This window comes from Pantoea sp. Cy-639, assembly GCF_011752525.1.
Taxonomy (GTDB): domain Bacteria; phylum Pseudomonadota; class Gammaproteobacteria; order Pseudomonadales; family Pseudomonadaceae; genus Aquipseudomonas.
In genome coordinates, this window is record NZ_VWXI01000006.1 from 1 (window position 1) to 113,841 (window position 113,841).

Below are 113,841 nucleotides of genomic sequence, written 5' to 3' on the forward strand. Positions count from 1 at the left end.
GGTTTCGGCGTGGGCGCTGCTGGCGCTTCGCCTGGCTTGAGGCATGCGCCAAGGCGTACAGCGGTACCCTCACAGGACTGCATCGCCCGAAACAGATGTGGGAGTGGGCGAAAGCCCGCGATGCGCCGCGCGGGCGGCGCTCGGTCTGATAGGCGCTGCAAGGCCATCGGCAAGCACTTGGCGGCCCTTTCGCGTCGCGAAGGGACCGCGCAGCAGCCCCAAAAACTCAAGACGCAGTAGCGCCATGCCATCGAGCGTCTGGCGTTTGCCCGAACCTCACTCTTCATCCGACGCAAACAACCGCTCCAGCTCCACCCGTGCCTCCTTGGCCGTCTGCATCACCTTGGCGCGGTCGTCGCCCACCCGGCCCTGGGCCTCCAGCACCTGCTCGTCATGCTCGCTGAAGCGGGCAATGCGGTAGGCCGCCTGGGCCTCCGTCAGGCCCAGTCCGACCAGGGTACGGCGGCTCATCTCCAGGCTGGAATGGAACGTCTCGCGGATCGGCTCGGCACCGACATCCACCAGCTTGTGCACGTGCTGGCGGTTGCGCGCGCGGGCGATGACCTTCAGGTGCGGGTACAGGCGCTTGGCCTGCTCTGCGGTGCGGATGGCCACCTCAGGGTCGTCGATGGTGATGATGAAGTACTCGGCCTCGCCGACCTTGGCCGCGTGCAGCACCTCGGGGCGCAGCGGGTCGCCGTAGAACACCGGCACCTGCTCGAACATGCGGGTCATCTCGATGGTGTCCACCGAGGTCTCCAGGGCGAGGAAGGGGATCTTCTGCGCGCGCAGGATGCGCGCGACGATCTGGCCCATGCGGCCCATGCCGGCGATCACCACGCGTGGGGTACCGGCGTCGATGGCCTTGTACTGCTCGGGCACTTCGTGGGCCGGCTGCGGGCGCTTGAGGGCGCGGGCGCAGCCGAGCATCAGCAGCGGCGTGACGGCCATCGACAGGGTGATGGTCATCAGCAGCAGGTCGTAGGTCTGGGTGTCGAACAGGCCCTGGTCCTTGCCCAGCTTGAACACCACGAAGGCAAATTCACCACCAGCCGCCAGCACCATGCCCAGGCGCAGGGCGCTGGCGCTGTTCAGGCCTCCGGCCAGGCGGCCGACGCCGATCAGCAGGACCAGCTTCACGGCGATCAGCAGCAGGGTCAGGCCCAGCAGCACCAGTGGCATTTCCAGCAGCAGGCGCAGGTTGGCGCCCATGCCCACGCTGATGAAGAACAGGCCCAGCAGCAGGCCCTTGAACGGTTCGATCTGTGATTCCAGTTCGTGCCGATACTCCGAGTCGGCCAGCAGCAGGCCGGCCAGGAAGGCGCCCAGGGCCATGGAGATGCCGGCCTCTTCCATCAGCCAGGCGGTGCCGATCACCACCAGCAACGCAGTGGCGGTGGACACTTCCGGCAGGCGGGTGCGGGCCACGGCACGAAACAGCGGGCGCAGCAGGTAGCGCCCGCCGACGATGACGATGGCAATGCTGGCGAATACCTTCAGGCCGTGTTCGAGGCTGTCGCCGTGGCTGGTATCCGGACCGCTGGCGGCCAGCAGTGGCACCAGGGCGATCAGCGGGATCGCGGCGATGTCCTGGAACAGCAGGATGGCGAATGCCAGGCGGCCGTGGGGGGCGTTGAGCTGCTTGCTCTCGGCCAGGCTCTGCAGCCCCAGGGCGGTGGACGACAGCGCCAGGCCGAGGCCGAGGACGATGGCCGCCGGCAGGGTCTGGGCGAAGCCGAACAGGGCGATGGCGCCGAGCGCCGCGCCGGTCAGCAGCACCTGGGCGGTGCCGACGCCGAACACCGCCTTGCGCATCAGCCACAGGCGCCGCGGCGACAACTCAAGGCCGATGATGAACAGCAGCAGGACCACCCCCAGTTCGGAGATGTGCGCGACGCTCTCGGTGTCGCGAATCAAGCCCAGCGCTTGTGGGCCAATGGCCACGCCGGCCAGCAGGTAGCCGATCACGGCACCCAGTTGCAGGCGTTTGGCGAGAGGGACGGCGACGACGGCGGCGAGCAGGAAGATCACCGCGGTCTGGAGAAGGCTGCCTTCGTGTGGCATCGGTTCGAACTCCATGAACTGCGTGGGCAGCGGTTGTAGGCGAGGGGCCATTTTCGCGGATTGGACGGGGTGGGAACAATCGATAGCTGCATGACGCATCGTTCGTGCAGAGGAACGGCGTTGGCTCGTCTGTTCGGCGGGATGTCCCCGGATGACTTTGTCGCAAGATTTTTCATGAAATATGGCCATGAGTCTTGAGTGACAGAGAGTGGAAGTGAACAATGTTCTCTTTCGTATTTACCGCGAGACTGTCCATGACTTCCCGTTCCCGTCTGCTTGCCTGGCTACCTGCCTTGCTGCTTGCTCCGGTGCTGGCGCTGTGCAGCACGCTAGTGCAGGCCGAAGCCCCCGCCGATGCGACCAAGGCCCTGCACCTGCTGGACTATATCGGTGCCGACTATCCGCCGACGGTGGATGCCGGCAAGGTGGTGGACGAGGGCGAATACCGTGAGCAGCAGGAATTCAGCGGGGTGCTGGCCGAGTTGCTCAAGGGGCTGCCGGCCCATGCCGACCGCGCGGCCCTGGAGCAGGGTGTGCAGCAGTTGCGCCAGGCCATCGATCAGCGTCAGGACGGCGCCACGGTGGCGCGCCAGGCGCGTCAGCTGGGGGCCCGCCTGGCAGTGGCCTACGAGGTCAGCCAGGCACCGGTGATCACCCCTGACCCCGCCCGTGGCGCATCGCTGTATGCGCAGAACTGCGCGGTCTGCCATGGCGACACGGGCCTGGGCGATGGCCCGGCCGGCGTCGGCCTGACGCCGCCACCGGCCAACCTGCGCAGCGCCCAGCGTCTCGATCAGCTCAGCCTGTTCGACCTGTACAACACCCTTGGCCTGGGCATCGAGGGCACCGAGATGCCATCGTTCGCCGACCAGCTCGACGAACGTCAGCGCTGGGACGTGGCGGCGTACATCGCCAGCTTCACCGCCGATCCGCAGGCAGCCAAGGGCGACAAGGCCTGGAACCTCGCCGACCTGGCCCGCCTGACCCCGACCGAAGTCGCTGCCAGCGAAGGCGCCGGTGCCGTGCCGGCGTTCCGTGCCCAGCGCGCCCAGCCGCCGCAGACCAAGCGCGGCCCGGCGCAGTTGCTCGACTACACCGCCAGCACCCTGGACAAGAGCCTGGCGGCCTACCGCGCCGGTGACCACGACCAGGCCTACGACCTGTCGGTGGCGGCCTACCTGGAAGGCTTCGAACTGGTCGAAAGCTCGCTGGACAACATCGACACCGTGGCCCGCAAGAGCACTGAAAAGGCCCTGATGGCCTACCGTCAGTCGTTGCAGGACGGCTTGCCCGTGGCCCAGGCCGAACAGCGCCTGGCCGAGGCCAAGAGCAAGCTCGACGAGGCCGCCAAGCTGCTGGGCAGCGATGGCCTGAGCTGGTCGCTGAGCTACATCTCCGGCCTGCTGATCCTGCTGCGCGAGGGCCTGGAGGCGATCCTGGTGCTGGCGGCGGTGCTGGCCTTCTTGCGCAACACCGGCCAGCAATCGGCCATTCGCAGCGTCAACATCGGTTGGTGCCTGGCGCTGGTGGCCGGTTTCGCCACCTGGGCCGTGGCTGCTTATGTGATCGACGTCGGTGGTGCTCAGCGCGAACTGCTCGAAGGCAGTACCGCGCTGTTCGCCAGTGTCATGGTGCTGTGGCTGGGCGTGTGGATGCACGACCGTCGCCACGCCGCTGCCTGGCAGGACTACATCAAGAGCAGCCTGGTCAGCGGTGGCGGGCGCTTCGGTTTCGCCGTGCTGGCGTTCTTCTCGGTCTACCGCGAGCTGTTCGAGGTGATCCTGTTCTACGAGACCCTGTGGCTGCAGGCCGGTCCGGCCGGTCACCAGGCGGTGCTGGCCGGCGGTGCCACGGCGTTGGTGCTGCTGGTGGGCCTGGCCTGGGTGATCCTGCGGGGTTCGGCGAAGCTGCCGCTGGCGCTGTTCTTCAGCATCAACGCCGCGCTGCTGTGCGCGCTGTCGGTGGTGTTCGCCGGACATGGCGTCAAGGCCTTGCAGGAAGCCGGGGTGCTGGGTACGCGACCGGTGGCGTTCTTCGAATTCGACTGGCTGGGCATTCACGCCGACGCCTACTCGCTGGGCGCGCAGGCGGTGGCCTTGCTGGCGATCGTGTTCCTGTACGGACGCAGCCGGCTGGCCGAGAAGCGCAGGGCAGCCGCCAACTAGGTCAGGCGTGGGGGCGGGCTTGCCCCGCGAGGGGGGAGGGGCTGGCATAATGCGGCCCATCCAGGCCGCATCGCGGGGCAAGCCCGCTCCCACGAGGTGATTGGCCCGAAGCACAGGAACATCTCAATGCGTGTATGGATCGATGCCGACGCCTGCCCCAAGGCGGCCAAGGACCTGATCGTCAAGTTCGCCCTCAAGCGCAAGCTCGAGGTGGTGATGGTCGCCGGCCAGGCGCAGATCAAGCCGGCCTTCGCCTGCGTGCGGCTGATCGTGGTGCCCAGCGGCATGGACGCGGCCGACGACTACCTGGTGGAGAACGCTGTGCCAGGTGAGCTGGTGATCTGCAGCGATGTGCCGCTGGCCGACCGTCTGATCAAGAAGGGTGTTGCGGCGCTGGATCCGCGTGGCCGCGAGTTCGACGAGCGCAACATGGGCGAGCGTCTGGCGGTGCGCAACCTGTTCACCGAGCTGCGCGAGCAGGGGCAGGTGGGCGGCGGCCAGGCACCGTATGGCGAGCGGGAGAAGCAGGCGTTCGCCAACGCCCTGGACCGGATCCTGACCCGGCTTGCGAAGCGCTAGCCGGGCATTGCAAATGCTGTGGGCGCCAGTATTGCTGGCGAACCAGGCGACACGTTGCATGCCCCGGTTACGCCGGTGTTCGCCGGCAAGGCCAGCGCCTGAAGTGTTTCAGCTGGCAGGTGTCCGGTAGGCGCCAGCGGTGCAATGGTCGTTGCCCTCAGGCGTCGTGGGTCAGTTCCAGCACTCGATCCACCAGCTTGTAGATGCCGCTGGCCGCTTCGCTGATCGACTTGGCCTCCATGTACGCCGGGGTCGTCACCAGCTTGCGCTGCTCATCCTCGACGATGTCGTGCACATCGCATTCCTGATGGGTGCCGCCCATCTTCACCACCGTCGCCGCCGTGCCAGCGTCGTTGCCGATGGTGCAGACCACGCCCGGACCGTAGATCTTCGCCGCCAGGGCCGGCGAGATGCAGATCAGGCCGACCGGCTTGCAGGCGGCGGCAAAGGCTTCGGCAAGGGCCAGCACATCCGCCTGCACGCTGCAGTTGGCGCCTTCGGCGGCGAAGTTCGACAGGTTCTTCGCCGCACCGAATCCGCCCGGCACGATCAGCGCGTCGAAGTCCTCGACCTTGGCCTCGCGAATGTCCTTCACCTCGCCACGGGCAATGCGTGCCGATTCCACCAGCACGTTGCGCGACTCGGGCATTTCCTGGCCGGTCAGGTGGTCGATCACGTGCATCTGCGCGATGTTCGGTGCAAAGCACTGCACCTGGGCTCCGCGTTGGTCCAGGCGCAGCAGGGTGATCACACTCTCGTGGATTTCGGCGCCGTCGTACACGCCACAGCCGGAAAGAATCACCGCAACTTTTTTCGTCATGCTCATTACTCCAGTGTCGAGGCGCTAAATGTCCTCTAGTTTGGCAGATGTGGCCATGGGATTTGCCCAGTCGCGGGCCTAATCTTTGTGGATGACCCTGGAGGTGGCCGATCATGGACCTGATTCTGCTGGCCGTGCCGTTCTTCTTCGTGCTGATCGCGGTGGAGCTGATCGCCGACCGCGTGCGCGGACAACGCAACTACCAGCTTGCCGACGCGATCAACAGCCTGAGCACCGGCGCGCTGTCGACCAGCACCGGGCTGCTGACCAAAGGGGTGGGGCTGCTCAGCTATGCCCTGGCCTGGGAGCACCTGGCGTTGTTCAGGCTGCCCGGCGAGGCCTGGTGGACCTGGGTATTCGCCTTCGTGCTGTACGACCTGTGCTACTACTGGCTGCACCGCCTGGGCCACGAGCGCAACGTGCTGTGGGCGGCGCACTCGGTGCACCACCAGAGCGAGGAATACAACCTCACCACCGCCCTGCGCCAGACCAGCAGCGGCTTCATCTTCTCGTGGATCTTCTACCTGCCGCTGGCGCTGCTGGGGGTGCCGCCGCTGGTGTTCATCACCGTGGCGTCGCTGAACCTGCTCTACCAGTTCTGGGTGCACACTCGCCATGTACCCAAGCTGGGCTGGCTCGAATGGATCTTCATCACGCCTTCCAACCATCGCGTCCACCATGCGCAGAACCCTCTCTACCTGGACCGCAACTACGGCGGGGTGTTCATCGTCTGGGACCGGCTGTTCGGTACCTTCCAGGAGGAAGACGAGCGCGAGCCGGTGATCTTCGGCGTGACCACGCCGCTGGCCAGCTGGAACCCGCTGTGGGCCAACGTGCAGTTCTATGCCCAGTTGTGGAACGATGCCCGGCGTGCCGCGAGTTGGTGGGACAAGCTGCGCATCTGGTTCATGCCCACCGGCTGGCGGCCGGCGGACGTGGCGGCGGCCAGCCCGCAGCCCAAGCAGGACCTGGCGCGTTTTCGCAAGTTCGCGATCCCGCTGGGCGGCGTGCAGCAGGGCTATGTGGTGGCGCAGTTCGCGGTTTTCGTGGCGCTGGGCAGCTACCTGATGAATGCGGCCGAACAGCTGCCGGTCGCCGCCCTGGTGCTGGGCTGGACGGTGATGGCGTTCGGTTTGTTCGTGCTGGGCGCGGCGCTGGAAGACCGGCCTTGGGCGGGGCGTCTGGAAGTGGTGCGGTTGCTGTCGAACGTGCCGGCGCTGTATCTGGCCGGCACGCTCGGCTTAGGGGTGGTTCCGCTCGCGTTCTGGCTGCTGCTCCTGGGCTACAGCCTGCTCAGCTTCGGCGGCCTGGCCTTCTGCCGCCGCGCGGCGCTCGGCGCGGCTGTTGCGAAAGCGTCGGCGCAGCCAGAGCAGCAGGCCGAGCACCAGCAGGCCGCCGAGCACCCATAGTTCGTATTTCTTGATGCTGCCGAGCATGCCTTCGAGGATGGCGCCGAAGTGATAGGCGGCCAGGCCCAGGGCCAGGGCCCAGACCGCAGCGCCGATGCCATTGAGCAGCAAGTAGCGGCGCGGCGGGTAGCCGGACAGGCCGATGGCCACCGGCATGACCGTGCGCAGGCCGTAGACGAAGCGGAAGGTCAGCACCCAGATGTCCGGGTGGCGGCGGATATGCTCCAGCGCCCGGTCACCCATGGCTTGCCAGCGCGGTTTGCGCGCGAGGATCTTGCGCCCGTGGCGGCGGCCCATGAAATACCACAGCTGGTCACCGGCATAGCTGCCGCAGAAGGCCACCAGGACCACCAGCTTGATATCCATGTATTCGCGGAACGCAAGAAAGCCCGCGAGCACCAGGATGGTCTCGCCCTCGAAGAACGTGCCGAGAAAAAGGGCAAAGTAGCCGAAATCGTTCAGAAATTGTTGAAGCATTTTCAGGCGTGCTGGCGAAATGAACGCGAAGCCTACCCCTTCGCGGGCGTTGGGGAAAGTGTCCAGATGTGTCTCGACGTGAACAATCAGTGCTAGGACAATGGCTGCGGCCACAAGTCGCAGGGTTGCCCTTGGACGTAACACAGGCGTCATAATGGCCGCTTATAACTGTCGCGCTAGCCCGCCTGCGCGGGCTCAGGAGTCTGCCGTGAGCTTTACCCCCGCCAATCGTCTGTTTCCTGCCACCCGTTTGCGTCGCAACCGCCGGGACGATTTCTCCCGTCGCCTGGTTCGCGAAAACACCCTGACCGTCGATGACCTGATCCTGCCGGTATTCGTACTGGACGGCGAGAATCGCCGTGAAGAAGTGCCGTCGATGCCTGGCGTCGAGCGTCTGTCGATCGACCTGCTGCTCGAAGCTGCACAGGGCTGGGTTGAGCTGGGCATTCCGGCGCTGGCGCTGTTCCCGGTGACCCCGGTGGAAAAGAAATCCCTCGACGGTGCCGAAGCCTGGAACCCGGACGGCATCGCCCAGCGCGCCACCCGCGCCCTGCGCGCGCGCTTCCCGGAACTGGGGGTGATCACCGACGTCGCCCTCGACCCGTTCACCACCCATGGCCAGGACGGCATCCTCGATGAGGAGGGCTACGTCCAGAACGACATCACCGTCGACGCCCTGGTGCGCCAGGCGCTGTCCCATGCCGATGCCGGCGCCCAGGTGGTCGCGCCGTCGGACATGATGGACGGTCGCCTGCAGGCGATCCGCGAGGCGCTGGAACTGGCCGGCCATGTCAACGTGCGCATCATGGCCTATTCGGCCAAGTACGCCAGTGCCTACTACGGCCCGTTCCGCGACGCGGTCGGCTCGGCGCTGAACCTGGGCAAGGCCAACAAGGCTTCCTACCAGATGGACCCGGCCAACAGCGACGAGGCCCTGCACGAAGTGGCCACCGACCTCGCCGAAGGCGCCGACATGGTCATGGTCAAGCCGGGCATGCCGTACCTGGACATCGTCCATCGGGTCAAGACCGAGTTCAAGGTACCGACTTTCGTCTACCAGGTGAGCGGCGAGTACGCCATGCACATGGCTGCGATCCAGAACGGCTGGCTCAGCGAAGCCGTGATCCTCGAATCGCTCACCGCTTTCAAACGGGCAGGCGCCGATGGCATCCTGACCTATTTCGCCGTGCGTGCCGCTCAATTGATGAGAGGGCAGTAACGCCCTCCAGGAACGTCAGATGAATAATGAAGTGCTAACCCCTGTCGCGATCAAGGAAGCCCAGGCCGTGCCCGAAGAGATGTTGCAGACCCCACCGGACCTGCCACCGGCGGCCGAGCCCGTGGTCGAGGCGCCAGCCCCCGCGCCAGCGCCGGCGATCGCCATCCCCAGCCTGGACGACAGCAGCCTGTACATTCATCGCGAACTCTCGCAGCTGCAGTTCAACATCCGCGTGCTGGAACAGGCGCTGGACGAGTCCTACCCGCTGCTCGAGCGTCTGAAGTTCCTGCTGATCTTCTCCAGCAACCTCGACGAGTTCTTCGAAATCCGCGTGGCGGGTCTGAAGAAACAGATCAACTTCGCCCGCGAACAGGCCGGCGCCGACGGCTTGCAGCCGCACCAGGCGCTGGCGCGGATCAGCGAGCTGGTGCACCTGGAGGTGGAGCGTCAGTACGCGATCCTCAACGATGTACTGCTGCCGGAGCTGGAGAAGCACCAGATTCGCTTCATTCGCCGCCGACACTGGACACCCAAGCTCAAGACCTGGGTGCGCCGGTTCTTCCGCGACGAAATCGCGCCGATCATCACCCCGATCGGCCTCGACCCGACCCACCCGTTCCCGCTGCTGGTGAACAAGAGCCTGAACTTCATCGTCGAGCTCGAGGGGGTCGACGCCTTCGGCCGCGATTCGGGCCTGGCGATCATCCCGGCGCCGCGCCTGTTGCCGCGGGTGATCCGCGTGCCGGAAGAGGTGGGCGGCCCCGGCGACAACTACGTGTTCCTGTCGTCGATGATCCACGCCCACGCCGACGACCTGTTCCAGGGCATGAAGGTCAAGGGCTGCTACCAGTTCCGCCTGACCCGCAACGCCGACCTGGCGCTGGACTCCGAAGAGGTCGACGACCTCGCCCGGGCCCTGCGCGGCGAGCTGTTCTCCCGTCGCTACGGTGACGCGGTACGCCTGGAAGTGGCCGATACTTGCCCGAAACACCTGTCCGACTACCTGCTCAAGCAGTTCAGCTTGAGCGAGAGCGAGCTGTACCAGGTCAACGGCCCGGTCAACCTGACCCGCCTGTTCAGCATCACCGGCCTGGACAGCCATCCGGAGCTGCAGTACACGCCGTTCACCCCGGCGATCCCCAAGCTGCTGCAGAACGCCGAGAACATCTTCAGCGTGATCGGCAAGCAGGACATCCTGCTGATGCACCCGTTCGAGTCCTTCACCCCGGTGATCGACCTGCTGCGCCAGGCCGCCAAGGACCCGCACGTGCTCGCCGTGCGCCAGACCCTGTACCGTTCCGGGGCCAACTCGGAGATCGTCGACGCCCTGGTGGACGCGGCGCGTAACGGCAAGGAGGTCACCGCGGTGATCGAACTGCGCGCGCGCTTCGACGAAGAGTCCAACCTGCAGATGGCCAGCCGTCTGCAGGCTGCGGGCGCAGTGGTGATCTACGGCGTGGTCGGCTTCAAGACCCACGCCAAGATGATGCTGATCCTGCGCCGTGAGCAAGGTGAGATCGTGCGTTATGCGCACCTGGGCACCGGCAACTACCACGCCGGCAACGCCCGCCTGTACACCGACTACAGCCTGCTGACCAGCGATGATGCCCTGACCGAGGACGTCGGCAAGCTGTTCAGCCAGTTGATCGGCATGGGCAAGACCTTGCGCATGAAGAAACTGCTGCACGCGCCGTTCACCCTGAAGAAGGGCATGCTCGACATGATCGCCCGGGAGACCCAGTTCGCCCTGGACGGCAAGCCGGCGCACATCATCGCCAAGTTCAACTCGCTGACCGACGCCAAGATCATCAAGGCGCTGTACAAGGCCAGCCAGTCTGGCGTGCGCATCGACCTGGTGGTGCGGGGCATGTGCTGCCTGCGTCCGGGTATCCCGGGGGTGTCGCACAACATCCACGTGCGCTCGATCATTGGCCGCTTCCTCGAGCACACCCGGGTGTTCTACTTCCTCAATGGCGGCGAGGAGCAGATCTACCTGTCGAGCGCCGACTGGATGGAGCGCAACCTCGACAAGCGCGTCGAGACCTGCTTCCCGGTCGAGGGCAAGAAGCTGCTGCTGCGGGTCAAGAAGGAGTTGGAAGGCTACCTCACCGACAACACCCAGGCCTGGAGCCTGCAGTCGGACGGTCGTTACGTGCGCAGCACCCCGACCGGCAACCAGAACCCGCGCAGTGCCCAGGCGACCTTGCTGGAGCGCCTGAGCAACCCGGTGCTGAACGTACGCTAGCAACCTACCGGGGCCGCGAAGCGGCCCCAATTGGCTTTCAGCGCACGCTGAGTACGAAATTGACCCGGGCCAGCCACTCCGCCTCGTTGGCGAAGTCGGCCTGGGTCAGCTGGTTCTGCTCCAGCCAGCCATTGGGGAACACCACCTCGAGGCTGTTCTCGCCGGCCTGCAGCTCCACCTTGGGCATCTGCTGGGTGCCACGGATGTGGTGGAACAGGATGGCGAAGCGCAGCAGCACGCACAGGCGGATCAGCTTGATGCCTTCGTCGCCGAACTCGGCGAACTTGTCCTTGGGGATGTTGCGGCGATGGCCGCGCACCAGCAAGGCCATCATCTGCTGGTCCTCGCGGGAGAAGCCGGACAGGTCGGAGTGCTCGATCAGGTAGGCGCCGTGCTTGTGGTAATGGTAGTGGGCGATATCCAGCCCCACTTCGTGGACTTTCGCCGCCCAGCCCAGCAGATCGCGCCAGTTGCCATCCTCCAGGTCCCAGGCCTTGGCCACCTGGTCGAAGGCATGCAGCGCCTTGCGTTCGACCCGTGCTGCCTGGCCCTGGTCGACGTGGTAGCGCTCCATCAGCGAGTTCAGGGTGCGCTCGCGCACGTCCTCATGGTGGTGGCGGCCCAGCAGGTCGAACAGCACGCCTTCGCGCAGGGCGCCGTCGCAGTGGTCCATGCGCTGCAATTCCAGGGCGTCGAAGATCGCCTCGAGAATCGCCAGGCCGGCCGGGAAGATCGCCCGGCGGTCAGGCTTGACCCCTTCGAAGTCGATCTTGTCGGTCTCGCCGAGCTTGAACAGCTTGCGCTTGAGCTGGGCCAGGCCATCGGCGTTGACCTCGCCATGGCCATGGCCCATGGACTTGATCGCCGCGCCGATGGCGCGGATGGTCCCGGACGAGCCGATGGCCTCGTCCCAGGTCAGGCGGTGCAGGGCATTCTCGATGCTCATCAGCTCCAGGCGCGCGGCGGTGTAGGCTTGGGCGTAGCGCGCCGGGGTGACCTTGCCGTCGCGGAAGTAACGCTGGGTGAAGCTCACGCAGCCCATCTGCAGGCTCTCGCGCAGCAGCGGTTCGAAACGCTGGCCGATGATGAACTCGGTGCTGCCGCCGCCGATATCGGCGACCAGGCGCTTGCCCGGGTTGTCGGCCAGGGTGTGCGAGACCCCGAGGTAGATCAGGCGCGCTTCTTCACGGCCGGAGATGACCTCGACCGGGTGGCCGAGGATGGCCTCGGCGCGCTGGATGAATTCATTGCGGTTGCGCGCTTCGCGCAGGGCGTTGGTGCCGACGATGCGCACTGAACCTGCGGGCATGCCGTTGATCAGCTGGGCGAAGCGCTTCAGGCACTCCAGCCCCCGTTCCATGGCTTCTTCGCTGAGCTTGCGTTCGTCGTCGATGCCGGCGGCCAGCTGGACCTTCTCGCCGAGCCTTTCGAGAATGCGGATTTCCGTGTGATGGGCCTTGGCCACGACCATGTGGAAACTGTTGGAGCCAAGGTCGATGGCGGCGATCAGGGACAGGTTCTTCGCGGAGGTATGCGGCATGATCTGGTTGTTCTCGGTCGATAACCCGGCAATCGTGCCACGATCGTGGTCATACGCCAACGCGCGGCACTGCAAGGCTTGATGCATGGCAATGTCATAGCAATCCTATGACCGTGATATGACAGTTTCGATTCGTGGTGTCTTGCACAACTATAGTTACACTCAATCGTCTGTGGCTTCCTGTAGGACGAGGGTGCGGCTATGATGGGCAACGTTTTTTTGCTTACGACCTGGAGATATCCATGAGCAGCGATCTTATCAAACATGTCACCGACGCCAGCTTCGAAGCCGACGTACTCAAGGCTGAAGGCGCGGTGCTGGTCGACTACTGGGCCGAATGGTGCGGTCCATGCAAGATGATCGCTCCTGTACTGGACGACATCGCTTCCGAATATGCAGGCAAGGTGACCATCGCCAAGCTGAACATCGACGAAAACTCGGAAACCCCGGCCAAGCACGGTGTGCGCGGTATCCCGACGCTGATGTTGTTCAAGAACGGCAACGTCGAGGCCACCAAGGTCGGCGCGCTGTCCAAATCGCAGCTCAAGGCGTTCCTCGACGCCAGCCTGTGATGTGACGAAGCCCCGCAAATGCGGGGCTTTTCTTTGGCTGTTGTGGGCAGATTCTCCATTTGGAGACAGGCCGTGGGCCAGCGCCCACCCAGGTGGATACTCCCCGAAATCAGTGGCCGAAACCACTAGACGTTGAAAAAAGCAAGTGTTACATTCGGCCTCGCACTGCTTTTCCAGTGCCCTCTGCACGCCGTCGCCGAAGCATCCCTAATTCGAATCAGTACGCGATCCTGTCGCCATCTTGCGGCGCGGCCTCATTAAGCCAAATGCTTAATTTTTCCCTTCCTTACATGATTACGTCACTCCCCTTATGAACCTGACAGAACTCAAGCAAAAGCCGATTACCGATCTTTTGGAAATGGCCGAACAGATGGGCATCGAAAACATGGCCCGTTCGCGCAAACAGGACGTGATTTTCGCCCTGCTGAAAAAGCATGCGAAAAGCGGCGAAGAGATCTCGGGTGACGGCGTGCTGGAGATTCTCCAGGATGGTTTCGGTTTCCTGCGTTCGGCGGATGCCTCTTACCTGGCCGGCCCTGACGACATCTACGTCTCGCCCAGCCAGATCCGTCGCTTCAACCTGCGCACCGGCGACACCATCGTCGGCAAGATCCGCCCGCCGAAGGAAGGAGAGCGTTACTTCGCCCTGCTGAAGGTCGACACCATCAACTTCGACCGTCCGGAAAACGCGAAGAACAAGATCCTGTTCGAGAACCTGACGCCGCTGTTCCCCAACGAGCGCCTGAAGATGGAAGCCGGCAACGGCTCCACCGAAGACCTCACCGGTCGTGTCATCGACCTGTGCGCGCCGATCGGCAAGGGCCAGCGCGGCCTGATCGTCGCCCCGCCGAAAGCGGGCAAGACCATCATGCTGCAGAACATCGCGGCCAACATCACCCGCAACAACCCCGAGTGCCACCTGATCGTCCTGCTGATCGACGAGCGCCCGGAAGAAGTGACCGAAATGCAGCGCACCGTGCGCGGCGAAGTGGTCGCCTCGACCTTCGACGAGCCGCCGACCCGCCACGTGCAGGTCGCCGAAATGGTCATCGAGAAGGCCAAGCGCCTGGTCGAACACAAGAAGGACGTGGTCATCCTGCTGGACTCCATCACCCGCCTGGCACGTGCCTACAACACCGTGATCCCGAGCTCCGGCAAGGTGCTGACCGGTGGTGTCGACGCCCACGCCCTGGAGAAGCCGAAGCGCTTCTTCGGTGCCGCCCGTAACATCGAGGAAGGCGGTTCGCTGACCATCATCGCCACCGCGCTGGTCGAGACCGGCTCGAAGATGGACGAAGTGATCTACGAAGAGTTCAAGGGTACCGGCAACATGGAGCTGCCGCTGGATCGCCGCATCGCCGAGAAGCGCGTGTTCCCGGCCATCAACATCAACAAGTCCGGTACTCGTCGCGAAGAGCTGCTGACCGCCGACGACGAACTGCAGCGCATGTGGATCCTGCGCAAGCTGCTGCACCCGATGGACGAAGTCGCCGCCATCGAGTTCCTGGTCGACAAGCTCAAGCAGACCAAGACCAACGACGAGTTCTTCCTGTCGATGAAGCGCAAGTAAGCTTCCCGACCCGGTATTGAATGGGGCTGCCTTGCAGCCTATCGCCAGCTTCGGCGGCTCCCACAGGGTAAATCCAAGACCTGTGGGGCCAGCGAAGCCGGCGATGGGCCGCAAAGCGGCCCCAAGTCATTTTTGGCCTTTACCCTGCCAACGGCGCTACACTCTGCAACCCCGACCGATACGCCCAACACGAGGCCCTTGCATGCAGTATCGCGATCTACGCGACTTCATCCGTGGCCTGGAACAGCGCGGTGAACTCAAGCGCATCCAGGTTCCCATCTCCCCTGTACTGGAAATGACCGAAGTCTGCGACCGCACCCTGCGCGCCAAGGGCCCGGCGTTGCTGTTCGAGAAACCCACCGGCTTCGATATTCCGGTCCTGGGCAACCTGTTCGGCACGCCCGAGCGCGTGGCCATGGGCATGGGCGCCGAGTCGGTCAGCGAACTGCGCGAGATCGGCAAGCTGCTGGCCTTCCTCAAGGAGCCCGAGCCGCCGAAGGGCCTCAAGGATGCCTGGTCGAAGCTGCCGATCTTCAAGAAGGTCGTGTCGATGGCGCCGAAGGTGGTCAAGGACGCGGTGTGCCAGGAGGTGGTGGTCGAGGGTGACGATGTCGACCTTGGGCAACTGCCGATCCAGCACTGCTGGCCGGGCGATGTCGCACCGCTGATCACCTGGGGCCTGACCGTGACCCGTGGGCCTAACAAGGACCGCCAGAACCTCGGCATCTACCGGCAGCAGGTGATCGGCCGCAACAAGGTGATCATGCGCTGGCTGAGCCACCGTGGCGGCGCGCTCGACTACCGCGAGTGGTGCGAGAAGAACCCCGGCCAGCCGTTCCCGGTGGCCGTGGCCCTGGGCGCCGACCCGGCGACCATTCTCGGCGCCGTGACCCCGGTGCCGGACACCCTTTCCGAATATGCCTTCGCCGGCCTGCTGCGCGGCAACCGCACCGAGCTGGTCAAGTGCCGTGGCAGCAACTTGCAGGTGCCGGCCACCGCCGAGATCATCCTCGAAGGCGTGATCCACCCGGGCGAGATGGCGCCGGAAGGCCCGTATGGCGACCACACCGGTTACTACAACGAGGTGGACAGCTTCCCGGTGTTCACCGTCGAGCGCATCACCCATCGCCAGAAACCGATCTACCACAGTACCTACACCGGCCGTCCGCCGGATGAGCCGGCAATCCTCGGCGTGGCGCTGAACGAGGTGTTCGTGCCGATCCTGCAGAAGCAGTTCCCCGAGATCACCGACTTCTACCTGCCGCCCGAAGGCTGTTCCTACCGCATGGCGGTGGTGACCATGAAAAAGCAGTATCCAGGCCACGCCAAGCGCGTGATGCTGGGTGTGTGGTCGTTCCTGCGACAGTTCATGTACACCAAGTTCGTTATCGTCACCGACGACGACATCAACGCCCGCGACTGGAACGACGTGATCTGGGCCATCACCACACGCATGGACCCCAAGCGTGATACGGTGATGATCGACAATACCCCGATCGACTACCTCGACTTCGCGTCGCCGGTTTCCGGGCTGGGGTCGAAGATGGGCCTGGACGCCACGCACAAATGGCCGGGCGAGACTACACGTGAATGGGGCCGGGTCATCGTCAAGGACGAGGCCGTCACCCGCCGTATCGATGAGCTGTGGGATCAGTTGGGAATAGATTGATGCAGGTAACCTTGCAGCCTTCCGGGGCGGTACTGGCGGTGGAGCCGGGCGAACGGATTCTGGATGCGGCGCGGCGCTTGGGCTATGACTGCCCGAACAGCTGCCGAAATGGCAACTGCCACGTGTGCGCCGCGTTGCTGGTGGAAGGCAGTGTTCGCCAGGATGGTCAGGTCCGCGATCACGGTGAGCTGTTCACCTGCATCGCCGAACCGCTGGAGGATTGTGTGTTGCTGTGGGACGCAGTGCTGGCCCTGGGCGAGCTGCCGGTACGCAAGCTGGCGTGCACGGTGAGCGAGTGCGTCGAGGTCGGTGGCGATGTCTGGCGGGTGCGCCTGCGTGCGCCGGCCGGCAAGCCGCTGCGCTATCACGCGGGGCAGTACCTGATGATCGAGCGCGAAGGCCTGGACAAGGCGGCGTTCTCCCTGGCCTCTGCGCCGCATGGCGGACGCGACCTGGAACTGCACGTGCTGGCCCGTGAGAGCAGCGCCGTGCAGTTGATCGAGCAGTTGCGGCGCAACGGCATCGCGCGGATCGAGCTGCCGTTCGGCGACGCCCACCTGGCCGAGCTGCCAGAGGGGCCGCTGGTGCTGATTGCCGCCGGCACCGGCATGGGCCAGATGCACAGCCTGGTCGAGCACTGCCGCGCCCAGGGCTTCAAGCACCCGGTGCACCTGTATTGGGGTGTGCGCCGGCCCGAGGACTTCTACCAGATCGAGCACTGGGCCGAGTGGGAGCGCCTGCCGAACCTGTTCCTGCACAAGGTGGTCAGCGACCTGTGTGGCTGGGAAGGGCGCTGCGGCCTGCTGCACGAGGCGGTCTGCGAGGACATCACCGACCTCAACCAGGTGCATGTCTACGCCAGCGGTTCGCCGAACATGGTCTATGCCACGCTCGACGCCTTGGTCGAGGCTGGCATGGACGCCCATCGCATGCGCGCCGACGTATTCGCCTACGCGCCACGAGGCTGAAACAGCCCGGCACGTCGCAATGACGTGTCGGGTTTAATAACCTGCGGTCTTCTCGTTGATTATATGGCGGGTATTATTACCGTTGCGGTTAATAACCATCGCTATACTCGAAACATTACTTTCCGTTCGGCGGAAGATTGAATGAAACTTTGCCGAAAGACTTGAGCGCATCGACTATTCTGCCTTACGTTAGCTGCCAGGTCGCTCGCGGGGCAAGCCTGCTGGCCCTTGCCGCCACTGTAGACGTTGGCTTGTCCCGTGGCCGCATCCAGAAAGTCGCACTTCAGTAGTTCACAGGAATTAATGGCGGCAGCGCATGTCGACACTTGAAAGTTCATCCTGGCAAATAACCTATCCCCCGTCGCTCGACTTCGGCCAGCAGCTCACCACTGAACAATTGCAGCGTTCGATGCAGGACACCATGTCCCAGCACGAGGGTGGCCCGGTCTGGCTGTTTGCCTATGGCTCGTTGATCTGGCGCCCTGAATGCAACTCGGTGGAGCGTCAGCGCGCGCGGATTCACGGTTATCATCGGGGGCTCTACCTCTGGTCCCACGAGCACCGTGGTACCCCAGAGTGCCCAGGGCTGGTGTTCGGCCTGGATCGCGGCGGCTCCTGCAGCGGCTTCGCCTACCGCCTGGATGAAAGCAACCTGCACGACTCGCTGATGGCCCTGTGGCAACGCGAGATGCCGTATCCGGCCTATCGTCCGCACTGGCTCAGCTGTCGCCTGGGCGACGGTAGCAAGGTGCAGGCGCTGGGCTTCGTGCTGGAGCGGCACCTGCCGTGCTACGCCGGCAACCTGCCGGACACCTTGCTGAGCCAGATCCTGGCCAGTGCCAAGGGCCGCTACGGCACTACCCGCGACTATGTCGAGCAGACCCTCGATGCCTTGCGCAGCCACCAGATGCCTGACCGCAACCTGGAGGCGCGCTTTCGCCGCTGCCACAATCTGCGCGAGGCCTGAGCCTTAGCGCGCCAGCACCACCAGCTTGCCCACCGCCTGGCGCTGCGCCAGGCGCTCGATCGCGACACCGCCCTCGGCCAGTGGATAAGTCTGCGACACCAGCGGCTTGAGCTTGCCCTCGGCATACCAGGCGAACAGCTGGCGGAAATTGGCCGCGTTGTCCTCTGGCTGGCGCTGGGCGAATGCCCCCCAGAACACCCCGATCACTGCTGCGCCCTTGAGCAGTGCCAGGTTCACCGGCAACTGCGGGATCGTGCCGCTGGCAAAGCCCACCACCAGCAGCCGGCCGTTCCAGGCCAGGCCACGCACGGCCTGGTCGAACAGCGCGCCGCCGACCGGGTCGTAGACCACGTCCACGCCCTGGCCGCCGGTCAGACGCTTGATCTCGTCCTTCAGGCTGGCCTGGCCATAGTCGATCAGTTCGTCGGCGCCGGCAGCCTTGGCCACTGCGAGCTTCTCGGCGCTGCTGGCCGCGGCGATCACCCGTGCCCCCAGGGCCTTGCCGATCTCCACGGCGGCCAGGCCGACCCCACCCGAGGCGCCGAGTACCAGCAAGGTCTCGCCAGCCTTGAGCTGGCCGCGCTGGCTCAGCGCGTGCATCGAGGTGCCGTAGGTCATGCCGAACGCGGCGGCAGTGGTGAAGTCCATGCCCGAGGGGATCGGCAGCACGTTGTAGAAGGGCACGGCCACCTGTTCGGCGAAGGCGCCCCAGCCGGTCAGGGCCATGACCCGGTCGCCCACCTTGAATGCGCCGGCCTTCTCGCCGGCTGCCGCGACCACGCCAGCGGCCTCGCCACCGGGCGAGAACGGCAGCGGCGGCTGGAACTGGTACTTGCCTTCGATGATCAGGGTATCGGGGAAGTTGACCCCGGCGGCGTGCACGTCGATCAGCACTTCGTTCTTCTTCGGCGTGGGCGCGGCGACCTCGTCCAGGACCAGGTCCCGCGCCGGGCCCAGGGCTTTGCACAACAAGGCTTTCATCAGGGCTATTCCTTTGCGTGTGGTGGCCGATAAGTGTAGGAGGGCCGCAACGCGGGTCAACGAGCATGCCCGGCCCTGATGGGCCAGCATAAGCCCGGGCTTGGGTTTGGCCGGCGCGCTGGGTAAGCTGGCGCCAACTGTATTGAGGAGCGAATTCGTGAAAGCGTGGATCTTGATGGTGCTGGCCCTGATGCTGCCAGCAGCGGCGATGGCCGAGGAAGCCAAGGATGGGGAGCCGAAGGTTGCCTACATCACCTTGAGCCCACCCTTCGTTGGCAACTATGCCCTCGATGGCGGCCCCAAGCTGCGGGTGTACAAGGCCGATGTCGCCCTGCGCGTGACCGGCGATGCCGCCGCCGCCGCGGTCAAGCACCACGAGCCGCTGATCCGCAACCAGCTGGTGGCGCTGTTCACCCAGCAGGGCGTGGACAACATGAGCAACGTCGAGGCCAAGGAAGCGCTGCGCCAGGAAGCCCTGAAGCAGGTGCAGCAGGTGATGGAGTCCGAAGAGGGCAAGCCGATCGTCGAGGACCTGCTGTTCAACAACCTGATCGTGCAGTGATCAGGAGGCGAGGCTGCGGCGAAAGCGCGCCAGGGCCACGCCGAAGAACACCAGGCCGATCACGGCCAGGGCCAGCACGTCTGGCCACACCACGCTCAGCCCGGCGTCGCGGAACAGGATCGCCGCGCCGAGGCTGACGAAGTGGGTCGAGGGCGAACCCTGCATGACCCACTGCAGCCATTGCGGCATGCTGTCCAGCGGCGTGCTGCCGCCCGAGAGCAACAGCATCGGGATGATCACCGGAATCGCCAGCAGGCCGAACTGCGGTGTCGAGCGCGCCAGGGTGGCGAGGAAGATCCCCAGCGCCGTGCTGGCGAACAGGTACAGCGCGGTGACCGCCAGAAACAGCCCCAGCGACCCCGCCAGCGGCACGCCCAGTGCCCACTTGACCACCACTTCCAGCGAAATCCAGGTGCACAGCACCACCACCAGCGCGTTGCTGGCGATCTTCGCCAGCATGATCTCCAGTGCCGTCAGCGGCAGCACCAGCAAGTGGTCGAGGGTGCCGTGCTCGCGCTCGCGCAGCAGCGCGGTGCCGGTGAGGATGATGGCGAGGATGGTGATGTTGTTGACGATCTGGATCACCGCGAGGAACCAGCCACCCTCCAGGTTGGGGTTGAACAACGCCTTGGGATTGAGCAGCACCGGGCTGTTCGCCGCACTGCGATCGGCGTACTCGAGCAGTTCGCGCTCGAAGATCCGGCCGATGTAGCCGGCCCCCATGAACGCCTGGCTCATGGCCGTGGCGTCGACGTTGACCTGCAGCTCAGGCGAGCGTCCGGCCAGCAGGTCGCTCTGGAAGTTCACCGGCAGGTTGATCACGAAGGTGTACTGGCCGCTGTCCATGGCCTGGTCGAGGCGATCGGCGGGCAGCGCCACGGCAGGCTGGAACTCCGGTGGTTGCAGCGCCTCGGCCAGCTTGCGCGACAGCGCGCTGTGGTCTTCGTCGACCACGGCCACGCTGGCATTGTGTACGCCGATCACCGAGCCGGCGGCGGGCATGTAGATGGCCACGCTGAAGGCGTACAGCAAGAACAGCAGCAGCACGCTGTCGTGGCGCAGGCTGGTCAGCTCCTTCAGGCCCAGGCGCAGGGTGTGGTTGAGGCGGCTCATCTCAGGCCTCCTGCTTTTTCAGCATGGCCAGGCTCAGGCCGGTGAACGCGGCGAAGAACCCCAGCAGCGCCAGGCACTGTGGCCACAGTTCGCGCAGGCCAAGGGCCTTGGTGAAGGTGCCGACGGCGATGTCGAGGAAATAGCCGGCCGGGAACAACTGGCCCATCAGCGCCGCCGCGCCATCGAGGGACGAGCGTGGCACGATCAGTCCGGAGAACTGGATGGTGGGCAGGCTGGTGAGGATCAGGGTGCCGAGGATCGCTGCAATCTGCGTGCGGGTGAATGCCGAGATCAGCAGCCCCAGGCTGGTGGTCGCCAGCAGGTAGGCCAGGCCTCCGCAGGCCAGGGCCAGCGGGCTGCCCTTGAGCGGCACGCCGAACAGCCAGCGGTTCATCGCCACCAGCAGCGCCAGGTTGATCAGGCTCACCGCCAGGTAGGGCGCCTGCTTGCCGAGCAGGAATTCCAGGCGGGTCAGCGGGGTGGCGTAGAAGTTGGTGATCGAGCCCAGCTCCTTTTCGCGGACGATGCCCAGGGCAGTGAGCATGGCCGGGATGAAGGCCAGGATCAGCGCCATGACCCCGGGGCCGATGGCGTTCACGCTGACCACGTCCTGGTTGTAGCGAAAGCGCGTTTCCAGGCGCACCGGCTGCTGGCGGGCCACGGGGTGCGGGCTGAGCGCGGCGAATTGTTCGAGGTTGGCCTGGTGCACGGCCTCGACATAGTTGCGGCTGGTCTCGGCGCGAAACGGCATGCCGCCGTCGAGCCAGGCCGCCACCACTGGCTGGCGCCCGGCGTGCAGGTCGCGACCGAAGCCCGGCGGGATCTCCAGGGCCAGCTTGATCTCCGAGCGTTGCAGGCGCTGGTGCAGTTGGCGGGCATCGCGGATCGGCGCCTGCTCGGCGAAATAGCGCGAGCCGCGGAAGGCTTCCAGATAGGCACGGCTCTGTGGGCTCTGGTCCTGGTCGTAGACGGCGAAGGCGAGGTTTTCCACGTCCAGCGAAATGCCATAGCCGAAGATCACCATCATGAACAGCGCGCCGAGCAGGGCGAAGGCCAGGCGCACCTTGTCGCGCAGCAACTCCTTGCCCTCGCGGCTGGCCACGGCCAGCAGGCGGCGCAGGCTGAAGGCCTGGCGCAAGGCGGGTGGTGGATTGGCGGCCTGTTCCAACGGCGCTTGCTGTGGCGGCGCTGGGGTGCTGTCCTGGGCCTGTTCGAGGCAGGTCACGAAGGCGTCTTCCAGGGTCCGCCCAGCAAATTGGCGCTGCAGTGCCTGCGGCGTGTCGCAGGCCAGCACCCGTCCGGCGTGCATCAGCGAGATGCGGTCGCAGCGCAGCGCCTCGTTCATGAAGTGGGTGGAGAGGAAGATGGTCACGCCCTGCTCGCGGGACAGTTCCACCAGCAGCCGCCAGAAGCCGTCGCGGGCGGCCGGGTCGACCCCTGAGGTCGGCTCGTCGAGGATCAGTACCTCCGGGCGATGCAGCACCGCCACGGCCAGCGACAGGCGCTGGCGCAGGCCCAGGGGCAGGGCGCCGGAGGGCTGATCGGCAATGGCGCCAAGCTCGAAGCGCTCGATCAGCTCGGCGATGCGCGGGCTGCTGTCGGCCTTGGGCAGGTCGAACAGGCGGGCGTGCAGCTCGAGGTTCTGCCGGGCGCTCAGTTCGCCGTACAGGGAGAAGCTCTGGGACATGAACCCGACGCGCTTGCGGGTGGCCAGGTCGCCGGCGTCCACTGGGCGGCCGAGCAGGCTGGCGCTGCCCTCGCTGGCCGGCATCAGCCCGGTGAGCACCTTCATGGTGGTGGTCTTGCCGCAGCCGTTGGAGCCCAGGAAGCCAAAGATCTCGCCACGGCCGATGGCGAAGCTGACCTTGTTCACCGCGGTGAAGTCACCGAAGCGCAGGGTCAGGTCGTGGGCCTCGATGGCGACCGGCCCCCCCTCGTCCGGGCGCGGCGGGATGTGCAGCGCGGCCGGCTGCGCCCGCCCGGCGCCCTGGTAATGGGTAAAGGCATCGTCCAGCTTGCCGCTGGCGGTGGCCGTCGCCAGTTCGCGGCTAGGGCCGGCGGCCAACAGGCGGCCGCCGTCGAGCATCAGGCAGTGCTCGAACTGCTCGGCTTCCTCCATGTAGGCCGTGGCCACCAGCAGGGTCAGCTGTGGACGCTGGGCGCGCACCTGCTCCACCAGCTCCCAGAAGCGTCGGCGCGACAGCGGGTCGACGCCGGTGGTGGGCTCGTCGAGGATCAGCAGGTCTGGCTCGTGGATCAGCGCACAGCACAAGCCCAGCTTCTGCTTCATGCCACCGGACAACTTGCCGGCCGGGCGCTCGCCGAAGCGTTCCAGGTCGGTGGCGCGCAGCAGGCTGGCCATGCGTTGCTCGCACTCGGCGCGACCAAGGCCGAACAACGTGGCGAAGAAGCGGATGTTCTCGCGGATCGACAGCTCAGGGTACAGGTTGTTGCCCAGGCCCTGGGGCATGAAGGCGACCCTGGGGTACAGCGCTGTGCGGTGACGGCGCTGGCGGATCGCGCCGCCGAGTACTTGCAGCTCGCCTTGTTGCAGGCGCTTGACCCCGGCGATCAGCCCGAGCAGGGTCGACTTGCCGGCGCCGTCCGGGCCGATCAGGCCGCAACGGGTACCGGCCGGCAGGCTGAAGGTCACGTCGTGCAGGGCTTGAAGCTCGCCGTAGCGGTGACAGATGCCTTGGCCCAGCAGCGCAGGTGCGGTGTTCATCGCAGGTTGGCCGGCCAGTCCACATCGGCGGTGCGCACGTAGCCGGCGCCGGGCATGCCGGGCTTGGCCTGGGGCACTGCGCTGGGATCGGCCAGGCGCAGCTTGACCCGGAACACCAGTTTTTGCCGCTCGTCACGGGTCTCGACCTGCTTGGGCGTGAACTGCGCCTTGGCCGCGACGAAGGCGATCTTGGCTGGCAGGGCGTGCTCGGGCAGGGCGTCGAGGACGATGCGCGCCTGGTCGCCGACGGTCAGCCGGCCAGTGGTGGAGGCGGGCAGGTAGAGGTTCATGTACTGGTCGCTGGGGTCGATCAGCATCAGGACCCGGCCACCGGCGCCGAGCACTTCGCCGGGTTCGGCCAGGCGCAACTGGATGATGCCGTCGATGGGCGCCCGCAGGCTGCTGTCGTCGATCTCGCTGGTTAGCTGGGCTACCTGGGCTTCGGCGGCGCCGATGGCGGCCTTGATCGCCGCCAGTTGCGCGCGGGCGGCGACCAGCGCGGCGGTAGCGGTGTCGTAGCGGGCCTGCTGCTGGTCGAGCAACTGCTGGCTGGCGAACTTGCGCTGGAATATCTCGCGTACCCGCTTGAGCTCCTGGCTGGCCAGCAGCAGTTCGCTCTGGCGCAACTGCACGCTGGCCTGGGCGGCGGCGTAGTTCTCGCGGGCACGCAGTACCTCGGCCTCGGCCTCGGCGCGCTGGGCCTCGAGGGTGCGGGTGTCGATACGGGCGAGCAACTGGCCGCGGGCGACCTTGTCCCCTTCGTCGACCAGTACTTCGGCCAGGCGTCCGGGGATCTTGCTGGCGATCTGCACCTCGGTGGACTCGAGGCGCCCGTTGCCCATGCTCAGGCCATCGGGCAGGCGGTCGTGAAGGGATTTCCAGTAGCCCAGTCCACCCGCCGCCAGCAGCAACAGGATCAGGGCGCAGGCGAAAACTCTGGGGGCTTTGCGGTTCATTCGGTTCGGCATCCTGCGGCTTGCACGCCTTATCCTGGCGCGACGCGCTTCCTTGCGCGTTGATGTTGGTCAAACCCTTGACCATAGACGCTGTTTCAGTCGAGCGCGAGAATGGCTTGCCATTGCTCGGGGGTGACCGGCATCACCGACAGGCGGCTGCCTTTCTGTACCAGCGGCAGTTCCGCCAGCGCGGCTTGCTGCTTGAGCAGGCCCAGGCCCAGCACCTTGCGGAAGGTACGCACGTGCTCGACATCCACGGCGCTCCACGGGTTCTTCTCGGCGCTGGCCTTGGCGTCGTGATAGTGGCTCTCGGGGTCGAGCGCGGTGGGGTCCGGATAGGCGGCGGCGCTGATCCGGGCGATACCGGCCACGCCCGGCTGCGGACAGCTGGAGTGGTAGAACAGGAATTCGTCGCCTACGCTCATGGCCCGCAGGAAATTGCGCGCCTGATAGTTGCGTACGCCGTCCCAGCGCGCATGGCCCAGACGCGCCAGGGCTTCGATGGAGAGCTCGTCGGGCTCGGATTTCATCAGCCAGTAGGCCATGGATGCTGCTCCTGAAAGAGGTTGAAATAACTCGTTGCATGAAACCGACGGCCGGTTGGCGTCAAGGTTTGCGTGTCGCCTCACGTTGTCGGAAAATGCGCCGATTTTAAAGCTAGACGCTCCGACGGCCATCAAGAAAGCCGCCGAGCACGGACCATTGCCTAGGGGGGCAATCGATGAAACAACGTAAACCGGACCTGCTCTGGATCCTGGCCTTCATTTTTGGTCTGGGTGTGGTCACCACCGGTTACGCCCAGGGTTTCTGGGAGCGCAAGCTGGACGCCGCCTATCAACAGGCCCCGGCCGAGCTGGTGCAACAGGCGCGCCGCTGAGCCCCGTCTGCGCGGCCATTCACTGCGGCGCCAGGTACCTGCCACGGTCCGAGACCGTTCCGCGCAGGGGAACATCCCAGCTGGCCTGTGTGAGTCGCTCCACCTTCTGGCATTCGTGTGCCAACCCCAGCAACAGCGGTTTTTTCCAGGTCTTGCGTCGGGCCTGATACGCCAGGCTACGGTCGTAGAATCCGCCGCCCATGCCCAGACGCCCCCCTTCTTCATCGAATCCGACCAGCGGTAGCAGGATCAGGTCCAGCGCCCAGATCGGCCGTTGCCGCCTGCGCTCGATCACCGGCTCGAGGATGCGAAAGCGATTCGGCCGCAGCGCCTCGCCTGCCTCGAAGCGCTGGAACACCATGCGCGTGCGCGGCCAGGCGTGCAGTACCGGCAGGTAGACATGCTTGCCGCGCCGTTGCGCCTCGCGCAGCAGCAGGCCTGGGTCGATCTCGCCGTCGTTGGGCAGGTACAGGGCAATGTGCCGGGCGCGGCGGAATACAGGGTCCTGCGCGAGCTGGCGATAGAGGCCAAGGGCGGCCTGGCGTTGCTGGGCGGGGCTGAGTGCACGGCGGGCGTTGCGCAGTATGCGGCGCAACTGGGGGCGGGTGAGCGGCGCGGTGTCGGTCATGGCACGGGCGTTCCCAGGAGTGCTGGCCGCGTTCGCGCGGCACAAACGAAATGCCCGCCAGGAAGGCGGGCATTGAAATCAGGCTCCCCGACAAGACCGCTATCGGTGTAGCCCTTGAACCCGAAAGTTCAAGGTGGAGATTGCAGGGGGCGTTAAGGCTTTCCGTCGGGCGGACATGCACACCGGCCCCAGCGTGCAACCCCCGTGGTTGTGCGTATCGGCTCAGGGACATAACCGACTGGCGCATCCCCCAGGGAGTGGCGCCAGTATACCAATCTCAATCGGTTTTGCTAACCGGATCGTCGGACAGCGCCTGGTCGACCCGCTCCAGCAAGTCGCGCACCTGCTCGCGGGTGGTGCCGCCACTGCTGGCTTCCGGGCGTTCCTGGCGGTGCAGCAGTTCGTGGGTGATGTTCAATGCGGCCATCACAGCGATGCGGTCGGCACCGATCACCTTGCCGCTGCTGCGGATCTCGCGCATCTTGCCGTCGAGGTAACGCGCCGCGCCGACCAGGTTGTTGCGTTCTTCCGGTGGGCAGATGATCGAGTATTCCTTGTCGAGGATCTGCACGGTGACGCTATTGCTTGAACTCATGAGTCTTGCTCCAGGGCCTTGAGGCGCAAGATCATCGATTCGATCTTGCGTTTGGCGATCTCGTTCTTTTCGATGAGGTGGGCGCGCTCCTCGCGCCAGGATTTTTCCTGAGCTAGTAAGAGTGCGTTTTGCCGCTTTAGTTGCTCGACGCGTTCGATCAGCAACTCGAAACGGCTCATCAGCGCTTGCAGGTCGTTCTCTTGCGTGGGTTGCACTCGATTCGCTCCATCGTTGACTCACCTGGCGATGATGCCTGCCACAGGGACGGGGCGGCCAGTGCTGATGGTCTTGGCGCGCCTGCCGGTGCTAGGATACAAGGTCTTCATTCTAGTCATTGCGCCGTCTGGCGCCTAGCTGCCCATGCCCAATACCCAATCGCCCTACGTCGCCTTCGCCATGCTGCTGTCGAGCAATGGCCACCCTGTCACCCCCGCCGAGCTGCACGGCCTGCTGATCGGCCGCAGCTGCGCCGGCGCCGGCTTCGATGCCGACGCCTGGCTGGCCGATGCCGCGCAACTGCTCGAAACCGAGCCTGGCGACACCGTTCGCAACGCCCTGGTCGGCCTGCAGGAGATGGTCAAGGCCGAACTGACCGGCGAGGACGTCGCCATTGTCCTGCTGCTGCCCTCCGACGACGCTGCGCTGGCTGATCGCGCCGCCGCGCTGGGCCAGTGGTGCCAAGGTTTCATCACCGGCTTCGGTCTGAACGCCGGCGGCAAGGACCTGTCCACCGATGCCAAGGAAGTGCTGCAGGACCTGGTAGCCATCTCGCAAGTCCAGGAAGCCCTGGAAGAGTCCGAGGATGGCGAGAGCGACTACATGGAAGTCATGGAGTACCTGCGCGTCGCGCCGCTGCTGCTGTACACCGAGCTGGCCAAGCCGCAGGCACCTGCGCCAAAGCCATCGCTGCACTGATCTGAACGGGGTCGTTTGCCCATGAGCCACATACCCAAGGCGGAGTACGCCCGTCGGCGCAAGGCGCTGATGGCGCAGATGGTCCCCAACAGCATCGCCATCCTGCCGGCGGCCGCGGTCGCCATCCGCAACCGCGACGTCGAGCATGTCTATCGCCAGGACAGCGACTTCCAGTACCTCAGCGGCTTCCCCGAGCCCGAGGCGGTGATCGCCCTGATTCCCGGCCGCGAGCACGGCGAGTACGTGCTGTTCTGCCGCGAGCGCAACCCCGAGCGTGAGCAGTGGGACGGCCTGCGCGCGGGCCAGGATGGTGCGATCGACGTCTATGGCGCCGACGACGCCTTTCCCATCACCGACATCGACGAGATCCTTCCCGGCCTGATCGAAGGTCGCGAGCGGGTCTACAGCGCCATGGGCAGCAATCCCGAGTTCGACCGCCGGCTGATGGACTGGATCAACGTGATCCGCTCCAAGGCCCGCCTGGGCGCCCAGCCGCCGAACGAGTTCGTTGCCCTGGATCATCTGCTGCACGACATGCGCCTGTATAAATCGGCAGCGGAAGTGAAGGTGATGCGCACCGCCGCGGCGATCTCGGCGGGTGCCCATGTGCGGGCGATGCAGGCCTGCCGGGCGGGGCTGCACGAGTACAGCCTGGAAGCCGAGCTGGACTACGCGTTCCGCAAGGGCGGGGCGAAGATGCCGGCCTATGGTTCGATCGTCGCCGCCGGGCGCAACAGCTGCATCCTGCATTACCAGCAGAACGACGCGCTGCTCAAGGATGGCGACCTGGTGCTGATCGACGCCGGCTGCGAAATCGACTGCTATGCCAGCGACATCACCCGTACCTTCCCGGTCAGCGGGCGTTTCTCGGCAGAGCAGAAAGCCATCTACGAGCTGGTGCTCAAGGCGCAGGAAGCCGCCTTCGCCGAGATCGCCCCAGGCAAGCACTGGAACCACGCCCACGAGGCCACCGTGCGGGTGATCACCGCAGGCCTGGTCGAACTGGGCCTGCTCAAGGGCGAGGTGCAGGCGCTGATCGACAGCGAGGCCTATCGGGCCTTCTACATGCACCGCGCCGGGCACTGGCTGGGCATGGATGTGCACGATGTGGGCGAATACAAGGTCGGTGGCCAGTGGCGGGTGCTCGAACCGGGCATGGCGCTGACCGTCGAACCGGGCATCTACATTGCCGCCGACAACCAGGCCGTCGCGAAGAAATGGCGCGGCATCGGCGTAAGGATCGAGGACGACGTGGTAGTGACCAGGCAAGGCTGTGAAATCCTCACGACAGGCGTGCCCAAGACGGTTGCCGAGATCGAGGCGCTGATGCTCGACGCCCGCAGGGACGTCGCATGAACCGGGTCAACCTGGCGATCATCGGCGGCGGCCTGGTCGGCGCCAGCCTGGCCCTGGCGCTGCAGGCCGGGGCGCGTGCGCGGGGCTGGAAGATCCTGCTGATCGAGCCTTTCGCGCCCGGTGACAGCTTCCAGCCCAGTTACGATGCGCGCTCCTCGGCGCTGTCCTATGGCACCCGGCAGATCTACGAGCAGTTGGGGCTGTGGCAGACCATCAGCCCGCGCGCCGAGCCGATCCTGCAGATCCAGGTGTCCGACCGCGGCCGTTTCGGCGCCACGCGCCTGGACGCGGGCGAGGAGGGCGTGCCGGCACTGGGCTATGTGGTGGAGAACGCCTGGCTCGGCCAGTGCCTGTGGCAGGCCATCGACAACGACGTGGTCAGTTGGCGCTGCCCCGCCGAGGTGAAGGCGATGCAGGCCATCGCCGGCGGCTACCGCCTGCAACTGGACGACGACACCTCGATCGAGTGCGACCTGGCCGTGCTGGCCGATGGCGGCCGGTCGGGCCTGCGTGAGCAATTGGGCGTGCATGTGCGCCGCACGCCGTATGACCAGAGCGCGCTGATTGCCAACATCACCCCCGGTCAGGCCCATGCTGGCCAGGCCTTCGAACGCTTCACCGAGCAGGGCCCGATGGCCCTGCTGCCGTTGCCGGACAACCGCTGCGCGTTGGTCTGGACCCGCCAGGGGATGGACGCCAGGCGCCTGGCCGAGCTCGACGAGCGCAGCTTCCTGAGAGAGCTGCAGGACGCCTTCGGCTACCGGCTGGGCGCCTTGCGCCAGGTCGGCGCGCGGCACCTGTATCCGCTGGCGCTGGTCGAGGCCGAGGAGCAGGTGCGACCGAACCTGGTGGTGCTGGGCAACGCCGCCCACAGCCTGCACCCGATCGCCGGCCAAGGGTTCAACCTGTCGCTGCGCGACGTGCAGTCGCTGGCCGAGGCGCTGTTGGCTGGCCCGCAGCAACCTGGCGATCTGGCCACGTTGCTGGCTTATTGTCAGCGTCAGCGCCTCGACCAGGCACTGACCATCGGTTTTTCCGACCAGGTCACCCGCCTGTTCGGCAGCAACCAGCCGTTGATCGCGGCGGGCCGCAATGTTGGCCTGCTCGGCCTCGACCTGCTGCCGCCCGCCCGCAGTTGGTTCGCCCGCCAGGCCATGGGCCTGGGCACCCGCCCCGATCCGCGGGGCCGGGCATGAGCGAGTCGCGCAGGCTCGCGCGCCGGGCGTGGATGCTGCGCTGGCTGCTCAACTTCTACCCGCCCTACCTCGGCGCGGGCATCCGTATCCAGGCCATCAGCCCGGACATGCGCAGCGTCAAGGTGCGCATGAACCTGACGCGATGGAACCGCAACTATGTCGGCACCCAGTTCGGCGGCAGCCTGTACGCCATGGTCGATCCCTTCTACATGCTGTTGTTGATCGAGCGGCTGGGGCGCGACTACATCGTCTGGGACAAGGCTGCCAGCATCGATTTCATCGCACCGGGCAAGGGTCCGGTGTTCGCCGAGTTCCACGTCGATGACGCGTTGCTGGACGACATTCGCCAGCAGACCGCCAGCGGCAAGAAGTACCTGCCCCGACTGCAGGTGGAGATCCGCGATGGCGCCGGCGAGCTGGTGGCGCGGGTCGAGAAAACCCTATATGTGCGGCTCAAGCCGCAAGCGAGGCTGGCGTAAGGCATGGAAATGCGCGCAGATCTGTTGATTGTCGGTGCCGGTATGGTCGGCAGCGCCCTGGCCCTGGCCTTGCGCCACAGTGGCCTGGAAATTCTCCTGCTCGACGGCGGTCCGTTGTCGGTGAAGCCGTTTGACGCCACAGCGCCGTTCGAGCCACGGGTCAGCGCCCTGTCGGCGGCCAGCCAGCGCATTCTCGAGCGCCTGGGCGCCTGGGACGGCATCGCCGGGCGCCGTGTATCGCCGTATTCGGACATGCAGGTGTGGGACGGCAGCGGCACTGGCCAGATCCATTTCTCGGCAGCCAGCGTGCACGCCCAGGTGCTCGGGCATATCGTCGAGAACCGCGTGGTCCAGGACGGCTTGCTCGAGCGCCTGCACGACAGCGACATCGGCTTGCTGGCCAATGCCCGCCTGGAGCAGCTGCGCCGTTCCGGGGACGAATGGCTGCTGACCCTGGCCGATGGCCGCAAGCTGCGTGCGCCGCTGGTCATCGCCGCCGATGGCGCCAACTCGGCGGTACGCCGCCTGGCCGGTTGCCAGACCCGCGAGTGGGATTACCTGCATCACGCCATCGTCACCAGCGTGCGCTGCAGCGAGGCGCACCAGGCCACGGCCTGGCAGCGCTTCACCGACGAAGGACCGCTGGCATTCCTGCCCTTGGCCCGCGATGGCCGCCAGGACTGGTGCTCGATCGTCTGGTCGACCACGCCGGAGCAGGCCGAGCAGGCCATGGCGATGGATGACGCGGCGTTCTGCAACGCCCTGGGTCGTGCCTTCGAGGGACGCCTGGGCGAGGTGCTGGAGGCCGACCCGCGGGTCTGTGTGCCGCTGCGCCAACGTCACGCCAAGCGTTATGTGGACGAAGGGCTGGCGCTGATCGGCGACGCGGCCCACACCATCCACCCGTTGGCGGGGCAGGGCGTGAACCTGGGCTTGCTCGATGCCGCCGTGCTGGCCGAGGAGCTGATACGTGCCTGCGAGCGTGGCGAGCGCCTGGCCGATGTGAAGGTGCTCAGCCGTTTCGAGCGCCGGCGCATGCCGCACAACCTGGCGCTGATGGCGGCGATGGAAGGCTTCGAGCGCTTGTTCCAGGCCAATCCGCTGCCGCTGCGCTGGCTGCGCAACAGTGGCCTGAAGCTGGTGGAACAGATGCCTGAGGCCAAGGCTGTGTTCGTGCGCCAGGCACTGGGGCTGTCCGGGGACCTGCCGGAACTCGCCAGGGCTTGAGGCCAGGCGTGGGGCCAGCCCGCTCCCACGCTGGCTTTTGCAACATCTGGTAACCGCACAGTGGATGAGTCGGAAAATGGGATTCACTACCATTTGCACCTCTCAACTCAGCGAGGAGTACCCCGATGTTGCCCCGCAAGCCCCTTCTGGCCGCCCTGGCCCTCACATTGTTCGGTGGCACCGCCCAGGCGGCGGACGAAGTGGTGGTGTACTCCTCGCGCATCGACGAGCTGATCAAGCCGGTGTTCGATGCCTACACCGCCAAGACCGGGGTGAAGATCAAGTTCATCACCGACAAGGAAGCCCCGCTGATGCAGCGCATCAAGGCCGAGGGCCAGAACGGCGTGGCCGACCTGCTGCTCACCGTCGACGCCGGCAACCTCTGGCAGGCCGAGCAGATGGGCATCCTGCAGCCGATCAGGTCTGCGCTAATCGACCAGAACATCCCTGCGCAATACCGCGCCTCGTCCCACGACTGGACTGGCCTGAGCCTGCGTGCGCGGACCATCGCCTACTCCACCGAGCGCGTCAAACCGTCGGAGCTGAGCACCTACGAAGCCCTGGCCGACAAGCAGTGGGAAGGCCGCCTGTGCCTGCGCACGGCGAAGAAGGTCTACAACCAGTCGCTGACCGCCACGCTGATCCAGAACCACGGCGAGGCTGACACTGAAAAGCTGGTCAAAGGCTGGGTCAACAACCTGTCCACCGACGTGTTCTCCGACGACACCGCGCTGCTCAATGCCATCGCCGCCGGCCAGTGCGACGTGGGCATCGTCAACACCTACTACTACGGTCGCCTGCACAAAGAGAAGTCAGACCTGCCAGTGAAGCTGTTCTGGCCTAACCAGGGCGACCGTGGCGTGCACGTCAACCTGTCGGGCATTGGCCTGACCAAGCATGCGCCGCACCCGGAAGCGGCGAAAAAGCTGGTGGAGTGGATGACCGGCGAGGAAGCGCAGAAGCTGTTTGCCGACATCAACCAGGAGTTCCCGGCCAACCCGAAGGTGAAGCCTTCCGAAGAAGTGGCGGCCTGGGGCAGCTTCAAGGCTGACAGCCTCCCGGTGGAAGTGGCCGGCAAGCGACAGGCTGAAGCCATCCGCTTGATGGATCGGGCTGGCTGGAACTGAGTTCCACCGCTTATCCTTGCGGGGCCTTCAAGGCCCCCTTCGCGGCTAAAGCCGCTCCCACAGGGGCCGCACAAACCTTGCAGGCAGCACAAAACCTGTGGGAGCGGCTTTAGCCGCGAACGACCGCGCAGCGGTCGCAATCCGCCACAGAGACTCCCGCCTTGCCCCACACCCCCCAACGCCGCTGGTACCCCCCGGTCTTTCTCATCGCCGCGCTGGTCCTGCTGCCGCTAAGTGTCCTGCTGCTGTCCTGGCAGACGGTCGACCTGCAGATCTGGTCGCACCTGCTCGACACCCAGATGAGCCGCCTGCTGGGCAACACCCTGACCCTGGTGCTGGGCGTTGGTGTCGGCGTGACCGTGGTGGGCGTGAGCCTGGCCTGGCTCACCAGTCTCTGCGAGTTCCCCGGGCGGCGCTGGCTGGATTGGGCGCTGATGCTGCCATTCGCCATCCCGGCCTATGTCCTGGCGTTCGTGTTCGTCGGCCTGTTGGATTTCGCCGGCCCCGTGCAGAGCGCCTTGCGCGAAGTCTTCGGGCCAATGCGCCTGCCGCGAGTGCGCTCCACCGGTGGGGTGATCACCGTACTGGTGCTGGTGTTCTACCCCTACGTCTACCTGTTGGCGCGCACCGCGTTCATGGCCCAGGGCAAGGGCCTGATGGAGGCGGCGCGAGTGCTTGGGCTGTCGCCGTTGCAGGCGTTCTGGCGGGTGGCACTGCCCATGGCGCGGCCGGCCATCGGTGCGGGTATCGCCCTGGCGCTGATGGAGACGCTGGCCGATTTCGGCGCGGTGTCGGTGTTCAACTTCGACACCTTCACCACGGCCATCTACAAGACCTGGTACGGCTTCTTCAGTCTGTCCAGCGCGGCGCAGCTGGCCAGCCTGCTGCTGCTGGCGGTGATGCTGGTGCTGTACGGCGAGCGTCGTTCACGCGGCGCCAGCCGCAGCGGCAACGAACGGCCACGGGGGCAGGCGCTCTATCACCTGCGCGGTATCAAGGCGTTCGCCGCCAGCGCCTGGTGCCTGCTGGTGTTCGCCTGCGCCTTCGTCATCCCGTTGCTGCAACTGCTGGTGTGGTGCTGGCAGCGGGGGCGGCATGACCTGGACGAGCGTTATCTCGGGCTGGTGCTGCATACCCTCTACCTCGGCGGCATGGCGGCGCTGATCACTGTCTGCGTCGCCTTGCTGCTGGCCTTCGCCCGGCGCCAGGCACCGACCACCGGCATCCGCGTCGGGGTCGGCCTGGCGAACCTGGGCTATGCCTTGCCGGGCTCGGTGCTGGCGGTGTCGATCATGCTGGCGTTCAGCTACCTCGACAATCAGTTGGTGATTCCGTTTTCGCAATGGCTGGGTGGGACGGGCAAGCCGCTGCTGCTGGGTAGCCTGTCGGCGTTGCTGTTGGCCTACCTGGTGCGCTTCATCGCCGTCGCTTACGGCCCGCTGGAAAGCAGCCTGGAGCGCATCCGTCCGTCGCTGCCGGAGGCTTCGCGCAGCCTTGGGGTCGCCGGGCCGAGATTGTTTTTCAAGGTGTATCTGCCGTTGCTGGTGCCGGGCGCCATGAGCGCTGCGCTGCTGGTGTTCGTCGATGTGCTCAAGGAAATGCCGGCCACCCTGCTGATGCGTCCGTTCGGCTGGGACACCCTTGCCGTGCGGGTGTTCGAGATGACCAGTGAAGGGGAGTGGGCGCGGGCCTCGCTGCCGGCGCTGAGCCTGGTGCTGGTCGGGCTGCTGCCGGTGATCGCGCTGATCCGGCGTTCGGCCCAGCGCCCAGGGCAGTCGCGCTGAGGGTGCCAGGTCGCCTCCTTGCGGCTACAATGCGCGGCACTCGCAGCGACGGGTCCTACAAGAAAAGGTAATGGGTACACATTGCCGTCCGTTGCCGCCTCGCCACGCCCGGAAGGAGAAACCCATGGGACAGCGTACGCCTCTGTATGACCTGCACCTGGCGCTCGGCGCCAAGACGGTCGATTTCGGCGGATGGGACATGCCCCTGCATTATGGCTCGCAGGTCGAGGAGCACCATCAGGTGCGCAGTGACTGCGGGGTTTTCGATGTCTCCCACATGACCGTCATCGATATCGGCGGTACGGCCGCCACGCCCTGGCTGCAACACCTGCTGGCCAACGACGTGACGCGCCTGGAAAGCCCCGGCAAGGCGCTCTACAGCCCGTTGCTCAATGCCGACGGAGGGGTCATCGACGACCTCATCGCCTACCGCACCGCAAGCGGTTACCGCCTGGTGACCAACGCTGCCACCCGTGCCAGCGTGCTGGCCTGGCTGCAGGCGCAAAGCGCCGGTTTCGCGGTCGAGTTCAGGGAGCGCGCGGAGCTGGCCATCCTCTCCATCCAGGGCCCCCGGGCACGGGACAAGGTCGCCGACCTGGTGAGCGCCTCGCGCGCCGCGCTGATCCGTGAGTTGCACCCCTTCGAAGGCATCGCCGATGGTGACTGGTTCATTGCCCGCACCGGTTACACCGGCGAGGACGGCCTGGAAATCATCCTGCCTGGCGAGCAAGCCCCGGCCTTCTTCAACGACCTGGTCGGCGCCGGCATCGCCCCGAGCGGGCTGGGTGCCCGCGACACGCTGCGCCTGGAGGCTGGCCTGAACCTGTATGGCCAGGATATCGACGAAGGCCATACCCCGTTGACCTCCAACCTGGGCGGGAGCATCGCCTGGGAACCGGCCGAACGCGCGTTCATCGGGCGTGCCGCGCTGCTGGCGGAAATCGAGCGCGGCGTGCAGGAAAAACTGGTCGGCCTGGTGCTCGAGGAGCGTGGTGTACTGCGAGCCCACCAGGTGGTTCGCGTCTCCGGGATTGGCGAAGGGGAGATCACCAGTGGTAGTTTCTCGCCTACGCTGAGCAAGTCCATCGCGCTGGCGCGCGTGCCCATGGCCACCGCCGACCGCGCCGAAGTGGAAATCCGCGGCAAGTGGTACCCGGTGCGGGTGGTCAAACCGACCTTCGTGCGCCACGGCAAGATCCTGATCTGAACACTTAACGGCGGGCCGACCGCTGACCCAATCGAGGAAAACAAGACATGAGCCAAATCCCCGCCGACCTGCGTTACGCCGAAAGCCACGAGTGGGCCCGCCTGGAAGCCGACGGCACGGTGACCGTGGGCATCAGCGACCACGCCCAGGCTGCCCTGGGTGACGTGGTCTTCGTCGAGCTGGCCGAAGTCGGCAAGGTGTTCGCCGCTGGCGACGCCGCTGGCGTGGTGGAGTCGGTCAAGGCCGCCTCGGACATCTACGCCCCGGTCGGTGGCGAAGTCATCGCCGTCAACGAAGAGCTGGCCGACAGCCCGGAGTTGCTCAACGAAGAACCCTACGACTCGTGGATCTTCAAGCTCAAGCCAAGCGACAAGGCCGAGCTGAACAAGCTGCTGGATGCTGCCGGCTACCAGGCGCTGATCGGCGAGTAAGCGTTGCGGGGGCGCCTGGAGCGCCCCCTGACGACAGCCCGGGCGGATTCCCGCCGGGTTTCAGAACGGCGCATCCCCGAGGATGGTCGCCCGATGCATCACCCGCCGGTTCGGCCGGTAGTCATCCACCGCGAAATGCTGGGTCACGCGGTTGTCCCAGAATGCCACGTCGTTTTCCTGCCAACGCCAGCGAATGCTGAACTCAGGCCGTGTGGCATGGGCGAACAGCAACGTGAGCAGCGCCTCGCTCTCCAGTTCGCTGAGTTCGTTGATGCGCGTGGTGAAGCCTTCGTTGACGAACAACGCCTTGCGCCCGCTGGCCGGATGGGTACGTACCACCGGGTGCGACAGCGGCGGATTGCTGCGCCGGGTGGCTTCCCAGCGGGCGAGGTCCTGCGCGGTGGTGCCGAAGCGCTCCAGCGGGAACGACTTGGTGAAGTCGTGGGTTGCGGTGAGGCCGTCGAGCAGGGCGCGCAGGGGCGCCGACAAGGCTTCGAAGGCGGCGATGCCACTGGCCCACAAGGTGTCGCCACCAAAGGCCGGCAGTTGCTTGGCACTGAGCACCGCACCCAGCGCCGGGGTCGGCAGGAAGGTCACGTCGGTGTGCCATACGGCGTTGTCGCGCACGTCGGTGACGGCGGTGTCGAGCACCAGTACCTGGGGCGTTTCCGGCACGTTGGGGTAGATCGGGTGGATGTGCAGGTCGCCGAAGCGCGCGGCGAAACGGGCCTGCTGTGCCGGCGTGATCGGCTGGTCGCGGAAGAACAGTACCTGGTGCTCGAGTAGCGCCTGCTCGATGGCGTCGCGCTGTGCCGAGGTGATGTCGCGGCTGATGTCCACGCCACTGATCTGGGCGCCCAGGGCCGGGCTGAGGGGGGTGATGGTCAGGCTCATGTCGGTCTCGCTCAAAGGTTCGTTGCCGCTGTCGGGTAGGCAGATCGAGAGGCTCGGTCGCGGGGCAAGCCCGCGCCCACGCTGGCAGCGGTTTGCCCTGTGATCGTCAGGACGTATCAGTGGCTCTGGCCGTGCCAGGGCACCAGCTTGCGTTGCAGGGCGCGCAGGCCCATTTCCAGGGCGAAGGCGATCAGGGCGATCAGCAGGATCCCCAGCACCACCACGTCGGTGACCAGGAACTGCGCCGCCGACTGCACCATGAAGCCCAGGCCGCTGGTGGCGGCGATCAGCTCGGCGGCGACCAGGGTCGACCACCCCACGCCCAGGCCGATGCGTACGCCGGTGAGGATGTCGGGCAGGGCGCTGGGCAGGATCACATGGCGGATCAGCTGGACCTTGCTGGCGCCCAGCGACTGGGCGGCGCGCAATTTGGCCGGGTCGACGGTGCGCACGCCGGTGGCGGTGGCGATGGCGATCGGGGCGAAGATCGCCAGGTAGATCAGCAGCACCTTCGACAGCTCGCCGATGCCGCACCAGATCACGATCAGCGGCAGGTAGGCCAGCGGCGGAATCGGTCGGTAGAACTCGATCAGCGGGTCGAGGATGCCGCGGGCGATGCGGTTGTAGCCGATGGCCAGGCCCACCGGGATGGCTGTCAGGGTCGCCGCCAGCAACGCCAGGCCGATGCGGCCCAGGCTGGCGCCCAGGTGCTGCCACAGGCTGGCATCCATGTAGCCCTGGGTGAGCAGGCGCCAGCCCCTGGCGAGGATATCGCCGGGGGCGGGCAGGAACAGGGGCTCGACCCAGCCGGCGGCGGTCACCAGCCACCAGGCCAGCAACAGCCCGGCCAGGGTCAGGGCGCTGATCCAGCGGGTCGACAGTTCGCGGCGCGGCTTGGCCACGTTGGGTGGGGTGTCGCCCTTGGCGGCGACAGGCAGGCCCAGGCTGCTCATGCGGACTCCTGCCGACGGGCGGCTTGGCGTTGGGAGAACACCCGCGCCAGCACATGCTCGCGGGTCTCGATGAAGCGTGGATCGGACTTGATCGCCCGGGCCGACTCGCCGGCGGCGTAACGCTGGCCGAAGTCCAGTTGCAGGCGCTCGACCACACGCCCGGGGTTGGGCGCCAGCAACACCAGTTCGCTGGCGAGGAACACCGCTTCCTCGATGTCGTGGGTGATCAGGAACACCGGCTTGGCGGTGCGCTGCCAGACCTGCAGCAGCAGTTCCTGCATCTGTTCGCGGGTGAAGGCGTCTAGGGCGCCGAATGGCTCGTCCATCAGCAGCACGCGTGGATCGGCGGCCAGCGCCCGGGCCAGGCCCACGCGCTGCTTCTGGCCTCCGGAGAGTTGCCAGATGCGCCGCGCGCCGAAGCCGGCCAGGTCGACCAGCGCCAGCATCTCGCGGGCCTTGGCCTCACGTTGCGCGCGCGGCACGCCGGCCAGTTCCAGGCCGAAGCCGACATTGCCCAGCACGTCCTGCCAGGGCAGCAGGGCATCGTCCTGGAACACCACGCCGCGCTCGGCGCCCGGGCCTTGCACCGGCACGCCATCGAGCGTGATGCGCCCGGCACTGGGCGCGACGAAACCGGCGATCAGGTTGAGCAGCGAGGTCTTGCCGCTGCCGGAAGGCCCCAGGGCCACCAGCAGTTGGCGTGGCCCCAGCGACAGGTTGATGTCGGCCAGCACCGGGGTGCTGGCGCCGGGGTACTGTGCGCTGATGCGCTCCAGCTCGAGCAAGGCCATGACGGGCTCCGGGGTCTCAGTTGGGCAGGTACTGGGCGCTGACGTACGGCGAGTAGTCCGGCAGGACCGCCTCGACCTTGCCTTGTTGCTTGAGGAAGGTCGCGGTGTCGGTCAGCGCCTGGGTGGTCGGCGCGCCCAGGGCGCTGGCCTGGTCGGCGGCCAGTGGGTAGACGTTGCCCTGCAGCAGCGTCGGGATATCGCCGGGCTTGGCACCGGACAGCTTGGCCAGCTTGGCCACGTTGTCAGGGGCCGCCAGCCAGGCTTGCGGGTCCTTGCGGTAGTCGGCGTAGGCGTCGAGGGTGACCTTGGCGAACGACTTGACGATGTCCGGGTGCTTGGCGGCGAAGTCCTTGCGCACGATCCAGGCATCGAAGGTCGGTGCGCCCTTGGCAGCCAGCTCGCCGGAGGTGATCAGCACCTTGCCGTTCTCCTTGGCCACGCCCAGGGCCGGGTCCCAGACATAGGTGGCATCGATGTCGCCGCGCTTCCAGGCGGCGATGATCGCCGGTGGTGCCAGGTTGAGGATCTGTACCTTGGAGGGGTCGATGTTCCAGCTCTTCAGGGCGGCCAGCAGGCTGTAGTGGCCGGTGGATACGAAGGGCACGGCGACTTTCTTGCCGATCAGGTCCTGCGGGGTCTTGATGCTGTCGCGGGCGACCAGTGCCTCGCCGGCACCGATCTGGGTGGCGATGAGGAAGGTCTCGACCGGCAGCTTGCGGGTGGCGGCGGCGGCCAGCGGGCTGGAGCCGAGATAGCCGATCTGCACGTCGCCGCTGGCCACCGCGGTGATCACGTCGGCGCCGTTGTCGAACTTGCGCCAGTCGATGCTGGCCTTGCTGGCCTTTTCATAGGCGCCGTCGACCTGGGCGACCTTGGCCGGGTCGACGGTGGTCTGGTAGGCGACGGTCAGGTCGGCGGCCTGGGCCAGCCAGCTGGCGCTGGCGAGGGTCAGGGCGGCGAACAGACGCAGCGGTGCGTGCGGGATCATGGTGAACCTCTCGTCAGGCAACTGGGGGGCTGGATGGCGAGAAGACTAGATGATCTAAGAAATCGAAAATAAATAACCTTTTTGCATTAGCTTAAAAGCCAATCGCACGGTGGCTGGCTGTGGGGGCGCGAGTTGGCAGCAGGCTTGCCCTGCGGTTGCAGCCAGCATCGGGGTCACTGGCGAAATGGGGGAAGGCGGCTAGTCTTTTGCGGTTCTGGCTGGAAGGTCCCTGGCCGGCACGTCGGCAAACGTTTGCACATAACCTAAAGGTATGATTGACGTCGTCGATACAACGTTTTGTCAGAAATGTTCCGAAGTTATTCCGTAAAAATCTTACCGATTCATAAAACGGTCATTTTGGATTTATAGGATTGTCATTATCCTGTAGCGCAGGAAGCGACCTTAGACCAAAGTCGCAGATCGATCGTTAGCGATTGACTTGGCGGTCACGCTTTGGTGCTAAATCGCCAATCCGGGCGAGTGGGGCAACAGACTCCGCCGCTTGAGACGCACAAAAATTAGAACGTAGAGGAGCAAAACATGTACAAGTCCAGCCTGGCTCTGGCCGTGGCACTGGGGGTTATCGCCCAACAAGCAGGCGCTGCAGGGTTCATCGAGGACAGCAAGCTGTCCGTGAGCTCGCGCACCATGTATTTCAACGACGACAACCGTGAAGGCGGTGCTGACAACCGTGAATCGGGTCAGGGCTTCAAGCTTGACTACATTTCCGGTTTCACTGAAGGCACCGTTGGCTTCGGTGTCGATGCACAGGCCCTGTGGGGTATCCACCTAGATGGCGGTAAAGGTCATCATCCTGACAGCAGCACCTTCTTCCCAAGCGACAGCAACGGTTCGGCTGTAGGTCAGTGGGCGCGGGTTGGTGCCAACGCCAAGGCTCGCTTCTCCAAGACCGAGGTGCACTTCGGTAGCGCCCTGGCACCGAACCTGCCGATCCTGGTGTCCAACGATGGTCGTCTGCTGCCGCAGACCTTCGAGGGTGGCACCATCCAGTCGAAGGAAATCGATAACCTGACCATCAATGCTGGTCAGCTGACTCACGCCATGGGTCGTGCTTCGAGCAACCGTACCGGGTTGTCGGTTGCTGGCGCCAGCGCTGACAGCAACAAGTTCCGCTACGGTGGTCTGGACTACAAGCTCACCCCAGACCTGACCCTGCAGTACTACTACTCGAACCTGGAAGACTTCTACAAGCAGCACTTCCTGGGCGCTACCCACGTGTTCAAGATCGCTGACGACCAGTCGTTCAAAACCGACCTGCGCTTCTTCGACAGCAGCAGCGATGGCAAGAACGGCCACGGTGGCGGCTACAACTTCAACAACAACGGTGGCTATGCCAAGAACAGCGGCAAGGTCGACAACAAGACATGGTCTGCGATGTTCACCTATACCCTCGGTGGTCATGCGCTCATGCTGGGTCGTCAACAGGTCGGCGATGACGGGGGCTTCGTCTGGCTGAACCAGGGTAGTGTGGTTGACGGCAACGGTCGCAACGAAGGTGCTGGCGGCTCCAGCTTCTACCTGTTCACCGACAGCATGATCAACCAGTTTGCCCGCGCGGGTGAGAACACCAACTTCGGTCAGTACTCCTATGACTTCGCTGCGCTGGGTGTTCCAGGCTTGAAGGCCTCGGTTGCCTACCTGCGTGGTGATGACATTCGCTACAAGAGCGGTCATGGCACCTACAACGAATGGGAACGTGACGCACGCGTCGACTACACCATTCAGGACGGTACTCTCAAAGGCCTGGGCTTCAGCCTGCGTCAGGGTGTCTACCGCGGTTCGGCTGAAAGCAGCCCCGACAAGGATCAGACCCGCTTCATCGTGAACTACACTTACGCCTTCATGTAAGTCGTAGCATCACCCAAAGAAGCCTCGCCTGATGCGAGGCTTTTTTGTGTCTGCGGTTCGGTATGCAATGTGGTTATAAATAAATCGATATTTATTCTTTTTGTTTTGATCCGGATGCAGGCACATTGAACTCCACAAGGCCAGACACCGCACAGGAGCCGCTTCCATGAGCCTCAAACTTGGCGATATCGCCCCCGATTTCGAACAGGATTCCAGCGCCGGCAAGATCCGCTTCCACGAATGGCTGGGCGACAGCTGGGGCGTGCTGTTCTCCCATCCGGCCGATTTCACTCCGGTGTGCACCACCGAACTGGGCCTGACTGCCAAGCTCAAGGACGAATTCGCCAAGCGTGGCGTCAAGGCCATCGCCCTGTCGGTCGATCCGGTCGACTCGCACCACAAGTGGATCGACGACATCAACGAGACCCAGCACACGGTGGTCAACTTCCCGATCATCGCCGACGCCGACCGCAAGGTCTCCGACCTCTACGACCTGATCCACCCCAATGCCAGCGACACCCTCACGGTACGCTCGCTGTTCGTCATCGACCCGAACAAGAAGGTGCGCCTGACCATCACCTATCCGGCCAGCACCGGGCGCAACTTCAACGAGATCCTGCGGGTGATCGATTCGCTGCAGTTGACCGACAACCACAAGGTCGCCACGCCTGCCAACTGGCAGGACGGCGACGAGGTGGTGATCGTGCCGTCGCTGAAGGACGAAGACGAGATCCGGCAACGTTTCCCCAAGGGCTACCGGGCGCTGAAGCCTTACTTGCGCCTGACCCCGCAACCTAACCGCTGATGAATTCCTCGTTGCATTGCTCTTAGCCATAGCAGGGATATTCGGGCCGTTTCGACGGCCCTTTTTTATGCTCGCCGAAAGGGCTTGGGCAACTGCTCCGTACCTTGGGCCCGCTTCGACAGTCGGGGCCGCTTTGCGGCCCTTTCGCGACACTAGGCCGCTTCTGCAGATGTCGTCCATATATCTCTTGGCGGAATAAATAAATGAAAAAATATGATTTATGGATATATGTGACGAGCTGTTAATGTCATTTCCATCCAGCGGGGCCAACCCCTCGCGGCTCTGCAATCGAATCGAAGGAAGCGCTTTCAATGCTGGTTGTTTCTGTCGGTGGTAGCCCCAGTCTTCGTTCCCGTTCCGGTGTGTTGCTCGATCGCTCCCGCGACTGGCTGCAGGAGCGCGGCGTCGAGGTGGTGACCTTCCAGGTACGCGAGTTCAACGCCGAAGACCTGCTGCACGCACGCTTCGACAGCCCGCAGGTGCGCCACTTCAACGAACTGGTGGCCCAGGCCGACGGCCTGCTGGTGGCCACGCCGGTGTACAAGGCCTCGTTCGCCGGCGCCCTGAAGACACTGCTCGACCTGCTCCCCGAGCGGGCCCTGGAACACAAGGTGGTGCTGCCCATCGCCACCGGCGGCAGCATCGCCCACATGCTGGCGGTGGACTACGCGCTCAAGCCGGTGCTGTCGGCGCTCAAGGCACAGGAGACCCTGCACGGGATCTTCGCCGACGACAGCCAGGTCGCCTATGGCGAGGGCGGCAAGCCCGCGCAGTTGGCGCCGAGCCTGGAGCAGCGCCTGCAGGATTCGCTGGAGACCTTCCATGGCGCCTTGGCGCGCCGACCACGACCGGTCGACCCGGGCGTGCTGAACGAACGCCTGCTCAGTGCCCGCTGGAGCATCTGAGCCCACGCTGTACCGCTTCATCGCAATGCCCACCTTACTCGCCCGCCAACGAGGCCAGCAGGTGCCACCCGAACCTCATTCGCACAGGAGAGCGCCATGCGCACTGTCTTCTTGCGTCGTGGTCTGGTCGCCCTGTTCGCGGCGGCTGTGTCCTTCGGCGCCATCACCCAGGCCCAGGCCGAAAGCCTGCGCATCGGTTACCAGAAATACGGCACCCTGGTGCTGCTCAAGGCCAAGGGCTCGCTGGAAAAACGCCTGGCCGAGCAGGGCATCCAGGTCCAGTGGACCGAGTTCCCCGGCGGCCCGCAACTGCTCGAAGGGCTGAACGTCGGCTCGATCGACTTCGGCGTCACCGGCGAGACACCACCGGTGTTCGCCCAGGCTGCCGGTGCCGACCTGCTCTATGTCGCCTACGAACCACCCGCTCCCCACAGCGAGGCGATCCTCGTGCCCAAGGACTCGCCGATCCACTCGGTGAGCGCGCTCAAGGGCAAGAAAGTCGCGCTCAACAAAGGCTCCAACGTTCACTACCTGCTGGTCCGCGCCCTCGAGGACGCGGGCCTCAAGTACACCGACATCCAACCGGTCTACCTGCCGCCGGCCGATGCCCGCGCGGCCTTCGAGCGTGGCAGCGTCGATGCCTGGGTGATCTGGGACCCGTACCAGGCGGCCGCCGAGCAGCAGTTGCAGGCGCGCACCTTGCGTGATGGCAAGGACCTGGTCGACAACCACCAGTTCTACCTCGCCACCCGCAGCTATGCGACCCAGCACCCGCAGGTGATCGATACGCTGGTCGAGGAGGTGCGTGCCATCGGCGAATGGTCCCGGGCCAATCCGCAGCAGGTCACCGACCAGGTCGCGCCGCTGCTCGGCCTGCCGCCTGACATCACCCTGACCTCGGTGAAGCGCCAGGGCTACGGCGCCGCGCCGCTGACTCCCGAGGTCGTCGCCGCGCAGCAGAAGATCGCCGATGCCTTCCAGGCCCTGAAGCTGATTCCCAAGCCCTTGAGCATCAAGGACGTGATCTGGACACCCCCGGCCAAGGTCGCCAGCGCGCCTTGAACGAATCGCCTGCGCCGCGGCGTCGCCATGGCCAGGGCCACCCTTGAGGAGACAACTCCAATGAGTCTGAATATTTTCTGGTTCCTCCCGACCCACGGTGACGGCAAGTACCTGGGCACCAGCGAGGGCGCCCGCGCCGTCGATCATGGCTATCTGGCGCAGGTCGCCCAGGCGGCCGACCGCCTTGGCTTCGGTGGCGTGCTGATCCCCACCGGGCGCTCTTGCGAGGACTCCTGGCTGGTCGCCGCGTCACTGATCCCGGTGACCCAGCGCTTGAAGTTCCTGGTCGCCCTGCGCCCGGGGATCATTTCGCCGACCGTGGCCGCGCGCCAGGCGGCGACCCTCGACCGGCTGTCCAATGGCCGGGCGCTGTTCAATCTGGTGACCGGCGGCGATCCGGACGAGCTGGCCGGTGACGGCCTGCACCTGAACCACCAGGAGCGCTACGAAGCCTCGGTGGAGTTCACCCGGATCTGGCGCAAGGTGCTCGAGGGCGAGGTGGTCGACTATGACGGCAAGCACATCCAGGTCAAAGGCGCCAAGCTGCTCTACCCACCGATCCAGCAGCCACGCCCGCCGCTGTATTTCGGCGGCTCGTCCGACGCGGCCCAGGACCTGGCCGCCGAGCAGGTCGAGTTGTACCTGACCTGGGGCGAGCCACCGGCGGCAGTGGCCGAGAAGATCGCCCAGGTACGCGAGAAGGCCGCGGCCCAGGGTCGTGAAGTACGCTTTGGCATCCGTCTGCATGTGATCGTGCGGGAAACCAACGAAGCGGCCTGGGCGGCGGCCGAGCAACTGATCTCGCACCTTGACGACGACACCATCGCCCGTGCCCAGGCCTCGCTGGCACGCTTCGATTCGGTTGGCCAGCAGCGCATGGCCGCCCTGCATGGCGGCAAGCGTGACCAGCTGGAAGTCGCGCCTAACCTGTGGGCCGGCGTCGGCCTGGTGCGCGGCGGTGCCGGCACCGCGCTGGTGGGCGATGGCCCGACGGTCGCGGCGCGGGTCAAGGAGTATGCGGCGCTGGGCATCGACACCTTCATCTTCTCGGGTTATCCACACCTCGAAGAGTCGTACCGGGTTGCCGAGCTGCTGTTCCCGCACCTCGACGTGCAGCGCCCGGAACAGCCGAGATCCGCTGGCTACGTGAGCCCGTTCGGTGAAATGGTGGCCAACGACATCCTGCCCAAGTCCGTGTCGCAGAGCTGAGGGCCTGGCCATGAGTCGAGCATCCTCATCCACCTGGGCGCAGCGCCTCGCGCCCTGGGCCCTGCCACTTTTGTTGCTGGCGGTGTGGCAACTGGCGGTTGGCGCGGGCTGGCTGTCGACGCGCATCCTGCCGGCGCCGAGCGCGGTAGTGGGCGCAGGCGTCGAGCTGGTGCGCAGCGGCGAGTTGTGGACCCACCTGGCCATCAGTGGCTGGCGCGCCGGCCTGGGCTTCGTCATCGGCGGTGCCATCGGCCTGGTGCTGGGCTTCGTCACTGGCCTGTCGAACTGGGGCGAGCGCCTGCTCGACAGCTCGGTGCAGATGATCCGCAACGTGCCGCACCTGGCGCTGATCCCGCTGGTGATCCTGTGGTTCGGCATCGACGAGTCGGCGAAGATCTTCCTGGTGGCACTGGGGACGTTGTTCCCCATCTACCTCAACACCTATCACGGCATCCGCAACGTCGACCCGGCGTTGGTGGAGATGGCGCGCAGCTATGGGCTGTCTGGCTTCGCGCTGTTCCGCCAGGTGATCCTGCCGGGGGCCTTGCCGTCGATCCTGGTCGGCGTGCGCTTTGCCCTGGGCTTCATGTGGCTGACCCTGATCGTCGCCGAGACCATCTCGGCCAATGCCGGTATCGGCTACCTGGCGATGAATGCCCGTGAGTTCTTGCAGACCGACGTGGTGGTGCTGGCCATCGTCCTGTACGCGGTGCTCGGCAAACTCGCCGACCTGGCCGCCCGAGGCCTGGAGCGCGTGTGGCTGCGCTGGCACCCGGCGTACCAGGCTGCGAAGAAGGAGAGCGCCTGATGACCGTGCTCAGGGAGCAGCCGCCACGCCTGCTGCGTGGCATTCCACTGGCGGCCAGCGATCTGCGCCGGACGTTCGGCCAGCGCGAAGTGCTGCGCGGCATCGACCTGCACATCCCGGCCGGCCAGTTCGTCGCCATCGTCGGTCGCAGCGGCTGTGGCAAGAGCACTTTGCTGCGCCTGCTGGCCGGGCTCGACCAGCCCGATGGCGGCGAGCTGCTGGCTGGTGCCGCGCCATTGGCCGAGGCGCGCGAGGAGACTCGGCTGATGTTCCAGGACGCCCGCCTGCTGCCGTGGAAGAAGGTGATCGACAACGTTGGCCTGGGATTGTCCGGCAAATGGCAGGCCCGCGCCCTCGATGCCCTGGCGGCGGTCGGCCTGGCCGATCGTGCCCAGGAATGGCCGGCAGCCCTGTCCGGTGGCCAGAAGCAGCGCGTGGCCCTGGCCCGCGCGCTGATCCACCAGCCGCGCCTGCTGCTGCTGGACGAACCGCTGGGCGCGCTGGATGCGCTGACCCGTATCGAGATGCAGCAACTGATCGAGCGCCTGTGGCGCGAGCATGGTTTCACCGTGCTGCTGGTCACCCACGACGTCAGCGAAGCCGTCGCCGTGGCCGACCGGGTGATCCTGATCGAGGACGGCGCTGTCGGCCTGGACCTGGCGGTCGACCTGCCGCGGCCCAGGGTGCGAGGTTCGCAGCGCCTGGCGGCGCTGGAAAGCGAAGTGCTCAACCGTGTTCTGTCCGTCCCGGGCACCCCGCCCGAGCCGGAACCCGTAACCCCTCTGCCCACGCAACTGCGTTGGGCGCATTGACCTCCGAAGCCAGAAAAGGAAAGACGCCATGACCATCAAAGCCATCAACGTACGCAACCAGTTCAAAGGTACCGTGAAGGAAATCCTCGAAGGCCCGGTACTGTCGGAAATCGACGTGCAGACTGCCTCTGGCATCGTCACGTCGGTGATTACCACCCGTTCCGTGAAGGAGCTGGAGCTGCAGGTAGGGAGCGAGGTGATCGCCTTCGTGAAATCGACCGAGGTATCCATCGCCAAGCTGTGATGTCAGGCGTTTCGCAAACGTGGGAGCGGGGCGAGCCTGCTCCCGCAAAGCCTGCTCAGGCTGGCTGCGAGCGCTTGGCCAGGTATGGCGGCAGATACAGCCCCAGGTAGGCTTCGAACACCCGCTTGCCTTCCTCGGCCATGCGCGGGGTGATCGCCTCGTGCATCTGCATCGACCGTGCATACACCCGGTCGCTCAACTCCATCGCCAGGGCGAACACATCCACGTCGGCCGGCATCACCGGCAGGTGGAAATGCTGGTCGAACAGCTTGTGCATCAGCTCGCCCAGTTCCATGTCGTGCTGGCGGTCCGCCTGCACCACTTCGCTGAGCCCATGCAGGGCCAGGATCAGTTGCCGCGCCGCGGCATCCTCGTTGTAGATATCGAGCATGCGCTGCTCGACCAGCCGCGACAGCTCGTGCCAGGTCGTGAACGCGTGGCTGTCGATCGGCGCGCCAAGGGCCTCGCGAAAGGCCCGGTGGACATCGGCGGTGAGCGCTTCGAGCAACGCCGGCACGCTGGCGAAGAAGTGATAGACCGACGACGGCGGGATCTGCGCCCGCTCGGCCACGCTGTAGATCGACAACCCCGCCACTCCTTGCCCGGCCAGCAGCTCGCGAGCCGCCGCCAGGATCGCCTCGATCCTGGCCTGGCTGCTGGCGCGCGGCTTGCGTGCGTAGGCGGGGCGCCCCATCAGTTGCTGATCGCCAGGATGCTGGCCTGGTAGGCGCCGACGAACAGGTCGAAGTCACCGACTTCTTCTTGTTCCAGCTCGGACTGCTTGGCGATCGACTCGCGGGCAAGGGTCTCGAAGGCTTGCTGGCGCTCGGCGGACAATGGCTGCTGGCGGAAGGTCTCGGCGTGCAGGCGGCTCTGGCGCAGGGCGAACTGGACGAACGTCTCGTCGTGCTCGGTCATGCGCGCCAGGACCTGGGCCGACGGGGTCAGCTCAGGATCGTCGACCTTGGCCTGTTGCGCTTCCAGGGCCTTGGCGTGGTCGTTGCCGCCCTGGGCGCGGTCGAGCAGTCCGGCCAGTTGGCCGATGCGTTCGATCAGTTCGCCTGCCCACGCTTTCAGCGCCACCGGCTGGCCGTCACGGCGCAGCTCCAGGCCCGGGCGCCGGCCTTCCTTGACCACGGTAAGGAAGTTGTCGGTGCACTGGCCGCACTCGCCGTTATCCAGCTGCGGGCTGTCTTCGAGGGCGCAGAACAGCAGGAACGCATCGAGGAAGCGCGCCTCGGTGAGGTCGATGCCCACCGGCAGGAACGGGTTGATGTCGAGGCAGCGCACTTCCACGTACTGCACGCCCCGGGAGGTCAGGGCCTGGATCGGCCGCTCGCCGGTGTAGGTGACGCGCTTGGGGCGGATGTTCGAGTAGTACTCGTTCTCGATCTGCAGGATGTTGGTGTTCAACTGCACCCACTCGCCATCCTTGTGCGTGCCGACCTCGACGTAGGGCGGGTAGGGCGTGCCCACCGCCTTGCGCAGGCTGTCGGTGTAGCTGGCGAGGTTGTTGTAGCAGGGCGTCAGGCCCGCCTGGGCGTTGCTCTGGTAGCCCAGGTCGCTCATGCGCAGGCTGGTGGCGTAGGGCAGGTAGAGGGTCTGCGCGTCGAGTTCCTCGAGCTGATGCGGGTGGCCGCGCAGGAAGCCCTTGTCCAGGGCCGGCGAGGCGCCGAACAGGTACATCAGCAGCCAGCTGTAGCGGCGGAAGTTGCGGATCAGCGCGATGTAGGCCGAGGACTGGTAGTCGCGATCGTCCTGCTCGCCGCCCTCGGCTTCACGCAGCAGCGGCCACAGCGCCTCGGGCAGGGAGAAGTTGTAGTGGATGCCGGCGATGCACTGCATGGTGCGCCCGTAGCGCAGGGCCAGGCCCTTGCGGTACACGTGCTTGAGCTTGCCGATGTTCGAGGTGCCGTACTCGGCGATCGGGATATCTTCCTCGGCCGGCAGCGTGCAGGGCATCGACGGGCTCCACAGGTATTCGCCACCAAGCTGGGTGTAGACGAAACGGTGGATCTCATCGAGGTTGTCGAGCACCTGGGCCGGGTCTGCCAGGGCAGGGGTGATGAACTCCAGCAGCGACTCGGAATAGTCGGTGGTGATCTGCTCGTTGGTCAGCGCCGAACCCAGGGCCTGTGGATGCGGGGTCTGGGCCAGGCGACCTTCGTCGGTCACGCGCAGGCATTCGCGCTCAATACCGTGCAGGCACTGCTTGAGCAGGTCGAGGTTGTCGCCGAGCAGGCTCAGGCGGCGGTTGAGGAGGTCGCTCAAGATGGATTCCTTCACGCGTCAGTCGGCCCAATATGGGGGTAGCGATGACGGTCTACAAGGGTAGTTGGGAAAGGAACTGGCGTTGTCGCCTGGTTTACGCGGTTCCGTCGCTGGCCTGTATGCGTCTGATCGCGGGGCAAGCCCGCTCCCACGAGCGCTTTTGGGCCTCGTGGGAGCGGGTTTGCCCCGCGATCAGGTGTACAGCAATGCGCCGAAAATACCGCAGATGGGGGCTGTCAGCTAGAGAACCGCGAAGGTTCCCTGTGCCTTGGCCACCAGTTTGTCGTCCTGGAGCACGTCGGCGTCGACCACCAGCGTGCGCCGACCGGCGTGCAGCACGCGGGCGGTGCACAGCACCTCGCCCTCGCTGACCGCGCGCAGGTAGTTGATCTTGCACTCGATGGTCACGCTCTGCCGGTCGAAACCATGGCTGGCCGAGCAGGCCAGGCCCATGGCGATGTCGACCAGGCTGAAGATCGCCCCGCCGTGCAGCTTCTGGCCGCGGTTGCGCAGGTGTGGCTCGAGGCTCAGGGCCACCTCGGCAACACCCGTCTCCAGGCGTTGCAGGCGGCAGCCCAGGAGCTGGCTGAAGGCGCTCTCGACGTATTCGGCGGGGACGTCCATCACTTCTTCTTCAGCTGCTTGGCGTTGGCGAACAGCGCGGCCATGGCATTGTTGGCTGGCGCGGCAGTGGCGGTCTCGCGCTGGCGCGGTGCCTGCTGCTGGCGGTTGCCGCCATTGCCGCGATTGCCGCCGCGGTTGCCCTCGACCTTCTCGCCCGGGGTGTCGCTCATGCGCATGGACAGGCCGACGCGTTTGCGCGGGATGTCCACTTCCATGACCTTGACCTTGACCACGTCGCCGGCCTTGACCGCTTCACGCGGGTCCTTGACGAACTTCTCCGACAGCGCCGAGATGTGCACCAGACCGTCCTGGTGCACGCCGATGTCGACGAAGGCGCCGAAGTTGGTGACGTTGGTCACCACGCCTTCGAGGATCATGCCTGGCTCCAGGTCCTTGAGGTCCTCGACGCCGTCCTGGAAGGTGGCGGTCTTGAACTCCGGGCGCGGGTCGCGGCCAGGCTTGTCCAGCTCCTGCAGGATGTCGGTGACGGTGGGCAGGCCGAAGGTCTCGTCGGTGAACTTCTTCGGGTCCAGGCGCTTGAGGAAGGCGCTGTCGCCGATCAGCGAGCGGATGTCGCGCTCGGTGCCGGCGGCGATGCGCTGTACCAGCGGGTAGGCCTCGGGGTGCACCGCGGAGGCGTCCAGCGGGTTGTCGCCATTCATCACGCGCAGGAAGCCGGCGGCCTGCTCGAAGGTCTTCTCGCCGAGGCGGCTGACCTTTTTCAGCGCGGCGCGGGTGGCGAACGGACCGTTGGCGTCGCGGTGGGCGACGATGTTCTGCGCCAGGGTCGCGTTGAGGCCGGAGATCCGGGTCAGCAATGCCACCGAGGCGGTGTTGACGTCCACGCCGACGGCGTTCACGCAGTCCTCGACCACGGCGTCCAGGCCACGGGCCAGTTTCACCTGGGACACGTCGTGCTGGTACTGGCCGACACCGATGGACTTCGGATCGATCTTCACCAGTTCGGCCAGCGGGTCCTGCAGGCGGCGGGCGATCGACACGGCGCCACGGATCGACACGTCGAGGTCCGGGAACTCGCGGGCGGCCAGCTCGGAAGCCGAGTACACCGAGGCGCCGGCCTCGGAAACCATGATCTTGGTGATCTTCAGTGCCGGGTACTTCTTGACCAGCTCGGCCACCAGCTTGTCGCTCTCGCGGCTGGCGGTGCCGTTGCCGATGGCGATCAGTTCCACGGCGTGCTTGGCGCACAGCGCGGCCATGATGGCAATGGTGCGGTCCCAGTCGTTCTTCGGCGCGTGCGGGTAGACCGTGGTGTGGTCCAGCAGCTTGCCGGTGGCGTCGACCACGGCGATCTTGCAGCCGGTACGCAGCCCCGGGTCGAAGCCCAGGGTGGCGCGTGGGCCGGCCGGGGCGGCCAGCAGCAGGTCGTGCAGGTTGTGGGCGAAGACGTTGATCGCCTCGCCTTCGGCGTTGTCGCGCAGTTCGCCGAACAGGTCGGTCTCCAGGTGGGTGTAGAGCTTGACCTTCCAGGTCCAGCGCACCACTTCGCCGAGCCACTTGTCGGCCGGGCGGTTGTGGTTCTCGATGCCGACATGGTTGCCGATCATCAGCTCGCACGGGTGCAGGGTGCCCGGCAGTTCCTCGCCGACCTTCAGCGAGGCGCTCAGCACGCCCTCGTTGCGGCCGCGGAAGATCGCCAGGGCACGGTGCGACGGTGCGGTGCGCAGCAGTTCGTCGTGGGCGAAGTAGTCACGGAACTTGGCGCCTTCTTCTTCCTTGCCGGCGACCACGCGGGCGGTCAGCACCGCTTCCTGCTTGAGGAAACCGCGCAGCTTGTCGAGCAGGGCGGCGTCTTCGGCGAAGCGCTCCATGAGAATGTATTTGGCGCCTTCCAGGGCGGCCTTGACGTCGGCCACGCCTTTCTCGGCGTCGACGAAGCGCGCGGCTTCGTTCTCCGGGTTCAGCTGCGGGTCGTTGAACAGGCCGTCGGCCAGCTCGCCGAGGCCGGCTTCCAGGGCGATCTGGCCCTTGGTGCGGCGCTTCTGCTTGTACGGCAGGTAGAGGTCTTCGAGGCGGGTCTTGGTATCGGCCAGCTTGATCTCGCGGGCCAGTTCCGGGGTGAGCTTGCCTTGCTCCTCGATGCTGGCCAGGATGCTGGCACGGCGCTCGTCGAGTTCGCGTAGGTAGCGCAGGCGCTCTTCCAGGTGGCGCAGTTGGGTATCGTCCAGGCTGCCGGTCACTTCCTTGCGGTAACGGGCGATGAAGGGCACGGTCGATCCTTCGTCCAACAGGCCCACGGCCGCTTCGACCTGCTGTGGGCGCACGCCCAGTTCCTCGGCGATACGGCTGTTGATGCTGTCCATGAAAACCACCTGACAAATAGTGAATGCAAGGCCGCAGGCGGGCGTTCGGCCCCGGCGGCGCTGGATGAAAGCCGCGCATTATACCTATCGTGCCGGGCTTGCGGTGATGGCCGGGCGCCAGTCAGGCACAGGGCGGCAGTGGCGTTGCGGGAAAAATCTGCTAACAATGCACACGGCACGCGTTGCAATGGCTACGCCATAATGCGCGGCGATACCAGAGGAGTGATTCATGACCAGCACCGCAAACACCGCCGAAGGCGAAAAGATTCTCATCGTCGACGACGATCCGGGCTTGAGCAGCCTGCTGGACCGTTTCTTCACCAGCAAGGGCTACCGCGTCCGCACTGTACCCAACGTCGAACAGATGGACCGGTTGCTGGCCCGCGAAGTCTTCAACCTGGTGGTGCTCGACCTGATGCTGCCTGGCGAGGACGGCCTGTCCGCCTGCAAGCGTCTGCGCGCCTCGAACAACCAGATCCCGATCATCATGCTCACCGCCAAGGGTGACGAACTGAGTCGCATCAAGGGCCTCGAACTGGGCGCCGACGACTACCTGGCCAAGCCGTTCAACCCAGACGAACTGGTGGCCAGGGTCAAGGCCGTGTTGCGCCGCCAGGCACCGGCGGTACCGGGTGCACCGGGCAGCGAGGACGAGACCGTCACCTTCGGTGACTACGAACTGTCGCTGGCCACTCGCGAACTCAAGCGTGGCGACGAGACGCACATGCTGACCACCGGCGAGTTCGCCGTGCTCAAGGCGCTGGTCATGCATGCCCGCGAGCCGCTGACCCGCGACAAGCTGATGAACCTGGCCCGCGGCCGTGAGTGGGATGCCCTGGAGCGTTCCATCGACGTACAGATCTCGCGCCTGCGCCGGATGATCGAGCCCGACCCTTCCAAGCCACGCTATATCCAGACCGTCTGGGGCGTGGGCTATGTCTTCGTGCCGGACGGAAACGCCGGTAAATGAGCCTGCCGGCTCTGCACCGTGCAACAGGGCGACTCCCGCGGGTCGCCCTGTTTTCGTCTGTGGCCGCCGGTACTTTCAGCGGGCCTCGCCTGCTTTCGCAGCACAGTAGTTGATCGATGAAAACCCCTCTCTGGTTTCCGCAAAGCTTCTTCGCCCGCACCCTGTGGCTGGTGCTGATCGTCGTGCTGTTCTCCAAGGCGCTGACGCTGGTGTACCTGTTGATGAACGAGGACGTGCTGGTCGATCGCCAGTACAGCCACGGCGTGGCGCTCACCCTGCGCGCCTACTGGGCGGCGGACGAGGAGAACCGCGAGCAGATCGCCGAGGCGGCCGGGCTGATCCGGGTGACCGGCTCCGGCGTCCCCGAGGGCGAGCAGCACTGGCCCTACAGCGAGATCTACCAGCGCCAGATGCAGGCCGAGCTGGGTGACGACACCGAGGTGCGCCTGCGCATCCACGCGCCGCCGGCGCTGTGGGTCAACGCCCCGAGCCTGGGCCCGGGCTGGCTGAAGGTGCCGCTTTACCCGCACCCGTTGCGCGGGCAGAAGATCTGGAACGTACTCGGCTGGTTCCTGGCCATTGGCCTGTTGTCGACCGCCTCGGCCTGGATCTTCGTGCGCCAGCTCAACCAGCCACTCAAGCGCCTGGTGTTCGCTGCGCGCCAGCTGGGCCAGGGGCGCAGCGTGCGGTTGCCGATCAGCGACACCCCCAGTGAAATGACCGAGGTATACCGCGCGTTCAACCAGATGGCCGAGGATGTCGAGCAGGCCGGACGGGAGCGCGAGCTGATGCTGGCCGGGGTCTCCCACGACCTGCGCACGCCATTGACCCGGTTGCGTCTGTCGCTGTCGTTGATGGGCAGCGAGAGCGATCTCAGTGACGACATGGTCCGCGATATCGAGGACATGGACGCGATTCTCGACCAGTTCCTGGCATTCATCCGTGACGGGCGTGACGAGCCGGTGGAAGAGGTCGACCTCAATGACCTGATCCGCGAGGTGGTGGCGCCCTACAACCAGCCTGAGGAGCAGGTGCGGCTGTGCATGGAACCGATCCCGCCGTTTCCGCTGCGGCGGGTGTCGCTCAAGCGCATGCTGGGCAACCTGATCGGCAATGCCTTGCATCATGCCGGCAAGGGGGTGGAGGTGGCGGCCTACGTATCGGGCGACCAGAGCGCGCCGTATGTGGTGCTCAGCGTGCTCGACCGTGGCGCGGGGATCGACGAGTCGGAACTGGAGACCATCTTCAACCCGTTCATTCGTGGTGACCGTGCCCGGGGCGGCAAGGGCACCGGGCTGGGGCTGGCGATCGTCAAGCGGATCGCCGCCCAGCATGGTGGCAATGTCGAACTGCGCAACCGCTCCGGTGGCGGCATCGAGGCCCGGGTGCGCTTGCCGCTGGGGTTGCTGCTGCCGCGTAACGCCGTCTGATCGGCAATGCCCCGCAGGAGCCAGCAAGGCCGGCTCCTGCAGGAGGCGTTTTGCTCAGCCCTTGCCCTTGGTCCGGGTCTGGTTGGGTCCGCTGTTCTTCTCCAGATGCTCGATGATCATCCCGGCCACGTCCTTGCCGGTGGTCACCTCGATGCCCTCCAGCCCCGGCGAAGAGTTCACCTCCATCACCAGCGGCCCGTGATGCGAACGCAGGATATCCACCCCCGCCACGCTCAGCCCCATCACCTTGGCCGCGCGAATGGCGGTCATGCGCTCCTCTGGCGTGATCTTGATCAGGCTGGCCACGCCACCGCGGTGCAGGTTGGAGCGAAACTCGCCGGGTTTGGCCTGGCGCTTCATCGAGGCGATCACCTTGTCGCCGACCACGAAGCAGCGGATGTCGGCGCCGCCGGCTTCCTTGATGTATTCCTGGACCATGATGTTCTGCTTCAGCCCCATGAACGCCTCGATCACCGATTCGGCGGCCTTGGTGGTCTCGCACAGCACCACGCCGATGCCCTGGGTACCTTCGAGCACCTTGATCACCAGCGGCGCGCCATTGACCATCTGGATCAGGTCGGGGATGTCGTCGGGGGAGTGGGCGAAGCCGGTGATCGGCAGGCCGATGCCGCGCCGCGACAGCAGTTGCAGCGAGCGCAGCTTGTCGCGTGAGCGGGCGATGGCCACCGACTCGTTGAGTGGGTAGACGCCCATCATCTCGAACTGGCGCAGCACCGCGCAGCCATAGAAGGTGACCGATGCGCCGATGCGTGGAATCACCGCATCGAACCCCTCCAGCGGCTTGCCCCGGTAGTGGATCTGCGGCTTGTGGCTGGCGATGTTCATGTAGGCCCTGAGCGTGTCGATCACCACTACTTCATGGCCCCGCTGGGTTCCGGCCTCGACCAGGCGGCGGGTGGAATACAGACGCGGATTGCGCGACAGCACGGCGATCTTCATGCAACACCTGTGACAGGGGAAAGGGTGGCCGTGAAGGCCGGTTTGTCCTGGACGTACTTGAGGCCGGGGTTGACCACCAGTTGACCGTGGATGAGCGCTTTCGAGCCGAGCAGCAGCCGATAGCGCATGTTCTTGCGGCAGGCCAGGGTGAACTCCACCTCCCAGACCCTGTCGCCGAGCGCCAGGGGGGTGCGGATCACATAGCGGGCCTGGGCCTGGCCATTGGAGCTCTTGATGGTTTTCATGGTCACCAGCGGCGCCTCGCAGCGGCGATGACGCAATTGCGCCATCGGGCCCAGGTGCGCGATGAAACGCACCCATGGCTGGCCGTCGCGCTCGAACGGCTCGACGTCGGTGGCGTGCAGACTCGAGGTGCTGGCACCGGTGTCGATCTTGGCGCGCAGGCCGGCGACGCCGAGGCCGGGCAGGGCGACCCACTCACGCAGGCCGATCACAGTCAGATGGTCAAATGTCTTCACGAAGCGTGCCCTGCGGATGAGGTGGTGAACTGTAATGACGGCACGGACTTTTTGCATCCGTCAGTCACGGTAGTACAGTTCCGTGAAAGACAGAATTCGAGGAAAAACCATGGCACAAAAGCCTGAAGACGACGACAAGGTCCGCCTGGACAAGTGGCTGTGGGCGGCGCGCTTCTACAAGACCCGTGCCCTGGCCAAGGCCGCCATCGAGAGCGGCAAGGTGCATTGCCGGGGCGAGCGCTGCAAGCCGGGCAAGGAGCCGCGGGTGGGGGATGAGTTCGTGCTGCGTACCGGTTTCGACGAACGCACGGTGGTGGTCAGGGCGCTGTCGGTGGTGCGTCGTGGCGCGCCGGAGGCGCAGGCGTTGTACGAGGAGACGGCCGAGAGCGTGAAGCGGCGCGAGCAGGCGGCCGAAATGCGCAAGGCAGGGGCGATGGGCGTGACCACCGATGGGCGGCCGAACAAGAAGCAGCGGCGGCAGATTCACCAACTGCATGGCAGTTTCGAGTAATCGCCGGGCAAGCCCGCTCCCACGCAGGTACATCGTGGGAGCGGGCTTGCCCGGCGATCGGTCGATCAGGCGTTGCGCATGACGCTCATCCGTCCGATCAGTGGCAATTTGCCGAACAACCGGAACAACGGCGCGGTCCAGCGTACCAGCGCCGCACTGGCCTTGGCCGTCAGCGGCGTGTGGCAGCTCCAGCCCAGTGCCAGCACGGCCATCAGCAGGCCGCCGATGTAGTCGTCCTGGCCCCAGTGGGCGCCCGCCACCAGGCGCGGCATCATGAACAGCAGGGCCAGTGCCCAGATCACCAGGTGCTGCACCAGGCGGCGGCTGTACAGGCTCATGAACAGCGCCCAGATCAGCAGTACCGAGGCGTGGTCACCAGGGAAACTCTGACCGGAACGGTCCTTGAGCTCCCACTTCTTTTCCAGGTCCGGGTAGTAGTCGCTCAGGTGCACGGCGTTGTCGAACACCATCGATGGGCTATTGTGTTGCCAGCCCATTGCACTGACCCACTTGGAAAACAGCGCGCGAATCACCACTAAGAGAAGCAGGGTCACCAGGAAGGCGAAGAATGCCTGGCGTACCTGGACGGCCCTGAAGACCCAGTCGCCGCGAATCAGCAGCGAGAGCATGATCAGCCCGACCAGGATATCGAACGGTCGCAGGCTGCCGATGGCCCAGATGGAGCGCCAGACGACGTTGTCGGCCAGCGGGGCGTTGAGGCTGTGGAACAGCCACTCGTCGAAAGTCAGGCAAAGGATCTGGCCAACGGGCCACAACCAGAAACACAGTAGCGCAATGGGCAGCAGGGTACAGGCTGCCAAGGGTCCCCAGGACCACCTTGCTTGGAACAGTGGTCGATTGTCCATAAGATACCTCGATCTCCTAACAGGTAATGAGCGCCCCGGGGCGCTCTGCAACGGGGCTTTTTAGTCCCTTGTAATTATTTTGTCATCATTTTCAGATAGCCAGACAACCATGAGCGACTTGCCAGATACCGATTTCACCCAACGTTTCCTGTTCGACGACCGCGATGTGCGCGGCGAGATGGTCGCGCTGGAACGCAGCTACGCCGAGGTGCTGGCCAAGCACGACTACCCGCAGCCGGTCCGCCACCTGCTGGGCGAACTGATGGCTGCCGCCGCACTGCTGGTCGGCACCCTGAAGTTCGACGGCCTGCTGATCCTCCAGGCCCAGTCCCAGGGGCCGGTACCGCTGCTGGCCATCGAGTACACCAGCGAGCACGACATCCGTGGCCTGGCGCGCTATGACGCCAAGCAGATCAAGGATGACGCGAGCCTCGCCGACCTGATGCCCGGCGGCCACCTGGTGCTGACCATCCTGCCGGTCAACGGCCAGCGCTACCAAGGCACCGTCGAGCTCGATGGCAAGGACCTGTCGGAGTGCTTCACCAACTACTTCGTCATGTCGCAGCAGGTGAACACCTGCATCACCCTGGCCGCCGACGGCGTGCGTGCCCGTGGCCTGCTGGTGCAGCAACTGCCGGCCGACCGCCAGAAAGACAGCGAGGAGCGCGAGGAGAGCTGGGCCCACGTCAAGGCCCTGGCCAACACCGTGAAGGCTGCGGAGCTGCTGGAACTGGACAACGAAACCATGCTGCACCGCCTCTACCACGAGGACGCCGTGCGCCTGTTCGACATCCAGCCGCTGCGCTTCAAGTGCAGTTGCTCGCGCGAGCGCTCCAGCAATGCCCTGGTCAGCCTCGGCGAGGCGGATGCCACGGCCCTGGTGGCCGAGTGCGGTGGCACGGTCGAGATCGATTGCCAGTTCTGCAACGAGCGCTATCTGTTCGATGCGGCCGATGTCGCGCAACTGTTTGCCGGCGGCGGTACCGAGGCTCCCTCAGAAACTCAGCACTGAAACGTTTCACTACAAGACATTCTCCTGTCGAATTGCGCGAAAGCGCAGTTCTGACAGGAGGGGCCTACTTTTTTTGGGCTTTTCTGGCATAATCCGGCCACTTTTTTCGCTGTAGTAGTTTTTAAAAGACAACTACAAAACGTTTGGAGCACTCGGCCTCGGGCCGGATGGGGTATCTCATGACGCAAGCCAACAACACCGTGTACACCGACCTGAGCGTCGATGAACTGGTAAAAGAAGCGCTGTCCCGCGGTGAAGGCGTGCTGGCCGATACCGGCGCGCTGGTGGTGGAAACCGGTCACCGCACTGGCCGTTCGCCGGCTGACCGTTTCATCGTCGAAGAACCGTCCACCCAGGACCAGATTGGCTGGGGCCCGATCAACCGCAAGTTCCCGGCCGACAAGTTCGATGCCCTGTGGGACCGCGTCGAGGCGTTCAACAACGCTCAGGATCACTTCGTTTCCTACGTTCACGTAGGCGCTGCCGCCGAGCACTACCTGCCGGTCAAGATGACCACCCAGACTGCCTGGCAGAACCTGTTCGGCCGTTGCCTGTTCATCAATCCGGCCCAGTACAACCCGGCTGACCGCGGTGAGTGGCAGATCCTCAACGTTGCCAACTTCGAGTGCGTGCCTGAGCGTGACGGCACCAACTCCGATGGCTGCGTGATCATCAACTTCGCCCAGAAGAAAGTGCTGATCGCTGGCATGCGCTACGCCGGTGAAATGAAGAAAGCCATGTTCTCGGTGCAGAACTTCCTGCTGCCGGCCGCCGACGTACTGCCGATGCACTGCGCCGCCAACATCGGTGAAGAGGGTGACGTCACCCTGTTCTTCGGCCTGTCCGGCACCGGCAAGACCACCCTGTCGGCCGACGAAAGCCGTTACCTGATCGGTGACGACGAGCACGGCTGGGGCGAGGGCGTGGTCTTCAACATCGAAGGCGGTTGCTATGCCAAGTGCATCGACCTGTCCGAGAAGAACGAGCCGGTCATCTGGAAGGCCATCAAGCACGGTGCCGTGCTGGAGAACGTCGTTATCGACGCCAACAAGCACGCCGACTACGCCGACGTGAGCCTGACCCAGAACAGCCGTGCCGCCTACCCGCTGGAGCACGTCGAGAAGGTCTCCGAGAAGAACCTGGGCGGCGAGCCGAACGCGGTCATCTTCCTGACCTGCGACCTGACCGGCGTTCTGCCTCCGGTATCGATCCTGAACAACGAGCAGGCGGCCTACCACTTCCTGTCCGGCTACACCGCGCTGGTCGGCTCCACCGAAATGGGCTCGGGCGGCGGCATCAAGTCGACCTTCTCCACCTGCTTCGGCGCACCGTTCTTCCCGCGTCCGGCCGGCGTCTACGCCGAGCTGCTGATCAAGCGCATCAAGTCGTTCGGTTCCAAGGTCTACCTGGTCAATACCGGTTGGACCGGTGGCGGCTACGGTGTTGGCAAGCGCTTCAGCATCCCGACCACCCGTGGCGTGATCGCGGCCATCCAGAGCGGCGCGCTGGTCGGTGCCGAGACCGAGCACCTGGACATCATCAACCTGGACGTGCCGAAGGCCGTTCCGGGCGTCGAGACCGAGCTGCTCAACCCGCGCAACACCTGGGCTGACAAAGCTGCCTACGACGCAGCCGCCAAGGGCCTGGCCGGCCTGTTCATCGAAAACTTCAAGAAGTTCGAAGTTTCCGATGCCATCAAGGCCGCTGGTCCGCAGCTGTAAGCTGACGGCCTGGACGATAGAGCCGCCCTTCGGGGCGGCTTTTTTGTTTCTGGGTTTGACGAAGACTTGCCCCGGCCTGATAGGCGCCAGCCATGCTGGCAAAGCTGTTCGCGCCATTCTCCAGGCATCGGCAACTGACACCTTTGCCGGCCAGGCAGGCGCCTACACTGGTCGCGGTGATAGGCGATTTCAGCCCTGTATGGGAAGCTGCGCCTGCATGCATCGAGAACAGCCAGGACACCACGCCCCATGACCGAATCCCCGCAACGTTCCGCCTTCTCCCATTTCCACCCCATCCTTACCCGCCCGCAAGACAACGACCTCAATGGCCACCTGGCCGGTTCCACCGTGCATGGGTTCTTTGAAACGGCCATCCAGGCGTTCCTGCTCGAGCAGGCCGAACTGGATCTGCGCGACGGCGAACTGGCCGGTTTCGTGGTCAGCTCGGCGGCGGACTTCTTCGCCCTGCCCGGTTTCCCCGACGTGCTCGAGGTAGGCCTGGGCGTGACCCGTCTGGTCGGCAGCACAGTGGAGTTCCGCCTGGCGCTGTTCCGTCCTGGCGAGTCCGAAGCGTGTGCAGCGGGCACGCTGGTGCAGGTGTTCGTCGAGCGTGCCACGGGGCGTCCGGCGGTACTGCCGGAAACCCTGCAGTTGATCCTCGCCGGCCTGTCGCTCAATCGTTGACCCGGATGATTCCTTCGCGTACGGCGAACAGCACCAGCCCTGGCACATCGTGGATCTGCAGGCGGTGCATGAGTTGCGAGCGATGGGCCTCGACGGTCTTGATGCTCAGGCCCAGGCCGTCGGCGATGGAGCGGGTGGTCTCGCCGCGGGCGATCAGGCGCAGGATTTCCAGCTGGCGCTTGGTCAGGGGCGTCTGGACTTGGCTGGGAGAGCGCCTGCGGTTGTGCTTGAGTGCTTGGCCGATGACCATCGGCAGCACCGTCGACGACAGGTACTGACCGCCGCCACGCAAGGTCTGCAGGGCCAGTTCCAGCTCGCTCACCGTGGCGTTCTTGTGCAGGAACCCATGGGCGCCGAGTTGCAGGCAGCTCATCACATGCTCAAGTTCCGAACGTGCCGAGAACATCAGGACGCGACTGCCGGGCGCGCGCAAGAACAGCTCCTCGAGTGCTAGGCGGCTGTCCAGCTCACCGCTCATGTCGAGCACCACGATATCCGGCTTGAGCTTCTCGGCAAGGCTCACGGCGGCCATGGCGTCGCCGGTGTCGCCGATCACGGCGAATTCCTTCTTCTGTTCGAGCAGGGCGCGCAGGCCGGCGCGCATGAGCGGAGAGTCGTCGGCAAGCAGGATTCGGCAAGGCATGGGTCAGGGCCTGTTTCGCAAGGGAAGGGGGGCGGCAGGCCTGCTCGATCCGAAAGCGCACTGCCGCGCGGGTGCGCGATCAGTCCCTGTCTGCCGGTGGTCGCGGCAGTGCTTGTCATCATAGGCGTTCGAACACCGACGGCAGCCGTGGGCGCAGGGGCAGCTCCAGGCCGTGGAGGTTTTCGCTGTGGCCGATCAGTAACAGGCCGCCAGGACGCAGGTGCGTCAGCAGACGCCGCAGCATGCCATCCTTGTGCCGGGGGGCGAGGCCCGACAGCAGGTTGCGCAGCAGGATGGCGTCGAACCGGCCCAGCCCCTCGGGTAGCGGCTGGATCAGGTTGATCGCTTCGAAGCGCACCTGCTTGCGTAGCGACGGGGCGATGCGCAGGCGCCCGACCATTTCGCCGACCCCGCACAAGCAATGGCGTGCCAGCCAACCTTCGGGGAAGTAGCGGGCCTGGGCGATGTCGTAGATGCCGCTGGCGGCTTGCTCCAGCACTTGCGGGTCGAAGTCGCTGGCCAGTACCTGCCAGTCGTCCTGGCGGGCATGTTCCGCTGCCACCATCGCCAGGCTCCAGGCCTCCTCGCCCGTGGCGCAGGCGGCGCTCCACAGGCGTGCCGGACGGTCGAGGGCCGGTAGCCAGCGGGCCAGGCATTCGAAGTGGCGATGTTCGCGGAAGAAGTAGCTGTCGCGAGCGACCAGCAAGCGCAGCAAATGCTCGTTTTCCTGGCGCCCGAGCGGGCTGTCCAGCAGTGCGAGGTAGCTGTCGAAGTCGTTCAGCTGATGGGTCTTGAGGCGTTTGTGCAGGCGCGCGGCGACCACGGCCCGGCGGTCGTCGGCGAGCAGGGCGCCAGTGGCCTGCTCGACCCGCTGGCGCAGTTGCGCAAAGCTGGCTTCACTGAGCAGCGGCGGGCGCGTGCGGGACGGCATCCTTCAGGTGCTCCTGGCCTGGGCCGAACAGTTCGGATCGATGCGGATCGCGCGCATTCCCTGCGTCCTGTGCATGGTTGAAGGCAGAATGATAACTAGTGGCTACTAGCCTCCATATCGGGGTGGCCCTTAATCCTTCTGCCTGCACGGCCATGAAAAAGGCCCCGCTGGTGAGGGCGGGGCCTTAGGCTTTGCGCTTACGCCTGGCGATCAATCGCGCCAGTGCTTGTGCTTGCGGTGGCCGTAGTGGTGGCCGCGGTCGCCACGGTCATAGTAGCGACGGTCGTCGTAGTCGCGACGGTAGCGGCGGTCGTGGCGCTCGTCTTCGTCGGCCTTGTTGCCCATGTAGTTACCCAGGGCACCGCCGGCGCCACCGCCGGCCGCGGCGCCGATCAGGCTGCCGGTGCTGCCGCCCATCTGGCGGCCTACCACGTTGCCGCCTGCCGCGCCCAGGGCGCCGCCGATGGCCGCTTCGCCTCGCTGGCGCTTGTTGGCACCCACAGCACTGCCGGCTGCGCCGCCCAGGCCCGCGCCGATGGCCGAACCGGTGCTGCCACCGATGGACTGGCCGACGACCGAACCCAGTACCCCACCCAATGCGCCGCCAATGCCGGCTTCGGTGGTGCCGCCTGCCATGGCAACGCCGCTGAGCAAGCTGAAAGACAACAACAGAATCGAGGAGTACTTCTTCATTCAAGAGAGCCTCAAGGGGATGACGAGGCGGAATGTGACGCCGGGCAAGGCTTGTGGCAATGGAAATCCGACGAGTAGCACGAGTTGTACACAATTCGCCAAGTTATTGAATTATGTATGAAACTTTCCAGATTTTCGGTTGTCTGAGGTTATTGTGACAAAGCCCTGATCCGTTGCGGACAGGGCTTTTTTGTGGGCGTGACATCGGCCCGCGATGCACGCCTGCTGCACCAGCAAGGCTGGCTCCTACGGGGCAGGTATCAGACGATACGCCCGTCGTCCTGCGCGCGCTCCAGCTTGATGGCGATGAACTTCGAGGTCGGCGTGTGGCTGCCGTCGCCGATGCTCTCCAGTGGCACCAGCGGATTCACCTCGGGATAGTACGCCGCCGCCTGGCCGGCAGGGATGTCGAACGCCAGCAGGGTGAAACCATGCACCCGACGCACATGTTCGTCGCCCCACAACGACACGATGTCGACCTTCTGCCCCGGCTGGAAGCCCAGGCGCACGATGTCGGCCTCGTTGGCGAACAGTACGTCGCGCTGGCCGCGCACGCCGCGATAGCGATCATCCATGCCGTAGATGGTGGTGTTGTACTGGTCGTGCGAACGCATCGACTGCAGGATCAGGTCCGGCAGTTGGCCGCTGGCGCGCACGCGTGCATCGAGCAGGCTGTCGGGCAGCAGGTTGGCCTTGAAGTTGGCGCGGCCCGTGGAGGTCTTCCACTGGCGGCTGCCGGCGCTGTTGCCCAGGTAGAAGCCGCCGGGCAGGCGCAGGCGCTGGTTGAAGTCGGCGAAACCCGGGATGGTGTCGGCGATCAGTTCGCGGATGCGGTCATAGTCGGCCACCAGCCAGTGCCAGTCCACCGGCTGCTTGCCCAGGGTGGCGGCGGCGATGCCGGCCACCACCGCAGGCTCCGAGCGCATCTGCCGGGACAGTGGCTTGAGCTGGCCATTGGAGGCGTGGACCATGCTGAACGAATCCTCCACCGTCACCGCTTGCGGGCCTTCGCCCTGCAGGTCGATGTCGGTACGCCCCAGGCACGGCAGGATCAGCGCTTGCTTGCCATGCACCAGGTGGCTGCGGTTGAGCTTGGTGCTGATGTGCACGGTCAGCTCACACTTGCGCAGGGCTTGCGCGGTGCGCTCGGTGTCCGGGGTAGCCTGGGCGAAGTTGCCGCCCAGGCCGATGAACACCTTGGCGCGGCCTTCGAGCATGGCGTGGATCGCCTCGACGGTGTTGTGGCCGTTGTGCCGTGGGACCGGGAAACCGAAGCGTTGCTCCAGGGCGTCGAGCAGCAACGCCGGCGGGCGCTCGTTGATGCCCATGGTGCGGTCGCCTTGCACGTTGCTGTGGCCGCGCACCGGGCACAGGCCGGCACCAGGCACGCCGAGGTTGCCACGCAGCAGCATCAGGTTGACGATTTCCTGGATGGTCGGCACCGAGTGGCGGTGCTGGGTGATACCCATGGCCCAGCACATGATCACGCGCTTGCCCTTGCAGTACATGCGCGCCGACAGCTCGATATCGGACAGGGTCAGCCCCGATTGCGCCTGGATCTGCTCCCAGGGGGTGGCATCGACCACTGCCAGGTAGTCGTCCACGCCATGCCCGTGCTCGGCAATGAAGGTGTGGTCGAAGATCGCCGGCTCACCTTTGGCCTGTGCCTCGCGTTCCCACTGCAGCAGGAACTTGGCCATGCCGCGCAGCAATGCCATGTCGCCGCCCAGGGCCGGGCGGAAGAAGGCGGTGTTGGTCGGCCGGTCGGTGTTGGTCAGCATCTCCAGCGGGTTCTGCGGATGCTGGAAGCGCTCCAGGCCCCGCTCCTTGAGCGGGTTGACGCAGGCCACCTGGGCGCCGCGTTTCACTGCATCGCGCAGTGGGTCGAGCATGCGCGGGTGGTTGGTCCCGGGATTCTGGCCCCAGACGAAGATCGTGTCGGCGTGCTCGAAGTCATCGTAGGTGACCGTGCCCTTGCCGACGCCGACGCTTTGCCCCAGGGCCACGCCGCTGGCTTCGTGGCACATGTTCGAGCAATCGGGGAAGTTGTTGGTGCCGTAGGCGCGCACGAACAGTTGGTACAGGTAGGCCGCTTCGTTGCTGGCCCGGCCGGAGGTGTAGAACTCGGCCTGGTCGGGGCTGACCAGGTCGTTCAGGTGCCGGGCGATCAGGGCGAAGGCTGCGTCCCACTCGATCGGTTGGTAGTGATCGCTGATCGGGTCGTAGATCATCGGCTCGGTCAGGCGGCCCTGGTATTCGAGCCAGTAGTCGCTCTGCCTGAGCAGCGCGTTGACGCTGTAGCGGGCGAAGAACGCCGCGTCGACGCGACGCTTGGTGGCCTCCCAGTTGACCGCCTTGGCGCCGTTCTCGCAGAACTTGACCATGCCGCTCTCGGGCGAGTCGCCCCAGGCGCAGCCGGGGCAGTCGAAGCCACCGTTCTGGTTGGTCTTGAGCAGGGCACGGATGTTCTTCAGGGCGTTGTCGCTGCCGACCCAGGCCTTGGCCACGCTGCGCAGCGCGCCCCAGCCACCGGCGGGGCCGGGGTAGGGTTTGTAGCGGGGAGAGGAGGCGGGGGCGTTGTCTGGCAGTTTTTCGTACGAGGTCACGGCTGTTGCTACTCCGCCGCTGGGCTGAAGACCCGCGGTGCGCTGTGCTTGGGCAGATGGATGAGGTTGAGGTTGTGCTTGCGCGCCCATTGCAGGGCAAGGCCGGTGGGGGCCGAGAGACTGACCAGGGTCTGGATGCCGGCGCGCAGGACCTTCTGGATCAGTTCCAGGCTGCAGCGGCTGGTGACGATGGCCAGGCCGCCGGTGGTGTCGATCCGTTGGCGCAACAGGGCGCCGATCAGCTTGTCCAGGGCGTTGTGCCGGCCGATGTCCTCGCGGCCCAGCAGCAACTGGCCGTCGCGGTCCATGAACAGCGCCGCGTGCACCGCGCCGCAGTGCTGGCCGAGTGGCTGGAAGGCATCGATACGCTGGCGCAGGTCATTGAGCCAGTGCGCCGCAGGCAGCGGTGCGCCGGGCAGCACATTCAACTCGGGCAGCGCCTGCTCCAGGGCCTCGACGCCGCACAGGCCGCAGCCACTGGTGCCGGCCAGCTGGCGCCGCTGGTCCTTGAGGTTCCAGAACGCACGGCTGGAGATCTCCAGGTCGGCGTACAGCGCCGAGCCACTGCCGGAGAGCTTGACGTCGTAGATCTCGTCGGTGCCGGCGACGATGCCGCTGCCGACACTGAAGCCCACGGCGAAGTCCTCGAGGTCGGTGGGGCTGACCAGCATCACCGCCTGGTTGAGGCCGTTGTAGACGATGGCCAGCGCCACTTCCTCGGCCAGCGGTGTGCTGTCGCGAACGGCATCGGTGAGCTGTACGTAGTCGTAGGTATTGCTGGCGGCGGGCAGGGCGAGGGGCGTGGACGCCGCGCAGACCGGTGGTTTGCTGTTCATCGGGACGAAGACCGGCTGGCAGTTTGACCCCACAAGCCTAGGCCGGTGGGCAGGTGGCGTCTAATCGCTAGCGTCTATCCCGTGATAGAGCGCGTCGATTGCTCGCCGCGGTGCGTCGTGGGCAATGTTGGCCTAGACTGCTGCTTCCATGGATTCATCATCAAAGGAGCGCCATATGAGCCTGTTCAGTTTCGTCAAGGAAGCCGGCGAGAAGTTGATCGACCTGCTGACCCCCGGCAATGCCAATGCCGAAGAACAGCTGAAGAAGCATGTCCAGGAAGTCGGCCTGGGCAATCCGAACATCAGCGCCACTGTCGAGGGCGACAAGGTGATCCTCAAGGGTGAGGTCGGCAGCCAGGAAGAGAAGGAGAAGCTCATCCTCGCCGTGGGCAACATCGCTGGAGTGGCTTCGGTCGAGGACCAGATCACCGTTACCGGGCCGGTGGCCGAGGCGGCCCGGTTCGTGACCGTGGAGAAGGGCGATACCCTCAGCGCCATCTCCAAGAAGGTCTATGGCGATGCCAACAAGTACAACAAGATCTTCGAGGCGAACAAGCCGATGCTCAAGGATCCCAACAAGATCTATCCGGGGCAGGTGCTGCGCATTCCTGAGTGATCGCATCGCAGGGCGAGCCGGCTCCCACGCATGCAGCTCAATCGTGGGAGCGGGCTTACAGCCCTGCCAGCAACTCCCGGTAGTCTTCCACCGCCGTAAATTCCTGGGTATCGCGCACCGCTCCCCGGCTATCCGGCTGGCGCACCGCCAGCAGGTGCCCTACGCCGAACCGGCGCGCACTGCGCAGGATCGCCAGGGTATCGTCGATGAACAGGCTGCGTGCCGGGTCGAAGCCGATATCGGCCTGCAATGCCTCCCAGAACTGCGGGCTCTCCTTCGGGTAGCCATAGTCATGGGAGCTGATCAGCCGCTCGAAGTACGGTGCCAGCTCCACCCGCTCCAGCTTCAGCGACAGCGAATCGCGGTGCGCATTGGTGATCATCACCACCCGCTTGCCCGCCTGGCGAATGGCGGCGAGGAAGGTGTCGGCGTCCGGCTTCAGGGCGATCAGCTCGGCGATCTCGCGCTTCAGCTCGCGGATCGGCAGGCGCAGTTCGCGGCTCCAGAAGTCCAGGCAGTACCAGTTCAGCGTGCCCGCATGGCGTTCGAACAGCGGCTGCAGTTCCATTTCGGCCATCGCCCGGCTCACGCCGTGCAGCTCGGCGTAGCGCTGGGGCAGGTGTTCCAGCCAGAAGCGATTGTCGTAGTGCAGGTCGAGCAAGGTGCCATCCATGTCCAGCAGGACGGTGTCGATGGCGGACCAGGGAAGAACGGGCATGGGAAACTCTCGATCAGTCGGCAAGCCACGGTATAGTAACCCGTTCACGCCAAGGAGCCGCCCCATGCGCCAGAAACCCACCGTACTCAGCCGCGAGATCGTCGCCAGCAGCCGCCTGTTCCGTGTCGAGGCCGTGCAGTTGCGCTTCGCCAACGGTACCGAACGGACCTACGAACGGCTGGTCGGCCGCGGCAATGGCTATGGCGCGGTGATGATCGTGGCCATGCTCGACGCCGAGCATGCGGTGCTGGTCGAGGAGTACTGCGGAGGGACCGACGAATATGAACTGTCCCTGCCCAAGGGCCTGATCGAGCCGGGCGAGGACGTGCTGGCCGCCGCCGACCGGGAGCTCAAGGAAGAGGCCGGGTATGGCGCGCGCCAGCTGGAGCACTTGACCGAACTGTCGTTGTCGCCTGGCTACATGAGCCAGAAGATCCAGGTGGTGCTGGCCACCGACCTGTACGAAGAGCGTCTGGAGGGAGACGAGCCTGAGCCGATGCGGGTCGACAAGGTCAACCTGCGCGAGCTCTCGGCCCTGGCCATGCACCCGCAGTTCACCGAAGGACGGGCGCTGGCGGCCCTGTACCTGGCCCGTGACCTGCTGATCCAGCGCGGGATGCTGAGCGCATGAACGACCTGCAACTGATGCACGACGTGGTGAAGCTCGCACAACTGGCCGGCGAGGCGATCCTGCCGTTCTGGCGCGCCGACGTGGCGGTGAGCAACAAGGCCGACGACTCGCCGGTGACGGCCGCCGACCTGGCGGCCCACCGGGTCATCGCCGATGGCTTGCAGGCGTTGGCGCCACAGATCCCGGTGCTGTCCGAGGAGGACTGCGACATCTCGCTGGCGACCCGCCAGGGCTGGCAGCGCTGGTGGCTGGTCGATCCGCTGGATGGTACCAAGGAGTTCATCGCCGGTAGCGAAGAGTTCACCGTCAACATCGCGCTGGTCGAGCACGGTGAGGTGGTGTTCGGCGTGGTGGCGATGCCGACCAGTGGGCGATGCTACTTCGGTGGCCGTGCGCTGGGAGCCTGGAAAGCCGAGCGCAACGAAGCGGCACAGCCGATCCAGGTGCGCACCGCTCCGCCCTCCGATGGTCGCTTCACCGTGGTCGCCAGTCGGCGGCACTCCAGCCCGGAGCAGGAAGCCTTGCTGGCGGGGCTGGGAGCGGCCGTGGGCGAGCTGGAACTGGCCAATATCGGCAGTTCGCTGAAGTTCTGTCTGCTCGCCGAAGGTGCTGGCGACTGTTATCCGCGCCTGGCCCCGACTTCGCAGTGGGATACCGCTGCTGCGCAAGGGGTGCTGGAAGGCGCCGGGGGCGAGGTGATCGGGCTGGATGGGTTGCCGTTCAGATACCCACCGCGCGAGTCGCTGCTCAATCCGTTTTTCCTGGCGCTGCCCAAGGCTGCCAGCTGGCGGCGAGCCTTGATTGAGCTGGCAGGCACGATTCGGGTTTGAGACCGCCGGGGCGCAAAGCGCCCCCTTGCCGTCAGCGATGCAGCACGTACTGCCCGCTGAATCTCACTGCAGCCTCGTCGCTGCCCTCGTTGCACACCACTGTCTCCAGCGTCAGCCGTGCCCGTCCGCGGCGCTGGTACAGGGTCAGGAAGCGCTCCCAGGTTTTCTCATCCGGCGCGGGGCAACGGGCCACCGCCGTGCCGGTCACCGGCAGCGGATAACTGATCTGTCCTTCCTGGATGACGATATGCCCGTCATCGATCCTTAGCTCGCGCAGACGCAGGTGCAACCAGCCCCAGCCGGCCAGCACGGCGCCGCAATACAGGCTGCCGCCGAACATGGTGCTCTTGTGGTTGACGTTGGGCGCCAGCGGCAGGCGCAGGCGCAGGCAGTGGGCCTGCCAGTCGACGACCTGCATGCCCATCTCACGCGTCAGCGGAATATCTCTGTGCAGTACGGACTGCAGGTACTGGCTGTCGGTGCTCATTGACGATTGTCCTCCTGGTCGTCGTGCCCGCCGCTGCCGCCGTCGAAGCTCAAACCGTGCTTGCGCAGCTTGTCGTGCAGGGTCTTGCGCGGAATGCCGAGGGCCTCGGCGAGACTGCGCATCGAGTTGTGTGGCTGGGTCAGCTCGGCGGCGATCAACGCGCGCTCGAATTGCTCGACCTGCTCGCTGAGGTTGCCACCGTGCGCGGGCAGGTGAGTGTCGTTGGCGGTGGCCGGCGCCTGGCCATCGAGCGCCAGCTCCAGGCCCAGGGCGAAGCGTTCGGCGGCGTTCTGCAGCTCGCGCACGTTGCCTGGCCAGGCGTGGCGCAGCAGCAGCGCGCGTTGGGCCGGTTGCAGGCTGTGCCGGGGCAGGCCGTGGCGTTCGCTGGCGGCGTCGGCGAAATGCTGGAACAGCACCAGAATGTCGTCGCCGCGCTCGCGCAGCGCGGGGATGCCCAGTGGCGCGACATTTAGGCGGTAGTAGAGGTCGGCGCGGAAGCGCCCCTGGTCGGCGGCCTGGCGCAGGTCTTCCTTGGTCGCGGCGATGATGCGGATATCCAGCGGGATCAGCTGGTTGCCCCCCAGGCGTTCGACCACACGTTCCTGCAGCAGGCGCAGCAGCTTGACCTGCACATCGAGGCTCATGCTCTCGATCTCGTCGAGGAACAGCGTGCCGCCGTTGGCGAATTCGAACTTGCCGATGCGACGTTTCTGCGCGCCGGTGAAGGCGCCTGGCTCATGACCGAACAGCTCGCTCTCGACCACCGACTCGGCCAGGGCGCCGGCGTTGATCGCCACGAACGGACCGTCGCGGCGGCTCGACAGGTCATGCAGGGCGCGGGCCACCACTTCCTTGCCGGCACCGGTCTCGCCGAGGATCAGCACATCGGCGCGGGTACCGGCCAGGGCGCCGATCTGCTCGCGCAGACGCTGCATGCCCGGCGACTGGCCGACCAGGCGGGTGGCCAGTTGCTGACGATCGCTCAGCGCCAGGCGCAGGCTGCGGTTGTCCAGCACCAGGCGGCGCAGGGCCAGGGCACGGCGTACGCTGTCGAGCAGGGCCTCGCTGGCGAAGGGTTTTTCCAGGAAGTCATAGGCGCCGGCGCGCATTGCTTGCACGGCCAGGGGCACGTCGCCGTGCCCGGTGATCAGCAGTACCGGCAGCTCGCTGTCGCGGGCATGCAATTGTTCGAGCAGTTGCAGGCCGTCGAGGCCGGGCATGCGGATGTCGCTGACCACCACGCCCGGCCAGTCCTCCTCGATGCGTCCGGCCAGGCCCTGGGCGTCGGCCAGCGCCAGCACCTTGAGCCCGGCCAGGTCGAGGGTCTGACTCAAGGCCTGGCGCAGGTGCGGGTCGTCGTCGACCAGAATCACCTGGGCGCGGCTGTCGATCAGTGTCTCGGTCATGCCGAGGTGTCCTCCGAAGATTGCAGATTGGCGCCGGGCTTGGCCATGCGCAGTTGCAGGGTCAGCAAGGCGCCGCCCTCCGCATGGTTGGCCAGCAGCAGCTCGCCGCCCAGGGCGCGCATCAGACTTTCGCAGATGGCCAGCCCCAACCCCAGGCCCTGAGTACGGGTCTTGGTGGTGAAGAACGGCTCCTTGGCGTGCTCCAGCGCCTGGCGACTGAAGCCTGGGCCGTTGTCGCGGATGTACAGGTAGACGCAGTCGTCGCGCCGTTCGGCACTCAGCCAGAGCTTGCGCGGGTTGGCTTTCTCGGTGAGCGCGTCCAGTGCGTTGGCCAGCAGGTTGCCCAGCACCTGGCGCAGTCGGGTCTCGCCGGCCTGCACCCAGAGGGTCGCCTCGGGCAGGTCGCGCACCAGCTCCACGGCCATCGCCCGGCGGCGCTTGGCCAGCAGCGCCAGGGCATCGTCCAGCGCCGGTTGCAGGGCCACGTTTTCCGGGGCGTGACGGTCGCGCCGGGCGAAGGCGCGCAGGTGGGCGATGATCGAGGCCATGCGCCCGGTCAGCTCGCCGATCAGCTTGAGGTTGCCGCGTACCTCTTCGGTGCGCTGGTGGTCGAGCAGGATCTCGGCGTTCTCGGCGTAGCTGCGTATCGCGGCCAGTGGCTGGTTGAGTTCGTGGCTGATGCTCGCCGACATGGTGCCGAGCACCGACAGCTTGCCGGCCTGGACCAGTTCGTCCTGGGCACGCACCAGTTCCTGTTGGGCGCTTTCGCGTTCGAGCACGGCGCTCTTGAGGCGAGTGTTGAGGCCTTCGAGGTCGGCGGTGCGTTCGACCACGCGCTTTTCCAGCTCCTGGCGGGCGCGGGCTTCGAAGTCGATCCGGTCGATGTAGTGGCGGCGGCGCTGCATCACCAGGCCGGCCAGCAGCATGCAGACCAGCAGCGCCCCGGCGCCGATGGCCATGACGGTCTGCACCGAGCGATCGACCAGCGTGCGGGGCGCGAGGATGCTGACCTGCCAGCCGGTTTCCTTGATCGCGCGGGTCTGGATCAGCCAGGCATTGGGGTTCAAGGTCAGCGGCTGTGGCGCCTGGGTCGGATAGGGCTGGATGGCGATGATCGCTTGGCGTTCGCTGTCGGTCAGTTCGCGGGTGGCGCGAAAGCGCCAGTCCGGGCGCGAGGTCAGCACCACCACGCCGTTCTGGTCGGTCAGCAGCAGTTGTTCGGGGGTGCGTCCCCACAGCGTCTCGGTGTGGTCGAGGTCGACCTTGACCACCAGCACGCCGATCACCCGCTCATGGTCGTGCACGGCGGCGGCGAAGAAGTAACCGCGCTTGGCCGAAGTGGTGCCCTGGCCGAAGAAACGCCCAAGACGGCCTTCCATGGCTTCGATGAAGTAGGGGCGGAAGGCGAAGTTGCGGCCGACGAATCTGTCCTGCTTGTCCCAGTTGGAGGCGGCCAGGGTGTTGCCGTTGACGTCCATCAGGTACATCACCTCGGCACCGGTCTGGTGGGTGATGTCCTTGAGCAGGCGGTTGGCGTTGGTCACCGATTCCAGGCGCAACGGGTCGGCCAGCACGCTGCGCAGCGCCGGGAGGTCGCCGAGGATCTGGGGCAAGGTCTCGTAGCGGTGCAGGGTGCCGAGCAGGTTGGCGACGTAGAGGTCGAGGGTCTGGCGGTTCTGCGAGGCCAGCTCGTCCTGGTAGTAGCGTTCGGCCAGGTGGTGCAGCGGCCACAACAACGGGGCCAGGCATAGGGCCAGCAGCGCAAGGCTGCGCCAGCGGGGGCGGCGTGGAGGCGTGGGTTTCGGAATCATCGCGATAATTGCGCCAGAAAAGTCTGGCGCAATTATGCGCTACTTCATGCAGTCGATCAGCGCTTCATGCCAGTGCGGCTGGCTGACCTGCCATTCCCGGGCCAGGCGCGAACAGTCCAGGCGCGAGTTGAGCGGCCGGCGCGCAGGCGTCGGGTACTCGCTGGACGGAATCGGCAGCAGCTCGGCACAGGGCAGGCCGCGGGCCTTGAGCTGTTCGCCGATGGCCTGGGCGAAGCCGAACCACGAGGTCTCGCCCTGGGCTGTGAGGTGATAGGTGCCCCAGGCACCGGCCTGGTCATCGTGCCAGCGCTCGATCAGCGCGCGGGTGCTGGCGGCGATGGTGGCGGCCCAGGTCGGTGCGCCGATCTGGTCGGCCACGACCTTGAGCTGTGGGCGCTCCTGCAGCAGGCGTTGCATGGTCAGCAGGAAGTTGCGGCCGTGCTGCGAGTAGACCCAGCTGGTACGCAGGATCAGGTGCTTGCCGCCTACCGCGCGGATGGCCTGCTCGCCGGCCAGCTTGCTGCGGCCGTAGACGCCCAGCGGGCCGGTGGCGTCGTCCTCGTTGTACGGTTCGGCCTTGTTGCCGTCGAACACGTAGTCGGTGGAATAGTGGATCAGCGGCGCGCCCAGGCGCGCGGCTTCCTCCGCCAGCACCCGTGGTGACTCGGCATTGATCGCGAAGGCCAGTTCGGGCTCGCTCTCGGCCTGGTCCACCGCGGTATGGGCGGCAGCGTTGATGAGCAGGTCCGGGGCGAGCTGGCGCAACGTGGCGCGCAGTCGCTCGGGATGGGCCTGGTCAAGCTGCTCGCGCCCGAGCAAGTGCACCTCGCCAAGGCCGGTCAACGCGTGCTCCAAGGCCTGGGCCACCTGGCCATTGCGCCCGCAGACGAGGATCTTCATGGGAACAGTTGCGCATCCTTGAACCACACAGCGGCCAGATCCTTGGCCGACAACTGCGGCTGCAGGCCGTCCAGCTGCCAGTCGATAGCCAGTTGCGGATCGTCCCAGCGAATGCTCCGTTCGGCAGCGGGGTTGTAGTAGTCGGTGGTCTTGTAGAGGAACTCGGCGGACTCGCTGAGGACCACGAAGCCATGGGCGAACCCAGGCGGAATCCAGACCTGGCGGCGGTTGTCGGCACTCAGGCGCACCGTCACTGACTGGCCGAAGGTCGGCGAGCTGCGGCGGATGTCCACCGCCACGTCCAGCACTTCGCCCTGGACCACGCGCACCAGCTTGCCCTGGACGTTCTGTACCTGGTAGTGCAGGCCCCGCAGCACGCCTTGCTGCGAGCGCGAGTGGTTGTCCTGGACGAACGTTGCCTGCAGGCCGGTGAATTCGGCGAAGGTGTGCGCATTGAAGCTTTCGTAGAAGAAGCCACGGCTGTCACCGAATACTTTCGGTTCGATGATTAGCACGTCGGGAATCGCGGTTTCAAGGATTTTCATGGGTCTCTTCAGCCAACTTGCTCAAGTACTGGCCATATCCTGTCTTTTTCAGCTCCGCCGCCTTGGCCAGCAGGCGTTCGCGGCATATCCAGCCCTTCTGGAAGGCAATTTCTTCCAGGCAGGCAACTTTCAGGCCCTGGCGGTTCTCGATGGTCTGCACGTACTGCGAGGCTTCCAGCAGGCTCTCGTGGGTACCGGTGTCGAGCCAGGCGAAGCCACGGCCGAAGCGTTCGACCCGCAGGTCGCCACGCTTGAGGTAAGCGTTGTTGACGTCGGTGATCTCCAGCTCGCCACGGGCCGAAGGGCGGATGCCCTTGGCGATCTGCACCACGTCGTTGTCGTAGAAGTACAGGCCGGTCACGGCGTAACTGGACTTCGGCTCGAGGGGTTTCTCCTCGATCGACAGGGCACGGCCCTCGGCGTCGTACTCGATCACCCCGAAACGTTCCGGGTCCTTGACCCAGTAGCCGAATACCGTGGCCCCGCGCGGATGCGCGGCGGCGCGCTGCAACTGCTCGGTGAAGCCCTGGCCGTGGAAGATGTTGTCGCCCAGGATCAGGCATACCGAGTCTTCGCCAATGAACTGCTCGCCGATCAGGAACGCTTGCGCCAGGCCGTCCGGCGAGGGTTGCTCGGCGTAGCTGACATGGATGCCGAACTGGCTGCCGTCGCCGAACAGCTGGCGATACTGCGGCAGGTCCTGCGGGGTGGAAATCAGCAGGATGTCGCGGATGCCGGCGAGCATCAGCACCGAGATCGGGTAGTAGATCATCGGCTTGTCGTAGATCGGCAGCAGCTGCTTGGAGACACCGAGCGTGATCGGGTGGAGTCGGGTGCCGGATCCTCCGGCCAGGACGATACCTTTGGTCATGCGATCAGATCCTTGAAGTCGGAGTTGCCCAGCCGCTCACCCTGGTAGCTGCCATCCTGAACGTGTTTGCACCAGTCTAGGTTATGCAGGTACCACAGCACGGTCTTGCGCAGCCCTGTTAAGAAAGTTTCATCGGGTGTCCAGCCCAGCTCGCGGGCGATCTTGCCGGCATCGATGGCGTAGCGCAGGTCGTGGCCGGGACGGTCCTTGACGAAGGTGATCAGCTCGGCGTAGTGGCCGATACCGGTCGGCCGCCGCTCGGGCGCCAGTTCCTCGAGCAGTTCGCACAGGGTGCGTACCACGTCGATGTTCTTCTGCTCGTTGTGGCCGCCGATGTTGTAGGTCTCGCCGACCCGGCCGCTGCTCACCACGGTCAGCAGCGCGCGGGCATGGTCCTCGACGTAGAGCCAGTCGCGTACCTGCTGGCCGTCGCCATAGACCGGCAGCGGCTTGCCGGCCAGGGCGTTGAGGATCATCAGCGGGATGAGTTTTTCCGGGAAGTGGAAGGGGCCGTAGTTGTTCGAGCAGTTGGTGATCAGTACTGGCAGGCCGTAGGTGCGTTGCCAGGCGCGGACCAGGTGGTCGGATGCCGCCTTGCTCGCCGAATAGGGCGAGCTGGGGGCATACGGGGTGGTTTCGGTGAACAGGTCGTCGACGCCGTGCAGGTCGCCGTAGACCTCGTCGGTGGAGATATGGTGGAAGCGGAACGCCGCGCGCGCTTCGGCCGGCAGGTGGTTCCACCAGTTCCGGGTCGCCTCGAGCAGGGCGTAGGTGCCGACGATGTTGGTCTGGATGAACGCGGCTGGCCCGTCGATCGAGCGGTCGACATGGGACTCGGCGGCCAGGTGCATGATCGCCTGGGGCTGGAAGCGTTCGAGCAAGGCGCTGACCAGCGGCTGGTCGCCGATGTCGCCCTGGACGAATTCGTAGCGGCTGTCGTTGGCGACGCTCTGCAGCGATTCCAGGTTGCCGGCGTAGGTCAGCTTGTCGAGGTTCAGCACCTCGTGATCGGTGTTGCCGATCAGGTGTCGAATCAGGGCGGAGCCGATGAAGCCGGCGCCGCCAGTGACGAGAATGCGCATGAGGATGACCTTGCTGCTAGTCGGAGGTTAAAGGTATGGCACGTGGCCGCCGGATCGGCCAGGCCTCAGCGGCCACCGATGGCCTGGCCGGTCGGCACGGTCAGCCACTCGATGCCTTTCGGTGTCTTGATCTGGTTGCGGTTGCGCCAGTCGTTCTTGGTGTACTGCATGTCGTCGTAGAGGATGAACTCGTCCACGGCGGCGATCATGTCGAAGTAGCCCTTCCACGGGATGTAGTTCGACTGCAGGATGGCGACACGCTTCATGGTCGTGCTCCTGGCGAGCGACGTACTTCTGACGCAAATCGCGTAAACGGCCCGCAGCCGGCGTCAAGGAGCCGGGGTTGGCACAGTGGCGGAGCCAGCGGATCGTCGGACACGTCGAATACCTTCCTGTTGCTCAAGGGCGCTTCAGGGCCCTCTGGGCCGCGGTTTTCCTGGGTGGCGCCGGGTTGCGGGAGCCACGCTGGCCGGCGCCGGGCCTGGTGCCCGGCGGGGCGCTGCGAGGTTATAAGCAAGAAAGAGGCCGAGGCGCGAGGTCATGCTAGGGTTTGAGCGGGCAGGGAGGCAGCGCCACGGACAGGGTCAGTATTCTGAAATGGATTAATATCGATTCTGGAAAGCTTTAAAGGCGATGATATTATTTATTGTCACTTTTAATGCCGATATTTATCGGCTATAAGTGAACGTCATTACCGGTGCCGCTCCAGGCCCGGATCATCCGACAGTTGTCTCAAGAGGTCATCGATGAAAACCCTCACTTCGACTCCCCGCGCCGACGGCTTCCACATGCCGGCCGAATGGGCCCAGCAGACCCAGGTATGGATGGTCTGGCCGGAGCGTTCGGACAACTGGCGCCTGGGCGGCAAGCCCGCCCAGGCCGCGCACGTCACCCTGGCCAAGGCCATCGCGCGTTTCGAGCCGGTCACCGTGGCGGTGTCCGCCGGTCAGTACGAGAATGCCCGCCGCCAGCTCGACCTGCCCAACATCCGGGTGGTCGAGATCAGCAACGATGACGCCTGGGTGCGTGACACCGGCCCGACTTTCGTGATCAACGATCAAGGCGAGGTGCGTGGCGTGGACTGGGGCTTCAATGCCTGGGGTGGTTTCGACGGCGGCCTCTATGCGCCGTGGAACCGTGACGAGGAGCTGGCGGCCAAGGTCATGGAGATGGAGCGTGTGCAGCGCTACCACACCGAAGGCTTCGTGCTCGAGGGCGGCTCGATCCATGTCGATGGCGAAGGTACCCTGATCACCACCGAGGAGTGCCTGCTCAACCGTAACCGCAACCCGCACCTGAACCGTGAGCAGATCGAGGACATCCTGCGCGAGCACCTGGCGGTGGACACCATCGTCTGGCTGCCGGATGGCCTGTACAACGACGAGACCGACGGCCACGTCGACAACTTCTGCTGTTACGTCAGCCCCGGCGAAGTGTTACTGGCCTGGACCGATGATCCCCAAGACCCCAACTATGTGCGCTGTCACGCCGCCTACGAGGTGCTGAAGAACAGTCGCGACGCCAAGGGGCGCGAGTTCGTCGTGCACAAGATGCCGATTCCGGGCCCGCTGTTCGCCACCGAAGAAGAGTGCGCGGGCGTCGATCACGTCGCCGGCAGCCAGGAGCGCGACCCATCGGTGCGCCTGGCCGGCTCCTACGTGAACTTCCTGATCGTCAATGGCGGCATCATCGCACCGAGTTTCGACGACCCCGCTGATGCGCAGGCCAGAGCGATCCTGGCCAAGCTCTTCCCTGACCACGAAGTGGTGATGATCCCGGGACGCGAGCTGTTGCTCGGCGGCGGCAACATCCACTGCCTGACCCAGCAGCAACCGGCGCCCGCCAGACGCTGATCCGCAGGTCGAAGGAAAGCCCGTCATCCAACGGGCTTTTTTGTGCGCGGGCGACGGCCGGGCAAGCACGGTGGCACAGCAATTGTATTGCTTTCCCTGGTGTTTCAGGAGGCGTACTCCAACGCCTTTCTGTCACACATCCGAAGTAACTTAGCCGCTCACAGGGCCCAGGGAGTGCGTGTGGAAATGAAGGTAGCAAGTGAGTCGGCTTTGCGCCCAACGGCAGTGAATCAGCAATCGCTCAGAATCCTGGCGCAGTGGTTGAAGCACCGTGGAGAGGTTCAGGTCAGGACGACCGACCCACGACGTCTACTGGATGGGCGCTACCCGCAGGGACTGATCAGCGATGCAGAGCTTGAAGCGCTCATGGCTGTGTGGCACTGAAGGGTTGAAGACCTGCCGCCAATGAAAACGCCACCGCAATCGCGGTGGCGTTTTCATTGGCGCGGGCCCGGTCGTGGCGTGCCCGCCTGCTGCGATCAGAAGCTGTAGGTTCCCGTGACCACCAGGCTGCGTGGGTCGCCGACCTGGATCTGCGCGGCGCTGGTGGCCGAGCTGTAGTAGGTCTTGTCGGTGATGTTGCTCAACGCCGCACGCACGTCCCAGTCATGGGTGCGGTAGCCCGCCAGGGCGTCCCAGCGACCATAGCCCGGCAATACCGTGGTGTTCTGGTTGTCGGCGTAGCGATCGCCCACCAGGGTCAGGCCGGTCTCGGCGTACCAGCCCAGCTCCGGCTTCCAGGTCACGAACAGGCTGGCGTTGCGCTTGGCGACATCGTTGATGCGGTTGCCTTGCTGGCCATTGTTGTCCTTGACGATGGTCGCATCCTGCAGGCCGATCCCGCCGCGTACGTACCAGTTGCCGACGACATTGCCGGTGGCGGTCAGCTCGATGCCGCGCGAGCGTTGCAGGCCTGTCAGCAGAATGATGTTGGGGTCGTTCGGGTCGCGAGTGCGGCGGTTGTAGAGCTCCAGCTCGTAGAGCGCCAGCGTGGTGCTCAGGCGGTCGTCGAACCACTCGCTCTTGACCCCGATTTCCTTTTGCCGGGTCAGTTCCGGGTCGGTCTGGTTGCCGTTGCCGGGCGCGCCCGGAGTGATGCCGATCAGGCCGCCGCCCACCGGCGAGTAGGTCTTGCTCCACGAGGCGTAGAACGAATGGTCGCGCCAGGGCGAATAGACCACGCCCAGGCGCGGGCTGAAGCTGTTGTCGTTCTGCTTTTCGGAGATGCCCCGCAGCTTGTTGGTGGTTTCCACCTCGAACTGGTCGAAGCGCATGCCCAGCAGTACCTGCCACTCGTCGTTGAGACGGATCTGGTCCTGCAGATAGAGGCCGCGGCTGTCGACCACCGTATGGTTGTTGCTCGACACGCTCATCGCCCCGGTGTGCTGCAGGTGGCGGTTGGGGCTGTCGAGGTCCAGGGAAGGCACGGCCTTGCCACCGGCCTTGGGTGCCAGGGCGGTGGACAGCATCGGGTCACGGCGCTGGTTGCCGAACTCCAGGCCCAGCAGCAGCTTGTGCTCGAGGCCCCAGGTGCTGACATCGCCCTCGGCTTCGAGGTTGTTGAACAGGTTGCGGGTGCTCAGGTCCTGCTGCCAGCGCTGGCGCGTCACCAGGTTGGTGCGTGGGTCGTAGCCGGTCTGGTAGGTGTTGTCGAAGTCGCTGTCGAGGCGGAACAGGCCCAGCGTGTGACGCAGTTGCCAGTTGTCGCTGAGCTGGTAGTTCAGGCGCGAGCGCAGCGACTGCGAGCGGTCGTCGATGTAGTCGCGCTGGGTGTCGCCATAGGTGGTGCTGCGGCCCACGTCCGCCGGACGGCCGTGGGCGCCTGGGATGCCGCGGTCCGGGGTGCGGTTGTAGCGGCTGTATTCGTACTGCACCAGCCAGTTGAGGTCAGGGGTGAGCTGCCAGCTCATGGACGGGGCGAACAGCTGGCGGCTGCCGTCGATGCCATGGCGGAAGCTGTTGCTGTCCTCGTTGCCCATGTTCAGGCGCAGGCTGATGTTGTCGCTGGGGTCGGCGCTCAGGTCGGCATACAGGCTGCGCAGGTCCTGGCTGCCGCCGCGGGCCTCGATGCTCGAGCGACGGCCATGCTCCGGCGCCTTGCTCACCCGGTTGACGATGCCGCCTTGGCTGCCACGGCCATAGAGGACGGCGGCCGGGCCCTTGAGCACCTCGATCCGTTCGATGTTGTGCAGGTCGCGGGTGTATTGGCTGTCGTCGCGGATGCCGTCCAGGTAGAAGTCGTTGCTGGCGTCGAAGCCACGGATGCGCAGGCTGTCGAAGCGGGTATCGCCGCCGCCGCTGACGTTGGGGATGCCTTCCAGGGCCTTGACCAGGTTGTTGCTGCCGTAGTCCAGCACGCTGCTGGTCTTCACCGAGTCGATGGCCTGGGGTACATAGCGCGCCGGGGTCGAGGTACGGGTGGCGGTGGTCACGTCGCGAACCCGCGGGTTGTCCTCCTCGCGCTCGTTGTCAGCGGTGATCGAGGTTTCCGGCAGGGTGGTGGTGGCCGCAGTGGCCAGGCCGGCACTGAACAGCAGCGACAAGCCCAGTGTGAGGGGAGAGAGACGGCAGGGGGCAAACATTGCAGGGATCCAATGCGCTAGTGAGAAGTTGGGCGCGAATGATAATGCTTGCTATTTGCTGTTGCATAGGTGTTTGTAAAGGCTTGTCTTTACATATGTATCACTTTGTAACTAGACGTTTGGTAGGATGCATCGCCGTCTGGCCCTGAAGCGGCTGTGCATGACCGTTGTGTGGTTGTCGTGGGGTTTGCACAAAAGAGACAAATTTGCGCTGACACACGGCAGATATGCATGGAAATGCACCAGCCTCGACCTTGTTTTTGGTTATATCAACCTGCATTTCACGATTTTTTGACATGCATGCGCAGGCAGGGCTAGGATTCGGCGTCTGCGCCTGCAGGCCTTGAATGGGCCATGCGGCTGAAAGACCCGTTGCAGACCGTTGGCGGGCTTTTCGGCTTGGATCCGCATAGCGTCGAACCTACGAAGGGGCGTTGGTTCCTGGCGTTTTAAAGCAGCGCGTTTTTGATTACCAAATAAGGAAAATAACATGTTGAAAACCAGGATCAGCCTGGTCGCTCTGGCGATGATCGCCGCGACCCAGGCACAGGCCAACGATCAGGCCGACAGCAAGGGCTTCATCGAGGACAGCCACGCTAACGTGCTGCTGCGCAACGCTTTCATCAACCGTGACAAGAAACACGGCACCAACGACCAGTCCCAGTGGGGCCAGGGCGTCATCGCCAACTTCTCCTCCGGCTTCACCCAGGGCACCGTCGGCGTGGGCGTCGATGCCTTTGGCCTGTACGCCCTGCGCCTGGATGGCGGCAAAGGCCGCAACGGCGGTGCTGGTATCGACTTCTTCAAGCGCCACAACAGTGTCGATGCCAAGGAGCAGAGCAGCTCCGAGCGCGACATCGCCCGTGGTGGCGCGGCAGTGAAATTCCGCATCTCCAACACCGTGCTCAAGTACGGTGACCAGATGCCGGCCCTGCCGGTCCTGCAGTACGACGATGCGCGTCTGCTGCCAGAGAGCTACACCGGCACCATGATCACCTCCAAGGAGATCAAGGGCCTGGAAATCAACGCCGGCCACTTCACCCAGGAAGCGCGCAAGAGCGCCGAGCGTCGCGATGGCGGCGGCCTGAAGTCGATCGACGTGCTGGGCGGCAGCTACAAGTTCACCGACAACTTCACCGCGTCGCTGTACACCGCGCACAACGAAGACGTGATGAAGAAGCACTACCTGGGCCTGAACTACGTCTTCCCGATCGCCAGCGACCAGTCCCTGACCCTGGACTTCAACGGCTACAAGTCGGACATCGACAGCAAATACGTCCAGGCCGCCAAGCTCAACGGCGACTCCAACACCATCTGGAGCCTGGCCGCGACCTACGCCTACGGTCCGCACTCGTTCACCCTGGCGCACCAGCGCAGCACCGGCAGCACCGGCTATAACTACGGCTGGTACCAGAACGACGGTGGCGTGGGTGACGGTGGCTCGACCATCTACCTGGCCAACTCCTACTGGTCCGACTTCAACGCCGAGGACGAGCGCTCCTGGCAGCTGGGCTACGGCCTGGACTTCGGCGCCTTCGGCGTGCCGGGCCTGACCTACAAGTTCGCCTACGTGGTCGGTGACAACATCAACACGCGCAACGTGAAGAACCCGGAAGGCTTCGGCGAAGGTAAAGAGCGCGAGATCTTCAACCAGATCCGCTACGTGGTTCAGGACGGCCCGGCCAAGGACCTGTCGATCAAGCTGCGCAGCTCCTTCCTGCGGACCAACACCGCAGTACGGCTCAATGGCTACAACGACGACGGCAACGAAGTCCGCGTATTCGTCGAGTACCCGATCAGCATCTTCTGATCCTGATCCCGCGTCACCAACAGCCCCGGCCTATGCCGGGGCTGTTTCTTTGCGGCGTACCGCAGCCGCGGCCGGCGCTACCTCGATTTCCCCTGTCTGCGGCGCGAAGCTGTCGCTGCGTGCCATCCGCCACATCCGCGCATAGAACTCGCTGTCGATCGCGCCACTGAGCAACTCACCGGGCTTGAGGAAGGTGTGCAACTGCGAGAACAGGCTGATCTCGCTGGGGCTGATGCGTCGTGCCAGGTGCTTGGGCTTGAGTTCGGCGGGATGGTCCAGGCCCGCTGCAGCGAGCATCTCGGCCAGGGCATGCAGGGTGTTGCGGTGGAAGCTGGCGACTCGCTCGGCCTTCTCCGGCACGACCAGAGCGCGTTGGCGCAGCGGGTCCTGGGTCGCCACGCCGGTGGGGCACTTGTTGGTGTGGCAACTCTGCGACTGGATACAGCCGATGGCGAACATGAAGCCACGCGCCGAATTGACCCAATCGGCGCCGATGGCCAGCACGCTGGCGATGTCGAACGCACTGACCAGCTTGCCAGCCGCGCCGATGCGGATGCGTTCGCGCAGGTTCAGGCCGACCAGGGTGTTGTGCACGAACATCAGGCCCTCGCGCAGCGGCACGCCCATGTTGTCGGAGAACTCTCGCGGCGCTGCGCCGGTGCCGCCTTCCTTGCCGTCGACGACGATGAAGTCCGGGGTGATGCCGGTGGCCAGCATCGCCTTGGCGATGCCCATGAATTCCCACGGATGGCCCAGGCAGAACTTGAAGCCCACCGGCTTGCCGCCGGACAGCTCGCGCAGCTGGGCGACGAACTGCAGCAGCTCGACGGGCGTGCGGAAGGCGCTGTGGGCGGCGGGCGAAATGCAGTCCTCGCCCTCGCGCACGCCGCGGGTGGCGGCGATCTCGGCACTGACCTTGTGCCCCGGCAGGATGCCGCCATGGCCGGGCTTGGCACCCTGGCTGAGCTTGATCTCGATCATCTTCACCTGGGCGGCGCGGGCCTGCTCGGTGAAGCGCTCGGGGTCGAACTGGCCGTCTTCGCTGCGGCAGCCGAAATAACCGCTGCCGATTTCCCAGATCAGGTCGCCGCCGTGTTCGCGATGGTAGGGGCTGATGCTGCCCTCGCCGGTGTCGTGGGCGAAGCGGCCCAGGCGCGCGCCCTTGTTCAGCGCGGCGATGGCGTTGGCGCTGAGGGCGCCGAAACTCATCGCCGAGATGTTGAAGATCGACGCCGAGTAGGGCTGGGTGCACTGCGGGCCGCCGATACGGATGCGGAACGACGCCGGGTCAGGCATTGGCACTGGCAGCATCGAGTGGCTGATGAACTCGAAGCCTGGCTTATAGGCATCGTTGAGGGTGCCGAAGGCCTTCTCGGCGCTTTCGTTCTTGGCCCTGGCGTAGACCAGTGAACGCTGCGCGCGCGAGAACGGCAGCTTGTCGTCGTCGCCCTCGATCAGGTATTGGCGGATCTCCGGACGGATGGTTTCGATCAGATAGCGGATATTGCCCAGGATCGGATAGTTGCGGCGCACCGCGTGGTGGCGTTGGCGCAGGTCGTTGAGGCCGACCAGGCTGAGCAGGGCGCTGATGGCGGTAAAGGGCCAGAGCCAGGTGTGGGCAAGCAGGAAAGGGGCACTGGCAATCGTGAAGAGAAGACACAGGAACAGGCAGGCATAGCGGCTGGGGAGCGAGTCTTTCATGGGTCCATCGCAGGCGGGGTGACCCGGCCTAGGATAGGCAAAGGCTGCGGAGGGAAAACCTGGGATTTCGGTAAAAGACTGTTACTCGACGCGGAATTGCCTGGAGCGGTAATTACGGCCAGTTTCGGTGGGCGCCAAGGTCGCGGTATCCGATCAGGTGAACTGGATGAAGAAGAAGCCGGCTTCATCACCTTCCTCGTCGGCCTCGCCATAGCGGGGCCGCACCAGCAGTTCGGGGTATTTCTGCTCCAGCTTGCCTTCTTCTACATCGTCATAGAGGCGGTCGAGCTTGGTCTCATGCTTTTCGTAGAGTTGTTGCCAGTCGATCATCAGATAGCGGTTCCCCGTCCGCAGGCCTGGTTCAGGTTCCCAAGTGGAGACCTGAAGCAGATATCCAGTTCTTTGCGCTGACCTCAAGTTGATAATGTAAGGATCACGCAGGAGAGGTTTGGTGTCCCCTCGACGGTATCAGCTGGCGCTCAGGCCGATCCTGCCACATAGATAGATGAACAGTTGCTCGGCGAGGGTGTCGGCATGCTCTGCCTTGACCAGCAACGTGAAGAAATAATACTCGTCGAACAGTCTTTCAACGTCGCCCGGTGGGATCAAGTAGAAGTCCACATAGGCTCGGTAGAGTCGCTTGACGTCTTCGGAGATTTGCTCAAGGTCAGTGGGAAGGTTCGTGACATCATAGAAGATCCTCTTGTAGTGCTTCTGGTCGTCACTGATCTCAATGTAGGGAACACGGCGTTTTTCGCATTGCTCCCAATGAGTCTTCTGCATTTTGCTGTCGCGGTAAGTGAAGTTCATCATTGGTCCTTGTATTTGAAGTCGGTGACATGGGTCATTTTGCCGGTTCGGTCGATTTTGGCCATGTAATGAACATTCACTCCATTGACCTTGCGCTCCATCTTCGACCATCCCTTGCCTTTGAAATGTGGGTCACCGATATCCTTTGCAGCGATGATCTCCACCCCATTCTCCGGATGTTTCTTCACATGGTCCATTGCAGCGCTTTCATTGCGGTTCCGCGCTTTGGTGCGGCCGGTGGACTTGCTCCTGACCCGCTTGGGTTTTCTAAAGCTGCATTTCTTCTTCCAGCCTAGTGGGTCGATCCAGCCAATAGGGTTTGGCCCGTACTGGTAAAAGTTGAATCCGCCAATTAGGCCGATGGGGTCTGGCGTGATGAATCGTCCAATTTCCGGATCATAGAACCGGAAGGTGTTGTAGTGCAGCCCGGTTTCCCGATCCAGATACTGTCCCTGGAGCCGCAGGTTCTGTTCTTCGACCAGTGTCGGTTCACGCCATTCCTCAAGGCTCTTGCCCCAAAGCCGGAAGCGTGCGCGCCAGATCTGGCTGCCATCTTCCTCGCAGAGTAGAACCGGCTGGCCGTTGATGTCGTTGTGATAGTGACGGATGTGCTGCTGTTCGTCGGTGCCGTCGACTCGTGCCAAGGGTTCATGGCTGTCCTCTTCATAGAGGTAGAGAGTCGAATGGGTGTATCGGAATTCCTGCAGTAGGCGTAGTCCATCCCACAGGAAGCGCTTGCTGTCCAGCAAATGACCATGGCTGTCGTACAGCGATTTTTCAATCCGGCGCCCGAGTGGATCGTATTGCATGCGCAGAATACGGGTCTGCCCAGTAGCCCGGATATGCACTTCTGTGAGGCGATGTTCGGCATCGTAGAAAAACTGCTGATTTCCCGAGTGCGGGCTACGTTTTTCGATCAGACGACCGAAATCGTCATAGTGGAAGTACGTGTTTTGATAGCTCAGCAGTTGGTCGTGTGTGACTGGGCTCTGCTTATCGAGCAGGTTTCCAGCTGGATCATAAGCGTAATGCTCTCCGTCGCCGTGAGGCTGATGTTGGCAACTTATGACTTGACCGGCTGCATCGTAATGCAGCAGAGACTGTTGTCTCCATTCGGGGGTCTGGATCAGCCGATGGGTGAGGTTACCGGCCAGGTCGTAGGCAAAGGTCTGACGAATCGGGGCCGGCAAGCGTACCGGAAAACAGCTCGGGTAACAGTGCCGCGAGCGCAGACGACTGCTTGTGTCATAGTCGCTACGTGTAACCATCCGTCCTTGGGTACGTAGGGTTTCACGGTGCAGACGATCCCGTTCAAAGTCGCAGATTACCCGATTGTCCACATTGATCTGATGCAGGTGGCCACTGCCATAGTAAATGCGGTTGAGCCTGCGTCCATCGGGCAATATTGTTTGAACCGGATTTCCTAGCTCATCGTATTGATGTTGCAGGACGCCATTGCTGGAGCTCTCTTCGCACAGTCGACCCAGCGCATCGAAGGTGAATGTCAGAACGTGCTCATTGTCTCGTGTATCGCGATGTCGCACGGTAACAAGCTGGTCCAGCGCATCATAGTCAAAGCGGCTATGCCCATCGTGCGTATGGCGTGCAACTAGACGTTCCCCCGCATCGTATTCAAATCGATGGACAATGGGGGCTCGCTGCGCGGTGGTGGGCTGGAAAACCAGCTCGATGATGTTGTCCAGGTTGTTGTAGGCATAACGCCTGCTGCTGCCATCCAGGTTTAGTTGCTGGAGCAGGCGGTCTGCCGGGTCCCACTTGAAGCAATAGCGTTCGCCGTTCTCTGTGGTCAATGTCAACAAACGGCCATAGCAGTCGTAGGTAAATTGCCGTTTTCGGGTGTTCGCTTCCAGTTGCTGGCGAATCATGCCTTTGGTTGTGTACGAGTACTCACTGATCTGACCTGCAGTATCGCAATGACGGGCCAGTAGACCGGCCGAGTCGTAGCTCAGTGTTTCCCGGCGATCGTCGGCGTGGACGATTGATTGCAAGCGGCCGCGAGCATCATGGACGAATTGGGTAAGTTCGCCTTGGGCGTTGGTCAATGTTTGTAGATGACCTCGCTTGTCGTATCGGTAGCGCGTCGCATAACCGGAGCAGTCGGTTTCCTCTATCAGCAGTCCCAATCTGTTCCAGCGCAGATGTCGATTGTTGCCAGTGGGATCAGTGACTCGTATGACATTACCTAGCTCGTCATAGGCGTATCGGGTCACATTACCTATCGGATCAGTCTCACTGATGCAGTTCCCCCGCTGGTCATAGCGATAGCGCCAGCAGTGCCCTGCGGCATCAATCTCCTCCCTTGGTAGTGACCAGTGCTCCAGCCAAACGGTCGACTCACTGCGCTCCAAGGGGTCGATGGTCTGCACCAGGTTCCCTGAATCGTCATACAGGTACTGCCAGCGTCCTCCGCTGGGGTCGGTGGCTGCCAGCAATTGGCGTTCGTCATTCCACTCGAATCGCCAGACCCGTCCCAGCGCATCTTCATGGCGAGTTACCTGGTACTGTCTGTTCCAGTGGACACAACGGCTGCGTTGCAGGCCATCGGTTATGCGTGTGATGCCAGCGGCGATATCGTAATCGAAAGCATATTCATCGCCATCGTCGGTCCAGTGACGGGATACCCGCCAACCATCTTCTACCTGCACCCAGTCGTAGAAACAACGGAGCCCGCTCGGAAGACGATGTTCGACCAAGCGACCACTCTGGTCATAGACAAAGCTGCGACGCTGTTGACCATCGGAATCGAAAGTGCCGCTCAGGCTACCCATCGAGTCGTAGCTATAGCTGGCAAGGAGTTCGGTGCTGCCGTCGGCATAGTCACGAAAGAGTCGGCTTACCCGTCTGGGGCAGCGCTCATCGTAGTGCAGACGTACCTGTACTTGGTCGAATGTGTCACGAAGCGTCGTCAGACGACCACTGTCGTCGTAGTCGAGGAATACTCGGTTTTCGTTACGGTCACCCAGTTGGCAAAGTACTAGATGGCGTGGATCGCTCTTGCTGGGTTGGAACAGACGATACAGACCGTCGATGCGTTCTATGAGCAATTCACCGTTCAGTGCTCGACGCACACTCAGCCCTTCACCAGCGCTGAACACCGCATCTCCAGATGGAATGAACCCCATGTCGATGATGCGGCCCTGATCATCGGTGAATAGCAGATGTTCGCCACCTTCCGGGCGGTCTCGAATCGTGACGCTGGCTTCATAATCCACGCTCCAGCCGACACCGAACAAACCTTCGGTACGACTGTCGCGGCTATTGTAAAAGCGCTGCCATGTGATCGGCAGCAGTGCGGGCAAGGTGAAGTCTAGATCCGCATCGCTTTCGAGAATCTTCGCCCCGGTCGTGCTGTGGACGGGATTGGGGGAACCGGCGACTGCTGCGGTCAGTGCGGAGCTCACTTGCTCGGTCAGGTACGTCGCGACACCCCCAATCAACATGCACCCAAACTTGCTATAGAACTTCCCCCCCCGCCCCCGCAACATCATCAACGCCGTGATCGCCAGGCCGATCCCCGGTGTCTTGCCACTGCGGATCTCGCGCACCACGATCGGCTCACCGCCGATGCGCACATTGTCCGACACCAGCCCACCATCGACGATCACTGCCTCGCAGGTGCTGCGATCGCCGCTGCGACAGGCCGGGTGGCCGTTGATCAATACCTTGCTCGAGCCCTCGGCCAGGTACTGCGGCGGCATTGGCGGGTGCTTGGTGCACAGCACCTTGTCGTCGGGGGCTTCCTGGGTGTTGGGCGCGGGGCTGGCGACGGTCGGCCGCCACATTTGCGAGAAGAAGCCCTTGGCCATGTCGAGGAAGGTCTCTTCCTGTTCCTCGGCCTGCGTGCCACCGCCCTCGCCACTGGCCGGGGCCGAGGGCGCGGTGACCACGCCGGCCGCGCGCGCGGCGCGCTTGCCGTTGGTCTTGGTGTTGGGCGAGCCACTGGCGATGGTGGCTTGCACGGTCGGCGGGAACAGGGCGTTGCCGATGCCCTCGCATAATCGACTGAGCCCGGTGTCGGCGCCGGTCTTGGCCATGACCACGCCGACCACCAGGCCCACCACCGCGCCAAGCACGAAGCAGCCCAGGCCGCCGGTGACCACGGTAATACCCAATGCCGCGGCCACCGCAGCGGTGGCCAGGGCGCCGATGGCGACGTTGGCGGCGACTTCCAGCACGCCGCCGATGATATCGGCCATCACCGAGGTGTGCAGCAGCGCATCGCCTTCGCGGGCGGCCCAGAGAGCGTCGGACATGGTGCGCTGTCAGCCCAGGTTGTCGAAGTCGAGGGACTGCTTGAGCGCCGCCCAGTGCGTCGCCTCGGCCTCGCCCAGGGGGCTGGGTTTGACATAGCTCAAGGCGAACATCTTGCGCGTGCCCGGCAGCACCAGCGCCAGCTGGTACTGGTAGACCTTCTCCTGGCCCTTGCTGAACTGGCTGCTCAGCTCGATCGCCTCGATCGGCTGCGCCGCGCCCACCTGGGTGGCGCGGGCCGGCTGGAACTGCAGGTCCTTGACCTGTTGCTGCAGACGCTGCAACTGGCCGTCGAAGTTGCTCTGCAGCGTCTCGCCCTCTTCGAGCAGGCTGCGGCTGACGATCAGCGAGGTGCCCAGGGCTTCGAAGCGCAGGATGTTGATGCTGGTGTCGCGTACCTGCGCATCGGGCAGGGCGAAGCGGAATTCGTCGACGCGGTAACTCATGATTGGGTCTCGTTATTTGCCGGTGCCGGGGAAGAGGGCCTTCACCGCGCCGTCGATGGCGGTTTTCACGCCCTGGCTGTTCGGGGCGGTCTGCGCGCCGCTGCCGACGTTCAGGTCAAGGGTGCCGCCGGTGTTGATCTCGGCGTCGGCATTGGCGTGGAAGCTGAACTGCTCGCAGCTGATGTTGATCTGTCCGCTGGCGTTGAGCTCGATCACGCTCTTGCCGCAGACCAGGCGCAGGTTCTCGCCGACTTCGATCAGGTAGCTGGTGCTGACGCTGTCGGTCTTGCTCGCGCCGACCAGCAGCATGTCGTCGCGGCGCACGGCGCGGATGCGGTCCTGGCCGATGGTGATGGTCTCGAGCATGCCGACGGTCTGGGTGCGGTTGACGCCCACCGACAGCGTCTCGCTCTGCTCGACCACGGTGTCCATGTTGCGTTCGGCATGCATGTACAGCTGCTCGGCGCCCTTCTTGTCCTCCATGCGGATTTCATTGAAGTTGGCCGGGCTGCCGCCCTTGCTCGAGCGGCTCTTCATGCCGCTCTGGGTGGCGCCCCCTGGCAGGTCGTAGGGCACCCCCTGTTCGGCGTTGTACACCCGGCCTGTGATGATTGGCCGATCGGGGTCGCCTTCGAGAAAGCTGACGATCACTTCCTGACCGATCCGCGGCACCTGCATCGACCCCCAGTTCTTGCCTGCCCAGGCCTGCGACACGCGGATCCAGCAGGAGCTGTTCTCGTTGGACTGGTCATGGCGGTCCCAGTGGAAGTGCACCTTGACCCGGCCATACTGGTCGGTCCAGATCTCCTCACCGGCCGGGCCTACCACCACGGCGGTCTGCGGCCCCTTGACGATTGGCCGCAGGGTGCTGGCCACCGGTCGGTAGCTCTGCTGGGCATCGATGCAGCTGAGGTTGCTCTCGAACTGGGCCGCGCCACTGCCGCCGCCGCTTTCCAGGCGCTCCTGATGCACGTAGTAGCGGGCGGCGACGATCAGGTATTCGCGGTTCTGGTCCTGGCGGGTGAAGTTGCTGAGGCTGAACAGGTGGCCGCTGCCCAGGCCGCGGGCATTGCCGCGCAGCTCGACGCGTTCGTGCAGGCTTTGCAAGGCCTCCAGCCGGGTACGGGCATAGTGCTCGCCGTCCTGGCTCTGGGCATAGGCGCCGGGGTAGTCGTACAGCGGGTAGTCGCTGGCCTGGTGCGGGCGCGGCATGGCCGAGCGCACGTCGATGCGCGCGCTGGGGCGCTGGAAGTCGTAGTCGTTGAGCTCCAGCGAGCCGGGCTGGACCTCCTGGGCCAGGTGCCAGTCGTTGATGTGGTCGCGTTCGCGGTGCTGGCCATCCGGCGGGTAGAAGGGCACGCTCTCGTAGCCTACGGCCTTCTGGTGCGCGCCGTAGGCGTCGGCGAGCACCAGCACGTGACGCTCCTGTTCGTGGCGGAAGAAGTAGTAGATGCCTTCTTCCTCCATCAGCCGGCTGACGAAGTCGAAGCTGGTTTCGCGGTACTGCACGCAGTATTCGCGCTCGCGATAGCCGCGGCTCAGGGCGTCCTCGAAGTCCGAGAAGCCCAGGTCGCGAAAGACCTGCTTGATGATCTGCGGGGCGCTAAGGTGCTGGAAGATCCGGCAGTCGCTGGTACGGGTCAGCAGCCACAGCCATGGCCGCAGGGTCACCCGGTAACTGGCGAACTGGCCCTGGTCGACCGACTGGCTGCAGCGCGCGACGATGCCGTGGAAGTACCTGAGGCTGGCGGCATCCTGTTGCACGCTCAGGCACAAGGGCTTGCCCAGCAACTGGTTGAGGTCGATCGCCGGGTCGTCGCTGGTCAGTTGCAGTTCGTAGTCGAACAGGCGACCGAGCTCCTCGCTGCCGCCCATCTCGGCAAGGATCAGCTTGTCCGGCCCCAGTGGGCTGTTGATCTGCGCCAGGCGCGTGAACTGCTTGAACAACATGGTCGGGCCCGTCAGTCGGCAGTGCCGAAGTCATAGTGCAGGTCGTTGCCGCGGCGGCTGATGGCGACGCTGGCCAGCGGCTTGCCTTCGAGCAGGCGGGTCAGGAACTCGCGGCTCATGTCCGGCAGCAGGCCGTTGGTGAGGATGGCGTCGATCATGCGGCCGCCGCTTTCGGTTTCGGTGCAGCGCGAGACGATCAGCTCGACCACGCCGTTGTCGTAGGCGAAGCCGACCTTGTGCGTGCTTTCCACCCGCTTGCGGATGCGTTCGAGCTGCAGACAGGTGATGGCCTGGAGCATGGCGTCGCTGAGTGGGTAGTAGGGGATGGTCACCAGGCGGCCGAGCAAGGCCGGAGGGAAGATCTCCAGCAGCGGCTTGCGCAACTGCGTCGCCACCGACTCGGGATCGGGCAGGGCCTGCGGATCCTTGCAGATATTGGCGATCAGTTCGGTGCCGGCGTTGGTGGTGAGCAGGATCAGGGTGTTGCGAAAGTCGATCTGGCGGCCTTCGCCATCCTCCATCACACCCTTGTCGAAGACCTGGAAGAAAATCTCGTGAACGTCGGGGTGGGCCTTCTCCACCTCGTCCAGCAGTACCACGCTGTATGGCCGACGGCGCACGGCTTCGGTCAGCACGCCGCCTTCGCCGTAGCCGACATAGCCGGGCGGGGCGCCCTTGAGGGTCGAGACGGTGTGGGCCTCCTGGAACTCGCTCATGTTGATGGTGATCAGGTTCTGTTCACCGCCGTACATGGCCTCGGCCAGCGCCAGGGCAGTCTCGGTCTTGCCCACGCCGGAGGTGCCGGCGAGCATGAACACGCCGATCGGCTTGTTCGGGTTGTCCAGGCCGGCGCGGGATGTCTGGATGCGCTTGGCGATCATCTTCAGCGCGTGGTCCTGGCCGATGATGCGCCTGGCCAGGTGGGTATCGAGGTTGAGCACGGTCTCGATCTCGTTGCGCGCCATGCGACCGACCGGGATGCCGGTCCAGTCGGCGACCACCGAGGCCACCGCCTGATAGTCCACGGTCGGCAGGATCAGCGGACGCTCGCCCTGGAGGGCGCTCAGGCGCTGCTGCAGCTCGACCAGGCGCTCGCGCAGCGCGTGGCTGTCTTGCATGCCCGGATCCTGGTCGACTTCGCCGGCTTGCTCGCGCAGTTGGGCGCGGGTGGCCAGCAGTTCGTCCACCAGGGATTTCTCTTCGGCCCAGCGACTCTCCAGGGTCGCCAGGCGTTCACGTTCCTCGGCCAACAGGCTGTCGGCCTGGGCCTGGCGTTGGCCTGTCGCCACGCCGATCGCGGCTTCGCGGGCGATGATCTGCCGTTCGATCTCCAGCGCCTCGATGCGCCGGCGGCTGTCGTCCACCTCGGCTGGCACCGCGTGCAGGCTGATGGCGACGCGGGCGCAGGCGGTGTCGAGCAGGCTCACCGACTTGTCTGGCAACTGGCGCGCCGGGATGTAGCGGTGCGACAGCTTCACCGCGGCCTCCAGTGCCTCGTCGAGAATCTGCACCTTGTGGTGGCGTTCCATGGTCGAGGCCACACCGCGCATCATCAGCAGCGCCTTGGCCTCGCTCGGCTCGTCCACCTGCACCACCTGGAAGCGGCGGGTCAGGGCCGGGTCCTTCTCGATGTGCTTCTTGTACTCGGCCCAGGTGGTCGCCGCCACGGTACGCAGGCTGCCACGGGCGAGCGCCGGCTTGAGCAGGTTGGCGGCGTCGCCGGTGCCGGCGGCGCCACCGGCACCGACCAGGGTGTGGGCTTCGTCGATGAACAGGATGATCGGCTTGGGCGAGGCCTGCACCTCCTCGATCACCTGGCGCAGGCGCTGTTCGAACTCGCCTTTCATGCTGGCGCCGGCTTGCAGCAGGCCGACATCCAGGCTGCGCAGCTCGACGTCCTTGAGCGCCGGCGGCACATCGCCGGCGACGATGCGCAGGGCGAAGCCCTCGACCACGGCCGTCTTGCCCACCCCGGCCTCGCCGGTGAGGATCGGATTGTTCTGCCGGCGGCGCATGAGGATGTCGACCAATTGGCGAATCTCCTCGTCGCGACCGACGATGGGGTCGAGCTTGCCGTCGCGTGCCTGCTCGGTCAGGTCGACGGTGAAGCGCTTGAGTGCCTCCTGCTTGCCCATCGTCGCAGGTGCCAGCGCGCCACTGGCCTCTCCCGGCACCGCGGCGCTGAAACCGTCGCTGGCGGCCAGGCCGTTCTCCGGCGAGTCGCCAACGTATTCGTCGAAGCGCTCGCTCAGGGCTTCGACCTTGAGCTTGGCGAATTCGCCGGAAAGCCCCAGCAGGGCATTGCGCAGGCTTGGGGTCTTGAGAATGCCCAGCAGCAGGTAGCCGGTGCGCACCTGGTGTTCACCGAACATCAGGCTGCCATAGACCCAGCCGCGCTCGACCGCCTCTTCCACCTGGGAGGACAGGTCGGTGATCGACGTCGAGCCGCGCGGCAGGCGGTCGAGGGCGTCGGTCAGGTCGCGGGCCAGCCTTGCAGGCTCGACATTGAACTGGCGGATGACTCGGTGCAGGTCGCTGTCTTGCAGTTGCAACAACTGGTGCAGCCAGTGCGCCAGCTCCACGTAGGGATTACCCCGCAGCTTGCAGAACACCGTGGCGGCCTCGATGGCCTTGTAGGCGACGCTGTTGAGTTTGCCGAACAGCGCGGCGCGGCTGATTTCACCCATGGTCCTGGCTCCTTGTGAGGGCGGCTTCGACCGGCTGCCCGACGTAGTAGCGGGCAAGCTTGAGGTCGTTGGCATCGTGGGCCGGACGGCCGGCCCAGGTATCGAACCCCAGGCGCCGTCCGGCATCGAGTTGCAGCGCAGGCACCTGGTCCTGCGCGAGGATAAGGTTGAGGTCCCAGTCCAGCTCCTGGCCCAGGTACTCGGCGACCCAGGCGGCCAGCTCGACGAACGTCTGGCCGCCGGGCAGCAAGGCGTGGTACTGGTCGAGACTGAGCGGGCCCAGGCACAGGCGGAACTTGTGCTGGCGGTCCCACACGTAGCGGCCCAGGCACAGGTCCACGCCCAGGCGGTTGGCATGGTGGCCGAGCTGGCTGCGCTCGGGCAGTTCCAACCACTGGCCGACGTACTCCTCGAGCCGCACCGGCACGCCGAAGTAGCCGGCGAGGATGCTGCACAGTCCGTCCGGGTAGCGGGTTTGCGCCGCCAGGTGGCCGGACCAGTGCAGCTTGGCCGTATCGGCCAGCGGCCCCTGGCCTTGCAGCTCCGCCTGGCCGCGGCCACTGAGTGCGGCCAGGCGCGCGGCCCAGTAGTCGTCGCCGGGCCGGTCGTGGCTGACGGTCGGCCGTGCTTCGGCCCAGGCGCGGTAGAACAGGCTCAGCAGGCGGTGATGGAAGATGTCGAGAAAGCGCTTGCCGGTAGGGTCGGCGTGGTTGCGCTGGCGCTCGCGCATGAACTCGGTGAGATGCAGGGGCAGTGGCCCGTTGGGGCCGCCGAGACCGAAGAAGAACTGCTCCAGGCGTGCCGGGCCGTCTTCGTCGGTGTCCACTGCGGCCAGAGTCGCCGGGGCGAAGCCGCAGTCCAGGCGCTGGCCCAGGCGCACCGGCTCGTCGGCCAGGCGCAGCGAATGGCCGAAGCGCGGCAGGTCGGGGTTTTCCGCCTCGAGGCGACGCAGGGCCTGGAAGAAATCGTGCGCCCAGGGTTCGGCTTGCATGGCGGCGAGCGTCTTCACAGGGTCGGCCTGCGTCCGGGCCTGGCTTTCCAGCGCATGATTTCGCCACGTTCGCTGGTGCGCAGGACGGTTTCGGTGAAGCTGTTGATCGAGCTGTAGCGAGCCAGGAAGCGTTCGAGGACCGCACCGAGCAAGTACACCCCGGTGCCCCTGAAGGCGTTCTCGTCGAAGGTCAGGGTGATCTCCAGGCCGCGGCCGAAGACGATCGGCCCAGGCATCGGCAGGCGCCGTGTGCAGGGCTGGCTGCTGACTTCGCGCAGGCCATCGATCTGCAAGAGCAGGGCGCTGTCGTGGCTATCGCCATACAGGCGCAGCAGCTCGCGCAGGGCGGCTGCGCCCTGGCCCTGTTCGGTCAGCGACAGGTAGTTCAGCGACAGCTGGCTGATCAGCCGCCAGGCGCGGTTGTCATGGGCATGGCTGGCTTTCGGCCGGCTGGGGCCGGCCAGGCAGCGCACCGCAGCCACCGGGGCGCTGTCGGCCAGGCTGAAGTCGCTGCGGCCGTCGCCGACGGCCATGAACAGCGGCAGGTCGCGGTTGCTGCACAGGGCGCTGATGCCCAGCTGGCGCAGGTCGTGGCGATACGGGGCCTGCTGGCCGTCGACCAGGCTGATGAAGGTTTCGCTGCCTATGTAGCTGGAGCGGGTGCCGTTGCGCCGCTGTTCGCTGGACAACACCCGTGGCTCGCGGCGCACGATGTAATAGGCCTGGTCGCGGCCATAGCGCGAGGGATCGCGCACCGCGTAGAACGGCAGGAACTCCTGGTCGGGGCCGGTCCCGTGGCCACTGACCCGTTGCAGCGAGTGGACCTCGAAATCGGTGGGCCGGGTGCGGTCGGCGATCACGTGGTGCTCATGCACCCGGTCGGTCAGGTGAATGCGGTCGACCCGGCGCGGGAACAGGTTGATCGCCGGGGTGCAGAAGGGCACGAACTGGCTCGCGTCGACGCTGCTTTCCAACGCGCTGTCGAAGTGTTCGAACAGCACCAGCAGCTCCAGCTCCTGGCCGGCGCAGCGCTTGACCGCAGGTTCCAGTCCGGCGAAATCGACGAACAGGAAACGCTGTGGCAGGGCGAAGTACTCTTGCAGCAGGCGATAACCCTGGAACGCCTGGGGCACTACGGGCAACGCCGCTTCACGGTCGTCGAAGCCGCAGGGCCGAAGGGCCTGTTCCAGGGGAATGCGTTCGACCCAGTCGGCGCCGGGCTGGCGCGCGAAGACCGCGCAGGCACTGCCCAGCAACTGCTCGTACAGGCGAAACGGGGTTTCATCGGCACCGTTGAGGTACAGCGGCAGGTGGGACAGCGGCAGGTCGCACAACGGTATTGCGGCGCCGCTGCGCAGGGTCAGGCGTAGGCCGGCACGGGCCTTGGGCGTGCTGCTGGCCAGGCGTCCAAGCACCGCTGCGGGATTGCCGAAGTACTCGGCGCGGCTGACCTGCAGCGGCCACAGGGTGACCTCCTGGGTGCTGCGAAATTCGCAAGGGGTCTGCGAGTTGCGGCCCAGATTGGCGCGCAGCACGCTGTCGCGTGGCAGCGTGAAGCCTGCGGCGAGGGAGCCCTCGTCAGGATCGGTCTGCAACTGCACCACGGTCATCGACGGTGTCGGTGCCAGGTAGTGCGGGTAGGCGATTTCCAGCAGGTTGTGGGTGAAGGTCGGGTATTCGGCATCAAGCTTGAGCTGGACCCGTGCGGTCAGATAGGCGAAGCCCTCGAGCAGGCGCTCGACGTAAGGGTCGGCGCACTCGATCCCGGAAAGCGTCAGGCGCCCGGCGATCTTCGGGTATTCCTTGGCGAACTCGGCGGCACCCTCGCGGATATGCTGCAGTTCCTGGTTGTACAGCTCGAGCAGGCGCGGGTTCATGCGCGCCTCCGGCGTTCGGCGGGCGCCACGCGGACATGGCCGGACTCCAGGTCGACATCGGTCTGCAACAGCAGCGGCAGCGCCGCAGGCTGGGCCCAGAGGTCGCCCTCGATCTCGAAGCTCAGGGCGTTGGCATTCATTTCCCCGGAAGCGGCCAGGGCCCGGACCTTGAGGGTGTGCGCCAGGATGCGCGGTTCGTAGGTGGCGATGGCCTGGTGGATGATGCGCTCCAGCGCCGGCAGGTCGATGTTCGAGGCGCTGTTGCCGGCCAGCGCCGGTAGCCCGTAGTTGATCACCGAGGTGCCGGCCGGGGTGTTCAGGGTGGCAGTGCTGTCCAGCAGGGCGGTGGTGTTGAGCAGCCAGGCCAGGTCGCGCAGGACCGACGCCTTGAGCTGCTGCAGGCTGAGTACGCGTTTGTCGGCGGTCTCCTGCAGGTTGCCGGGCTCGTCGTCGACCAGGCGGTCCAGCAGCGACGGCTGCAGGCGGTCGCGGGTGGCGATCTCGGCTACCACTGGAACATCCCCGTGAACATCTTCTGGTCTTCGAAGCCGGTGTCGCAGGACGCGCCCGGGGCCGGCGTGGACGCTTCCAGGCCAGTCCGGGCCAAGCGTACGGCCTGGGAGGTCTTCAGGCATTCACCCTTGAGCGTGGGGTGCGGCTGGACATGGGTCACCAGCACGATCGGCATGCCATCGAACTGCTCTACCCGCGCCTTGCCGGCGCGGTCCGGACTCAGGCTGCACGGCCATGGCATGTCCAGTGCCAGGCTCTGCCCGTCGCGGCTGAGCACGCACTGGCCAGCCCGCTCGGCGAGGGTGGCGGTCTGGTCGCCGAGACGGACTTCGGTCAGCAGTTCGGCATCGGCACAGGCGCTGAGCGCCAGCAACAGGGCGCCACCCAGGGCCATGCGTTTCATGTCAGCTCCCAGAACCAGACCTGCCTGGACTGGTAGTTATGGTCGGAGTAGCCCTTGGTCAGGCCGCGGTTCCACAGGTCGATATGGTCGCCCGTGCGGTTTTCCTGGCTTTGTCCGGCGCGGGCGAAGCAGTCCTTGTAGAAGATGATCCCGGTCTTGTCCTTGAGCTTCTCGCGCTCCTGGGCACTGCCGCCGATTCGCAGCGGGCGGCCCATCTTGCGCTCCAGCCAGTTGGCCAGGGATTCTGCGCCACGGGCATGACCGTGGGCGCACTTGGGTTCGGTGTAGGTCGAGGTATTGACCCTGATGCTCATTTCGCCGTTGAGCGCGATGCTCATGCGAATGGCGCACTGGTTGTCCCACGGGCCATCGCAAGGCGAGGACACCTTTGGATAGGCATTCCACAGATTGATGAAAGAAGGCTTGGCCATGGTGTTCACCGTGGGCGGGCGACAGGTGGGCAGGGCGCCCGCGCGTTGTGGCGCGGGCGCGGACGGTCACATCTTGACGTTGGAGCGAATGTTCCAGCCGTACTTGATCGGGCCGCCTTCCTTGGTGCCATCGGCTTTCTGCGGTTGGTAGTCGACGGTGACCTTGGCGAAGTTCAGGGTCACGTTCTCGGTCAGGCGGTCGTCGCTGCCCGAGCCACCGGTGCTCAGCGAGCTGACGATCACCTCTTCGAGGTTGATGATCAGGTACTCGACCTGGCTCTCGCCGCCTGCCTTGCGCACGGTCAGCTTGACCTTGTCGATATGCTTGCCGCTGGAGCAATGGGCCATCAGGTTGGGGGTGGACTTGTCGATGTACTTGGTGATCGACAGGTCCTGGATGTTGACCTTGCCCGAGCCACCGCCGCTGCCCATGTGCATGTTGCCGGACTGGGCCATGCCCCAGCTCCAGTTGAGCACGTCGATTTCGTCCTTGTGGGCCTTGTCCTGGGACTCGCCCTTGATGTCGCCGATCTTGATGAAAATATCTACAGCCATGATGTCCTCTGGATTTCGCGTCGGTTAACGGTTCAGATGGCGAATCGCGGGCAAGCCCGCCCCCACCGTGGGAGCGGGCTTGCCCGCGATGATCAGGCCCCTTTGGCCGAAGGCAGCTTCGATACCAGGCGTAGCGACACGGTCAGCCCTTCGAGCTGGTAGTGCGGGCGCAGGTAGAAGCGCGAGTTGTAATAGCCTGGGTTGCCTTCGACGTCCTCGACCACCACCTCGGCGGCCGCCAGCGGGTGCTGAGCCTTGGTGGTCTCGGTGGAGTGCGCCGGATCGCCGTCGACATAGTTGAGGATCCAGTCCTGCAACCAGCGCTGCATCTCGTCCTTTTCCTTGAACGAGCCGATCTTGTCGCGAACGATGCACTTCAGGTAGTGGGCGAATCGGCAGGTGGCGAACAGGTAGGGCAGGCGTGCAGCCAGGTTGGCGTTGGCCGTGGCGTCCGGGTCGTCGTATTCGGCGGGTTTCTGCAGCGACTGCGCACCGATGAACGCGGCGAAGTCGGTGTTCTTCTTGTGCAGCAGGGGCATGAAGCCATTCTTCGCCAGCTCGGCCTCGCGGCGGTCGGAAATGGCGATTTCGGTCGGGCACTTCATGTCCACGCCACCGTCGTCGGTGGGGAAGGTGTGCGCCGGCAGGCCTTGCACTTCACCGCCCGATTCCACGCCGCGGATGCGCGAGCACCAGCCGTAGTACTTGAACGAGCGGTTGATGTTCACCGCCATGGCATAGGCGGCGTTGGCCCAGGTGTACTTGCTGCTGTCGGCGCCGTCGGTGTCTTCCTCGAAGGCGAAGGCCTCGACCGGGTCGGTCTTGGCGCCGTATGGCAGGCGCGCCAGGAAGCGCGGCATGGTCAGGCCGATGTAGCGCGAGTCTTCCGATTCGCGCAGCGAGCGCCAGCCGGCGTATTCCGGGGTGGTGAAGATCTTGCTGAGGTCACGCGGATTGCTCAGTTCCTGCCACGAGCCCATGCCCATCACCGTCGGCGAGGCCGCGGCGATGAAGGGGGCATGCATCGAGGCGCAGACCTTCGACAGCTCGCCGAGCAGTTCGACGTCGGGGGGCGACTGGTCGAAGTAGTAGTCACCGACCAGGCAGCCATAGGGCTCGCCACCGAACTGCCCGTATTCCTCTTCGTAGAGCTTCTTGAACACCGGGCTCTGGTCCCAGGCGGTGCCCTTGAATTTCTTCAGGGTCTTGTGCAGGTCGGTCTTGGAGATGTTGAGCACGCGGATCTTCAGCTGCTCGTCGCTCTCGGTGTTGTTGACCAGGTAGTGCAAGCCGCGCCAGGCGCTTTCCAGCTGCTGGAAGTCGTCGTGGTGGATGATCTGGTTGACCTGAGCGGTGAGCTTGGCGTCGATGGCCGCGATGATCTGCTCGATCGAACCGATGGCATCGTTCGAGACCAGGGCGGTCTGCGCCAGGGCCTGTTCGGCGAGGGTCCGCACGGCGCTCTCGACGGCTTCCTTGGCCCGTTCGGTCTTGGGCTTGAACTCCTGCAGCAGGAGACTGGCGAACTCGCTGGGGTCCTGGGTGGCCGTCGCCTGGGCCTGGGTGTCGCGCAATGGGTCGTTCATGGGCTGTCTCCTCAGGCGCTCGGCTCGGTGTCGGCAGGTTTCGGCGCGCTGGCCAGGGCTTGCAGCAGGGCCGGGTCCTTGATGGCCTTGAGGATGATGTCCTCAGCGCCGGTCTTGCCGTCCATGTAGGTCAGCAGGTTGGCCAACTGGGTACGTGCCTCGAGCAACTGGTTCAGTGCGTCGACCTTGCGCGCCACGGCGGCGGGGCTGAAGTCGTCCATGCTCTCGAAGGTGATGTCCAGGCTCAGGTTGCCTTCGCCGGTCAGTTCGTTGGGCACGTTGAACGCTACGCGGGGCTGCATGGCTTTCAGGCGCGAGTCGAAGTTGTCGACGTCGATCTCCAGGAACTTGCGCTCGGCCACTGCCGGCAGCGGCTCGGCTGGCTTGCCGGCGAGGTCGGAGAGCACGCCCATGACGAAGGGCAGCTGGACCTTCTTCTCGGCGCCGTACAGTTCGACGTCGTACTCGATCTGGACCCGCGGTGCGCGGTTGCGCGCGATGAATTTCTGGGAGCTGTCTTTCGCCACGTTGTTCCTCCTGGTCGCCGGTGTGGCGGCGCTGTTCGTTGCGGGCGTCGGTGTTTATGCGTTCCGGGCGGCTCAGTCGCCTTCAGGTCCGCGCAGGTTCTCGAATTGCGACAAACCATCGGGGATCAGGTCGCGGACGATGGTCGCGAAGTCGGCGTCGACCAGGTTCTTCGCCCGGCGCAGCAGCACCGGCAGCGGGCTGGAGGGCTCGTGACGGGCGTAGTACTGGAGCAGGCGTTCGAGGCTCTGCAGGACATCCTCGCGGCTGTTCACCTCGCCGGAGCGTGGCGCCGGGCGTGGCGCTGCGTGTGCTGCGGTGGTCGCGTCGATGTCGCTGCGCGGCTGGGTATCGGCATCCGTTTCGGCGGCAGCGCCTTGCGGGCTGTAGTCGGCCAGGACCTGCTGGACCTGGCGCAAGGGCTGGCGCAGCGGCGAAAGGTCGACGCCGCTGGCCGAGCCGACCTGCTCGTTGACCTGGCGTTCGATGGCGTCCAGCGCCTCTCGGGCCAGTTGCGTGGCTTGACGGCATTGCTCAAGTTGCGCGGGGTCGGCATCGCGCAGGGCGGCGGCCAACTCCTCGGCGCTCAATTGCTCGCTGGCGAAATGCTGAACCCCGGCGGCATGCAAGGCGGCGCGCAGGGTCACCGGACCGAAGGCGCGCGAGCGCACCAGCACGGCTTCGCGCAGCAGGGCGATGTTGGCGTCGCAGGTCAGGCCTGCCAGGGCATTGACCCGTACGGTGGGGTCATTGTCGTCGGCGGCGTCCAGTTGCGGATGTAGGTGCAGCCAATACTCGCCGAGCAGGTCACGGATCAGCTCGAGGCTGGCAGCCAGGCCTGGCAGGCCATGCAGGGCCAGGTTGGCCTGCACCAGGAAATGGGTGATGCGCAGGTCTTTGCTGCGTTGCAGCAGTTGCTGGCAAGCCTGTTCGATGTCGCGCCACTGCGGGGGCTCGGCCGGCTGCACGGCATCGCCCATCACGCGCTCGGGGCGGCCCTGGGCATCACGCTCCAGTTGCAGGAAAGCGGGGTCGTATTCGAGGTCGTCGCCGCATGGATAGTCTGCGGAAACAGCAGCGAGCAACAGCGGCGCGTTCACCGTGAATCGATCTCCCTATCGGCCCTGGCGGGGGCTTTAGTGTTGGCCGGAAGTTACTTTTGTGACCGGCCTCACAAACATGTCAAAGAATACGGAGTTGATATCGAAGTGATATCACTTTGGCACTCTTAAGTTGCGCATTTATGGTTTATTTCCAAATTGCTGTCAAGGTAAGCTACGCACCGCGAGTACAGCCTGTGAACCAGTTGGCAGGCACTTGCTGCCATTGGTCAGGTGCCATCAAATTGCCCTGGCCTTGAGGTTAAATACCATCTTCCAAATGCTTTGAATTGTCTTGTTTGCCAGTAAATACAAGGCTTTGGCGTGGATTTGAGTTGGCTCTGGCAAGCCATCCAAATGGATTGATTAGTGTTTCATATATATGCAGGGAGGCATGATGGCACTTTGCCTGACAATTACCAGCTACCACAAGATAACCCCTGGGCAATGTCCGGAAAAGTTGCTGGAAACAGGTGCCATCAGTGTTGGGCGTGCCGCCGATAATGATTGGGTACTTCCCGATCCAGAGCGTCTTGTATCGTCGAAACATTGTGTGATCCAGTTCAAGGATGGCCGTTATTACTTGACCGACAACAGCACGAACGGCGTGGAGTTGGTGCAGGCCGGTATTCGCCTGCGGCGCGGTAACAGCGAGCCGTTGATGGACGGTGAAATCATCCGGATCGGTGATTACGAGATCCAGGCGCGGATCGATGCCGGGGAAGCCATTGCATTCGCAGGGCAGCCCGAGATGCATAGTTTCGAGGCGCTGATGGCCAACCAGCAGGCTGCCGCGAGCCCGCCTATCGCCGGTGCGCCGGCGGCCTTCCTGCAAGGCGCTTCGAACCATGACACCTTGCCCGACCTGTTTGATTTCCTTGGTCCGTCCAGCGTGCCTACGGCCAGCCAGCCAGACCATGTTCCGGCCCAGCAGCATGACTTCCGCCCGCCCGCCCCGGTCGCGCCGCCAGCATCAGCGCCCGCGGCCCCGGGGCTGATTCCGGCCGACTGGCACTTGTCTGATGATGCGCTGGCGGCATCTCCTGCGCCGTCCGCGCCAGCGCCAGCGGCGCTCGAGCCTGCCGCTTTCGACGAGCCTGCCGGCAGCCCGCCGCTGGTATCGATGTCCGAACCGACCGCCGCTGGCGCGGCGTCCGCGCCAGCCTCCGGCGATACCTTGCTCCAGGCCTTCCTGCGTGGTGCCGGTATCGAGCAACTGCGCATCGACGCGGCGGACAGTGCCGCGCAGATGGAGGCCATCGGGCGTAGCTACCGGCTGATGGTCGAGGGCCTGATCGACGTGCTGCGTGCCCGCAGCAGTCTGAAGGGCGAGTTCCGCATGCAGCAGACCACCATCGCCCCGGTGCAGAACAATCCGCTGAAGTTCGCCCCCAATGCCGACGAGGCTCTGCTGTTGCTGCTGCGTCATGGCAGCGCGGCGTTCATGGCGCCGGACCAGGCCGTGCATGACAGCTTCGATGACTTGCGCGCCCATCAGCTGGCGGTGATGGCGGGCGTCGAGGCGGCCATCAAGCACCTGCTGTCACGATTCGACCCGGCGCGTCTGGAACAACGCCTGGCCCCCCCGGCCGGGCTGGCGAAGCTGTTCGGCGGCACGCGCCAGGCCCACTGCTGGCAGCAGTTCACCGAACTCTACGGGCAGATCTCGCGGGAGGCCGAGGACGACTTCCAGGACCTGTTCGGGCGCGAGTTCAGCCGTGCCTACGAAGCCCACGGCAATCGCCAGCAACGACCCTGAGACCCAGGCAGAAAGCCAAGACGGCATGAGGACGAGGATGAACCCGACAAGACTGATCGCAGCACTGGCCATCGTGCTGCTCAGTGCCTGCAGCAAGGACACGCCGGTGGCGCCTGTCGCCAACGACACTGCGCCCATCTCGGCAGCCATCCTGTATTTCAGCGCCGCTGCCGGGCTCAATCCGGGCAGCGACGGCACGCCCGCGCCGGTGCGGGTGCGCCTCTACGAACTGAGAAACAGCGCCGCGTTCAGCCGCGCCGACTACTTCGCGCTGGCCGAGCGTGCCCAGGCCACGCTGGCGGCCGACCTGATCGACCAGGACGAAGTGCTGCTGCGTCCCGGCGAGCAGCTGCGTCTGGAGCGTCCGCTGAACCCGGCCACCCGGCAGATCGGCCTGGTGGTCGGCTACCGCGAGATCGACCAGGCCCAGTGGCGCAGCGTGCTGCCGGTGCCGCCTGGCGATTATCAGATCAGCCTCGATGTGCGCGCCGTGCGCAGCGCCGTGGCCACCCCACAACCTGAGCCTGCCCGCTAGGCAATCGGAGAACCCATGTCCTGGAACAATCGCGTGGTCTGGTCGGAAGGGATGTTCATCACCACCCAGCACTTCCAGCAGCACGACCGCTACCTGGAGAATTTCGTCGATGCCCGCAGCCGGCCGCTGAGCCCGGCTGCCTGGGGGTTCTCCGAACTGCTGATCGACCAGGGCCTGCTGGCCCAGGGCAAGCTGGCAATCCTCAGTGCCCGTGGCCTGTTGCCCGATGGCACGCCGTTCGACATTCCCCGGGATGACCTGCCACCGGCACCGCTGGAAATCCCCGACGACCTGCGTGACGGCGTGATTTACCTGGGCTTGCCGCTCAAGCGTGCCGGCGCCCGGGACACCGTCGACGACGGCGAGGCGCTGGGCAGCGCGCGCTACGTCAGCCGCATCAGCGAGGTGCGTGACGACAATGCGCCGTTCGAGAACCGCGCGCCCTTGGCCCTGGGCGGTCGCGCCTTGCGCCTGCTGCGGGCCGAGGACGGCCTGAGCGATTTCGCCGCCCTGGGCGTGGCGCGGATCCGCGAGAAGCGCGCCGACCGCGCCCTGGTGCTGGACGACAGCTATATCCCGCCCCTCCTGGACGTCAACGCCAGCCAGCTGTTGTCGGGCTTTCGCGGCGAACTGCTGGGCCTGCTGCACCAGCGTGGCGAGGCGTTGGCCGGACGCGTGGTCGCCTCGGCCAACGGCGGCGCTTCGGAAATCGCCGACTTCATGCTGCTGCAACTGGTCAACCGTGCCCAGCCGCTGGTCGAGCACCTCAACCAGCTCGCCCCGCTGCATCCCGAGCGCCTGTACAGCGAACTGGTGGCCCTGGCCGGCGAGTTCGCCACCTTCACCCGCGACGGGCGGCGTCCGGAGAGCTTCCCGGTGTACCAGCACGACGATCTGGCGGCGACCTTCGCCCCGGTGCTGGTCGCCCTGCGCGAGGCCCTGTCGATGCTGATCGACAGCAAGGCCGTGGCCATTCCTATTGTCGAGAAGGCCTATGGCATCCATGTCGCCATGCTTGCCGACCGCAGCCTGCTCGACAGCGCCAGCTTCATCCTGGTGGTGCGTGCCGATGTGCCGGGTGAAACCTTGCGCAGCCGTTTCGGCCAGCAGAGCAAGATCGGCTCGGTGGAGCACATCCGCGACCTGGTCAACCTGCAACTGCCCGGGATCGGTCTGCTGCCGCTGCCGGTGGCGCCACGGCAGATCCCGTACCACGCCGGCTCCACCTACTTCGAGTTGGACCGGGGCAGCGAGCACTGGAAACAGTTGCAGCACTCCGGTGGCTTCGCCTTCTACGTCGCCGGCGAGTTCCCCGGCCTGAACCTGGCCTTCTGGGCCATTCGAGGATAAGCCGCGATGCTCCCGGACGACCCACAGGCCAGCGATCGTACCCAGTTCATGCCGCGCCCAGGTGGCCGAGCCCCGCAGACGGCCACGCCGGAGGGGGCTCCCCAGGCCATGGCCGCACCGTTGCAGGTTCCAGCCGAACCGTTGGCCGCGGGGCAGGCCGAGGGGCTGAACCCGCTGGAGCAGGCCGCCGGCCCGTTGCTGGCATTGCTCACCCGCCTGCGCAACACCATCGCCCATCCGGCGCCGGCCAGCCTGCGTGCCCAGTTGCTGGCATACCTGCGTCAGTTCGAGGCGCGCGCCGAGACGGCCGGGGTGCCGCGCAACGACGTGCTGCTGGCGCGCTACGCGCTGTGCACCGCCCTTGACGAGGCGGTGCTCAGCACGCCGTGGGGCAGTGGCAGCGACTGGGGGCGGCAGAGCCTGCTGATTACCGTGCACAACGAGGCCTGGGGGGGCGAGAAAGTGTTCCAGTTGATGGAGCACTGCCTGCAGAGCCCGCGTGAGCGCCTGCACCTGCTGGAGTTGCTGTACCTGTGCACCAGCCTCGGTTTCGAGGGGCGCTATCGAGTGATGAACGGCGGGCGCGCGCAGCTCGAAGCGCTGCGCGAGCGCACCGCGGCGACCATTCGTGGCGCGCGCGGCGACAGCGAGCGCGAGTTGTCGCCGCACTGGCGTGGCGCCGTCGTGAGCCGCGACCGCCTCGCCCAGTTCGTGCCGCCGTGGGTGGGCCTGGCGCTAGCCTTGGCGCTGCTGCTGCTGGTGCTGTTCGGCCTGCGCCTGAAACTGGCTGCCGACGCCGAGCCGGTGTTCCGCGGTATCCATGCCTTGGGTGAGATCCCGGTGCAGGCCATGGACCGCCCGGTGGTGCAGCCCAGGCATGTGGAACGCCCGCGCCTGGCAGGTTTCCTGGCAGAAGACATCAAGGCCGGGCGGGTCGCCGTGCAGGATGCGGTGGACCGCTCGGTGGTGACCATCCGTGGCGATGAACTGTTCGCCAGCGCCAGCGCCAGCATCAAGAGCGACTTCCAGCCGTTGATGCTGCGCATCGCCGAGGCCGTGGCCAAGGTCAAGGGCAACGTCAGGATCACGGGTCACAGTGACAACCAGCGCATCGCCACGATCCGCTTCCCTTCCAACTGGGCGTTGTCCCAGGCACGTGCCGAGGAGGTGAGAGACATCCTCGCCGCCCGCACCGGCCAGCCCGGGCGCTTCAGTGCCCAAGGCCTGAGCGACACCGAACCGCTGGCGTCGAACGACAGCCCCCAGGGCCGGGCGAAGAATCGCCGGGTCGAAATCACCGTGTTGGCGGAGGGCGTCGAGTGAAGGCGTTTTTCAGTGTTGTCGTGCGCTGGGTGATCCCGCTGCTGGGCCTGGTCGCCCTGAGCCTGATCATCTGGTTCGTAGGTCCCGTGCTGGACGTGTTGGTCCCGGCTGCGCCGCGCTGGACGCTGATCATCCTGCTGTTCGCGGTGTGGATCGCCTATCGCGCCTGGCGGCTCGTCCAGGCGCGCCGCCAGGCGGCGAAGGTGCTGCAGAGCCTGGCCGAGGAGACTGCGCCGGACCCTGCCGGGGTGGCTACCGCCGAGGAACTGGCGACCCTGCGCCAGCGCATGGACGAGGCCCTGGCGTTGCTGAAGAAGGCCCGCCTGGGCGGCGACGAGCGGCGGAACCTGTATGAGCTGCCGTGGTACGTGATCATCGGCCCACCCGGCTCGGGCAAGACCACCGCGCTGGTCAACTCCGGCCTGCACTTCCCGTTGGCGGCGCAGATGGGCGAGGGTGCCATCCGTGGTGTGGGGGGCACGCGCAATTGCGACTGGTGGTTCACCGACCAGGCGGTGCTGCTCGACACCGCCGGGCGCTATACCACCCAGGATAGCCATGCCCAGGTGGACAAGGCTGCCTGGCTGGGCTTTCTCGATCTGCTCAAGACCCAGCGCCCGCGTCGTCCGATCGACGGTGCGTTCATCGCCATCAGCCTGTCCGACCTGCTGCTGGGCAGCGACGCCGAACGGGCTGCCCACGCCGTGGCCATCCGCAAGCGGATCCAGGAACTGTACAGCCAACTGGGCGTGCGCTTCCCGATCTACCTGATGCTGACCAAGCTCGACCTGGTGCCGGGTTTCATGGAGTTCTTCGACAGCCTGGGCAAGGAAGAGCGTGCGCAGGTGTGGGGCATGACCTTCCCGCTCGATGACGGCCAGCAGGGCGGGGGCCCGCTGTCGCACTTCGGCGAGGAGTTCGGCCTGCTGGAGCAGCGCCTCAACCAGCGTCTGGTCGAGCGCTTGCAGCAGGAGCGCGATCCGGCGCGCCGTGACCTGGTCTACGGCTTCGTCCAGCAGTTCGCCGCCCTGCGTGGCAATCTGCAGGCCTTCCTCGAGGGTGTATTCAAGCCCAACGCCTTCGAGGACCGTGCGTTGTTGCGCGGCGTCTATTTCACCAGCGGCACCCAGGAAGGCAGCCCGATCGACCGCCTGATCGGCAGCATGGCCCAGAGCATGGGATTGGACCGGGCCCACCTGGCGCGACAGAACGGTGGCGGGCGCAGCTATTTCATCGAGCGGCTGTTCAGCGCAGTGGCCTTCGCCGAACGCGGCCTGGTCGGCAACAACCCCAAGGTCGAGCGCCGCCGTCGCTGGATCGCTCGCGGCGCCCTGGCCCTGAGTGTGGCGTTGGTGCTGGTGGTCGGTAGCCTCTGGACCCTGAGCTATCGTGCCAACCAGCAATACATCGGCGAAGTCGACAGCCGTCTCAAGCCCCTGGGCAGGAGCGTGCAGGAACTGAGCCCGGCCCAGCGCAACGTGGTCGACGTGTTGCCGCTGCTCAACGCCGTGCGCCGCCTGGCCGGCGACCCGCCCGGCTGGGCCGAGGGGCTGGGCCTGTACCAGGGCGACATGCTCGAGGGCGAGTCCGCCAGCGTCTACCGCAAGCTGCTGATCGCCATCTTCGCTCCGCGCCTGCTGACCCGTATCGAGGAGCAGCTCTACGCCGGGGGGCCGTCCGACTACCTGTACGAAGGCCTCAAGGCCTACCTGATGCTGGCCGACGGCGAGCACTACGATCCCGAGTTCATCAAGGCCTGGATCTCCCTCGACTGGGAGCGCAGCCTGCCGCGCGACCTGGCGCCGGACCTGCGCCAGGACCTGGCACGGCACCTGGCGGCACTGTTCGACAAGCGCCCACCGAACGCCCGTCTGGATCAGCGCCTGATCGACGACACCCGTCGCCAGCTGCAGCAACTGCCGGTCGCCCAGCGCGTCTACGACCGGGTCAAGCGCCAGAAGTTGCCGGCCGGAGTCGACGACTTCCGTGTCAGCGAGGCTGGTGGCCGTGACGCTGCGCTGGTGTTCCGCTTCAAGAGCGGCAAGCCACTGAGCGAACCGTTGCCGGGGCTGTTCAGCGCCGAGGGTTATCGCAAGGCATTCCTGGCCGCCAGTCTGGCGCAAAGCACCACCCTGGCCGAAGAGCGCTGGGTGCTGGGCCGCGAAGCCAGCGAGTCGACCGATGCCAGGCGCCTGGCCGACGACGTGCTGCAGTTGTATTACCAGGACTACATTCGCCAGTGGGATGCGCTGCTGGCCGACCTCGACTTCATGCCGATCACCAGTGTCGGCCAGGCTGCCGACGTGCTGCGGGTGTTGTCCGGGCCCACCTCGCCGATGAAGAAGCTGCTGCAGGCCGTGGCCAAGGAAACCGACCTGGCGCAGCCGACCTCCCTCGACAAGGTCCAGGCCAAGGTCGAGCAGACCGGCGTCGACCAGTTGCGCCAGCGCCTTGGCGGTTTGCTCGGCGACACGCCGCTGCCCGGTGACAGGCCGGCTGCGCGCCAGACCGATCCGGTCACCGCGCACTTCGCCGAGATCGCCGCGCTGGTGGCGACCGGCGAAGGCCAGCCGGCGGCCATCGACGGCTTGCTGAACGACCTCAACGCCCTCTACGTGCAGGTCAGCGCGATGGTCGGGGCCAGTGGCGATGCGCTGCTGGGCGAGGCCAAGAACCAGGCCCAGGCCGCGGCGCAGCGGGTTGCACTGGGGGCCGCGCGTCAGCCCCAGGTGGTGCAGAACCTGGTGGGCTCGGTGCTGGGCGCGACCCACGGCATCGTCATGGGGGGGGTACGCAACCAGCTCAACGCGGCCTGGAGCAGCGAGGTGCTCAGCGTCTACCGCCAGTCCCTCAGCGGCCGCTACCCACTGGTGGCCGGCAGCGCGCGCGACGCCACGCTCGAGGACTTCGGCCAGTTCTTCGGGGTCGGCGGGGTGATGGACAACTACTTCCGCAAGTACCTGCAGCCCTACGTCAACACCTCGACCACGCCGTGGAGCTGGCAGCCGGGGGCGGCGCAGAAACTGGGTATCAGCAGCAGCGTGCTGTACACCTTCCAGCGCGCCGCGACCATCCGCGATGCGTTCTTTCGCAACAGCAGCGGCCTGCAGCCAGGGGTGCGTTTCGAGCTCAAACCGGTGGGGATGGATGCCTCCCTTACCCAGTTCCTGCTTGACCTCGACGGCCAGCAGGTCAGCTACGACCATGGCCCGAGCCGCCCGGTGTCGCTGCAGTGGCCGAACCCCAACAGCATCGGTGTGGTGCGCCTGTCGATCTCGCCAGCGGCGGCCAGCGGACGCTCCGGGTTGACCCTGGAAGGACCGTGGGCCTGGTTCCGCCTGCTCGACCAGTCCGACCTGGTGGCAGGCAGCACGCCGGAGCGCTTCAACCTGCGCCTGCGGGTCGATGGCGCCAGCGTGTCCTACGAGCTGCGTGCCAGCAGTGCCTTCAACCCGTTCCGCAGCCGTGTGCTCAGCGGATTCAGTCTGCCGGAGCGCCTGTGAACGACGTCGGCTTCTACGGCAAGCTGGCTTGTCGCGGTGACTTCGTCAGCCGTGGCCTGCCAGGCAATTTCATCCAGCCCTGGGACCAGTGGCTGGCGGCGGGACTGCGCAGCAGCCAGCAGCACCTGGGCGAGCGCTGGCTCGAGGCCTACCTGACCAGCCCCTTGTGGCGCTTTGCCCTGGCACCGGGATTGTGCGGGCCGGACGCGGTGATCGGTGTGCTGATGCCGAGCATCGACCGGGTCGGGCGCTATTTCCCGCTGACCGTGGCCCAGGTGCTGGCGCCAGGGCAGCCGCTGGCGCCAGCGGTGGCAGGCGCGGACACCTGGTTCGAGGCAGTCGAGGCCGTGCTGCTGGCAACCCTCGAGCCAGGCGCTGACTTCGAGTCTTTCGCGGCAGCCTTGCCGGGGTTTCGTGTCGCTCGCCCGCTCCCCCAGGCGCCACGCATGACCCTGGGCGGCCTGCAGCGGCTGGATGCGACCACACCGGAGGGCCGTGGGTTGGCGCTGGCCGAGTGTGCCTGCGAGGGCATGAGCCTGTGGTGGGGCAGAGGCTCCGAACGCATTGCCCCGGGATTGATGCGCTGCGCGGGCCTGCCGCGCAGCGAGGATTTCGCCGGGTTTCTTCTGGGTAGCGAGGCAGGGATCGGATGACCGCCATGCATTACACCGCGGCCAGCTACAGCCATGTCGGCATGGTGCGCAAGATCAACGAGGATGCCTGCCTGGAGTTGACCTGGGCCGGGTTGTGGGCCGTCGCCGACGGCATGGGTGGCCATGCGGCGGGCGACTACGTCAGCAGCCTGGCGGTAGACAGCCTGCGCAGCCTGCCCAGGCTCGACTCGCTGGACGAGTTCGCCGATGAGGTGCGTGATGGCCTCACCTGGGTCAACCGTACGGTCCGCGAAGAGACCGCACGCCGTGGCGTGGCGATGATGGGCAGCACGGTAGTGGTGCTGGCGGCGCGCGGTGACCAGGCGATCGGCCTGTGGGCCGGCGACAGTCGCCTGTACCGCCTGCGCGAGGGCTGCATGGAGCGCCTGTCCCACGATCACAGCTATGTCCAGGAATTGCAGGACATCGGCCTGCTCGACGAGGCCGAGGCGCGGGTGCATCCACGCGGCAACATCGTGACCCGCGCCATCGGCGTCGTCGATGACCTCGAACTGCAGGCCGTGGCCCTGCAGGTAAGGCCGGGCGACACCTATCTGCTGTGCAGCGACGGGCTGAACAAGACCGCCGAGGACCACGAGATCGCTGAGGTGCTTGGCCACACCGATCCCTACGAAGTGGTGCGCAGCCTGGTGCACCTGGGCCTGACCCGTGGTGCGCCGGACAACATCACCGCCGTGGTCGTGAAGGTGAGCTGAAGACACCATGGACATGCAGATTCCCGGATTCGACATCGACCGCGAGATTGGCCAGGGTGCCATGGCCAGCGTGTACCTGGCCACGCAGCGCTCTCTGGAGCGCAAGGTGGCGCTTAAGATCATGGCGGCAAGCCTGGCGGCCGACCCGACCTTCTGCGAGCGCTTTCTGCGCGAGGGGCGCACCCTGGCGCGGCTGGCGCACCCGAACATCGCCACCATCCACGACATCGGCAATGTCGGCGAGTTGTACTACATGGCCATGGAGTACCTGCCCAACGGCACGCTGAAGGAACGCATCGCCCATGGACTCACGCCCGAACAGGGGCTGGCGTACGTACGCCAGATCGCCCAGGCGCTGGGCTATGCCCATGCCCAGGGCCTGGTGCACCGGGATGTGAAACCGGCCAACATCCTGTTCCGCGCCGACGGCGCCGCCGTGCTGTCGGACTTCGGTATCGCCAAGTCGCTGGATGACCGCACCCAGTTCACCCAGGCCGGCTTCGCCGTCGGCACACCCAGCTACATGAGCCCGGAGCAGGCCCGTGGCCTGGAGATCGACGGACGTGCCGACCTGTACGCGCTGGGCGTGGTGCTCTACGAGATCCTGGTCGGCAAGCTGCCCTACAACGGCAACGATGCGCTGTCGACGGCGCTGGCGCACCTGACCGAGCCGTTACCGGCGCTGCCTG

General features: G+C 65.3%; 101 protein-coding genes, 1 other RNA gene and 1 pseudogene (1 of these 103 only partly in view). 48 read left to right on the top strand and 55 right to left on the bottom strand.

Going from position 1 to position 113,841, the window contains the following annotated elements; genetic code table 11:
- Positions 1–276: 276 nt before the first annotated feature.
- Complete coding sequence (locus F3J43_RS09260) at positions 277–2,064, bottom strand: monovalent cation:proton antiporter-2 (CPA2) family protein (RefSeq protein WP_166885022.1); 1,788 nt, start codon at positions 2,062–2,064, stop codon at positions 277–279.
- A 254-nt stretch (positions 2,065–2,318) separates the two neighbouring features.
- Between F3J43_RS09260 and F3J43_RS09265 the strand changes: the two genes are divergently transcribed.
- Together F3J43_RS09265 and F3J43_RS09270 are read left to right on the top strand one after the other, a co-directional pair.
- On the top strand, positions 2,319–4,229 hold the full coding sequence (locus F3J43_RS09265) for a cytochrome c/FTR1 family iron permease (RefSeq protein ID WP_205297750.1): 1,911 nt from the start codon (positions 2,319–2,321) through the stop codon (positions 4,227–4,229).
- Between the two features lie 126 nt (positions 4,230–4,355).
- The gene (locus F3J43_RS09270; protein ID WP_166885027.1) at positions 4,356–4,808 is read left to right on the top strand and encodes a YaiI/YqxD family protein; all 453 of its coding nucleotides are present in this window, start codon (positions 4,356–4,358) and stop codon (positions 4,806–4,808) included.
- Between the two features lie 157 nt (positions 4,809–4,965).
- Here the strand turns inward: F3J43_RS09270 and elbB are convergent, their stop codons facing one another.
- On the bottom strand, positions 4,966–5,628 hold the full coding sequence (gene elbB / locus F3J43_RS09275; protein ID WP_166885029.1) for an isoprenoid biosynthesis glyoxalase ElbB: 663 nt from the start codon (positions 5,626–5,628) through the stop codon (positions 4,966–4,968).
- A 113-nt stretch (positions 5,629–5,741) separates the two neighbouring features.
- Between elbB and F3J43_RS24410 the strand changes: the two genes are divergently transcribed.
- On the top strand, positions 5,742–7,037 hold the full coding sequence (locus F3J43_RS24410; protein ID WP_166885031.1) for a sterol desaturase family protein: 1,296 nt from the start codon (positions 5,742–5,744) through the stop codon (positions 7,035–7,037).
- A gap of 72 nt (positions 7,038–7,109) precedes the next feature.
- Here the strand turns inward: F3J43_RS24410 and F3J43_RS24415 are convergent.
- Positions 7,110–7,667, bottom strand: a pseudogene (locus F3J43_RS24415) (DedA family protein); the annotation flags it as partial.
- 55 nt (positions 7,668–7,722) lie between these two features.
- Here F3J43_RS24415 and hemB point away from each other — a divergent pair.
- Together hemB and ppk1 are read left to right on the top strand one after the other, a co-directional pair.
- Positions 7,723–8,733, top strand: a complete 1,011-nt coding sequence (gene hemB, locus F3J43_RS09290; protein ID WP_166885033.1) for a porphobilinogen synthase — start codon at positions 7,723–7,725, stop codon at positions 8,731–8,733.
- A 19-nt stretch (positions 8,734–8,752) separates the two neighbouring features.
- Positions 8,753–10,978 carry a polyphosphate kinase 1 gene (ppk1, locus tag F3J43_RS09295; RefSeq protein WP_166885035.1) on the top strand — a complete coding sequence of 742 codons (2,226 nt, stop codon included), beginning with the start codon at positions 8,753–8,755 and terminating at the stop codon, positions 10,976–10,978.
- Positions 10,979–11,015: 37 nt separating this feature from the next.
- Here the strand turns inward: ppk1 and ppx are convergent, their stop codons facing one another.
- Entirely contained in the window at positions 11,016–12,605 is a 1,590-nt protein-coding gene (gene ppx / locus F3J43_RS09300; RefSeq protein WP_205297753.1) for an exopolyphosphatase, read from the bottom strand.
- Positions 12,606–12,760: 155 nt separating this feature from the next.
- Between ppx and trxA the strand changes: the two genes are divergently transcribed.
- The 5 genes from trxA (at position 12,761) to F3J43_RS09325 (ending at position 18,264) form a co-directional block, all read left to right on the top strand.
- Positions 12,761–13,090, top strand: coding sequence for a thioredoxin TrxA (trxA, locus tag F3J43_RS09305; protein ID WP_166885037.1), 330 nt, complete (start codon positions 12,761–12,763; stop codon positions 13,088–13,090).
- A 310-nt stretch (positions 13,091–13,400) separates the two neighbouring features.
- Positions 13,401–14,660, top strand: coding sequence for a transcription termination factor Rho (gene rho / locus F3J43_RS09310; RefSeq protein WP_043212134.1), 1,260 nt, complete (start codon positions 13,401–13,403; stop codon positions 14,658–14,660).
- A gap of 202 nt (positions 14,661–14,862) precedes the next feature.
- Positions 14,863–16,329, top strand: a complete 1,467-nt coding sequence (gene ubiD, locus F3J43_RS09315; protein ID WP_166885039.1) for a 4-hydroxy-3-polyprenylbenzoate decarboxylase — start codon at positions 14,863–14,865, stop codon at positions 16,327–16,329.
- Positions 16,329–17,297 carry a CDP-6-deoxy-delta-3,4-glucoseen reductase gene (locus tag F3J43_RS09320; RefSeq protein ID WP_166885041.1) on the top strand — a complete coding sequence of 323 codons (969 nt, stop codon included), beginning with the start codon at positions 16,329–16,331 and terminating at the stop codon, positions 17,295–17,297. The genes ubiD and F3J43_RS09320 overlap by 1 nt, the downstream gene beginning before the upstream one ends.
- A gap of 316 nt (positions 17,298–17,613) precedes the next feature.
- Entirely contained in the window at positions 17,614–18,264 is a 651-nt protein-coding gene (locus tag F3J43_RS09325; RefSeq protein ID WP_166885043.1) for a gamma-glutamylcyclotransferase, read from the top strand.
- A gap of 3 nt (positions 18,265–18,267) precedes the next feature.
- Here the strand turns inward: F3J43_RS09325 and F3J43_RS09330 are convergent, their stop codons facing one another.
- Positions 18,268–19,245, bottom strand: a complete 978-nt coding sequence (locus tag F3J43_RS09330) for an NADPH:quinone oxidoreductase family protein (protein WP_166885045.1) — start codon at positions 19,243–19,245, stop codon at positions 18,268–18,270.
- 157 nt (positions 19,246–19,402) lie between these two features.
- Here F3J43_RS09330 and F3J43_RS09335 point away from each other — a divergent pair, with 157 nt between their 5' ends.
- On the top strand, positions 19,403–19,807 hold the full coding sequence (locus F3J43_RS09335; RefSeq protein WP_166885047.1) for a flagellar basal body-associated protein FliL: 405 nt from the start codon (positions 19,403–19,405) through the stop codon (positions 19,805–19,807).
- On the opposite strand, the gene F3J43_RS09340 is transcribed toward F3J43_RS09335, so the two are convergent.
- The 4 genes from F3J43_RS09340 to F3J43_RS09355 form a co-directional block, all read right to left on the bottom strand.
- Complete coding sequence (locus F3J43_RS09340) at positions 19,808–20,920, bottom strand: ABC transporter permease (RefSeq protein ID WP_166885049.1); 1,113 nt, start codon at positions 20,918–20,920, stop codon at positions 19,808–19,810.
- 1 nt (position 20,921) lies between these two features.
- On the bottom strand, positions 20,922–23,663 hold the full coding sequence (gene rbbA, locus F3J43_RS09345) for a ribosome-associated ATPase/putative transporter RbbA (RefSeq protein WP_502706607.1): 2,742 nt from the start codon (positions 23,661–23,663) through the stop codon (positions 20,922–20,924).
- Positions 23,642–24,601, bottom strand: a complete 960-nt coding sequence (locus F3J43_RS09350; RefSeq protein ID WP_166885054.1) for an HlyD family secretion protein — start codon at positions 24,599–24,601, stop codon at positions 23,642–23,644. Before F3J43_RS09350 ends, rbbA begins: the two co-directional genes overlap by 22 nt.
- Positions 24,602–24,696: 95 nt before the next feature.
- On the bottom strand, positions 24,697–25,146 hold the full coding sequence (locus tag F3J43_RS09355; protein ID WP_166885062.1) for an EVE domain-containing protein: 450 nt from the start codon (positions 25,144–25,146) through the stop codon (positions 24,697–24,699).
- Positions 25,147–25,322: 176 nt separating this feature from the next.
- Between F3J43_RS09355 and F3J43_RS09360 the strand changes: the two genes are divergently transcribed.
- Positions 25,323–25,478: a hypothetical protein gene (locus tag F3J43_RS09360; protein WP_166885064.1), complete on the top strand. Its 156-nt coding sequence runs from the start codon at positions 25,323–25,325 to the stop codon at positions 25,476–25,478.
- A gap of 19 nt (positions 25,479–25,497) precedes the next feature.
- Here F3J43_RS09360 and F3J43_RS09365 read toward each other — a convergent pair whose 3' ends face one another.
- From F3J43_RS09365 to F3J43_RS09380, 4 genes are all read right to left on the bottom strand, one after another.
- The gene (locus tag F3J43_RS09365; protein WP_166885066.1) at positions 25,498–26,106 is read right to left on the bottom strand and encodes a 5-formyltetrahydrofolate cyclo-ligase; all 609 of its coding nucleotides are present in this window, start codon (positions 26,104–26,106) and stop codon (positions 25,498–25,500) included.
- Positions 26,107–26,186: 80 nt separating this feature from the next.
- A non-coding RNA gene (gene ssrS, locus F3J43_RS09370) (6S RNA) lies at positions 26,187–26,366 on the bottom strand.
- Positions 26,367–26,383: 17 nt separating this feature from the next.
- Entirely contained in the window at positions 26,384–26,701 is a 318-nt protein-coding gene (locus tag F3J43_RS09375) for a cell division protein ZapA (protein ID WP_166885069.1), read from the bottom strand.
- Positions 26,698–26,916, bottom strand: coding sequence for a TIGR02449 family protein (locus tag F3J43_RS09380; protein WP_502706606.1), 219 nt, complete (start codon positions 26,914–26,916; stop codon positions 26,698–26,700). Before F3J43_RS09380 ends, F3J43_RS09375 begins: the two co-directional genes overlap by 4 nt.
- A gap of 145 nt (positions 26,917–27,061) precedes the next feature.
- Between F3J43_RS09380 and F3J43_RS09385 the strand changes: the two genes are divergently transcribed.
- From F3J43_RS09385 to gcvH, 9 genes are all read left to right on the top strand, one after another.
- On the top strand, positions 27,062–27,616 hold the full coding sequence (locus F3J43_RS09385; protein WP_166885071.1) for a YecA/YgfB family protein: 555 nt from the start codon (positions 27,062–27,064) through the stop codon (positions 27,614–27,616).
- 21 nt (positions 27,617–27,637) lie between these two features.
- Complete coding sequence (gene pepP / locus F3J43_RS09390; protein ID WP_166885073.1) at positions 27,638–28,972, top strand: Xaa-Pro aminopeptidase; 1,335 nt, start codon at positions 27,638–27,640, stop codon at positions 28,970–28,972.
- Positions 28,969–30,168, top strand: a complete 1,200-nt coding sequence (ubiH, locus tag F3J43_RS09395; RefSeq protein ID WP_166885075.1) for a 2-octaprenyl-6-methoxyphenyl hydroxylase — start codon at positions 28,969–28,971, stop codon at positions 30,166–30,168. The genes pepP and ubiH overlap by 4 nt, the downstream gene beginning before the upstream one ends.
- Positions 30,165–30,647 carry a DUF4442 domain-containing protein gene (locus F3J43_RS09400; protein ID WP_166885077.1) on the top strand — a complete coding sequence of 161 codons (483 nt, stop codon included), beginning with the start codon at positions 30,165–30,167 and terminating at the stop codon, positions 30,645–30,647. Before ubiH ends, F3J43_RS09400 begins: the two co-directional genes overlap by 4 nt.
- Before the next feature lie 3 nt (positions 30,648–30,650).
- Positions 30,651–31,874, top strand: coding sequence for a 2-octaprenyl-3-methyl-6-methoxy-1,4-benzoquinol hydroxylase (locus tag F3J43_RS09405; protein ID WP_166885079.1), 1,224 nt, complete (start codon positions 30,651–30,653; stop codon positions 31,872–31,874).
- A 125-nt stretch (positions 31,875–31,999) separates the two neighbouring features.
- Entirely contained in the window at positions 32,000–33,001 is a 1,002-nt protein-coding gene (locus F3J43_RS09410; RefSeq protein WP_166885081.1) for an extracellular solute-binding protein, read from the top strand.
- 161 nt (positions 33,002–33,162) lie between these two features.
- A complete protein-coding gene (locus F3J43_RS09415; protein WP_166885084.1) occupies positions 33,163–34,785 on the top strand; it encodes an ABC transporter permease in 1,623 nt (540 codons plus the stop codon).
- A 124-nt stretch (positions 34,786–34,909) separates the two neighbouring features.
- On the top strand, positions 34,910–35,992 hold the full coding sequence (gene gcvT / locus F3J43_RS09420; protein WP_166885086.1) for a glycine cleavage system aminomethyltransferase GcvT: 1,083 nt from the start codon (positions 34,910–34,912) through the stop codon (positions 35,990–35,992).
- 47 nt (positions 35,993–36,039) lie between these two features.
- A complete protein-coding gene (gcvH, locus tag F3J43_RS09425) occupies positions 36,040–36,423 on the top strand; it encodes a glycine cleavage system protein GcvH (RefSeq protein ID WP_166885088.1) in 384 nt (127 codons plus the stop codon).
- 60 nt (positions 36,424–36,483) lie between these two features.
- Here gcvH and tauD read toward each other — a convergent pair whose 3' ends face one another.
- The 4 genes from tauD to tauA form a co-directional block, all read right to left on the bottom strand.
- Positions 36,484–37,317 carry a taurine dioxygenase gene (tauD, locus tag F3J43_RS09430; protein ID WP_166885090.1) on the bottom strand — a complete coding sequence of 278 codons (834 nt, stop codon included), beginning with the start codon at positions 37,315–37,317 and terminating at the stop codon, positions 36,484–36,486.
- A gap of 116 nt (positions 37,318–37,433) precedes the next feature.
- On the bottom strand, positions 37,434–38,270 hold the full coding sequence (gene tauC, locus F3J43_RS09435; RefSeq protein ID WP_166885093.1) for a taurine ABC transporter permease TauC: 837 nt from the start codon (positions 38,268–38,270) through the stop codon (positions 37,434–37,436).
- The gene (gene tauB, locus F3J43_RS09440; RefSeq protein ID WP_205297768.1) at positions 38,267–39,055 is read right to left on the bottom strand and encodes a taurine ABC transporter ATP-binding subunit; all 789 of its coding nucleotides are present in this window, start codon (positions 39,053–39,055) and stop codon (positions 38,267–38,269) included. Before tauB ends, tauC begins: the two co-directional genes overlap by 4 nt.
- A 22-nt stretch (positions 39,056–39,077) precedes the next feature.
- Entirely contained in the window at positions 39,078–40,049 is a 972-nt protein-coding gene (tauA, locus tag F3J43_RS09445; RefSeq protein WP_166885097.1) for a taurine ABC transporter substrate-binding protein, read from the bottom strand.
- 540 nt (positions 40,050–40,589) lie between these two features.
- Between tauA and F3J43_RS09450 the strand changes: the two genes are divergently transcribed.
- From F3J43_RS09450 to F3J43_RS09485, 8 genes are all read left to right on the top strand, one after another.
- Positions 40,590–41,918, top strand: a complete 1,329-nt coding sequence (locus F3J43_RS09450) for an OprD family porin (protein ID WP_166885099.1) — start codon at positions 40,590–40,592, stop codon at positions 41,916–41,918.
- A gap of 166 nt (positions 41,919–42,084) precedes the next feature.
- On the top strand, positions 42,085–42,723 hold the full coding sequence (locus tag F3J43_RS09455; RefSeq protein WP_166885101.1) for a peroxiredoxin: 639 nt from the start codon (positions 42,085–42,087) through the stop codon (positions 42,721–42,723).
- A gap of 311 nt (positions 42,724–43,034) precedes the next feature.
- The gene (gene ssuE / locus F3J43_RS09460; protein ID WP_166885103.1) at positions 43,035–43,628 is read left to right on the top strand and encodes an NADPH-dependent FMN reductase; all 594 of its coding nucleotides are present in this window, start codon (positions 43,035–43,037) and stop codon (positions 43,626–43,628) included.
- Positions 43,629–43,724: 96 nt separating this feature from the next.
- A complete protein-coding gene (locus F3J43_RS09465; RefSeq protein ID WP_166885105.1) occupies positions 43,725–44,690 on the top strand; it encodes a sulfonate ABC transporter substrate-binding protein in 966 nt (321 codons plus the stop codon).
- A gap of 60 nt (positions 44,691–44,750) precedes the next feature.
- Entirely contained in the window at positions 44,751–45,899 is a 1,149-nt protein-coding gene (ssuD, locus tag F3J43_RS09470) for an FMNH2-dependent alkanesulfonate monooxygenase (protein WP_166885107.1), read from the top strand.
- Between the two features lie 10 nt (positions 45,900–45,909).
- The gene (gene ssuC, locus F3J43_RS09475) at positions 45,910–46,707 is read left to right on the top strand and encodes an aliphatic sulfonate ABC transporter permease SsuC (protein ID WP_166885109.1); all 798 of its coding nucleotides are present in this window, start codon (positions 45,910–45,912) and stop codon (positions 46,705–46,707) included.
- Complete coding sequence (gene ssuB / locus F3J43_RS09480; RefSeq protein ID WP_205297754.1) at positions 46,707–47,519, top strand: aliphatic sulfonates ABC transporter ATP-binding protein; 813 nt, start codon at positions 46,707–46,709, stop codon at positions 47,517–47,519. Before ssuC ends, ssuB begins: the two co-directional genes overlap by 1 nt.
- 28 nt (positions 47,520–47,547) lie before the next feature.
- Complete coding sequence (locus F3J43_RS09485; protein WP_008095172.1) at positions 47,548–47,763, top strand: TOBE domain-containing protein; 216 nt, start codon at positions 47,548–47,550, stop codon at positions 47,761–47,763.
- A 55-nt stretch (positions 47,764–47,818) separates the two neighbouring features.
- Here the strand turns inward: F3J43_RS09485 and F3J43_RS09490 are convergent, their stop codons facing one another.
- The 4 genes from F3J43_RS09490 to F3J43_RS09505 all read right to left on the bottom strand — a co-directional run bounded on the left by F3J43_RS09490 (position 47,819) and on the right by F3J43_RS09505 (position 52,982).
- The gene (locus tag F3J43_RS09490) at positions 47,819–48,457 is read right to left on the bottom strand and encodes a TetR/AcrR family transcriptional regulator (RefSeq protein ID WP_166885112.1); all 639 of its coding nucleotides are present in this window, start codon (positions 48,455–48,457) and stop codon (positions 47,819–47,821) included.
- Complete coding sequence (gshA, locus tag F3J43_RS09495; RefSeq protein WP_205297755.1) at positions 48,457–50,034, bottom strand: glutamate--cysteine ligase; 1,578 nt, start codon at positions 50,032–50,034, stop codon at positions 48,457–48,459. Before gshA ends, F3J43_RS09490 begins: the two co-directional genes overlap by 1 nt.
- Before the next feature lie 240 nt (positions 50,035–50,274).
- The gene (locus F3J43_RS09500) at positions 50,275–50,658 is read right to left on the bottom strand and encodes a PaaI family thioesterase (protein ID WP_166885116.1); all 384 of its coding nucleotides are present in this window, start codon (positions 50,656–50,658) and stop codon (positions 50,275–50,277) included.
- Entirely contained in the window at positions 50,658–52,982 is a 2,325-nt protein-coding gene (locus F3J43_RS09505) for a Tex family protein (RefSeq protein ID WP_166885118.1), read from the bottom strand. The genes F3J43_RS09500 and F3J43_RS09505 overlap by 1 nt, the downstream gene beginning before the upstream one ends.
- 229 nt (positions 52,983–53,211) lie before the next feature.
- Between F3J43_RS09505 and ompR the strand changes: the two genes are divergently transcribed.
- Positions 53,212–53,952, top strand: a complete 741-nt coding sequence (gene ompR / locus F3J43_RS09510; RefSeq protein WP_166885120.1) for an osmolarity response regulator transcription factor OmpR — start codon at positions 53,212–53,214, stop codon at positions 53,950–53,952.
- Between the two features lie 116 nt (positions 53,953–54,068).
- A complete protein-coding gene (locus F3J43_RS09515; protein WP_166885122.1) occupies positions 54,069–55,382 on the top strand; it encodes an ATP-binding protein in 1,314 nt (437 codons plus the stop codon).
- Positions 55,383–55,436: 54 nt separating this feature from the next.
- Here the strand turns inward: F3J43_RS09515 and rimK are convergent, their stop codons facing one another.
- The gene (gene rimK / locus F3J43_RS09520) at positions 55,437–56,342 is read right to left on the bottom strand and encodes a 30S ribosomal protein S6--L-glutamate ligase (RefSeq protein ID WP_166885124.1); all 906 of its coding nucleotides are present in this window, start codon (positions 56,340–56,342) and stop codon (positions 55,437–55,439) included.
- Positions 56,339–56,821: a retropepsin-like aspartic endopeptidase RimB gene (gene rimB / locus F3J43_RS09525; protein WP_166885126.1), complete on the bottom strand. Its 483-nt coding sequence runs from the start codon at positions 56,819–56,821 to the stop codon at positions 56,339–56,341. Before rimB ends, rimK begins: the two co-directional genes overlap by 4 nt.
- A 109-nt stretch (positions 56,822–56,930) precedes the next feature.
- Here rimB and F3J43_RS09530 point away from each other — a divergent pair, with 109 nt between their 5' ends.
- Entirely contained in the window at positions 56,931–57,332 is a 402-nt protein-coding gene (locus F3J43_RS09530) for an RNA-binding S4 domain-containing protein (RefSeq protein WP_166885128.1), read from the top strand.
- 65 nt (positions 57,333–57,397) lie between these two features.
- Here F3J43_RS09530 and F3J43_RS09535 read toward each other — a convergent pair whose 3' ends face one another.
- A complete protein-coding gene (locus F3J43_RS09535; RefSeq protein ID WP_205297758.1) occupies positions 57,398–58,153 on the bottom strand; it encodes a phosphatase PAP2 family protein in 756 nt (251 codons plus the stop codon).
- A 154-nt stretch (positions 58,154–58,307) separates the two neighbouring features.
- Here F3J43_RS09535 and hslO point away from each other — a divergent pair, with 154 nt between their 5' ends.
- From hslO to F3J43_RS09550, 3 genes are all read left to right on the top strand, one after another.
- On the top strand, positions 58,308–59,210 hold the full coding sequence (gene hslO, locus F3J43_RS09540; protein WP_166885132.1) for an Hsp33 family molecular chaperone HslO: 903 nt from the start codon (positions 58,308–58,310) through the stop codon (positions 59,208–59,210).
- Between the two features lie 179 nt (positions 59,211–59,389).
- Positions 59,390–60,931, top strand: a complete 1,542-nt coding sequence (locus F3J43_RS09545) for a phosphoenolpyruvate carboxykinase (RefSeq protein ID WP_166885134.1) — start codon at positions 59,390–59,392, stop codon at positions 60,929–60,931.
- A gap of 249 nt (positions 60,932–61,180) precedes the next feature.
- Complete coding sequence (locus tag F3J43_RS09550) at positions 61,181–61,615, top strand: acyl-CoA thioesterase (RefSeq protein ID WP_166885136.1); 435 nt, start codon at positions 61,181–61,183, stop codon at positions 61,613–61,615.
- Here the strand turns inward: F3J43_RS09550 and F3J43_RS09555 are convergent.
- The 5 genes from F3J43_RS09555 to fdhD all read right to left on the bottom strand — a co-directional run bounded on the left by F3J43_RS09555 (position 61,605) and on the right by fdhD (position 67,324).
- Complete coding sequence (locus F3J43_RS09555; protein ID WP_166885138.1) at positions 61,605–62,258, bottom strand: response regulator; 654 nt, start codon at positions 62,256–62,258, stop codon at positions 61,605–61,607. The two genes, F3J43_RS09550 and F3J43_RS09555, sit on opposite strands and share 11 nt — an antisense overlap.
- Positions 62,259–62,376: 118 nt before the next feature.
- Positions 62,377–63,189 (bottom strand): CheR family methyltransferase, encoded by an 813-nt coding sequence (locus F3J43_RS09560; RefSeq protein ID WP_166885140.1) that lies wholly within the window; start codon positions 63,187–63,189, stop codon positions 62,377–62,379.
- A gap of 210 nt (positions 63,190–63,399) precedes the next feature.
- Positions 63,400–63,882: a YMGG-like glycine zipper-containing protein gene (locus tag F3J43_RS09565; protein WP_166885142.1), complete on the bottom strand. Its 483-nt coding sequence runs from the start codon at positions 63,880–63,882 to the stop codon at positions 63,400–63,402.
- A gap of 260 nt (positions 63,883–64,142) precedes the next feature.
- A complete protein-coding gene (locus F3J43_RS09570; protein ID WP_166885144.1) occupies positions 64,143–66,488 on the bottom strand; it encodes an FdhF/YdeP family oxidoreductase in 2,346 nt (781 codons plus the stop codon).
- A gap of 8 nt (positions 66,489–66,496) precedes the next feature.
- Positions 66,497–67,324 carry a formate dehydrogenase accessory sulfurtransferase FdhD gene (gene fdhD / locus F3J43_RS09575; RefSeq protein ID WP_166885147.1) on the bottom strand — a complete coding sequence of 276 codons (828 nt, stop codon included), beginning with the start codon at positions 67,322–67,324 and terminating at the stop codon, positions 66,497–66,499.
- A gap of 175 nt (positions 67,325–67,499) precedes the next feature.
- Here fdhD and lysM point away from each other — a divergent pair, with 175 nt between their 5' ends.
- On the top strand, positions 67,500–67,940 hold the full coding sequence (gene lysM, locus F3J43_RS09580; protein WP_166885149.1) for a peptidoglycan-binding protein LysM: 441 nt from the start codon (positions 67,500–67,502) through the stop codon (positions 67,938–67,940).
- Between the two features lie 55 nt (positions 67,941–67,995).
- Here the strand turns inward: lysM and yrfG are convergent, their stop codons facing one another.
- Entirely contained in the window at positions 67,996–68,658 is a 663-nt protein-coding gene (gene yrfG / locus F3J43_RS09585; RefSeq protein WP_166885151.1) for a GMP/IMP nucleotidase, read from the bottom strand.
- A gap of 64 nt (positions 68,659–68,722) precedes the next feature.
- Here yrfG and nudE point away from each other — a divergent pair, with 64 nt between their 5' ends.
- Both nudE and cysQ read left to right on the top strand, forming a co-directional pair.
- Complete coding sequence (gene nudE / locus F3J43_RS09590; RefSeq protein ID WP_166885153.1) at positions 68,723–69,289, top strand: ADP compounds hydrolase NudE; 567 nt, start codon at positions 68,723–68,725, stop codon at positions 69,287–69,289.
- Positions 69,290–69,300: 11 nt separating this feature from the next.
- Entirely contained in the window at positions 69,301–70,119 is an 819-nt protein-coding gene (gene cysQ, locus F3J43_RS09595) for a 3'(2'),5'-bisphosphate nucleotidase CysQ (protein WP_205297770.1), read from the top strand.
- Between the two features lie 31 nt (positions 70,120–70,150).
- On the opposite strand, the gene F3J43_RS09600 is transcribed toward cysQ, so the two are convergent.
- The 8 genes from F3J43_RS09600 to F3J43_RS09635 all read right to left on the bottom strand — a co-directional run bounded on the left by F3J43_RS09600 (position 70,151) and on the right by F3J43_RS09635 (position 77,487).
- A complete protein-coding gene (locus F3J43_RS09600) occupies positions 70,151–70,606 on the bottom strand; it encodes a thioesterase domain-containing protein (protein WP_166885157.1) in 456 nt (151 codons plus the stop codon).
- Complete coding sequence (locus F3J43_RS09605) at positions 70,603–72,012, bottom strand: sigma-54-dependent transcriptional regulator (protein ID WP_166885159.1); 1,410 nt, start codon at positions 72,010–72,012, stop codon at positions 70,603–70,605. Before F3J43_RS09605 ends, F3J43_RS09600 begins: the two co-directional genes overlap by 4 nt.
- Positions 72,009–73,823, bottom strand: a complete 1,815-nt coding sequence (locus F3J43_RS09610; RefSeq protein WP_166885161.1) for a sensor histidine kinase — start codon at positions 73,821–73,823, stop codon at positions 72,009–72,011. Before F3J43_RS09610 ends, F3J43_RS09605 begins: the two co-directional genes overlap by 4 nt.
- Positions 73,824–73,862: 39 nt before the next feature.
- Positions 73,863–74,723: a dTDP-4-dehydrorhamnose reductase gene (rfbD, locus tag F3J43_RS09615; RefSeq protein WP_166885163.1), complete on the bottom strand. Its 861-nt coding sequence runs from the start codon at positions 74,721–74,723 to the stop codon at positions 73,863–73,865.
- Positions 74,720–75,268 (bottom strand): dTDP-4-dehydrorhamnose 3,5-epimerase, encoded by a 549-nt coding sequence (gene rfbC / locus F3J43_RS09620; RefSeq protein ID WP_166885165.1) that lies wholly within the window; start codon positions 75,266–75,268, stop codon positions 74,720–74,722. The genes rfbD and rfbC overlap by 4 nt, the downstream gene beginning before the upstream one ends.
- A complete protein-coding gene (gene rfbA, locus F3J43_RS09625; RefSeq protein ID WP_166885167.1) occupies positions 75,255–76,139 on the bottom strand; it encodes a glucose-1-phosphate thymidylyltransferase RfbA in 885 nt (294 codons plus the stop codon). Before rfbA ends, rfbC begins: the two co-directional genes overlap by 14 nt.
- The gene (gene rfbB, locus F3J43_RS09630; protein ID WP_166885169.1) at positions 76,136–77,221 is read right to left on the bottom strand and encodes a dTDP-glucose 4,6-dehydratase; all 1,086 of its coding nucleotides are present in this window, start codon (positions 77,219–77,221) and stop codon (positions 76,136–76,138) included. Before rfbB ends, rfbA begins: the two co-directional genes overlap by 4 nt.
- Positions 77,222–77,286: 65 nt before the next feature.
- A complete protein-coding gene (locus F3J43_RS09635; RefSeq protein ID WP_205297760.1) occupies positions 77,287–77,487 on the bottom strand; it encodes a WbqC family protein in 201 nt (66 codons plus the stop codon).
- A 480-nt stretch (positions 77,488–77,967) separates the two neighbouring features.
- Between F3J43_RS09635 and aguA the strand changes: the two genes are divergently transcribed.
- Positions 77,968–79,074, top strand: coding sequence for an agmatine deiminase (aguA, locus tag F3J43_RS09640; RefSeq protein ID WP_166885171.1), 1,107 nt, complete (start codon positions 77,968–77,970; stop codon positions 79,072–79,074).
- A 479-nt stretch (positions 79,075–79,553) separates the two neighbouring features.
- On the opposite strand, the gene F3J43_RS09645 is transcribed toward aguA, so the two are convergent.
- A complete protein-coding gene (locus tag F3J43_RS09645) occupies positions 79,554–81,656 on the bottom strand; it encodes a TonB-dependent receptor (RefSeq protein ID WP_166885173.1) in 2,103 nt (700 codons plus the stop codon).
- 493 nt (positions 81,657–82,149) lie between these two features.
- Between F3J43_RS09645 and F3J43_RS09650 the strand changes: the two genes are divergently transcribed.
- Entirely contained in the window at positions 82,150–83,466 is a 1,317-nt protein-coding gene (locus F3J43_RS09650) for an OprD family porin (protein ID WP_205297771.1), read from the top strand.
- 30 nt (positions 83,467–83,496) lie between these two features.
- Here F3J43_RS09650 and F3J43_RS09655 read toward each other — a convergent pair whose 3' ends face one another.
- From F3J43_RS09655 to tssA, 16 genes are all read right to left on the bottom strand, one after another.
- Positions 83,497–85,167 (bottom strand): FMN-binding glutamate synthase family protein, encoded by a 1,671-nt coding sequence (locus tag F3J43_RS09655; protein WP_166885178.1) that lies wholly within the window; start codon positions 85,165–85,167, stop codon positions 83,497–83,499.
- Positions 85,168–85,320: 153 nt separating this feature from the next.
- Complete coding sequence (locus tag F3J43_RS09660) at positions 85,321–85,497, bottom strand: hypothetical protein (protein WP_166885180.1); 177 nt, start codon at positions 85,495–85,497, stop codon at positions 85,321–85,323.
- 138 nt (positions 85,498–85,635) lie between these two features.
- A complete protein-coding gene (locus tag F3J43_RS09665; protein WP_166885182.1) occupies positions 85,636–85,977 on the bottom strand; it encodes a hypothetical protein in 342 nt (113 codons plus the stop codon).
- A complete protein-coding gene (locus F3J43_RS09670; RefSeq protein WP_166885185.1) occupies positions 85,977–90,251 on the bottom strand; it encodes an RHS repeat-associated core domain-containing protein in 4,275 nt (1,424 codons plus the stop codon). Before F3J43_RS09670 ends, F3J43_RS09665 begins: the two co-directional genes overlap by 1 nt.
- Positions 90,252–90,260: 9 nt before the next feature.
- Entirely contained in the window at positions 90,261–90,695 is a 435-nt protein-coding gene (locus F3J43_RS09675) for a DcrB-related protein (protein ID WP_166885187.1), read from the bottom strand.
- A 12-nt stretch (positions 90,696–90,707) separates the two neighbouring features.
- Positions 90,708–92,645 (bottom strand): type VI secretion system Vgr family protein, encoded by a 1,938-nt coding sequence (locus F3J43_RS09680; RefSeq protein ID WP_166885189.1) that lies wholly within the window; start codon positions 92,643–92,645, stop codon positions 90,708–90,710.
- Between the two features lie 11 nt (positions 92,646–92,656).
- Entirely contained in the window at positions 92,657–95,332 is a 2,676-nt protein-coding gene (gene tssH / locus F3J43_RS09685) for a type VI secretion system ATPase TssH (RefSeq protein WP_166885192.1), read from the bottom strand.
- Positions 95,325–96,323 (bottom strand): type VI secretion system baseplate subunit TssG, encoded by a 999-nt coding sequence (gene tssG, locus F3J43_RS09690; protein WP_205297761.1) that lies wholly within the window; start codon positions 96,321–96,323, stop codon positions 95,325–95,327. Before tssG ends, tssH begins: the two co-directional genes overlap by 8 nt.
- A 14-nt stretch (positions 96,324–96,337) precedes the next feature.
- On the bottom strand, positions 96,338–98,200 hold the full coding sequence (gene tssF / locus F3J43_RS09695) for a type VI secretion system baseplate subunit TssF (protein WP_166885194.1): 1,863 nt from the start codon (positions 98,198–98,200) through the stop codon (positions 96,338–96,340).
- A complete protein-coding gene (gene tssE, locus F3J43_RS09700) occupies positions 98,197–98,712 on the bottom strand; it encodes a type VI secretion system baseplate subunit TssE (RefSeq protein ID WP_166885197.1) in 516 nt (171 codons plus the stop codon). Before tssE ends, tssF begins: the two co-directional genes overlap by 4 nt.
- Positions 98,706–99,116, bottom strand: coding sequence for a hypothetical protein (locus tag F3J43_RS24055; protein WP_166885200.1), 411 nt, complete (start codon positions 99,114–99,116; stop codon positions 98,706–98,708). Before F3J43_RS24055 ends, tssE begins: the two co-directional genes overlap by 7 nt.
- Positions 99,113–99,547, bottom strand: a complete 435-nt coding sequence (locus F3J43_RS09710) for a type VI secretion system amidase effector protein Tae4 (protein WP_166885202.1) — start codon at positions 99,545–99,547, stop codon at positions 99,113–99,115. Before F3J43_RS09710 ends, F3J43_RS24055 begins: the two co-directional genes overlap by 4 nt.
- 66 nt (positions 99,548–99,613) lie before the next feature.
- Positions 99,614–100,102 carry an Hcp family type VI secretion system effector gene (locus tag F3J43_RS09715; protein ID WP_166885204.1) on the bottom strand — a complete coding sequence of 163 codons (489 nt, stop codon included), beginning with the start codon at positions 100,100–100,102 and terminating at the stop codon, positions 99,614–99,616.
- A gap of 92 nt (positions 100,103–100,194) precedes the next feature.
- A complete protein-coding gene (tssC, locus tag F3J43_RS09720; protein ID WP_166885207.1) occupies positions 100,195–101,688 on the bottom strand; it encodes a type VI secretion system contractile sheath large subunit in 1,494 nt (497 codons plus the stop codon).
- Between the two features lie 11 nt (positions 101,689–101,699).
- Positions 101,700–102,215: a type VI secretion system contractile sheath small subunit gene (gene tssB / locus F3J43_RS09725; protein WP_166885209.1), complete on the bottom strand. Its 516-nt coding sequence runs from the start codon at positions 102,213–102,215 to the stop codon at positions 101,700–101,702.
- A 72-nt stretch (positions 102,216–102,287) separates the two neighbouring features.
- A complete protein-coding gene (gene tssA, locus F3J43_RS09730; protein ID WP_166885211.1) occupies positions 102,288–103,313 on the bottom strand; it encodes a type VI secretion system protein TssA in 1,026 nt (341 codons plus the stop codon).
- A 397-nt stretch (positions 103,314–103,710) separates the two neighbouring features.
- Between tssA and tagH the strand changes: the two genes are divergently transcribed.
- The 8 genes in view from tagH to F3J43_RS09770 are tightly spaced (at most 37 nt apart) and all read left to right on the top strand, a layout consistent with a single transcriptional unit that may run on beyond the window.
- Entirely contained in the window at positions 103,711–105,072 is a 1,362-nt protein-coding gene (gene tagH, locus F3J43_RS09735; protein ID WP_166885213.1) for a type VI secretion system-associated FHA domain protein TagH, read from the top strand.
- A gap of 37 nt (positions 105,073–105,109) precedes the next feature.
- Positions 105,110–105,607, top strand: coding sequence for a type VI secretion system lipoprotein TssJ (gene tssJ / locus F3J43_RS09740; RefSeq protein ID WP_166885215.1), 498 nt, complete (start codon positions 105,110–105,112; stop codon positions 105,605–105,607).
- Between the two features lie 15 nt (positions 105,608–105,622).
- Positions 105,623–106,957 (top strand): type VI secretion system baseplate subunit TssK, encoded by a 1,335-nt coding sequence (gene tssK / locus F3J43_RS09745; protein WP_166885218.1) that lies wholly within the window; start codon positions 105,623–105,625, stop codon positions 106,955–106,957.
- A 6-nt stretch (positions 106,958–106,963) separates the two neighbouring features.
- On the top strand, positions 106,964–108,280 hold the full coding sequence (locus F3J43_RS09750) for a DotU family type VI secretion system protein (RefSeq protein WP_166885220.1): 1,317 nt from the start codon (positions 106,964–106,966) through the stop codon (positions 108,278–108,280).
- Positions 108,277–111,783: a type VI secretion system membrane subunit TssM gene (gene tssM, locus F3J43_RS09755; protein WP_166885222.1), complete on the top strand. Its 3,507-nt coding sequence runs from the start codon at positions 108,277–108,279 to the stop codon at positions 111,781–111,783. The genes F3J43_RS09750 and tssM overlap by 4 nt, the downstream gene beginning before the upstream one ends.
- Complete coding sequence (gene tagF, locus F3J43_RS09760) at positions 111,780–112,436, top strand: type VI secretion system-associated protein TagF (RefSeq protein WP_166885224.1); 657 nt, start codon at positions 111,780–111,782, stop codon at positions 112,434–112,436. The genes tssM and tagF overlap by 4 nt, the downstream gene beginning before the upstream one ends.
- A 5-nt stretch (positions 112,437–112,441) precedes the next feature.
- Complete coding sequence (locus tag F3J43_RS09765) at positions 112,442–113,152, top strand: PP2C family protein-serine/threonine phosphatase (RefSeq protein ID WP_286184434.1); 711 nt, start codon at positions 112,442–112,444, stop codon at positions 113,150–113,152.
- 7 nt (positions 113,153–113,159) lie between these two features.
- Positions 113,160–113,841: the 5' end (the start) of a serine/threonine-protein kinase gene (locus tag F3J43_RS09770; protein WP_166885227.1), read on the top strand. It continues 2,279 nt past the right edge of the window; 682 of the gene's 2,961 nt are visible here — the first part of the coding sequence; its start codon is at positions 113,160–113,162; the stop codon falls past the right edge of the window.

Excerpts from the sequence above, each read along its gene's own strand:
- F3J43_RS09260 (WP_166885022.1), bottom strand. The coding sequence starts at position 2,064 with ATGCCACACGAAGGCAGCCTTCTCCAGACCGCGGTGATCTTCCTGCTC.
- F3J43_RS09265 (WP_205297750.1), top strand. The coding sequence starts at position 2,319 with ATGACTTCCCGTTCCCGTCTGCTTGCCTGGCTACCTGCCTTGCTGCTT.
- F3J43_RS09270 (WP_166885027.1), top strand. The coding sequence starts at position 4,356 with ATGCGTGTATGGATCGATGCCGACGCCTGCCCCAAGGCGGCCAAGGAC.
- elbB (WP_166885029.1), bottom strand. The coding sequence starts at position 5,628 with ATGACGAAAAAAGTTGCGGTGATTCTTTCCGGCTGTGGCGTGTACGAC.
- F3J43_RS24410 (WP_166885031.1), top strand. The coding sequence starts at position 5,742 with ATGGACCTGATTCTGCTGGCCGTGCCGTTCTTCTTCGTGCTGATCGCG.
- ppk1 (WP_166885035.1), top strand. The coding sequence starts at position 8,753 with ATGAATAATGAAGTGCTAACCCCTGTCGCGATCAAGGAAGCCCAGGCC.
- ppx (WP_205297753.1), bottom strand. The coding sequence starts at position 12,605 with ATGCATCAAGCCTTGCAGTGCCGCGCGTTGGCGTATGACCACGATCGT.
- trxA (WP_166885037.1), top strand. The coding sequence starts at position 12,761 with ATGAGCAGCGATCTTATCAAACATGTCACCGACGCCAGCTTCGAAGCC.
- rho (WP_043212134.1), top strand. The coding sequence starts at position 13,401 with ATGAACCTGACAGAACTCAAGCAAAAGCCGATTACCGATCTTTTGGAA.
- ubiD (WP_166885039.1), top strand. The coding sequence starts at position 14,863 with ATGCAGTATCGCGATCTACGCGACTTCATCCGTGGCCTGGAACAGCGC.
- F3J43_RS09320 (WP_166885041.1), top strand. The coding sequence starts at position 16,329 with ATGCAGGTAACCTTGCAGCCTTCCGGGGCGGTACTGGCGGTGGAGCCG.
- F3J43_RS09325 (WP_166885043.1), top strand. The coding sequence starts at position 17,614 with ATGTCGACACTTGAAAGTTCATCCTGGCAAATAACCTATCCCCCGTCG.
- F3J43_RS09330 (WP_166885045.1), bottom strand. The coding sequence starts at position 19,245 with ATGAAAGCCTTGTTGTGCAAAGCCCTGGGCCCGGCGCGGGACCTGGTC.
- F3J43_RS09340 (WP_166885049.1), bottom strand. The coding sequence starts at position 20,920 with ATGAGCCGCCTCAACCACACCCTGCGCCTGGGCCTGAAGGAGCTGACC.
- F3J43_RS09350 (WP_166885054.1), bottom strand. The coding sequence starts at position 24,601 with ATGAACCGCAAAGCCCCCAGAGTTTTCGCCTGCGCCCTGATCCTGTTG.
- F3J43_RS09355 (WP_166885062.1), bottom strand. The coding sequence starts at position 25,146 with ATGGCCTACTGGCTGATGAAATCCGAGCCCGACGAGCTCTCCATCGAA.
- F3J43_RS09360 (WP_166885064.1), top strand. The coding sequence starts at position 25,323 with ATGAAACAACGTAAACCGGACCTGCTCTGGATCCTGGCCTTCATTTTT.
- F3J43_RS09365 (WP_166885066.1), bottom strand. The coding sequence starts at position 26,106 with ATGACCGACACCGCGCCGCTCACCCGCCCCCAGTTGCGCCGCATACTG.
- F3J43_RS09375 (WP_166885069.1), bottom strand. The coding sequence starts at position 26,701 with ATGAGTTCAAGCAATAGCGTCACCGTGCAGATCCTCGACAAGGAATAC.
- F3J43_RS09385 (WP_166885071.1), top strand. The coding sequence starts at position 27,062 with ATGCCCAATACCCAATCGCCCTACGTCGCCTTCGCCATGCTGCTGTCG.
- pepP (WP_166885073.1), top strand. The coding sequence starts at position 27,638 with ATGAGCCACATACCCAAGGCGGAGTACGCCCGTCGGCGCAAGGCGCTG.
- ubiH (WP_166885075.1), top strand. The coding sequence starts at position 28,969 with ATGAACCGGGTCAACCTGGCGATCATCGGCGGCGGCCTGGTCGGCGCC.
- F3J43_RS09400 (WP_166885077.1), top strand. The coding sequence starts at position 30,165 with ATGAGCGAGTCGCGCAGGCTCGCGCGCCGGGCGTGGATGCTGCGCTGG.
- F3J43_RS09405 (WP_166885079.1), top strand. The coding sequence starts at position 30,651 with ATGGAAATGCGCGCAGATCTGTTGATTGTCGGTGCCGGTATGGTCGGC.
- F3J43_RS09410 (WP_166885081.1), top strand. The coding sequence starts at position 32,000 with ATGTTGCCCCGCAAGCCCCTTCTGGCCGCCCTGGCCCTCACATTGTTC.
- gcvT (WP_166885086.1), top strand. The coding sequence starts at position 34,910 with ATGGGACAGCGTACGCCTCTGTATGACCTGCACCTGGCGCTCGGCGCC.
- gcvH (WP_166885088.1), top strand. The coding sequence starts at position 36,040 with ATGAGCCAAATCCCCGCCGACCTGCGTTACGCCGAAAGCCACGAGTGG.
- tauD (WP_166885090.1), bottom strand. The coding sequence starts at position 37,317 with ATGAGCCTGACCATCACCCCCCTCAGCCCGGCCCTGGGCGCCCAGATC.
- tauC (WP_166885093.1), bottom strand. The coding sequence starts at position 38,270 with ATGAGCAGCCTGGGCCTGCCTGTCGCCGCCAAGGGCGACACCCCACCC.
- tauA (WP_166885097.1), bottom strand. The coding sequence starts at position 40,049 with ATGATCCCGCACGCACCGCTGCGTCTGTTCGCCGCCCTGACCCTCGCC.
- F3J43_RS09450 (WP_166885099.1), top strand. The coding sequence starts at position 40,590 with ATGTACAAGTCCAGCCTGGCTCTGGCCGTGGCACTGGGGGTTATCGCC.
- F3J43_RS09455 (WP_166885101.1), top strand. The coding sequence starts at position 42,085 with ATGAGCCTCAAACTTGGCGATATCGCCCCCGATTTCGAACAGGATTCC.
- ssuE (WP_166885103.1), top strand. The coding sequence starts at position 43,035 with ATGCTGGTTGTTTCTGTCGGTGGTAGCCCCAGTCTTCGTTCCCGTTCC.
- F3J43_RS09465 (WP_166885105.1), top strand. The coding sequence starts at position 43,725 with ATGCGCACTGTCTTCTTGCGTCGTGGTCTGGTCGCCCTGTTCGCGGCG.
- ssuD (WP_166885107.1), top strand. The coding sequence starts at position 44,751 with ATGAGTCTGAATATTTTCTGGTTCCTCCCGACCCACGGTGACGGCAAG.
- ssuC (WP_166885109.1), top strand. The coding sequence starts at position 45,910 with ATGAGTCGAGCATCCTCATCCACCTGGGCGCAGCGCCTCGCGCCCTGG.
- ssuB (WP_205297754.1), top strand. The coding sequence starts at position 46,707 with ATGACCGTGCTCAGGGAGCAGCCGCCACGCCTGCTGCGTGGCATTCCA.
- F3J43_RS09485 (WP_008095172.1), top strand. The coding sequence starts at position 47,548 with ATGACCATCAAAGCCATCAACGTACGCAACCAGTTCAAAGGTACCGTG.
- F3J43_RS09490 (WP_166885112.1), bottom strand. The coding sequence starts at position 48,457 with ATGGGGCGCCCCGCCTACGCACGCAAGCCGCGCGCCAGCAGCCAGGCC.
- F3J43_RS09500 (WP_166885116.1), bottom strand. The coding sequence starts at position 50,658 with ATGGACGTCCCCGCCGAATACGTCGAGAGCGCCTTCAGCCAGCTCCTG.
- F3J43_RS09505 (WP_166885118.1), bottom strand. The coding sequence starts at position 52,982 with ATGGACAGCATCAACAGCCGTATCGCCGAGGAACTGGGCGTGCGCCCA.
- ompR (WP_166885120.1), top strand. The coding sequence starts at position 53,212 with ATGACCAGCACCGCAAACACCGCCGAAGGCGAAAAGATTCTCATCGTC.
- F3J43_RS09515 (WP_166885122.1), top strand. The coding sequence starts at position 54,069 with ATGAAAACCCCTCTCTGGTTTCCGCAAAGCTTCTTCGCCCGCACCCTG.
- rimK (WP_166885124.1), bottom strand. The coding sequence starts at position 56,342 with ATGAAGATCGCCGTGCTGTCGCGCAATCCGCGTCTGTATTCCACCCGC.
- F3J43_RS09530 (WP_166885128.1), top strand. The coding sequence starts at position 56,931 with ATGGCACAAAAGCCTGAAGACGACGACAAGGTCCGCCTGGACAAGTGG.
- hslO (WP_166885132.1), top strand. The coding sequence starts at position 58,308 with ATGAGCGACTTGCCAGATACCGATTTCACCCAACGTTTCCTGTTCGAC.
- F3J43_RS09545 (WP_166885134.1), top strand. The coding sequence starts at position 59,390 with ATGACGCAAGCCAACAACACCGTGTACACCGACCTGAGCGTCGATGAA.
- F3J43_RS09550 (WP_166885136.1), top strand. The coding sequence starts at position 61,181 with ATGACCGAATCCCCGCAACGTTCCGCCTTCTCCCATTTCCACCCCATC.
- F3J43_RS09555 (WP_166885138.1), bottom strand. The coding sequence starts at position 62,258 with ATGCCTTGCCGAATCCTGCTTGCCGACGACTCTCCGCTCATGCGCGCC.
- F3J43_RS09560 (WP_166885140.1), bottom strand. The coding sequence starts at position 63,189 with ATGCCGTCCCGCACGCGCCCGCCGCTGCTCAGTGAAGCCAGCTTTGCG.
- F3J43_RS09565 (WP_166885142.1), bottom strand. The coding sequence starts at position 63,882 with ATGAAGAAGTACTCCTCGATTCTGTTGTTGTCTTTCAGCTTGCTCAGC.
- fdhD (WP_166885147.1), bottom strand. The coding sequence starts at position 67,324 with ATGAACAGCAAACCACCGGTCTGCGCGGCGTCCACGCCCCTCGCCCTG.
- lysM (WP_166885149.1), top strand. The coding sequence starts at position 67,500 with ATGAGCCTGTTCAGTTTCGTCAAGGAAGCCGGCGAGAAGTTGATCGAC.
- yrfG (WP_166885151.1), bottom strand. The coding sequence starts at position 68,658 with ATGCCCGTTCTTCCCTGGTCCGCCATCGACACCGTCCTGCTGGACATG.
- nudE (WP_166885153.1), top strand. The coding sequence starts at position 68,723 with ATGCGCCAGAAACCCACCGTACTCAGCCGCGAGATCGTCGCCAGCAGC.
- F3J43_RS09600 (WP_166885157.1), bottom strand. The coding sequence starts at position 70,606 with ATGAGCACCGACAGCCAGTACCTGCAGTCCGTACTGCACAGAGATATT.
- F3J43_RS09605 (WP_166885159.1), bottom strand. The coding sequence starts at position 72,012 with ATGACCGAGACACTGATCGACAGCCGCGCCCAGGTGATTCTGGTCGAC.
- F3J43_RS09610 (WP_166885161.1), bottom strand. The coding sequence starts at position 73,823 with ATGATTCCGAAACCCACGCCTCCACGCCGCCCCCGCTGGCGCAGCCTT.
- rfbD (WP_166885163.1), bottom strand. The coding sequence starts at position 74,723 with ATGAAGATCCTCGTCTGCGGGCGCAATGGCCAGGTGGCCCAGGCCTTG.
- rfbC (WP_166885165.1), bottom strand. The coding sequence starts at position 75,268 with ATGAAAATCCTTGAAACCGCGATTCCCGACGTGCTAATCATCGAACCG.
- rfbA (WP_166885167.1), bottom strand. The coding sequence starts at position 76,139 with ATGACCAAAGGTATCGTCCTGGCCGGAGGATCCGGCACCCGACTCCAC.
- rfbB (WP_166885169.1), bottom strand. The coding sequence starts at position 77,221 with ATGCGCATTCTCGTCACTGGCGGCGCCGGCTTCATCGGCTCCGCCCTG.
- F3J43_RS09635 (WP_205297760.1), bottom strand. The coding sequence starts at position 77,487 with ATGAAGCGTGTCGCCATCCTGCAGTCGAACTACATCCCGTGGAAGGGC.
- aguA (WP_166885171.1), top strand. The coding sequence starts at position 77,968 with ATGAAAACCCTCACTTCGACTCCCCGCGCCGACGGCTTCCACATGCCG.
- F3J43_RS09645 (WP_166885173.1), bottom strand. The coding sequence starts at position 81,656 with ATGTTTGCCCCCTGCCGTCTCTCTCCCCTCACACTGGGCTTGTCGCTG.
- F3J43_RS09655 (WP_166885178.1), bottom strand. The coding sequence starts at position 85,167 with ATGAAAGACTCGCTCCCCAGCCGCTATGCCTGCCTGTTCCTGTGTCTT.
- F3J43_RS09660 (WP_166885180.1), bottom strand. The coding sequence starts at position 85,497 with ATGATCGACTGGCAACAACTCTACGAAAAGCATGAGACCAAGCTCGAC.
- F3J43_RS09665 (WP_166885182.1), bottom strand. The coding sequence starts at position 85,977 with ATGAACTTCACTTACCGCGACAGCAAAATGCAGAAGACTCATTGGGAG.
- F3J43_RS09670 (WP_166885185.1), bottom strand. The coding sequence starts at position 90,251 with ATGTCCGACGCTCTCTGGGCCGCCCGCGAAGGCGATGCGCTGCTGCAC.
- F3J43_RS09675 (WP_166885187.1), bottom strand. The coding sequence starts at position 90,695 with ATGAGTTACCGCGTCGACGAATTCCGCTTCGCCCTGCCCGATGCGCAG.
- F3J43_RS09680 (WP_166885189.1), bottom strand. The coding sequence starts at position 92,645 with ATGTTGTTCAAGCAGTTCACGCGCCTGGCGCAGATCAACAGCCCACTG.
- tssH (WP_166885192.1), bottom strand. The coding sequence starts at position 95,332 with ATGGGTGAAATCAGCCGCGCCGCGCTGTTCGGCAAACTCAACAGCGTC.
- tssG (WP_205297761.1), bottom strand. The coding sequence starts at position 96,323 with ATGCAAGCCGAACCCTGGGCGCACGATTTCTTCCAGGCCCTGCGTCGC.
- tssF (WP_166885194.1), bottom strand. The coding sequence starts at position 98,200 with ATGAACCCGCGCCTGCTCGAGCTGTACAACCAGGAACTGCAGCATATC.
- F3J43_RS24055 (WP_166885200.1), bottom strand. The coding sequence starts at position 99,116 with ATGAAACGCATGGCCCTGGGTGGCGCCCTGTTGCTGGCGCTCAGCGCC.
- F3J43_RS09710 (WP_166885202.1), bottom strand. The coding sequence starts at position 99,547 with ATGGCCAAGCCTTCTTTCATCAATCTGTGGAATGCCTATCCAAAGGTG.
- F3J43_RS09715 (WP_166885204.1), bottom strand. The coding sequence starts at position 100,102 with ATGGCTGTAGATATTTTCATCAAGATCGGCGACATCAAGGGCGAGTCC.
- tssC (WP_166885207.1), bottom strand. The coding sequence starts at position 101,688 with ATGAACGACCCATTGCGCGACACCCAGGCCCAGGCGACGGCCACCCAG.
- tagH (WP_166885213.1), top strand. The coding sequence starts at position 103,711 with ATGGCACTTTGCCTGACAATTACCAGCTACCACAAGATAACCCCTGGG.
- tssJ (WP_166885215.1), top strand. The coding sequence starts at position 105,110 with ATGAACCCGACAAGACTGATCGCAGCACTGGCCATCGTGCTGCTCAGT.
- tssK (WP_166885218.1), top strand. The coding sequence starts at position 105,623 with ATGTCCTGGAACAATCGCGTGGTCTGGTCGGAAGGGATGTTCATCACC.
- F3J43_RS09750 (WP_166885220.1), top strand. The coding sequence starts at position 106,964 with ATGCTCCCGGACGACCCACAGGCCAGCGATCGTACCCAGTTCATGCCG.
- F3J43_RS09765 (WP_286184434.1), top strand. The coding sequence starts at position 112,442 with ATGCATTACACCGCGGCCAGCTACAGCCATGTCGGCATGGTGCGCAAG.